This window comes from Roseobacter cerasinus (genome assembly GCF_009811755.1).
Classification (GTDB): Bacteria; Pseudomonadota; Alphaproteobacteria; order Rhodobacterales; family Rhodobacteraceae; genus Roseobacter; species Roseobacter cerasinus.
Genome location: NZ_BLIV01000002.1, coordinates 620217 through 735559 on the forward strand (window position 1 = coordinate 620217; position 115343 = coordinate 735559).

Below are 115343 nucleotides of genomic sequence, written 5' to 3' on the forward strand. Positions count from 1 at the left end.
AAGAAGTTGGCTGTAGGCGTGCTGCGGGTCATCGAGCACCTGATCGGTCAGACCAGCCTCGACCACGCGGCCCGACTTCATCACCATCAGGCGGTCGGCCAACAGGCGCACCACGGCAAGGTCATGGGTTACGATGATCGCCGACAGCCCCATGTCGCGCACCAACCCGCGCAGCAGATCCAGAAGCCGCGCCTGCACCGACACGTCCAGCCCACCTGTGGGTTCATCCATGAACACCAGACGCGGCCCGGTCACCAGGTTGCGCGCGATCTGCAGGCGTTGCTGCATGCCCCCCGAGAAGGTTGTGGGCCGGTCATCGACGCGGGTCGCATCAATCTCGACCCGCTCAAGCCAATCGGTGGCTTTGTCGCGGATGTTCCCATAATGGCGCTCGCCCACGGCCATCAGCCGCTCACCAACGTTGCCCCCTGCCGACACACCCATGCGCAACCCGTCCCGGGCATGCTGGTGCACAAAGGCCCAGTCGGTCCGGGACAGCATCCGCCGTTCGGGTTCCGAGAGGGTCACGGTATCTTTGGGGCCATCAGCGCGCGTGTCAAAGACCACCTCACCTCTATCCGGGGTCAGGTGCCCGGCCAGACAGTTAAGCAGCGTGGATTTGCCCGACCCGCTTTCACCCACGATGCCCATGACCTCACCGGGGTAGAGATCAAACGACACATCGGCACAGCCGACATAGGCGCCATAGTTCTTGGTGATGCCGGAGACAGAGAGCAAAGCTGTCATGCCGCGTCCTTTCCTCTGTGCCCAGCCGCCTGCCGCGCCTCGCAATAGTCAGTGTCGGAGCAGACAAACATCCGACCACCCGCATCATCCATGATCACCTCATCGAGATAGCTGTCCTCAGCCCCGCACATCCCGCAGGGGTGATCGGCTTTTGAGGCCTCGAAAGGGTGGTCTTCGAAATCGAGGCTGACGACGTGTGTATAAGGCGGCAATGCATAAATACGTTGCTCTCGCCCGGCCCCGAACAATTGGATCGCTTCCATACCGTCCAGCTTCGGGTTGTCGAATTTGGGGATCGGGGACGGGTCCATCACATAGCGCCCCTCGACCTTCACCGGGTAGGCATAGGCGGTCGCGATATGGCCGTGTCTGCTGATGTCCTCATAGAGCTTCACATGCATCAGCCCGTATTCCTCAAGACTGTGCATCTTGCGCGTCTCGCTCTCGCGCGGCTCAAGAAAGCGCAGCGGCTCGGGGATTGGCACCTGGTAGACAAGGATCTGCCCTGCGCTCAGGGGGTCTTCGGGGATGCGGTGGCGGGTCTGGATCACGGAGGCATCGGCGGTCGTGGTGGTCGTCTCCACGCCTGCAGTCCGTTCAAAGAAGGTGCGGATCGAGACCGCATTGGTCGTGTCATCCGCGCCCTGATCGATCACCTTGAAGGTATCCTCGGGCGTCAGAATGGCGGCTGACACCTGCACGCCGCCGGTGCCCCAGCCATAGGGCATCGGCATCTCGCGGCTGGCAAAGGGCACCTGATAGCCGGGGATCGCCAGACCTTTGAGGATGGCACGGCGGATCATCCGCTTGGTCTGCTCATCGAGATAAGCGAAATTGTAGGCCTGATCGGTCATAGAAGCCCCCGTGCCTTGAGGCCAGTTTCAAGCGCACCAGGCCCGGTGAAATGGATGGCATCCATGCCAGCGGCCTTCGCGCCGAGGCAATTGTGCATTCCGTCGTCGGTGAAGATGCAGTCCGCTGCCTCTACACCCGCCTCGGCACAGAAATGGCGGTAAATTGCAACACTTGGCTTCACCATGCCGACCTTGCCGGAAACGATTGTGGTCTCAAAAACCTCGGCCAACTCGGGATGCGCCCGGCAGCCTTCGGGCCAGGTCTCAGCTGACCAATTTGTGATGGCGAAAACCCGCACACCTGCGTCTTTGAGGGCGTATAGAATGTCCCATGTTCGGGAAATCTTGTTTGGAACCGTTTGCGCATAGCGCGCGACATATTGTGCCAGGCGTTTGCCATCCTCTGCATCTGTCAACGCACGCGCCGCGTCAAAGAAGGACGTGCCCGCATCGCAGGCAAAGTTCAGTTTGTCGAAGTTGATGCGCTGCAAGAAAGCCTTGGTTTCTGCCGCTCCCAGATCGTCGTGCCAGGCCAGGGCCGGGTCCCAGTCGATCAGGACCGCGCCAATATCAAAGACAACATGTTTCACTCTGCAGCCTCCTGCACCTGAGCCGCGCTCGCTTCGCGACGCAGCTTGCGCACCAGCTCCAGCTCTGACTGAAAGTCGACGTAGTGCGGCAGCTTGATGTGCTCCAGAAAGCCAGTCGCCTGAATGTTGTCCGCGTGGTAGAGTACAAACTCCGCATCCTGCGCAGGCGCGCCCACATTGTCTTCGCCCAGCTCTTCCCAACGCAGCGCACGATCAACAAGCGCCATGGAGATCGCCTTACGCTCGCTCTGGCCAAAAACCAGGCCATAGCCGCGCGTGAATTGCGGCGGTTCGGTCTTGGACCCTTTGAACTGGTTCACGGTTTCGCACTCGGTCAGGCTGACGTCGCCGATCTCGACGGCAAAGCCCAACTCGGGGATGTCCATCTCAACGGGCACGGTGCCGATGCGCAACTCGCCCACAAAGGCATGGTTCCGGGCGTATCCCCGCTGTGTCGAATAGGCGAGCCCTAGGGTGAACCCTTCATCCGCACGGCTCAGCGCTTGCAGGCGCAGCGCCCGGTCAGCGGGCATTTCCAGCGGCTCCCGCGTCAGATCGGGAGGGGGTGTATCGTCATGCGGGGCCTCTTCGATCAGGCCCTCGCGGTTCAGGAACTCAGTCACGTGAGGCACGTCACCCGGTTCAGCCTCCCGCGTGGGCGCTTCCGGCTGGCCCCCATCCGCGGCCAGTTTGAAATCCAGCAAGCGATGTGTGTAGTCGAACGTCGGCCCAAGCACTTGACCGCCCGGCAGGTCCTTGAACGTCGCCGAGATGCGTCGATCACAGGCCATCGCCCCGGTATCGACTGGTTCTGACGCGCCAAAACGCGGCAAGGTCGTGCGATAGGCGCGGATCAGAAAAATCGCCTCGATCAGGTCGCCCCGCGCTTGCTTGATCGCCAGCGCTGCGAGATCCGGATCATAAAGCGAGCCCTCAGCCATCACGCGGTTGACCGCGAGGCTCAGCTGCTCGCGGATCTGCGTGATGCTGAGTTCGGCGACGTCGGTGTTGCCCCGGCGCTCTTCGGCGAGCCAGGCATGGGCGTTTGCAATCGCCCGTTCACCGCCTTTGACAGCCACATACATCAGCAGACCTCTATCGTTCTGGGCAGTGCTGCAAGCTGGCTGCCGCTGGTGAAAATGAAGTCGAGCCCCAAGGGAAACAGGGCCGTGTTGGCCTGCAACGCCCCCACATCTGGTAATGACAGCGACGCAGTGTCCTTGATGCCAGGGCCAGTAAGCGTTGTGCCCGATGCCACAAGCCCTGCGCCGTCCACGACCAGCGTTGCTGAGCGATCCGGGTAGTCCGGGGTGCCGATGGGATAGGCATGTAGCGGCATCAAAGCCTCCCAGCGGCCCAGGGCGAACATGCAGTGTGACGGCCCCGTCAGCGGCGCGCCAGTATGAAAGGCCAGCCATGCGCGCACCGCGTCGCAATCCGCCTCTCCAGCCAGATAAATCGGGGTCTCGCTGTCGCAGAGTGTGAGAAGAACGGCTCCCGCAGCCTTGGACAAGGGGGCTGGTGGTTCTGCACCACTGATGTCGTGAATAGTACCCGGGCGCGCCATCGCTTCCATCACACTGCGGAAGGCGTGGGCCGATTGGATGGCCGGGTCGGCAAAGCCGCCGCACAGGGTTTCAGCCTGCATCAATCCTCTCCTCTGGCCAGTGTGAAGAACTCGACCTTGGTCGCTGCGGCCTTTGCGGCGCGTGCAGCCTTTGTAGCCCGCTGCTCGTCTGCGAGTGGCTCCAGCACGGTTTCGCGCAACCGGCGCGCCGCGTCCGTTTGCATCAGCGCATCGACCAGCGCTGCCGCTTCGGCATCCCCCTGGCGGCGGCCCTGAATATACGCATGGCCCACTTCGCCGGTTCTCAGCGTCAGCGCGCATCGTGTGACCGTCATCTCACCCAGATTGAACGGCGCGCCAGTACCGCCCATGCGGCCACGCACCATGGTGCTGCCGATCTCGGGCGCGCGCAGCCAGGTGAAGGCGGGACGGCTCATTGCTGCGTCCAAAAGAGCCGCGACTCGGCCTTCGGGCGCCTTTGCCATCAGGCTCATCCAGGCCCTGCGCGGGTTTTCCTGACCCAAAGTGTCTTTCATCTCGACAACTTTCGTACATACTATACAACTATACTTATCTTATCAGATTCGGCCTTTCATGACAGAGGGTATTTGTGAATTTTGCGTAACACTGCCGCCAAGACCCCGATCTGGAAGGCCATCGCGGACACGTTGCGCGGTGATCTGGCCGAAGGCCGCTATAGCCCCGGTGACAAGCTGCCGACGGAGGCCGACTTGGCGGAGCGCTTTGGCGTCAACCGTCATACGGTGCGTCACGGCATCTCCGCATTGGTCGATGAAGGTCTGATCCGCACGCGGCGCGGGGCGGGGGCCTTTGTTGCGGCGACGCCCACGGATTATCCGATTGGGCGGCGGGTGCGGTTTCATGAAAACCTGATCGCGGCGGGGCGCCGCCCGGAAAAGCGCGTCCTGCAGGTCGAACACCGGGCAGCGACAGACGGTGAAGCGCGGGCGCTGGCGATTTCCCCTGGCGATCCGGTCTGCGCCTATCACGGCCTGTCACTGGCCGACGGGCAAGCCATCGCGCTTTTTGAGAGCCTGTTCCCATTGGCCCGCCTGCCAGGCATCGGGACCGCATTGGCCGAGACAAGCAGCGTGACGCAGGCGTTGAACAGTGTCGGCGTCGCTGACTACACGCGCGCCTCCACACGGCTGACGGCGGTGCGCGCGTCGGCCACCCAGGCCCTGCATTTGCAGGTTGCCGAAGGGGATCCGCTGCTCAGGTCGTCCGGGGTCAACATCGACGAAGGCGGTTTACCGGTGGAGTACGGCCGGACGTGGTTTGCAGGTGACAGGGTGACGCTGACGCTGGACATCTAGCCTTTGTATTTCTCCAGAAAGGCCTCGGCCCGCAGCGCGCGGAAGTCCTCAAGCGCTCTGCGCAGCGCATCATGGGGCCAATCCCACCAGGCCAGCGCGATCAGCCGGTCCGCAATGGCGCGCGGTTGACGCGCGCGCAAGTCCTTGGCCGGGGTGCCAGCGACAATGGTGTAAGGGTCAACGTCTTTGGTGACCACGGCCCCTGCCGCGACTACGGCGCCGTGTCCCAATGTGACCTCGGGTTTGATCATGGCACCCGCACCGATCCAGGTATCGTGGCCAATGTGAGCCACGCGTGACTTGCGGTATGCAAAAAAGTCGGCGTCCCGGCTCGCATCATCCCAATAGTCCTCCGACCGATAGAGGAAATGGTGGCAGGCGGCGGTGTGCAGCGGGTGGTCGGTGGCTCCGATCCGGCTGAAGGCTGCGATGTTGGCAAACTTGCCGATCTGCGCGTTGGCGATGTCGGCATAGCGGTCACAGTAGCTGTAGTCGCCGAAGGCCGAATGCGCGACGCGGCTGCCTTTGCCAATCTCGACATAGGCCCCAAATGTGCTGTCCGTGATTTCACAGTCGGGATGCAAGACCGGGGTCTCAGGCGACAGGCGCGGCATGATCAGACCTCTGTTTCTTTGGCGGTCAAATGGACGATCTTCCCGGTATTAGGCATCGCGCGTTGGTCTGGCCCGGCGACACTCTTGGCGGCGACCGCACTGGGCTTATCGCGCGCGCCCTGCCCAGCCCCGATTGCAATGGCCAGACCTGTGGCTCCGCCCCTGCGGTTGCTGCTCAAGATCAGACGACGCGCCATCAGTCCTTGCGCCCGATCATTTTGCCGCGCAGCCAACCGGAGACCCAATCCATGAACATGACCATGGCGATGATCAGCATGATGTAATAGGCGACCTCTTCCCAGTCCTTCTGGGTCTGGATGGCCTGCGTCAGCATCAGGCCAATGCCGCCGCCGGTGATTGCGCCGATGATTGTGGCCGAGCGTGTGTTGGATTCCAGAAAATACAGGATCTGCGCCAATAGAACCGGAACCACCTGTGGGATGACCCCAAACCGATAGCGTTGCAGCGGTTTGGCACCGGTGGAGGACACGCCCTCTATCTGTTTCTGGTCGACATTCTCCAAGGCTTCGGAGAAGATTTTGCCAAAGGTGCCCGTGTCGGTGATCAGGATTGCCAGCGCCCCGGTCAACGGCCCCGGACCAAACGCGCGCGCCAGCACCACCGTCCAGATCAACGCATCCACCCCGCGCACGAAGTCAAAGAGGCGACGGGTTGCGGCGCGCAGCAGCATGATTGGCGAAAACCGTTTGGCAGCCAAAAAGGCCAGCGGCAAAGCGATGAGCGCGGCCCCCATTGTGCCAAGAAAGGCCATCAGGATTGTCTCGCCAATCGCCCAGACCACGTCTTTGTGGCGCCACATGGCATTGTTCCACCAGTCCGAGACCGCGCCCGGGATGTTGCCGCGCGCGGGGTCGATCCGGTCGCCGAACAGGATCGTGCCGAGGCTCTGCCCGTGGTAGGGGCTGTCCAGTGTGAACCAGAACAGCTCCCAACCGGGGAAGTAATTGAACACCTCTGTGCGCGCGCCGGTGAGGGTGATCCGCCCCTCGGGCGTGGTGATGCTGATCCGTCGGCTGGAGGCGGAGATCCAGTCAGGCAGATCCTGCGGCAAATTGCTTGTCAGCTTCCGGCCTTCGGCCTGCACGTCGATCAGCGGCAGCCCCGGGATCTCGATCTCGGTTCTGTTGTCCGGCAGGTAGCGTACAACATGCTCACCGCCGAGCGCGATGGTGATCACCTCGTCGCCACTAACCCACGCGGGGCGCTGGCCGTCCGGGTAGGTGCCTTTGCGTTCGCCTTCCACGGCATATGTGATGTCGCCTGAGCGGTTGTCGCGCGTCACATGCACCTTGTGCGACCAGCTATCGGAGGCCAGCGTGATGGCGTTGTCGAGGTTCGCGCGCTGCGCCAGGCCCGGCAGGTCGAAGGCAAAGAAGATATAGGCAAGGTAGAGCGTGACCACACCCGGAATGCCAAAAGCCATCAGGCGTTTGCGCCGAAACAGGGTGTCGGCCTCCTGCTTGGTCAGGGTCAGATCGGCTGTGGTCATTGGCCCTGTCCTTCCGTCAGTCGGTTGCGGTAGCGGCTGGAGACCTGGTCAAAGAACACGATGGTTCCGAACAGGAGGATGAAGATCGCACCCGCCTCGTCGAACCGGCCCGGACCCCAGGCCATGGCATTGCGCAGCTCATAACCCAGACCACCCGCGCCCACGAAGCCGAGAATGGCGGAGGCGCGAATGTTGATCTCGAACCGCAGCAGCGCGTAGCTGATGTAATTCGGCGCAACTTGTGGCAGCACGCCGAGCACCATGCGTTGTGACCACGTCGCCCCGGTCGAGGCGAGACCTTCGACCGGCTTCAGATCCGCGTTTTCGGCCACTTCAGAGAACATCTTGCCAAGCGCGCCTGCTGTGTGAATTGCGATGGCGATCATCGCGGGCACAGGCCCGCCGCCCAGCACGAAGATCAACATCAGCGCGATCACGATCTCCGGCACCGCGCGCATGATGTCCGAGATCCGGCGAAACAGGGGGATCAGGCGTGGCCATTTGGCAAGTCCGCGCGTTCCGAGCAGGGACAGCACCAAACCTCCCATGCCGCCGATCAGGGTCGAGACGGCAGCGATATTCACTGTTTCAACCAATGCCGGGACATACTTGAGGATAAGGGCAGGCAGATCGGCACGCTTTTCCCAGGCCTCGGTCAGCACTTCGGCCGGGTAATCTCCGATCTGGTGCAGGCCGTCCCAAAAACCGCCTGCATTGCGGTCATCCGCGATGTTGAACCCGGACGCCATGAGAATGACGAAAATCAACAGGGTCAGGCCGCCATAGAGCCTGCGGCGTTGAACCTGCGCCATGTAGCTGGATTGAATGGTATCTATGCCTTGTGGCGCAGACCCCAGTGCCGCGTCTGACATGCCCCGACCCCCCAAAAAAAGACCGGCGGCCCCGAAGGGCCACCGGATACGTCATGAAAATGACTTAGCCGCCGATCTTGGCTTTGCGGGCCTCGACGATGGAAATGTAGGTCTCGTGCGTCACCGGCTGAGCGCCGAGGTTGTCGCCTGCGAAGACGCCATAAGAGCAATCGGCGTCGGTTTCATAGAGGTTGTCCATCAACTCTGTCATTTTGGCTTTTACGTCGTCTGGCAATGCGCTGCGCAGAACGATGGGGCCTTCCGGGATGACATCGGATTTCCAGATCTGCACCAGCTCATTCATGTCGACCAGACCGGCATCAACCGCGCGGCGCAGCGCGCCGGAGTTGTAACCGTCTTCCCAGTTGCCCTGGCCGTCGGCCCAGGTGACGCCACCATCAATGTCACCATTGTTGACGGCGACGATGGTCTGCTCATGGCCGCCGGTGAATTTGACTTCGCCGAAATACTCACCGGACTCCATGGTGATGCCCGCTTTGTACTGCGGGATCTCGATGGAGGGGATCAGGTAGCCGGAGGTGGAGTTCGGATCACCGAACCCAAACACTTTGCCTTCCATATCGTCCAGCGATGTCACGCCGCTGTCCTTGCGCGCAAATCCGATGGAGTGATAGCCGATGGAGCCGTCAAGGTTGACCTTGACCAGCACAGGCTCAACCGCGTTCGGGTCTTGCAGGTAGGTGGCGGCATAGGACGAGGCCCCCAGCCAGGCCATATCGAGCGTACCGCCGAGCAGACCCTGGATGACGCCGTTGTAGTCTGCGGGGGCGAACACCTTTGTCTCAACACCCAGCGCTTCACTCGTGTAGTCGACAAGGCACTGATAGTTGTTGATGCGGTCCTGTGCATTCTCGCCGCCCAGAACACCGATGCGGAATTCGGTGATCTCTTCGGCGAAAGCAGCAGTGCTCAGCGCAGTTGTGGCGGCAAAGGCCAGTGCGAGGGTCTTTTTCATCGTTTTCTCCCTTGGATGTGATGAAGATGGCCCGCGTGGATCACGCGGGGTGAACTGGCTCGGGCGTGGATGTCCGCGCGCGGACCCCCGGCCTGTCCAGTGTCTCGATTTCGGTCGAGGTCGCCGCCTCGGAAAAATCCGCGCCCGCGCCATAGATGTCACGCGCCACACCGGTGGTGAGCTGCGCGGGGGTGCCGTCAAAGACGATGCGCCCGTCGCGCATGCCGATGACCCGGTCGCAATACCGCCGTGCCGTATCGAGCGTGTGCAGATTGGCGATGACCATGCGCCCGTCTTCCTCGTGAATGGTCCGCAGTGACTGCATCACAACTTGAGCGTTCATCGGGTCAAGGCTTGCGATTGGTTCATCGGCCAGAATGATCTTGGGGTTCTGCATCAGGGCCCGGGCAATGGCGACGCGTTGTTGCTGGCCACCGGACAGCGCTTCGGCCCGCTTGGGTGCCTGTTCGGCGATCCCCAGCCGGTCAAGGATCTCGATGGCCTTGTGGATGTCCGACTGCGGGTAGAGGTTGAACATGGTCGACAACGTCGACCGTCTGTTCAGGGTCCCGTGCAGCACGTTCGACACCACGTCCATCCGGGGCACCAGGTTGAATTGTTGAAAGATCATTGCACAGCGGGACTGCCAATGCCGCTTGGCCGCCCCGCGCAGCGCCGTGATCTCTTCGCCCTCGAATGTGATCGTGCCCTCGGAGGCATCACTGAGCCGGTTGACCATACGCAGCAAAGTCGACTTGCCTGCTCCGGACCGACCGATGATCCCGATCATTGTCGGTTTGTCGACAGAGATGGTGGCCGCATCCACGGCCGTCTTGTCCCCGAACCGCTTTGTGAGCCTATCGATTTGCAGCATATCGCCCCCAATGTTCGAGAGGCGGGTATGAGACCAAAGCGACAGCTTCGTGACAATTGCGTTTCAGTTTTCTAACAACTGCACAACGGAACTGTGACACTGCGCCTGAATCCGCAAATGCACAACATCCGCACCACCTATGGTGGGATTGGGCCATTTTTATCCACTGCCCGTCATAAATCTGTTACATATTATGCTCTGAACAGCTAGCGTTCGATCATGAGCTTTCGTCTTGCCTTTCTCCTCTGCGCCTGCGTCGCGCTTCCAACATTGTCACAGGCGCGCATGTCGGACGTGAGCTGCGACGACAGCGCCCGAATGACCGAGACCCTGAAAGAGGTTTGGGGGGCTGAGCGTCAGGGCATGGGGCTGCGCGACCCGGAAACAATGCTGGAAATCTGGGTCACATCCCACAATGGCGAATGGCTCATCGTGCAAAGCTACGCAAACGGCACCTCTTGCATTGTGGCCATGGGCGCACATTGGGAAGGGTCGCGGGCGAACCCGGCATAGGCCGCTGCTTATGCGTCCGTGACGTTTCCAAATGTTTTGTCAGCCTCGGGTTCTCTGGTCAGACCCCGCTCTTTTTTGCTTGGATGTGTGTCGTGATGCAGACCTGCGCTGCATCGGCGCCTACAATTAGCTGAGCGCCGACCGGCAAAGGCGCTACACTCCACATGAGACATCGGTTGCCACAGCGGGCCACATCCGCAAGCGGAGATTGCCGTCATCAAGGAACGCCTCGGCGCGCGGGAGACAGGTTGGAGGATCCGCCATCGGGGGTGTCCCAAGACCAACGGGTTTGTTTTGGGACATGCGCTCTCGGTTAGAGCTGTCGGGAAAACCAATCTCCTTTGCGGCCTTTGAAAGACAGGCGGGTGGAAACCGGCGCATTTCTTTGTCGCTGCGCTGATTTTCTACGGAGGTGTCGGTTGCCAGTGTCTTGCTACGCCGTCCTTTGCCGCGACAGCTGCACGGCGAGGATACCAAGGGCGATGATGGCCACGCCCAGCATATCGAGCGCGCCCAGGGTTTCGCCCAGCAACAGTGCTGCGACGGCGACGCCAAGGAACGGGTTGAGGAAGTGGAAGGTTGCCGCACGTGTGGCACCAATGCGGTTCACGAGCCAAAACCAAACGAAAGTGGCTGCCAGCCCCGGCACCAGTGTCGTATAGGCGAAAGCGGCGAGCAGCGGCCAGCTTGGTGCGATGCGCGGCGTCTCGAGCAGCACCGTTGCCAGCGCCAGTGCCGCACAGCCCACCAGCATCTGCAGGCCGACGATCATCAGGAAATTTCCACCCGACGTGGCCCCGCGCACCGACAAGGTCGCAATGGTCAGTGCGACTACGCCGATACCGCAGAGCATCAGCCCATAGAGGTCGACCCCGCCGGTGACGCGCGTGCCCATGATCAGACCGACGCCGATGATCCCCGCGATAAGCCCCGCAATGCCGAGCGGCGGCAAGCGGTCGTTCAGAAACAACCACCCTGCAAGAGCCACCAGCAGCGGCATGGTGGAGGCGATGATGGCAGCAACCGAGGCCTCGATGGTCTGCATCGCTACGAAGTTCAGCCCGAGATAGACGGCGTTCTGCAGGATGCCGAAGATGATGGTCGCGCGCCATTGGCTGCGCGTCAGCTTCCAGGACTGGCCAAGCGCCTTCGCAATCGCCACGCCAAGCAGCCCGGAGATCAGGTAGCGCAGGGTCAGGGCTGCCAGCGGCGAGGCATCCGCCACGATGATCCGTGCAGACGTGAAGGCTGACGACCACATGAAGGCAAAGGCGAGACCCGCCAATATCGCGCGACTGTCCATGACGCCCCTGATGTGGTTTCTTGGGGACCATTTCCGAAAACCCCGATCAGGGCAAGCAGGCTTGTCCGGCCCGCAGATCGGTGTCATCACGCCTTGCGGGAGGGCTGAGGTGCTGATTGATCCAAATGTGTTGGCAGTGTTTCTGACGGCTTCTGTCGCCTTGGCCATGGCGCCCGGGCCGGACAACATCTTTGTGCTCACGCAATCGGCGCTGCATGGGCGGATGGCGGGTGTGATCGTGACGCTGGGGCTCTGTGCGGGCGTGATGGTGCATACAACTGCCGTGGCCTTGGGAGTCGCTGTGATCTTCCAGACCTCAGCCTTGGCGTTTACGCTGCTCAAGCTTCTGGGCGCGGCCTATCTGCTCTATCTCGCGTGGAATGCCGTGCGGGCCGGTGCCGCTGATTTTGGCCAAGCGGGCCACCGCCTTGCCCCGCGTGCGCTGTTTCTGCGTGGCCTGGTGATGAATGTGACCAACCCCAAGGTCGCGATCTTCTTTCTGGCCTTCCTGCCGCAGTTTGCCGACCCCGAGCGCGGGCCGGTAACCCCGCAGATCTTCCTTTTTGGTCTTGCCTTCGTGGTTTGTGCGCTTGCGGTGTTCTGCACCGTCGCTGTTGCCGCAGGATCGCTGGGCGTGTGGCTGAGCCGCAGGCCACGGGCACAGATTATGATCAATCGCGCGGCAGCTGTGGTCTTTGTCGGGCTTGCTGTCCGTTTGCTGGTGTCCCAGCGCTTTGGCAGTTAGACGACGCGCCACGCGTCAGGCTATGCTAGGGTAAGCCACCGGGCATGCCAAAGCGGGGGAGACCAAGATGACCAAAATTTCCAATTCAGCCTATGAGGCGGAGCTTGCAAGGCTGCAGATCGAGCTGGTGAAGCTTCAGGAATGGGTCAGGCACACCGGAGAGAGGATCGCGATTGTCTTCGAAGGGCGCGATGCCGCGGGCAAAGGTGGAACGATCAAACGCATCACCGAAGCGATGAATCCGCGTATTTGCCAGGTGGTCGCCCTACCCGCCCCGACCGAGCGCGAGAAATCGCAGTGGTACTTTCAGCGCTATGTGGCGCATCTGCCTGCCGCAGGTGAGATCATCATTTTTGACCGCTCATGGTACAACCGCGCCGGTGTCGAACGGGTGATGGGGTTTTGCACCGAACATGAGTACCGTGAGTTCATGCGCAGCTGCCCGGAGTTTGAACGCATGCTTGTGCGCTCCGGCATCCGGCTGATCAAATACTGGTTCTCGGTCAGTGACGAGGAGCAGGAACGGCGCTTTCAGAAGCGGCGCACCCATCCGACCAAGCGCTGGAAGCTGAGCCCGATGGATCTGGAAAGCCGCAAGCGCTGGGTCGATTACTCCAAGGCCAAGGACGACATGTTTGCGCATACCGATATCAAGCAATCACCCTGGTATGTGGTGGAGTCTGACGTCAAAAAACACGCGCGGTTGAACTGCATCAGCCATCTGCTGTCGCTCATTCCTTATGAAGATGTCGCGGCGGATGAGATCATTCTGGAGGAGCGCCCGCCCCAGCGTGGCTATGTACGGCCGCCGATGGCGGATCAGACCTTTGTCCCCGACGCCCATTCCAAGCTGATCAAAGCGCAATAGATCGATTTGGTGCGGTGTGATGCAGTCGTAAAAAAAGGCCGCCCGAAGGCGACCTTGAAAAAGTCTCAGCGCAGCGGCGGTTAGCCGTTCACGCTGTCCTTGAGCGCTTTGGCGATGGTCATCTTGACCACCTTGTCCGCGTCTTTCTTGAATTGCTCGCCAGTGGCGGGGTTACGCACCATGCGCTCGGGGCGCTCGCGGCAGTAGATCTTGCCCACGCCGGGCAGGGTTACGGCGCCACCGCCGGAGACTTCGCGTGTGATCAGGTTGCAAACGGCGTCCAGTGCGGCACTTGCGGATTTCTTGTCGGAGCCCATTTCGTCGGCCAGAGCCGCGACCAATTGGGTCTTTGTCATTGGTTTTGCCATGTTCTTGTTCTCCTTATCTGCCCGAACGGTAGGGCCTCATGGCCAAAATCTACCCGGATGTTGTGTATGAACACAACGAATAGTGGAGCAATGCAAGGAAAAACATGCAAAATTAACCTATTTTATGGGGTTTTGGGCCCTCACAGGAACGCCGTCTCTTCGAAGGACCGCAATTTCCGGCTGTGGATGCGTTCCAGGGGCATGCCGCGCAGCTTCTCCATGGCCTGAATGCCGATCAGCAGATGCCGCGTCACTTGCGTTTTATAAAAGTCCGAGGCCATGCCAGGCAGTTTCAACTCGCCATGCAGCGGTTTGTCCGAGACGCAGAGCAACGTGCCATAGGGCACCCGGAAGCGGTAGCCATTGGCGGCGATCGTGGCGCTTTCCATGTCGAGGGCCACGGCACGTGACTGGCTGAGCCGCTGCACCGGGCCGGACTGGTCGCGCAGCTCCCAATTGCGGTTGTCGATGGTCGCGACGGTACCCGTGCGCATGATGCGTTTGAGCTCATAACCTTCGAGCGCCGTCACTTCGGCCACCGCCTGCTCCAGCGCGATCTGGATTTCCGCCAGTGCCGGGATCGGCACCCAGACGGGAAGGTCGTCGTCCAGCACGTGGTCTTCGCGCAAATACGCGTGGGCCAGCACGAAATCCCCCAGCGCCTGAGAGTTGCGCAGCCCGGCACAGTGGCCCACCATCAGCCAGGCGTGCGGGCGCAGCACGGCGATATGGTCGGTCGCCGTTTTTGCGTTTGACGGCCCCACACCGATGTTCACCAGTGTGATGCCGGACCCATCGGCGCGCTTGAGGTGATAGGTCGGCATCTGCGGGGTCTTGACCGCTTCGGTCAGTGGTTCGTCGCCGGTGGTGATCGTCGCGTTGTCGGTGGAGACAAAGGCGGTGTAGCCTGAGGCCGGATCGTCGAGTTGCTGGCGGGCGTAGGTTTCGAACTCGGACACGTAGAACTGGTAGTTCGTGAAGAGCACATGGTTCTGGAAATGCGCAGGGTCGGTGGCGGTGTAATGCGCCAGCCGTGCCAGCGAATAGTCCACACGCTGCGCGGTGAAAGGCGCCAGCGCGCCCACACCGTCCGTTGGCACATAGGTGCCGTTCACGATGTCATCATTGGTGGTGCTGAGGTCCGGCACGTCGAAGACATCGCGCAGTGTGAAGGCTGCAGCACCTTCTTGCGGCACCGTGATGCTGGCGTCATTGGCCACGGCGAAATGCACCGGGATCGGCGTTTCCGACACGCCGATGATCACCGGCTGATCGTGGTTCTCGATCAGCAGCCCGATCTGTTGCGTCAGATAGCTGCGGAAAAGGTCGGGCCGTGTGATTGTAGCGCGGAAGCTGCCGGGGGCGGAGACATGGCCAAAGCTCAGCCGCGTGTCCACCTGCGCAAAGGTCGACGTCTTGAACATGACCTCTGGATAGAAAGCGCGGATGCGGCCCTGTGGCGCGCCGTCACTCATCGCTTTGCTGAAGTGGGCGCAAAGGAACTCGGTCGCCTGTGTGTAAAGCTCTTCCAGCCGGGCAACGGCGGCCTTGGCATCGGTGAATTCTTCGGCCGCAGGGGCTTTGGGGGTCAGGATATCGGTCATGAGAGAGATTCCACAACGGGTATGAATTCAAAACTGCGCACGTCCACAAGGCCGAGGTCAGAGATCCGCAGTTCGGGGATGACGACGAGGGCCAGCAGGGAGTGCTGCATATAGGCGTTGTTGAGCGTGCAGCCACAGGCGCGCATAGCGTCCATCATCCGGTCGGCCTTGGCTGCGACCTCGGCAGCGGGTTGGTCAGACATCAGCCCGGCAATGGGCAGTTCCACCAGCGCCAATTCTTCACCATCCTTGAAGATGACAATACCGCCGCCGACTTCGCCCAACCGGTTCGCGGCCATGGCCATATGCGCGGCATCAGTGCCGACGACAATCATATGGTGGCTGTCATGGGCGACGGTGGAGGCCATGGACATTGGGCCTTTGTAGCCGAAGCCCGAGACAAAGGCGTTGGTCACTTTGCCTGTCGCCCGGTGGCGCTCGACCAGAGCGATCTGCGCCACATCCCCGGTGGCCTGCACGCGGCCTTCGGTCACGGGCAGCTCGAACTGCAGCGCCTTGGTGGGGGCCTGGTTTTCGACCACGCCGATGACGTTTGCGCGCACCGCGTTGGCGCCGGTGGGCGCGGGGATGGTGAAATCGCTCGCCTCCAATATCTTGCCCAGATGCACGGTCTGGCGTGCTTTTGCAGGCCAGTTATAATGCGGGCAGTCCAAGAGGCATGTTCCGTTCTCAGCGACGGTCTGTCCGCGCGCGATTACGGTCTCGATGGGCAGCGTTTTCAGATCCGATGTCAGGATCACATCTGCGCGCCGCCCTGGGGTGAGCGAGCCAATCTCGCGCTCCAGCCCAAAGTGCGTCGCGGTATTGATCGTCGCCATCTGCAACGCCACCAGCGGGTCGCAGCCGCAGTCAATCGCGTGGCGCACGACCCGGTTCATATGCCCGTCATTCACCAACGTGCCGGAGTGGCAGTCATCGGTGCACAGGATCATGTTGCGCGGATCGAGCCCCTTTTCGGTGATCGCGGTGATCTGGCTTTCCACGTCATACCAGGCGGAGCCCAGCCGGATCATCGACCGCATGCCTTGCCGCATCCGCGCAATGGCATCGGCCTCGCAGGTGCCTTCGTGATCATCCGCCGGGCCGCCCGCCACATAGCCTGCGAAGGCTGGGCCGAGGTCGGGCGAGGCGTAGTGCCCGCCCACCGTCTTGCCCGCGACTTGCGTCGCGGCGATCTCGGCCAGCATCTTCGGGTCCGCGTTCGACACGCCGGGGAAATTCATCATCTCACCCAGCCCGATGATGCCGGGCCAGGTCATCGCCTCTGCCACATCCTCGGGGGTGATCTCATAGCCCGTAGTCTCCATCCCCGGGGCAGAGGGCGCGCAGGAGGGCATCTGCGTAAAGATGTTCACCGGCTGCATCAACGCCTCGTCATGCATCATGCGGACGCCGTCGAGGCCCAGCACGTTGGCGATTTCATGCGGGTCGGTGAACATGCTGGTCGTCCCATGCGGGATGACTGCGCGGGCGAATTCGGCAGGCGTCAGCATACCGCTTTCGATGTGCATATGCCCGTCGCATAAGCCGGGGATCATGTAGCGGCCCTCGGCCTCGATGACCTGTGTGTCAAGCCCGATGCAGGGGGACGCGTCCGGCACCACGCAGGCGATGCGGCCTGCCACAATGGCGATGTCATGACCGTCCAGCACTTCGCGGGTATGGACATTGACCCATTTGCCTGCACGAATGACGGTATCGGCGGCGCCGCGCCCGGTTGCCACGGCGATAAGCTGTACTGCGGTGTCGGGCCATGAGGGGAAAGGTGTCTGCGTCATGTCCCTAGGTGCCACGGGATTCTGGGATGTTCAAGCGGGGGGTGCAGGATTGATGGACTATGAAACCGTATCAGCGGATGATTTCGGCAAAAGCCTGCGCGGCATCGGGCTGAACCTGCTTGTGCGTGACGTGCGCGCAACGGCTGATTTTCTGAAAGCCGTGTTCGAGATGGGCGTGCACCGGCTGAGCGCGGATTTTGCCATCATCACCTATGGCGCGCAGGTCTTTCAGCTGCACAGCGACGGCACCTATGCCGCGAATCCGCTGCTGGGGTTGTTGCCTGAAAACCCGCCGCGCGGTGCTGGCATCGAGATCCGTCTCTACGACACCGACCCCGAGGCGGCAGTCGCGCGCGCCGAAGCCCTGGGTGCGGTTGTTCTGCAGCCGCCCACGGACAAGCCGCATGGTCTGCGCGAGGCCTATATCCTCTGTGATGATGGCTATGCCTGGGTGCCAAGCCGCCCGTTGTGACGCGCCAGTTTTTGGACTGGCCTGTTGCTGGCGCCCATGGTCTTATCCGAGCAGACACTGAGGAGATGTACCATGTCCGTTTCGCAGATTCGCCCCAATCTCGACCACTGGCAGGAGCGTGTGGACCTCGCCGCGGCCTTTCGCTGGACTGTGCGGCTGAACATGCATGAAGCCGTCGCCAATCACTTCAGCCTGGCGATCAACGAGGATGGCACCCAGTTCCTGATGAACCCGAACCAGATGCATTTCGCGCGTATCAAGGCATCCGATCTGATCGTGGTCGACGCCAACGACCCGGCCAGCATGGACGGGCCGGATGCGCCCGACCCAACCGCTTGGGGCCTGCACGGCGGGCTGCACCGGCACTGCCCGCACGCGCGCTGTGCCATGCATGTGCATTCGCCTTATGCCACCGCCTTGGCGGTCTTGGCCGACAGCCGCCTGCCACCCGTGGATCAAAACGCCTGCACGTTTTTCAACCGTGTGGTGATTGACGAAAACTACGGCGGGCTGGCCTTTGAGGACGAGGGCGAGCGTTGTGCTCAGCTTTTTGATGACCCCAAAAAGAAGGTCATGGTCATGGGCAACCACGGGGTGATGGTGATTGGCGACACGGTCGCCGACACCTTCAACCGGCTCTATTATTTCGAGCGGGCCTGCATGACCTATATCCTCGCGCTGCAGACGGGCCAGCCTTTGCGAATGCTCCCAGATGAGGTGGCCGAGAAGACCGCGCAGGAGCTTGAGAGTTACCCGGAGCAGGACGCGCGTCATCTGGCAGAGCTCAAGGCGATCCTGGATGACGAGGGCAGCAGCTACGCCGGTTGACCGCTGATCAAGCCCGGAGCTGTGGCAAAAGACGCGCCTCGATCTGGAAAAGTATACGGTCGGTTTGCCAAAACCCGCTCCCTGCGGCTATGACACGGGCAAAATTTTCGTGGATGGTGTGACCCGGTATGAAACTGCTTTTTGTGCATCAGAACATGCCGGGCCAGTACCGCGAGATCGTGCAGTGGTTGCTCGCCACCGGCCAGCACGAGATTGCCTTTCTGACCCAGCGTCGCAATCCGCCGCAGTTCGATGGTATTCGCACCATTGTCTACAAGGCCCATCACCGACCGGCCAAGGATGCCTATGGGCTGTCAAAGGTCTGGGAAGAAGCCACCGGTGCGGGGTTTGGCGCAGCCATGGCCGCGCGCAAGCTGGAGCGGGACGAGGGCTTCAAGCCCGATATCGTCGTCGGCCATGTGGGCTGGGGTGAGCTGACCTTTTTTAAGCAGGTCTGGCCGGATGTGCCGATCATCGGCTACTTCGAATACTACTATACCCTGCTGGGCGGGCTGGTTGGTTTTGACAGTGATGAACCAGTCTCGGAGCACGCGCCCTTCCTGACACAGGCCCGCAACGCCGTGCCGCTGGCCAATATCGAAACGGTAGATCTGGGTCAGTGCCCGACGCTCTGGCAGCGCGACCGCTTTCCCAACAGCTTCCATGACCGTATGTATGTGTGCCACGACGGCATCCGCGCCGACAGGCTGTTGCCAAATGCGGACGCGTCTTTGTCGCTTGGGCGGTTGGAGGTGCCTCTGACCCGCGATGACGAGGTGATCACCTATGTGGCGCGCAATCTGGAGCGGGCGCGGGGCTTTCACATTCTGATGCGCGCGCTGCCGCGTATTCTGCGGGAACGGCCCAACGCGCGGGTGCTGATCATCGGTGGCAACGACGTTTCCTACGGCGGCAAATCCGATAAGCCCGGCGGTCTGCGGGCGGAGATGGAAAAGGAGGTCGGCCACGAAATTGACTGGACCCGGCTGCATTTTCTGGGGCAGATCCCGTATCCGGATTTCCAAAAGCTGGTGCAGCTGAGCCGGTGTCATATCTACCTGACCATGCCTTTTGTGCTGTCTTGGTCGCTGATGGAATCGATGGCGATGCAAGCGACCATCGTGGCCTCGGGCGTGGACCCGGTGCGCGAGGTGATTGCTCATGGCGAGACGGGCCTGCTGGTGGATTTCCATGATCCGGATGCGTTGGCGCAGCAGGTGATCGACGTGGTGTCTGATCCCGGCGCCTTTGCACATCTGGGTCCGGCGGCCCGGTTGCATATTCTTGAGCATCACGATTTCCTGACGCGCTGCCTGCCGGAGCATCTGCGCCGGATCAACGATCTTGTGCCCAACGCCAGAAAGATCGAGAGTCCCGCCTGAGCGTGCCTTGAACCTCCGGCATGGGCAGTCCACCTTGGTCGCATGAGCAAAACCCTTCTTTCCTTTGGCCATGGGTTCAGCGCCAAGGCACTGACCCCGCGTCTTACCCGAAAGGGTTGGCGCGTCATCGGCACGACACGCAGCGCAGAGAAGGCGGCAGCGGTCATGGCAAGCGGGGCTGAGCCGCTGGTCTGGCCCGGCACAGATATCTCGGAGGTGTTGCAGCAGGCGGACGCGCTGCTGATTTCGGCAGGCCCCGGGGCGCACGGCGACCCGGTTCTGAACATGCTGCAGGATCAGATCACCGCCGCCGCATCCCAATTCGACTGGGTTGGGTATCTGTCGACAACCGGTGTTTATGGCGACCATGCGGGCGGTTGGGTTGACGAAAGCACGCCGTTGACGCCGTCAACGAAACGCGGTCAGGCGCGGGTCGAGGCAGAGGCCGCGTGGCAGGCAATCCCCGATCTGAACCTGCATATCTTCCGGCTGGCAGGTATCTACGGCCCCGGTCGGGGGCCGTTTTCCAAGGTGCGCAAGGGCACCGCGCGGCGGATCATCAAAAAGGGGCAGGTGTTCTCGCGGATCCACGTCGAGGATATCGCGCAGGTATTACAGGCCTCGTTGGCGCAGCCCAACCCGGGTGCGATCTACAACTTATGCGATGATGACCCGGCACCGCCACAGGATGTCATTGCCTATGCGGCAGAGCTTCTTGGCGTGCCCTTGCCCCCGGCGGTCGATTTCGAGACCGCTAACATGACGCCCATGGCGCGGAGTTTCTACGCCGAAAGCAAGAAAGTGCGGAACGATCGCATCAGCCGAGAGTTGGGAGTGCAACTGATGTACCCTGACTACCGAACCGGGCTGGAGGCTTTGCTGCGTGAGGAACGCGAGAACGATATCACGACAGAGCTATAGGGATTGGCCACTCACAACCTTGCTGGACGCGGTGGACCGCGCCGCCGAGGACGACACGGTCGAACTGCGCGATGTGGTGGCAGAAATCGGGGACCGGACGATCACGCCGGTGATCCTTGTCGTTGCCCTGTTGCTTGTCTCGCCCCTGTCTGGTGTGCCCGGTATCCCAACCATCTGTGCCATCATCATCATCCTACTATCGCTGCAAGGGCTGGCGGGGCGCCGTTTGTGGTTGCCGCGCTGGATGATGCGGGCCGAGGTCAAGGGGCACCGGCTGCAACAGGCAGTGCAGTGGATGCGCAAACCTGCGGATTGGATCGACCGCAACTCGCACCCGCGCCTGCAATATCTCACCCGGGGGCCCATGCGGCTGCTCATACTCGCGCAATGTGCGGTGATCCCGCTGGGTTGGCCCGCGTTGGAGCTTTTGCCCGGCGTCACCTCCCTTGCAGCTGCAACGGTCGGCCTGTTCGCCTTTGGGCTTTTTGCGCGGGATGGATACTTTGTGATCGCGGGCTACATCGGGATGGTGGCCGTGCCGGTAGGCGCACTGGCCCTGCTGAATGTGGCTGTGCTCTGATATCTCAGGCGCGCGCTTCGCCAATCTGCGCGATGCCCAGAACCTCCAGAACCTTGCTCTCGATCTGTGCGGCGTTCATGCCTGCGACCGCGTACATATCCGCCGGGCTGGCCTGGTCGATGAAGATATCCGGCAGAACCATGGAGCGGAACTTCAGCCCGTGGTCAAACACGCCCTCATCCGCCAGCAATTGCGCCACGTGGCTGCCGAAGCCACCCACAGCCCCTTCCTCAATGGTGATCAGCGCCTCATGATCAGCTGCGAGCTGCAGAACCAGATCGCGATCCAGCGGTTTTGCAAAGCGGGCATCCGCGATGGTGGGGTTGAGGCCGCGCGCACGCAGGGCTTCGGCGGCTTTTTCGACTTCGGCAAGCCGTGTGCCGAAGGACAGCAGGGCGACCCGGGCACCCTGAGCGATCATGCGGCCCTTCCCGATCTCAAGCACCTCGCCGCGTTCCGGCATGTCGACGCCCTGTCCTTCCCCTCGAGGGAAGCGGAAGGCGATGGGGCCGTCATCATGTGCGGCAGCGGTGGCGACCATGTGTTTCAGTTCGGCCTCATCCGCCGCTGCCATGACCACAAAGTCCGGCAGGTTGGCGAGATAGGCAATGTCGAAGGAGCCTGCGTGGGTGGCGCCATCCGCACCCACAAGCCCCGCGCGGTCTATGGCAAAGCGCACTGGCAGGCGCTGGATCGCAACATCATGCACAACTTGGTCGTAACCACGCTGCAGAAAGGTCGAATACATTGCACAGAAGGGCTTCATCCCGCCCGCTGCCAGACCGGCGCAAAAGGTCACCCCATGCTGCTCAGCAATACCCACGTCGAAACAGCGGCTGGGGTAGCGTTCGGCAAAGAGGTTGAGGCCGGTGCCATCGGGCATAGCAGCGGTCACCGCACAGATCTTGTCGTCTTCCGCCGCCTCCTGCAGCAGGCTATCTGCAAAGACGCGGGTATAGCTGGGGGCATTTGACGGTGCCTTCTTCTGCTCGCCCGTCAGCACATCGAACTTCGCCGTGGCGTGCCCCTTGTCGCGCGCCGTCTCGGCGGGGGCGTAGCCTTTGCCTTTCTTGGTCAGCACATGGATCAGGATCGGCCCGGTGGCGCGCGCTTTCACCGTGCGCAGGACGGGCAGAAGCTGGTCCATCTCATGCCCGTCGATCGGCCCGAGGTAGGAAAACCCAAGCTCTTCGAAAAGGGTGCCGCCCACGGCCATGCCCTTTAGCATGTCCTTGGCGCGTTTGGCCCCTTCTCGGAATGGTTCGGGCAGCAGACTGACCGCCCCTTTGGCGGCGGCCTTGAGGTCCTGAAACGGCTCTTCCGCGTAGAGGCGGCTAAGATAGCTCGACATCGCACCCGTCGGAGGCGCAATGGACATCTCATTGTCGTTCAGGATCACGATCAGGCGCTTGCCAAGGTGGCCTGCGTTGTTCATTGCCTCATAAGCCATGCCTGCACTCATCGAGCCATCGCCGATCACCGCAATCGCATCGCCCAGCCCTTCCGGCACCACGCCGCCGAGATCACGCGCCACGGCAAAGCCAAGCGCGGCAGAAATCGATGTGGAACTATGGGCCGCGCCAAAGGGGTCGTAGGGGGATTCCTTGCGCTTGGTGAAGCCACTGAGGCCATCCTTCATGCGCAGCGTGCGGATGCGGTCGCGCCGTTCGGTGAGGATCTTATGCGGGTAACACTGGTGCCCCACATCCCAGATGACCTTGTCGCGCGGCGTGTCGAAGACTGCATGCAGCGCCACGGTAAGCTCCACAACACCTAGTCCCGCGCCCAGATGCCCGCCTGTAACGGAGACTGCCGAGATCGTCTCGGCGCGCAATTCCTGCGCCAGTTGGGTCAGTTGGCGATCAGACAGCGGTTTCATGTCAGCCGGGCGGCGGATGGTGTCAAGCAGCGGGGTGTCGGGTCGATCTGAGCTCATGGGCCCCTCTCAGTGCGCGCGCGTCACAACGAAACGTGCGGCCTCTTTTAGCGTCTCGGCCTCAGCGCCGTAACCCTCCAGGCTGTCGCAGGCCTCCGAGACAAGATCGGCGGCGCGCCTCCGCGCGGCCTCAAGCCCAAGCAGGGAGACGAAAGTGGCCTTGCCGGCACTCGCATCCTTGCCCACAGCCTTGCCAACGGTCGCGCTGTCGCCAGTCACGTCCAACACATCATCGGCGATCTGGAAGGCCAGACCCAAGGCGCGGGCATAGCGGAGTAGCGGCGCGGCGTCAGCTTGCGCTAGCACGGCACCCGCCGTGGCCGACCATTCGATCAGCGCGCCGGTCTTGCCGTGTTGCAGCCGGGTTATGTCGTCAAGCGACAGCGGGGCCTCGGCTGTCTCTGCCGCGATATCCAGCGCCTGGCCCAGAACCATGCCTTCAGCCCCGCTGGCCCGGGCCAGCCGCAAGGCCAGTTCGGCCCGCACGGCAGGCTCCGGGCTTGCTTCGGAGCGGGTCACCAGTTCGAAGGCGAGGGTTTGCAGAGCATCACCTGCCAGAACCGCCGTGGCCTCATCCCATTTGCGGTGCACAGTGGGTTTGCCCCGGCGCAGGTCGTCGTCATCCATGCACGGCAGATCGTCATGCACCAGCGAATAGGCGTGCAGCGCTTCGACTGCGGTGGCGGCCCAGATCGATTGCGCGCTGGAGATACCATGCAGCCGTGCGCTTTCAATCACGAGAAAGCCGCGCAGCCGCTTGCCACCGTGTGTGGCATGCCGCATCGCCCGGACAACCGGTACGTCATCCAGTTGGCCAAGTGTGTGTTTAAACTGTGCCTGAATAGCCTGAGCCGCAGCGCCCAGACGGTCGGAAAACATGGCTCAGAGCCCTTCGACCGGTGTTGTCCCTGTCGGCGCGCCATCACCGTCAAGCGTGATCGCCGCCACCTTCTCCTCGGCCTCCTTGAGCTTGGTCTCGCAGCGGGCTTTGAGGGCGGCGCCGCGCTCATAGAGCGCGATGCTCTCATCCAACGCGACATCGCCGCGCTCCAGCTGTCCCAAGACCTTTTCAAGCTCGGCCATCGCCTGTTCAAAGCTCATCTCTTTTACGGGGGTGTCGGTCATGCTGGCTCGCTGGTTATGGAGTTTGCGTTCTTTTAGAAGGTTTCCTGTCAGCGTGCCAGTCTTGCTGTGATGCGCCCGCCCGCCTGGGCTTGCGGGGCTGAGCCCCGCAAGCCCAGGCGGGCTACTCCGGCGCCAACATGTAACCGGCACCGCGGACCGTCTGAAGATAGCGCGGCTGTTTCGGGTCTTCCTCGATCTTGCGGCGCAGGCGCGTGATCTGAACATCGACAGCGCGCTCCTGGGCCTGCCCGCGATCCCGGCCCAGCTCTTCGACCAGTTTGGCGCGGCTGATGGGCTCGTTGCAGCTGGCTGAAAAGATCTTCATCAGCTGCATCTCGGTGGCGGTCAATCGCACAAGCTCTTCGCCCTGCCACATCTCGCCGCGCTCCATGTCGTAGCGGATGCCGCCAAGGCTCAGCACCTTGGGCGCCGTCTGATCGGCCGGGGCCTCGGGCATACGGCGCAGGATGGCGTTGATGCGCAGCAGCAGCTCTTTTGGCTCGAACGGCTTCGCCAAATAGTCATCCGCGCCCGCTTCAAGCCCTTCGATGCGGTTGTCCGTCTCTCCCTTGGCGGTCAGCAGCAGGATCGGTACCGCGCGCTCCTCACGGAGAGATTTGGTCAGCGACAAGCCATCCTCGCCCGGCATCATCACGTCCAGCACAATCAGGTCAAAGTCGAGCCCGGACAGAATTCGCCGGGCGTGTGCCGCATCGCGGGCGGCGGTCACGAGGAACCCACTGCGCATCAGGAATTTCTGCAGCAGCGTCCTGATCCGTTCATCATCGTCGACGATCAGCAGGTGGGCATCCATTTCACTCATATGCCGTCCTTCAGCCGTGTGTAGGCCTTGCGCATTTCCCGATCCATCATCGCCTCCAGCACCATTCGAAACCCTGCAACCGCCTCTGGTCCCGCATCGCGGAATGCCATCCGCATCCGCGCCCGCTGGGCATCCGACAGCTTTTGTTCAAGCGCGCGGCCTTCCTCGGTCAGGAACAAGTGGCGCTCGCGTTTGTCTTCGGTTCCGACCTTGCTCTCAACCAGACCATCCTCGATCAGCGTGCGCAAGACACGGTTGAGCGATTGCTTCGTGACCCCAAGGATGTTGAGCAGATTGTTCACAGTTGTGCCGGGCGCGCGGTTGATGAAATGCACAGCACGGTGGTGCGCACGCCCGTAGGCCATGTCGGAAAGAATACGGTCGGGATCGGCAGTAAAGCCGCGATAGGCAAAAAACATGGCCTCAATGCCCTGCCGCAGCTGCTCGTCGGTCAAAAACAGAAGGTTCTCACCGCTGTGGGCTGAAGAACTGCGCCCGTCTGCCATCATATGCCTCAAAAAGTCCTAATCCTTTGTCCACCAGCATATGTCAGTGTTGTTGACATTCCAAGGGGAAAGGGCTATCGAATCGCATCTTTTGCGCAACTTTATGTCCGTACCGGACGTATCTGGCGCAACTTTTGAAAACATGACGGCCACTTTGGGAAGGAAAGACAATGGCAGGCGCATATGATGACCGCGACGGACAGATCTGGATGGACGGCCAAATGGTCGACTGGCGCGCGGCGAATGTCCACATTCTGACCCATGCCATGCACTACGCATCTTCTGTTTTTGAGGGCGAGCGGGCCTACAACGGCAAGATCTTCTTGAGCCGCAAGCATTCGGAACGGCTGCACTTCTCGGCAGGTGAGCTGGATTTTCAGATCCCCTATACCGTGGACGAAATTGAAGCAGCCAAACAGCAGGTGCTGACGGCGAACGGCCTGACTGACGCCTACGTGCGCGCGGTGGCCTGGCGCGGGGCAGGCGAAGACATGGGTGTCGCGTCCTCGCGTAATCCGGTGCATCTGGCCATAGCCGCCTGGGAATGGGGCAATTACTATGGCGATGCCAAGTTCAAAGGCGCGAAGATCGACATCGCCAAGTGGAAGCGCCCCAGCCCCGAGACGATCCCGGTTCATGCCAAGGCGGCGGGGCTCTACATGATCTGCACAACCTCGAAACACGCCGCGGAGGCGAAGGGGTGTTCGGATGCGCTGTTCATGGACTATCGCGGCTATGTGGCCGAATGCACGGGCGCGAACATCTTCTTTGTGAAGGACGGCGAGGTGCACACGCCCAAGGCGGACGTCTTCCTGAACGGGCTCACGCGCCAGACCGTCGTGGGTATGCTGGAGGACCGTCAGATCAAGGTGCACGAGCGGGTGATCATGCCCGAGGAGCTAGAGAGCTTCGAGCAATGCTGGCTGACCGGCACCGCTGCCGAGGTCACGCCTGTGGGGCAGATTGGCGATTATAATTTCGAGGTGGGCGCGATCACCCGCGGGATTGCGGAAGACTACGAGAAGCTGGTGCGCAGTTAAGCGCCGGTGGATTACGCCGCCTTCGCCGACGAATGGGAAGCCGCCTGGAACGCCCATGACCTGGACCGCATCCTCGCCCATTACAGCGCGGATGTGGTCTTTCGCTCACAAAAGGCGATGCGGCTGACCGGGCGCGGCGAGATACATGGACGCGATGCCCTGCGCGCCTACTGGGCAGCCGCCCTCGACCAGCAGCCTGATCTGTCTTTCATTGTGGTGGATGTGTTGCGCGGGCATGGGATGCTGGTGATCCTATATCGCAACCAAAGCGATGTGCTTGCTGCTGAAACCTTGCGCTTCGGTACAGATGGGCTGATCGTTGAAGCCTCGGCCTGTCACAAAGGCTGAGCGGTTTGTCATGAATCTTTGATCCTCCCGTTACACGTGTGTACCTTGGGCGTTACGTTTTTGAGGGTTTATCGCACAGTAGCCAATCGCCACATGGAGATCTCTCGTGACACAGCTCATCCGCCCCACTCGTCGCGCCGTTCTGGCCGGATCCACCGCCTTTGCCGCCAGCCTCGCCATGCCTAGCCTCAGCCGGGCGTCATCCCGGCCCGTTTTCACCCATGGTGTGCAATCGGGGGATGTCGACACCTCGTCGGGTATGATCTGGACCCGGGTGGACCGGCCCGCACGGATCAGCATGGAGGTGTCCACCACCGAGAGCTTTGAGAACGCGCGGCAACTCGCTTCGATGGACGCGATCCCGTCGAGCGATATGTCGATCAAGCGTCTTGTTGCCGGGCTGCCATCCGATCAGGATATCTTCTACCGCTTTGTGGCTGCTGACCTGAATGATGTGAATGCGACGTCAGAGCCGCTGGTTGGGCGCTTCCGCACGGCCCCCACCGCCCGGCGCAACATCCGCTTTGCCTGGTCGGGCGACACCGCAGGGCAGGGCTGGGGCATCGACGAGACCGGCATGGCAACTTATGCGACCATGGCGCAGCATCAGCCGGATTTCTTCATTCACTCGGGCGATACGGTCTATGCTGACGGCCCGATGCAGGATGAGGTTGAGAAAGACGGTGAGGTGATCTGGCGTAACGTGCTGTTGCCTGATGAAAAGCGCAAGGTGGCCGAAACGCTGGACGAATTCCGCGCTCAGTGGAAGTACAACCTGCTGGACGAGCATGTGCGCGCGATGAACGCCTCCGTGCCGACCTTCATGCAGTGGGACGACCATGAAGTCGTGAACAACTGGTCCGACAGCAAGGATATGATGGCCGATGACCGCTACACCGAGAAATCGGTGCATCTGCTGCAGGCGCGGGCGACGCGGGCGTTCCACGAGATGACGCCGCGGCGCATCACGCCGGAGGAGCCGAACCGGGTCTACCGCAAGATCAACTACGGCCCGATGCTGGATGTCTTCTTCCTCGATCTGCGCAGCTATCGCGGGCCGAACACCGCCGAGATGACAGAAGAGCTGACCGATGAACAGCGCGTGCTGGGCGCCGAGCAGATGGCCTGGCTCAAGCGCGAGTTGGCGGCCTCGACCGCGACCTGGAAGGTGATTGCCTCCGATCAACCCATTGGTCTGATCGTCTGGGACAACTTCCGCGAGCAGGCGGGCTCCGAAGGGATCGCCGATGGTGTGAGCGGCCCGGCCATGGGGCGCGAGGTCGAGGTGGCGGAGTTGCTGCGCTTCATCAAGAACGCGCGCATCGACAACACCGTCTGGTTTACCGCGGATGTGCATTATACGGCGGCGCACTACTACAACCCCGACAAGGCGCAGTTTCAGGATTTCGAGCCGTTCTGGGAGTTTGTCTCCGGCCCGCTGCACGCGGGCACCTTCGGCCCGAATGCGATGGACATGACCTTTGGAGCCGAGGTGAAATACGTCAAGGCGCCAACTGAAGAGCAAGGCATCAACCTGCCGCCCTCGGAGGGTCTGCAGTTCTTCGGTCTGGTCGACATCGACGCGCAGACCCAGCAGATGAAGGTGCGTCTGATGGACCGCGCGGATACAGAGCTTTACGCGGTGACGCTGGACCCGAAAGGCACCAGCCTCTAATCAGTCAAGGTCCAGATCGGATCTGTCATAGACATGCCGTCCATCCTCGGACGGCATGTCGCGTTTCAGGGCCCAGTATTTGCGCACGTCACCCATGCCCTTCTCGGGATTGTCGGCCAGAAAATCCCGGGTGTATTGGTTGAACTGGTTGTGGTGCGCGATCTGGGACTGGAACCCCGGCTTGGCTGCTTCGGCCTTCAGCCGGTGATACTCGGCGACGGCATCGGCCAGTGTCCTCCCGCAATTGGCCTTCATCCACGCCATGAAGGCGATGTTGAACTTGAAGCCCTCGCCCGCATGCGCCTTGACGAACCGCCGCACGTTTTGGGTGTTGCGGTAGCTGTCGGTGATCACTGTCGCGGGCGTGAGCGCGGCGCTGTGCCAGTCGAAGGTCGAGCGTGGTTTGCTGCGGACATCGCCGGGCCATACGGCCTCGCCAGTGTCCAGAAAATGCGCCAACCGGTCGAGGATTGTGAACTTGCCACCGGTCGCGCGAATGCCGACCGCCTTGGCCTGCGCTTCCAACTCGGATTTCAGCCAGTACCAGCGGCGCAGCTCTGCTCCGCTGGTGATGGATGTGATGTCAGGTCGGCCATTGCGGATTTTCGGCATCGCAGGTCCTTTCACTGACCCGCAAGATGCAGCGATCAGATCAGAAATCCACCCCGCGTTGCGCCTTGATGCCTGCCTTGTAGGGGTGCTTGACCTCGGTCATCTCCGTGACCAGATCGGCGTAGTCCATCAGCTCGGGCTTGGCGTCGCGGCCCGTGAGGATCACGCCGGTGCGGGCGTCGCGGGCCTTGAGGCTATCGATCACCGCATGAATATCGAGATATTCATAGCGCAGCGCGATGTTGATCTCGTCCAGCACCACCAGGTCGTAGTCGCCGCTTTGCATCATCTCTACACCTTTGGCGAAGGCGGCTTCGGCGGCGGCGATGTCGCGGTCGCGGTCCTGCGTGTCCCAGGTGAAGCCTTCGCCCATCGTGTGCCAGGTCACGTCGCCGAGGCTGTCGAAGAAGCGTTTCTCACCCGTGATCCATTTGCCCTTGATAAACTGGACAACGCCGACCTTCTGCTTCCAACCCAAAGCGCGGATCACGACGCCGAAGGCGCTGGAGGATTTGCCTTTGCCCTTGCCTGTGTGCACCAGCACCAACCCGCGCCCGGGGTCTTCGGCTTCGGCGACCTTGGCGCGGTGCTTGGCCTGCACCTTTTTCATCTCTTCCTTGTGGGTCTCTGCATCGCTCATGTGATTGCCCTTTGTTAAGGTGTGCCCGGCGGCGATTGATTGGGTTTTGATTTGCTGCGGTCAACCCCCAATTGCTGCTCGCGCCAGATGATCAGGATGCCACCCGCGATCACGAGGCTCGCGCCCAGGATGATGGGGCCGGTGGGCACCTCGTTGAAGGCGACGTAGCCGATGATGCCCGCAAAGATCATCGAGGCATAGTCGAAGGGCGCCAGCATCGAGGCGCTGCCAAAGCGGTAGGAGGAGGTGACCATGATCTGTGCCACCCCCCCGATCAGCCCGGCGGTGATCAGCCACAGCACCACGGCACGCTCGGGCCAAACCCAGACAAAGGCGGGGTGATCGATGACCCAGCCGATGGGGGCCGAAAGCAGGGCGAGGCCGCTGGCTGTGGCAGAGAAGTAAAAGACGATGGCCGCCGTGTGGTCGGTCTGCACAAGGCGGCGCACATGGATCTGCACCAGCGCGCGCAGGATCGCGGCGGTCAGCACCATCCCCGCGCCGATGGTCGCCGCGCGCGAGATGTCATCGGCTCCGACGCTCAGGCGCGGGGCGATCACGATCATCACGCCCACAAGGCCAAGCGTCACGGCGGAGATCCGGATCAGCCGGATGCGTTCGCCGAGAAACATCGCCGCAAAGATGACGGCAAAGAGCGGCGTGGCATAGCCGATGGCCGTGACTTCGGGCAGGGGCAGCAGGCCGAGGCCCGCAAAGGTCAGCGCCATAGCGGAGGTGCCAAAAACGCCACGCCAGACATGCCCCATCAGGTTCGAGGGGATCAGCCCGTCGCGCAGCTGCCCGCGCTGTGCCAGCCACAGTGCGATGATGGGGATGGCAAAGAGAGAGCGGAAAAATACGGCCTGCCCCGGCGGGACCGCGCCCGAGACGCCCTTGATGATGGCCGCCATGACCATGAACAGAAAGACCGCGCAAAGCTTGAGAGCAATTGCGCGGCCCGGTCGGTGTTCCGTAAGGTCTTGGGCCATGGCCCTCTCTTGCGCCTCTGACGGCGAAAGATCAACCGAGTTTGGCAACGCCCAGAGGCACCGAGAATTTCAGACACCAGATGTAGATTTCGTTGAAGTCGTCCAGGTTGATCGACGCGGGCACGGCGTAGACCTGTTTGCCGTTGAGCTGTTTCAGCGCACCAAGATCCGAGGCCTCGATGAATGTGCCGTCTTTCCCAAAGCCCACGCGCGGGTCGGGTGCGCTGTCGAGCGAGAAATCGTCTTCCAATGTGACGGTCGCAGTGCCGTCTGCGTTTTTGACGATGGTAACACCGCCGGTGGCGATGTGACTGCTTTTGCCGATGAAGTTGCCAGTGGTGCTGCTCCCGGCAAGTGCGCCGACCGTGGCGAGTGAGGTCAGGGCAATGACAAGAAGGGCGGAGAAGAGCTGTCTCATGAGGATGTGCTTTCCATATGGCGTGCTGGTCATACGCCGAAGCTAAAATTCGGAACCGGCTGGTTCAATACACGTCTGTGTGAGTTGTGTAACAATCGGTTCCAAATTATATCGACGGTCGACGACAGGAGACCGCCATGGCCCGCCCAAGAGAGTTTGAAACCAAGGATGCGATCCGGAACGCCATGGGCGTTTTCTGGGAGAAAGGGTATCAGGAGGCCTCGCTGCCCGACCTTCTGGAAGGAATGGGGCTGACGCGCGGCAGCCTCTACAAGGCTTTCAAGGACAAGAAGACGCTCTTTTTGCTGGTGCTGGAGCACTATGAGGATGAGGCGGTTGGGGCCGCGCAGGCGCGACTGTCCGATCCGGCTGTTGAAGACGGACGTGACCGCATCCTTGGTCTTTTTGCGGCATCGGCTGCGGCGGCGACAAAAGGCGATAACCGGGGGTGCTTGCTGTGCACGGCAGCGGCTGGGTTCGAGATGTCAGATCCAGAGATTGCCGCAGCGGTGCAGCGCGGGCTTGAGGGCATTCGAGCAGGTCTGGAAACGGCGCTCCGTGCCTCTCCGGTGCACCATGCTATGGATGATGCAGCCACGCGTGCTTTGGCCAATGTACTGCTGATCCACTACATCGGTCTGCGCGTTCTGGCCCGGTCGCAGCTGCGCCTTGGCGCGGTAGAGCAGAGCGTGCAGGGCGTCGCGCGCCTGCTGGAGGCGCAGGTGCCCTAGCCGATGTGCCCCTGGTTTTCGCCCACCTGACCGCGATGCAGGAGCAGGTGGTCCAGCAGCACGCAGGCCATCATCGCCTCGCCCACTGGCACGGCGCGAATACCGACACAGGGATCATGCCGACCTTTGGTGATAATCTCGGTCTCTTCGCCTGTCTTGGTGATCGTGCGTCGGGTGGTCAGGATGCTGGAGGTGGGTTTCACCGCAAAGCGCACCACAATGTCCTGCCCGGTGCTGATGCCCCCCAGGATGCCGCCCGCGTGGTTCGAGGAATAGATCGGTCCATCCGGGCCCATGCTGATCTCATCGGCATTGAGCTCCCCTGTCAGCATCGCCGCTGACATGCCTTCGCCAATTTCGACGCCTTTGACCGCGTTGATGCTCATCATCGCAGCAGCCAGATCCGTATCCAGCTTGCCATAGACCGGCGCTCCGAGCCCTGCGGGCACGCCGCGTGCAACCACCTCAATGACAGCACCCACCGAACTACCGGACCTGCGCAACCCGTCAAGATAGCCCGCCCAGTCATCTGCCGCTTTAGCATCCGGCACCCAAAACGGGTTCTGGTCTATCTGTGCCCAATCGAACCGTTCCCGGTTGATCTGATGCGGACCCATCTGCACCATATACCCCTTGATCTCAACGCCAGACACAAGTGATGCCAATGCCGCGCGCGCAAGACCGCCCGCTGCGACGCGCGCTGCTGTTTCGCGCGCGCTTGACCGCCCGCCGCCGCGATAATCCCGCACACCGTACTTCTGGTGATAGGTGATATCCGCATGGCCCGGTCGAAACTTGTCCTTGATATCGCCATAGTCCTTGGAGCGCTGGTCCGTGTTCTCGATCATCAATTGCACTGGCGTGCCCGTGGTCTGACCCTCAAAAACACCGGACAGGATACGCACGGCGTCCGGCTCACGCCGCTGCGTTGTGTATTTGTTCTGCCCCGGTTTGCGCTTGTCGAGCCAGTGCTGGATCATCGCCTCGTCAATCGCCACGCCCGGTGGGCAGCCGTCGACAGTCGCACCAAGGGCAGGCCCATGGCTTTCACCCCAGGTGGTGACGCGGAAGAGATGGCCAAAACTGTTGATCGACATGGGCGCGCTCCTTTGACGTGGCTGCTTAGCGGCGCATGCGGATCGCCTCAAGAGCTTATCGCTTGCCAAGCCCGCGACACATCACTACGTCTGAGAGGACCTCGGGGGGCCTTTCCGGCTGAGATGTGCAGACGCGCGGACCCGTAGAACCTGACCCGGTTAAGACCGGCGGAGGGAAGGTGAGCTTGATCATCCTTTCATCCGTTCGTCGCATTTGAAAGGACTGATCATGCGAAGAACTCTTCTTGCCACCACGCTGCTGCTGGCCTCACAAGCGGGCGCCGAGACGCCTGTACTGACCGTTTATGCGGGTGATTACTTCACGTCTGAATGGGGCCCGGGCCCGAAGATCGAAGAAGGCTTCGAAGCGATCTGCGACTGCGATCTGCAATTCTCCACAGGGGATCTGCTGCCGCGCCTGCTGCTTGAAGGGGAGCGGACCAAGGCGGATGTGGTTGTGGGCCTCACAACGGATGTGACCGCGCGCGCCCGTGCCACCGGGCTTTTCGCGCCCCATGGACAGGACAAGTCCGCGCTGACCCTTCCGATCGACTGGACGGATGATACCTTCCTGCCCTTCAACTACGGGCACACGGCTTTCATCTACAATGAAACCACGATGGACGCGCCGCCTGCGAGTTTCGATGCCCTGCTGGAAATGGACGACGATGTGAAGCTGGTCATACAGGATCCGCGCACCTCGATCTCCGGCCTCGCGCTCGTGCTCTGGGTCGAGGCGGTCTATGGCGAGACATCCGCCGAGGTCTGGCAGATGCTCGCGCCGAAGATCCTGACGGTGACCAAGGATTGGTCTTCCAGCTACGGCATGTTCACCGATGGCGAAGTGGACATGGTGCTGAGCTACACGACCTCGCCCGCTTATCACATGTTTGCTGAAGAGGATTTCACGAAAAAGGCCGCGATCTTCCCCGAAGGACACTATTTCATGGCGGAAACCGTGGGCAAGATCGCCGGTACAGATCAGCCTGAGCTGGCCGACGCCTTCATGGCTTACGTACTCAGCGCGGATTTTCAGCAGATGATCCCGACCGCCAACTGGTCGCTCCCGTCGGCGCTGCCCGAGGATCAGTGGCCAGAGGGGTGGTCAGAGTTGCCGCTGCCGGAAAAGGTGCTCTTTTACTCCGAGGATGAGGCGGAAGCCCGCAAGGCGCAGGCCATCGAGACATGGCGCAGCGCGCTCAGCCAATAATCGGCACAACCGGGATCGCGGCGGGCACATTTGTTGTCCTCGCGGTCCTGCTCTCCTTTGTGGGCCTGGGCCTGCGCGCTGAATTGGGCCGTGGTCTCGGCCCTGCCGAATGGGCCGCGATCCGCTTCACCGTGGTGCAGTCCGCCTTGTCGGCCCTACTCTCGGTCGTCTGCGCCATTCCGCTGGCCCGTGCGCTGGCGCGGCGGCGCTTTGTCGGGCGCGGGCTGCTGGTCACCTTGCTGGGCGCGCCGTTCATTTTGCCCACCATCGTCGCAGTGCTGGGCCTGCTGGCGGTGTTCGGACGCACCGGTTGGCTGAACACCGCCTTTGGCGCGCTGGGTATGCCCGAGGTGTCGATCTATGGCCTGCACGGCGTGGTGCTGGCGCATGTGTTTTTCAACCTGCCGCTGGCCACACGGCTTTTGCTGCAAGGCTGGCAGAGCATCCCGGCAGAGCGCTTTCGGCTGGCAGCGCAGCTGGATCTGCCGCCGCGCATGGTCTTCCGTACGCTCGAATGGCCACTGCTCAAACAGGTTGTGCCGGGCGCTGCTGCACTGATTTTCGTCATTTGCCTCACCAGTTTTGCCGTCGCGCTGACGCTTGGGGGAGGGCCACGCGCGACTACGGTGGAACTGGCGATCTATCAGGCCTTTCGCTTTGATTTTGACCTGGCACGCGCATCGCTCTTGTCGGTGATCCAACTGGCGCTGGCAGGGGGTGCTGCGTTGATTGCGCTCTGGGTGATCCCGAATTTCCCGCTCAGCGCCGGGCTGGATCGGAAGCTGATGCGTTGGGACGCGCGGGGCGGGGTGCAGGCGTGGGTGGATGCTCTGGCCATAGCGCTCGGCGCGGCTTTTCTTCTGCTGCCGCTGTTGGCGATCCTCTTGGCCGGGTTGAAAGGGTTGCCGCAGATGCCCGCTGTCGTCTGGCAAACCGCAGGCAATTCCCTCTGGGTTGCGGTGCTGAGCGTTGGTGTGCTGTTGCTCATCGCTCTGCCCATGGCGGGGTGGATCAGCACGCGGCAACGTGGCAGCGCGGAGGCGATTGGCCTCATTGGCCTCTCGGCCTCACCATTGATGATCGGTACGGGCTGGTTCATTCTGATTAATCCGATCGCCGATCCGGTGCCATTGGCTTTGCCTGTGACGGCTTTGATCAACGCGCTGATGGCGCTGCCGTTTGCGCTGCGCATTCTCGTGCCGCCGATGCGGGATGTATTGGTCACTTATGATCGGTTGTCCCGCGCGCTTGGCTTGCAAGGCTGGTCCGCCTGGCGTTGGTTGGTCCTGCCGCGCCTGCGGGCGCAGATCGGGTTCGCAGCGGGTCTCACCGGGGCGCTGTCCGTGGGCGATCTGGGCGTCATCGCGCTTTTCGCTGATCCAGACCGGGCGACGTTGCCCTTGCAGATGTATCGCCTGATGGGCGCTTACCGGACCGAGGCTGCAGCCGGCGCGGCACTTCTTCTGCTGGCCATGGCGCTGGGGCTGTTCTGGCTCTGCGACAAGGGAGGGCGCTGGCATGCTAACCCTTGAAGGTATCGAGATTGCGCAGGGGGATTTCCTGCTGGCGGCGGATTTCACCATTGCCCCGGGGCGGAAAACGGCTGTGATCGGTCCCTCAGGCGCAGGTAAGTCCACGCTGCTTGGTGCGCTTGGCGGGTTCATACCCCTGCGCGCAGGGCGGCTGGAGTGGGAGGGGCGCGACATCACGCAGGTGCCCCAGGGGCAGCGCCCTATTGCCATGTTGTTCCAGGACAACAACCTTTTCCCGCATCTGAGCGTGGCGCAGAATGTGGGCCTTGGCATCCGACCTGACCTCAAACTCACCGCCGACGACAAGGCGAGCATCGCCCTGGCGCTCGACCGCGTGGGATTGCAGGGCATGGAAGCGCGCACGCCGGGCGCGCTCTCCGGCGGACAGCAAAGCCGGGCGGCGCTGGCGCGGGTGCTGGTTCAGGACCGCCCTGTGATTTTACTGGACGAACCTTTTGCCGCGTTGGGGCCTGCGCTGCGACAAGAGATGCTGGACCTGGTGAATGGCCTCGCGACAGAGACGGGGGCAACGCTCCTGATGGTGACACACGATCCTGCAGATGTCCGGCGGATTGCGGATGATGTGATTTTTGTCGAAGGCGGGCGCGCAGCGGCCCCACAACCCGCCAAGGCCCTGCTGGAGGATCCACCCCCCGCCTTGCGCGCCTATTTGGGATAGCATCGCATGCTATCAGGCGCCACGGCCCGGCATTTATGCCGGGCAGCGTCCGCCCCCCTTCGATGGGGGGAAGGGCGCTTTTCTCCTCCGCAGCTTTTCCGAGTCTGACTCGCTAGGCTGCGTCGGCGCGCAGCGCGGCGCGGGCTTTCAGAATACCCAGCGCCGCCTCTGCCGCCTCACGACCCTTCTGCACGAAATGCGCACGATAGATCGCATTGTGGTGCTCGGTTTCCTGATACTGATGTGGGGTCAGCGCGACGGACAGCACCGGCACTCCGGTCTCCAGCCCGGCCTGCATCAAACCCTGAACGACCGATTGCGCAACGAAATCATGGCGATAGATGCCGCCATCGACCACAAATGCAGCGCAGGCGACTGCCGCATAGCGCCCCGAGCGCGCCATATCTCGCGCCATCAGCGGCAGCTCGAAGGCGCCCGGCACGTCGATCACTTCAATCTGCGCTGGCGAGATGACTTCACTGAAGCCATCCAGCGCACGATCCACGATATCGGCGTGCCACCGGGCTTTGACAAAGGCGAAACGGGTGTGTGTCATGGGGATCTCCTCTAGGTTCAGACACGTCCACCCAAGGCGATCACGGCTGCGCACGGGCCCAAGACCCGCGTCAGTCGCATTCTCTTTCATCCGGACTGTGACCGTCGGCTCTGGCTTCTCACCAGATCTGCTGGACCAAGGGATTTCAGCGAGAAACCCATTGCGCTCGCGGGCTCGAAGGTCAGTGCCTCCATACCGCCGGTGGGGAATTCCACCCCGCCCTGAGAATGTGCACAACTTGCCAAGGGACAGCAAAGCCTGCAAGAGGAAAGCCGCGTTCGAGATCGAGGCCAGCCATGCATCCCAACCCGGTGTTTCACACGCACACACAGGATCAGAACCTTGCGTTTGCGCGCGAACGGGCTTTTGGCGTGCTGGCCGTCAGCGGGGCCGATGCGCCTTGGCTGTCCCATGTGCCGTTTCTTCTGGCGGAGGATGGCGCATCTCTGGGGCTGCACCTGCTGCGCTCCAATCCGATTGCACGGGCGCTGAAGGCGGGGCCGCTGCCCGCACGCCTCGCCGTGTCGGGGCCAGACAGCTATGTCTCTCCCGATTGGTACGGTGTCGAGGATCAAGTGCCCACGTGGAACTACGTCGCCGTGCACCTGACCGGGTCGCTGGAGCTGCGCCCGCAGGAGGAGCTGCATGATCTGCTGGATCGACAGTCAGCCCTCTTTGAGGAGCGTTTGCTGCCCAAACCGGCGTGGCTGACCTCTAAGATGTCGCAAGGCGTGATGGAGCGGATGATGCGGGCCATCGCGCCCTGCCGGATGACGGTCACCGCCGTTGACGGCACCTGGAAGCTCAATCAGAACAAGCCTGACGACGTCCGCCTGCAGGCAGCGGACCACGTCGAAGCCTTTGGGCAGGGAATGGAGCTTCCGGTTCTGGCAGCCCTCATGCGCGGGGCCAATGGACACGGCACCTAGCTCTGTTAGGGTCACCGCGACATCGCAAGGAGGATTGCCTGATGAAGCTCTACCATTCCCCCGCATCGCCGTTTGTGCGCAAAGTTGTCGTCCTGCTGCATGAGCTGGGCAAGGCGGAGGAGGTCGAGCTGATCGACGTCCAGTCAACCGCCTTTGCCTCCGACAGCAGTCTTGCCGCCAGTAACCCCTTGGCCAAACTGCCCTCTTTGGTGCGGGACAATGGAACCACACTTTATGACAGTCGGGTGATCACCGCCTTTCTGAACGATCTTTACGGCGGCAAGATGTACCCAACCGGCACCGCGCGGTGGGAGACGCTGACCCTCGAAGCAACCGGCGATGGGATCATGGATTCGGCGGTGTCGATGGCCTATGAGATGCGCCTGCGGCCCGAAGAGATGCAGTACGGAGACTGGATCGAAGCGCAGTGGGAAAAGGTCGCCCGCGCGATCTCGGTGTTGAACGCGCGCTGGGTCAGTCATTTGTCGGGCCCGATCGATATGGGCCACATCTCGGTGGCCTGTGCCTTGTCCTATGTCGATTTTCGCCATGGAGCGCGGAACTGGCGTGCAGGCAACGACGCCCTGGCGAAATGGCACGAAGATTTTGATTCGCGCCCGTCCATGGGTGCGACGAAACCGCCCGCCACCTAGGAAACAGGATCGAATTAACGTTTTGAACGCGGGTTCGGTCTAAGAAACCGCGCAAAAGGCCTATGCCTGCGACCGTTTGCGCCTGTTTGATTACTAGACGTGACGGAAGCACGGCGCTACATAGCCGCTGGAGAAAGGCTGCGCTTTGCGCGGCCACTTGTGTTATTTGCCGGTCCCCGGCCCTGGAAATGGAGCAACCCGTGTCCCACGCAGAAGATAACGAAGGCAGCCGCAGGGATTTCCTCTACTACGCCACTGCTGGTGCCGGCGCGGTCACCGCAGGTGCTGCGGTCTGGCCTCTGGTGAACCAGATGAACCCCTCCGCCGACGTGCGTGCGGCCAGCACGATGCGTGTGGACGTTGCTGGCCTTGAGCCGGGATCGCAATTGCGGGTTCTGTTTTTGGGCAAGCCGGTGTTTATCCGGCGCCGTACCGAGGAAGAGATCGCCGAGGCACGCGCGGTTGAGTTGTCGGATTTGCCAGATGGGGACTCGCGCAACGCAAATGCCGAAGGCACCGATGCCTCGGACGAGAACCGCACCATTGATGAAGCCGGTGAATGGCTGGTCATGACCGGCGTCTGCACACATCTGGGCTGCATTCCGCTGGACAACGCGGGCAATTTCGGCGGCTGGTTCTGCCCTTGCCACGGCTCGCACTACGACATCTCCGGGCGCATCCGCCAGGGGCCTGCGCCGGAAAATCTGCCGGTTCCGCAGGCAGAGTTCGTCGACGACACAACAATCTTGCTTGGTTAAGGGAGAAACCTGATGGCTGGAATTCCTCACGACCATTATGAACCGAAGGCGGCTTGGGAAAAGAGCCTATCGAAGCGGTTGCCGATCGTCGGATTGATGTATGATACATTGATGATCCCGACTCCCAAGAACCTCAACTGGATGTGGATCTGGGGCATCGTGCTGACCTTTGTGCTGGTGCTGCAGATCGTGACCGGCATTGTGCTGGTGATGCACTACACCCCGCATGTCGACTACGCGTTTTCGTCCGTTGAACACATCATGCGCAACGTGAACGGCGGGCATATGCTGCGGTATATCCACATGAATGGTGCGTCACTGTTCTTTGTGGCGGTCTATGCGCACATCCTGCGCGGGCTTTACTACGGCTCTTACAAGGCGCCGCGCGAGATCACATGGATCATCGGCATGCTGATCTATCTGCTGATGATGGGTACGGCCTTCATGGGTTACGTGCTGCCCTGGGGGCAAATGTCTTTCTGGGGTGCGACCGTGATCACCGGTCTATTCGGTGCCATCCCCTTCGTAGGCGATGCGCTGCAGGCTTGGCTGCTGGGTGGACCGGCGGTGGACAACGCTACGCTGAACCGGTTTTTCTCGCTGCATTACCTGCTGCCCTTCGTGATCCTCGGCCTTGTGGTGGTGCACATCTGGGCCTTCCATACAACCGGCAACAACAATCCCACCGGTGTTGAAGTGCGTCGGACTTCGAAGGAAGAGGCCGAGAAAGACACGCTGCCGTTCTGGCCCTACTTCGTGATCAAGGACCTCTTCGCGCTGGCGGTGATTCTTGCGGTGTTCTTTGCGGTTGTGGGCTTCATGCCCAACTACCTCGGCCACCCGGATAACTACATCGAGGCAGATCCGCTGGTGACACCGTCGCACATCGTGCCCGAATGGTACTTCCTGCCGTTCTACGCGATCCTGCGGGCCTTTGATGACACCGTCTGGGTTGTGCAAATCGCGTCCTTCGTCACCGGTGGCATCATTGACGCGAAGTTCTTTGGCGTGCTTGCGATGTTTGGCTCCATTGCCGTGATGGCGCTGGCCCCCTGGCTCGACACATCCTCGATCCGCTCGGCGCGCTACCGCCCAATGCTGAAGTGGTGGTTCTGGCTATTCGTCGTGAACTTCTTCGTGCTGATGTGGGTGGGTGCGATGCCTGCGGAAGGGATCTATCCGATCATCGCGTTGATCGGCTCGGCATACTGGTTCGCCTATTTCCTGATCATCCTGCCGCTTTTGGGCGTGATCGAGAAGCCACTGGCGCAACCGGACACCATCGAAGACGATTTTGTCGCGCACTATCCGAAGTCATCGAAAGATGCCGCCGGTGGTCAAGCGCAAGCCACGCCTGCTGAATAAAGGAACACATAACTCATGTTCAGAACACTCACACTCAGCGCTGTGGCGGCTCTCGGGTTGGCCACGGCCGGTCACGCGGCTGGTGCTTACGACACGCATATCGAAGACTTCGATTTCTCTTTCGAAGGTCCATTCGGCGCCTATGATCAGAACCAGCTGCAACGTGGCCTGCAGGTCTACACCGAGATTTGTTCCGCTTGTCATGGTCTGAAATTCGTTCCGATCCGGTCTCTCTCGGAAGAGGGCGGACCTTCGATGCCGGAAGATCAGGTGCGCGCTTACGCGGAGCAGTTCGAGGTCTATGACGCGGCGGACGATGATTTTCGCGCAGCACGCCCCTCGGACTATTTCCCGGAATCGGGCCTTGAGACCGCACCGGACCTGAGCCTGATGGCCAAGGCCCGCGCAGGCTTCCACGGCCCGTATGGCCTGGGGATCAATCAATTCTTCAAGGGCATCGGTGGGCCGGAGTACATTGCCTCTCTGCTGACAGGGTACACTGGCGAAGAGAAAGAAGAAGCTGGCGTGACGCTTTACGAAAACAAGGCGTTCCCCGGTGGCTGGTTGTCGATGGCACCGCCGCTCTACGGTGAGGATGTGGAGTATGCAGACGGTCACGAAAACGATCTGCACCACCTGTCTGAGGACGTTGCAGCCTTCCTGATGTGGACGGCGGAGCCGAAGATGATGGCGCGCAAGCAGGCAGGGTTTGTCGGTGTGGTCTTCCTGACCCTGCTTTCGGTCCTTTTGTACCTGACCAACAAACGCCTCTGGGCGCCGGTGAAGGGTAAAGAAACGCTCTAGGTCTCGCGACCTTACATCGGTGAAAGTAAAGAACCCCCCGTGCGGATCCGCGCGGGGGGTTCCTGTCTGCACCTTCGCAATGAAGGTCAATTACAGACCCTGGGGAGAGTAAGAATCGGATGGTCTGACAATCACGGCTAGTTGGCAGCTAGAAGCATCGTTTACCGTGATCCCATTCCTGTCCCTTTTTTGAAATCACTCCGTTACCGAACTCGTTACCCTGTCAAACAAGGTCTCCACTCACTACCCATCACCAACAATAATCTAACAATATATCTTCGGACCTTTGAGGTATGTGAACTTGGTCACATTACGTCGATTTTTAGGGAGCGAATTTGCTGTGGAAGCGCGACGAAACGCGGGCAAAGTGGCCTGCGCCAGAGAGTTGCCGATCGTCATTGTCAGTTGAACAGCCATCGTTCCCTCCGCCTTAAAATCGGCGGTGAAATCGTTCGATCATGGACTGAGCCACGCGGACCTCGCGGTCTGCCTCGGCCAGCCATGTCAGAATGGTCTGAACCCGCGAGTTCGCTGGAGGAACCCTTGCAGGATCAGATGTTTTTTTGCCGCGGCGTGTCATGTCGTAGCCCCTTGTTCTGCCGTGGAACCCCGGTCACCCGGGGTATGTCAGATCAGTGCGTTCTGCTGTGATCTGATCCTGTTATGGCGCAGAAACGAATCGAGGTCTGTGAAACGGATCACACGGGCGAATTAAATCTGATGCAGGTCTGCCATGACCTGAAGGGCCTCTCTGTCAAGCACTCGCACGCCGCCGCGCGACGCTTCGATCACGCCGGCTCGCTTCCAGATTGACAGCGTTTTTGATACGGCTTCGCGCGTGGCACCGACAAATTCCGCCAGCTCCGATTGCGACAGCGGCAGTGTCGAAAGCTGCTTAGATCCGTCCACCGTCAGGTACAGGATCTTGCGGGCCAGACGTGCGGGCATGGAAAGAAAGACCTGTTCGTTCAACTGGCTGCTCATCCACCGCATCCGCTCTCCTGCGAGTTGGATCATGTCAATGCCCAGATCCGGCGCCTTGCGGATCGCGCGCAGCATATCGGCGTTTTTAACGCCGCGCAGGCGGGTGGGTTCAAGCGCGGTTACCGTTGCCGTGCGGGTGCCGGGGTCGAACAGCGCGATCTCACCGAACAGCGCACCGGGGCGCATCACATCCAGCGACAGCTTACGCCCCTCACGGGACAGGACGCTGAATTCGAGAGAGCCTGATACGATTGCGTAGAGCGTGTCGCCGATATCGCCCTGTTCGAAGAGCACCTGACCCTCTTCCAGAACCACTTCGGTTGCGACCGATGCCATCAGATCAGACAGATCCTGGGACGCGTGGGCCAGAAACCCCGTTTTTGGCAATGTGACCGTGTCCATTGTTGTCCCCTCTCCTTTCCGCTTGGTGTGCCCCTTAACGCCTTTTTTATGCTGGGTGTAGTCCTGATCGGATGACGCGATGGCTTGCGCAGGGGGCAGCCTGCCGGTCTCGACCTCTATGAACGATCAAAGGTGCTGCTCCCTAAGTCACACCCTGCGGGTGCGACGTTGCCAGTTTCGTGTCTGCGTTGGGGGATGGCAGATATGACCGGCACAAGGACTGCCATCGGTCAGCCATATTGGAGGTCAAGAGATACGATCTCGACCCACTGTCGGCGGCATCCGCGCCCGCGCTGATTTTGCCAGCTGCGCTGCTTTGACCTCGCGATGATTGGTGTCTACATACCGGCGACCAAAGTGCGTTGGATGACATCACCGTTGCCAAACTGTCTGGCTTCGATTGAGCCATCCGCAAGGTGCCGCCCCGGGGCATCATCCCCAGGATCGACCTGTCCAAGTGCTCCAATATACCTCTCCCACAAGGTGCAACCAGAGTAGCGATCAACGCACTGGCTTGTCACGAGCTTTCTTGTGACCGCTGCAGAGGGGCCGCGCGCGACTTGGACCTGCAGGCCGATTGCTCCGCCTTTCGACGTGGGTCGACCTCAATGAAAGCCGGGTGTCGTCGACAAGAAAGCGCGCTCGTCGATGATCTCGATACTGCCGCTGGCAAAACCGCGCCTTTGATCTGAGCGAGGCGCCGACACTTTTCTGCGATTGCCGTATGACCTGCCTGATCAACCTGCGAGAGGCATGGATTGCGGTGGTTCGTGTCCACCTACCTCAAACTTGCCAATCGTTTCTGCGAGCGATTTCGCCTGAGCCGTCAGCGCATGGCTGGCTGCCGTGGTCTCCTCAAACATGGCCGCATTTTGCTGGGTCAGCCCGTCAAGCTGATTGACCGCTGTGTTGATCTCCGCCAGCCCATGCGACTGCTCGGTCGTCGCTTCTGACATCTCTGAAACCAGCGCCGCGATATCGCCGACCGCTGCAACAATCTCCTGCAAGGCGGTGCCGGTCCTATCGACCATGGAGACCCCGTTTTCGATCTGTTGACCAGTTGCGGAGATCAGGGCCGCGATTTCTGTTGCCGCTTGCGAAGACTGCTGCGCCAGGGCCCGCACTTCGGATGCGACAACTGCAAACCCGCGACCGGCTTCCCCCGCGCGGGCGGCTTCGACGCCCGCGTTCAGGGCAAGGAGGTTGGTCTGAAAAGAGATGTTTTCGATCACTTCGACGATCGTTGTTATCGAGGTTGAGGAGGCGGCGATTTCCTGCATGGCCGTCTCCGCCTTTGACATCACCTTGCCGCCCTCATCCGCCTTGGCCTGCGTCGCCTCCACCAACGTCGCGGCCTGCTGAGCCCGGTCGGCGGCTGATTTTACCGACGCGGTCATCTGATCCAGCGCTGCGGCCGTCTCTTCGAGGGTCGAGGCCTGGGTCTCTGTTCGTGACGCGAGATCGTCCGCCGCATTGGTGATCTCGACCGCTTCGGAATGAATGGTTTGCGCGTTTTCGGAGATCGCCCTCAGGGCCGTTTCCAGGCTGGACAGGGCTGCATTGTAGTCCGTACGCAATTCCTCGTATTCGGGTGCGTAGTCTGCGGTGATTTGATCTATCAGGCGCCGTTGCGATAGGGATTTGAGCGCAGATCGCAGCGAATTGACCACCGTATCTTGAGCGGCCACCATCTTTCTCCGGTCTGCCCGATCTGCTGCTTTGGCGAGATAGGAGGCGGTCACGTCATTGGCGATCAGGATAAAGCTGCCCGGTTCACCGGTATGATCTGCGACCGTGGTAAAGCCACCTTCGATGTAGGCAGGGCCGTTTGATGTGGTCAGCTGAAAGCACCCAAACACCCGGTCGCCACGGATCAGCTCCGCCCAGAAATTCCGGGGCGCTGCGCTGTCCTCCTGTTCGAGGGATACGACATCGCTCACCGCACGGCCTGTGATCTGGTCAGCGGTCCCGCCGATCAGGTCGATGGCCTTGTCGTTGACGCTGAGAATGCGTCCATCCAGCATGACTTCAATCTGCGCCTGAGTGACGTCGAGTGATTGCATGATGGCGGTATTGCGCAAAACCTCTGTCCGGTCTCGCCATTCGGTCACAAACCCGATGTGCTCTCCGTCATTGTTTTTGACTGCGGCGACACCGAGGCTAAGCACCAGATCGCCGATTTTAAATGTGGTTGTCAGCGGCAGGGTGTCGATATCGCCCGACATCGCATCCCGTACGTCATCGGAGATATGCAGCGCATGAAAATCATGGCCAACAAGGTCAGTGGGGTCGAAGACCGGCAGCACCTTGGCGAGCTGCGGTGTGTTGTCTTCGAACAATTTTGTCAGGGCCGCGTTTGCCCAGACAACACGGAAATCCAACCCCACAAGCATCATCGCGGAAGATGACGCCTCGAATGCAGCCCCCTTGTAGGAGGCATCGCGCCCCACCGCGTCCGCCCGGATCAGAGAGTTGCGAAACTCCTCAAGTGTTTGTGCGATCTCGCCAATCTCATCGCCCCGGTCGAGATGCGGTACAACAATAGCATAGTCGTTCCGGGCCACTTGAGCCATCGCCGTCCCGACCCGCCCAAGCGGTGCGCTGACAGACCGGGCAAGCAGGATGGCAATCGCGGCGGCAGCAACAACCAGGAGACCACCGCCCTGGATGAAGGCATTGCGCATGTCCACGATGGGCGCCAGCACTTCGGCCGTATCTTGCGAGATGACGACGGCAAAGTCGGTGCCCAGAAACGACATGGGCTGGACCTGCGCCAGGGCCGGTTGGCCTGTCAGCCCCTGTATCTCCGTCAGAACCGCGTTTTCACTCGTGACCAGGTCGCGCACGGCTTCGCTGACGCTGGTGGTCAGAATGTCGTTTCGTTCGGTCAACAGAGCATCCGTGCGCAGCAGCCCATCGGTGCCAAGGATAAAGGCGCTCCCGGTTTCGCCCAGACCTGCAACGCCCTGAACAGTATTGTTGAGCCGATCGATCGGCATTTGATAGGCTAAAACACCAATGCGGCTGCCATCTTCGGCAAAGAGGGGCGCGCCCATGAAGGCAGCGGGCGCATCGGCACTGGGCGCATAGGGCGCAAAGTCGATAAACACCGGCGGCTGCCCCTTATCCAGAGTGGAAGCGGCAGAGAACACCTGTGCCAGCCCGCTGTCGCGCCACTGGCCGGTGTTCATATTGGTGGCAAAATCCAGTTCCTTGAAGACGGAATAGACCAGGTTGCCTTGCGTATCGAAAAGAAAGACGTCGTAGTAGCCAAGCCGCTGCTGTAAATCATGAAAATGCGGGTGGTACTGTGCATGCAGCGCATCATACCAGAGCTCGCTGTCAGCTGCGTAGAGCCTGTCTTTCTCGCCAAGCGGGTGCGGGTTGTCAGTGATGTAGAGGGCTTGCAAGGTCTCGACCGGGTCTGCCAGCTCCTGAAACGCCACTGAGAAGGCCTCCAGCGCTTCGACGGCATAGGGGTTGAGCGCTTCGATCATGAGATTGTTCTCGATACTGTCGAGATATGAGGTCACGATCTGTGCGTTGCTCTGGGCCAGCGCCTGCAGTTTTTCTTCGGCGCTGTCGAGCGCCGTTTGCTTGGACTTTGCGTAGCTTACGGCCCCCATCGCCACAATGGCGACGGTGGTCATGGCAACCATTACCAGAGGTAGTTTCCGGCTGATCCGGACCTGCTGAAATAGGGCGGGCATGCACATTGCCTCCGATATACAATTGCATACAAATTAGGCATCGAGCGTAAAGATACCCTTTAAGAGCCAGTGGCAATTTTATCATTCGGTGTATTGTGATTGACTTGGGAGACTCCAAGGGACGTTTAGCGGCCCGCCTGTTCAGTCGGGCTGTGCAGCGAGGGAAATTGCGCGCCTGCTTCAAGACACATCAACGCGCTGGCGTCCGATGCCCGCATTGATTTTTTTTATTGTGCTAGCACCAGCACAGACGACTGGTTGCCGGTCTGAGCCGTTGGCCGCATCACTCTGCAGGCGCAAATCCGGTGATGAGTTGCTTCAGTCCGAGGGCAGCGCCGACAAAGATAGCCACAAAGGCCACGGGGGCACTGAAAGCGAGGAGTGAAAAGGCGGAAATGCCCTGCCCGACGCTGCACCCGACCGCTAGGATCGCGCCGGGGCCCATGATCGCAGCCCCGAGGATCTGCCGCCGCAATTCGCGGGGATCCTCGCAGGCTTCCCATCGAAAGTGGCCCTTGGAGGAGGAGCCGATGGCAGCCCCGATGATCACACCCAGAACCGAGCCAACGCTGAACGACAGCGCGTTGCCCGACGCAGTCATGCCGTAGATGATCGTGTCACCGATGGGGGCGGCGAAGGTGTGGGTCTCGATGGGTTCGGCGTCAAACCCTGTCGTGGCGACCCAATAGGTGCCAAGCCAGCCTGATACGACGGCCAGGCCAACCACGACGCCCCAAAAGATGTGACCGTAGGAGTGGCGCATCTCGGCCTTGGAGAAGGCAAGCAAGAGCAGGGCACCGCCCACCACACTGCCGGTGATCCAAGGCGACACGCCCAAGGCACCTGCCAGAAATGTGAGGCTCTGCGGTGGGCTGGCCCCGGTTTCGACTGGAAACAGCCAGACCCGCGCGTGGGCCAGCGGACCGGACATCACGAAATAGGCGGACAGGCCCATGACCAGAACAATCACAAAAGACCGCAGATCGCCGCCGCCAAGCCGGGCAAGCGCGCCGTAGCCGCAATTCCCGCTCAACGCCATGCCGTAGCCGAACATCAGCCCGCCGATGATGGTGCCCAGCGGGTTCCAGACCTGATCGAGATAGGCGGTCTCAGCGCTGCTAAAGAGACCGGCGCTGACCGCCACATGCACGCCGATGATCGCGACGCCGATGGCAATGGCCCACATGCGCAAGCGCCGGTCATCCGCACCATAGAGCATGTCTTCGATGGCGCCCAACGTGCAAAACCGCCCGATCCGGGCTGCGAGGCCAAGCGCTATTCCTCCGCCCAAACCAATGAGCGCGGTTGCGTTCGCTTCTCCAAGCACGTCCAGCATATGGCTCCTCCCCGGACCAGCCGCGGGCGAGGCAGTTGGTCAGTCTTCCCTGCAGAACAGGTCGTAGACCACTTCCATGATTTGCTTTGGCCGGTCATCTGTCAAGCTGTAGTAGATGGCCTTGCCATCCCGGCGCGGGGTCACGAGCCCTTCGAGGCGAAGGCGCGACAGCTGCTGCGAGACCGCCGCCTGCCGCGCGGACAGCAGTTCCTCCAATTCGGTCACCGATTTCTCGCCGGAGGCGAGATGGCACAGGATCATCAGACGCCCCTCATGGCTGATGGCCTTGAGGAAGTTGGAGGCACGCTGCGCGTTCTCCATCATGCGCTCCATGTCTTGCGCGCACATATTCTTGTCGAACACGGGCAGGCGCGATGCGGGCTCCGGTTTCATGCCAACGTCAGATGTCATGTCAAAGGTCATAGCCAGTCAACTCGCCTGATCCAAGGGGATTGCTGCACGCTCGAACATCATGGTGAGCAGGCCCCAGAAAAAATCCTCACCCGGATAGCCTTCGATCCGGCCCACTTCCCTGCCGTCCTGCACAAGGATAAAGGTGGGGGTGAAATGCACGCGCCTGTCGAAAGCCACATTCGGGGCGTCGCCATGCACATCATAGCGGTGTAGGGGCGCGGTGCGCCCTTCCGCTGTCTTGGGATAGATATGAGCGATTTCTTCGTTCCACTTGCCGCACCAATAACAGCCGTCTTCCTCAGCCATCAGCAGCACAGGGTCTGCCAAAGCGGTCAGAGGCAGCAGCCCCATACATGAAACAGCAAGTGCTTTCAGCATCGCCGCGCAGTCCCTTCATTGACGCGTCTCAATGATCCTAACATAATCTGATTTGTGAATATCTCAAGGCGCGAGGCCGTTTGGACATGCTTGATGTTACCTTTTTGGGCGCTTTGCTGGCCGGTCTGCTGTCTTTTCTGTCGCCCTGTGTCCTTCCGATGGTGCCATTTTACCTCAGTTACCTGGCTGGGGTTGGCATGAACCAGATCACGGCTGAGGCGGAGATTCCGCGTGGGGTCCGCTCGCGCGCGGTGCTGTCGGCCTGCTGTTTCGCGCTTGGCGTGATCACGGTCTTTGTCGGGTTGGGGGCCACGGCCACCGTGTTTGGCGGGCTGGTTCGGGAGTACTTTGATGTGCTGCGCTGGTTCGCGGCGGGCTTGATCATTGCCATGGGGTTGCACTTTCTGGGGCTGATCCGCATCGGAGTTCTGCACCGGCAGTTTCGCGCGGATGTGGGCGCGACCTCGCATGTGGGTCTGATCGGCGCCTATGTCATCGGGCTGGCCTTTGCTTTTGGCTGGACCCCCTGCGTGGGCCCGGTTCTGGCTGCGATCCTGTTTACGGCAGCGGCGCAGGAGGCAGCGCGCCAGGGCGGGCTGCTGCTCTTCACTTACGGCGCCGGCATGACCTTGCCCTTCGTCGCTGCCGCTCTGTTTATCGGGCCATTCATGGCGTGGATGGCGAGGTTCCGCCGTCATCTTGGGCTGGTTGAGAAACTCATGGGCGGCCTTTTACTGCTCTTTGGTGGTTTGATCGCGACCAATTCCATCAATCTCATTGCGCAGTGGATGCTGGAGCATATCCCCTGGTTCAGCACCATTGGCTGACTCGGCCCGCACAAGGCTCTGTTCACTTGACTCCGGCTGCGTGCAGTCTGGACCGGAGAGGTCTGAAAATGCTGCGCCCGCGCAATAAGACTGCGTATTTTTCTGCGCATGCAAACAAATCTAAAAATTCATGTAGTTGAATTTGTTGTTGCGTGAAGGCTGGTGTGTGCCGTAGTGTACTGAAAAGCGATTGCGGAATCGTGTCTGGGAGGGCGCATGAAACACATATCGGGACTAGCGGTGATGGCTGCCTTTTGCGGATCATTCGCTGCGGCTGAAGCGATTAAGCCAACAGATGTTGTTTATGTTGACGGTGCCGTCGAGGCGTCTCTTTCTGGCACGGCAGGCGACCCCGTCAGCGGTGCAGAGCTGATGAACAAGGGCGCGGGCAATTGCATTGCCTGCCACCAGGTCTCGGACCTCGCGCATCTGCCTTTCCACGGTGAGATTGGCCCGACGCTGGACGGCGTGGCTGACCGGTGGACGGTGGCCGAGCTACGCGGCATCGTCGCCAATGCCAAGGTGATGTTCGAGGGCACGATGATGCCGTCGTTCTACAGGACCACGGGCTTTTTCCGGCTGGGCGATGCCTACACCGGGGACGCGCATGGCGACACCGAAGTGCAGCCTCTGCTGACGGCGCAGCAGGTCGAAGATGTGGTCGCGTATCTTGTTACACTGACAGAAGACTGACCTTTCAAGAAGGGAGTTCACTATGGAACTGACACGGCGAAAAATGCTCGCAATCGGCTCAGGCACGCTCGCACTGGCGAGCTTGACGGGCCTCCCGGCGTTCGCAAGTCTGACGGATGAGGCCGTCAGCGCGCTGACGGGCGGCGCGGATCTGGGTGAGGGCGCAATCACACTGACCGCCCCGGAAATTGCCGAGAACGGCAACACCGTGCCCATCGAGGTCGACGCGCCCGGCGCGGTCGAGATCACGCTTTTTGCGGATGGCAACCCGGTGCCGAATGTGGCGACCTTCAAGTTCGGACCGCTCAGCGCATCGCGCAGCGCCTCCACCCGCATTCGGCTGGCCACCACGCAGAACGTGGTCGCCATCGCCAAGATGGAAGACGGATCGTTCCAGAAGGCATCGGCCGAAGTGAAAGTGACCATCGGCGGCTGCGGCGGCTGAGCCAACCCTAGATTGCCCGAGGGCCAAGGCCCGCACGGGCGCAAGACAAAGGAGAGACAGCATGGCATCTGGTGTAAAACCCCGGGTCAAAGTCCCCAAGACAGCAGCAGCGGGTGAGACGATCACGATAAAGACGCTGATCAGCCACAAGATGGAAAGCGGCCAGCGCAAGGATGACGATGGCAACATCATCCCGCGCTCGATTATCAATCGCTTCACTGCCGACTTCAACGGTCAGAACGTGATCGACGTGACGCTGGAGCCTGCGATTTCGACCAACCCCTACTTTCAGTTCGAGGCGGTTGTTCCGGAATCCGGCGAGTTCAACTTCACCTGGTATGACGATGACGGCTCCGTCTACGAGACGGCCAAGAAGATCACGGTTGGCTGATCGCAAGATCAGGCAGACGTTCGGGAGAGGGAGGATAGCGTGAAAAAGACAACACTTGCAGTGTGTTCCATAGCGGTGCTGTGGGTTGGACCGCAGCTGGCCGTGGCGGACCCCGATGACGATCAACTCGTGATCAACGAGGAGATCTCGATTGTCACGGAGGTCGCAGCACCTGCCCATGTGGAGAACCTGTCCACCATCTACTCAGGCTGGCGGTTCCGCTCTGACGAGACGCAAGCCGTGCAGATGGACGACTTCGACAACCCTGGTATGATCGGGGTGGAAAACGCTCTGGTCGATTGGGACACGGTCGAGGGCACCGCCGGGCAGTCTTGTGCGGGTTGCCATGGTGCTGCCGAGGATATGGCGGGCGTGCGCGCTGTCTACCCCAAGTGGAATGAAGAGAAAGGCCTGGTCACCACCCTTGAGATGGAGGTGAACAATTGCCGTGAGGCCCGCATGGGTGCGGATAAGTGGAAGTATACCGGCGGCGACATGACGGATATGGTCGCGCTGATTTCGTCGGTTTCACGTGGGATGCCGGTGAATGTTGCAATTGACGGCCCGGCCCAATCCACCTGGGAAGAGGGCAAGGAACTCTACTACACCCGCACCGGCCAGTTGGAGCTGTCCTGCGCGAATTGCCACGAAGACAGCTATGGCATGATGATCCGAGCGGATCATCTGAGCCAGGGTCAAATCAACGGCTTCCCGACGTATCGGCTGAAGAACACCAAGCTCAATTCCGTTCACGCACGGTTCAAGGGCTGCGTGCGGGACACACGGGCCGAGACCTACAAGCCCGGCTCGCCTGAGTTTGTTGCGCTGGAACTCTACGTCGCCTCTCGCGGCAATGGTCTGAGCGTCGAAGGCCCGTCCGTCCGAAACTAAAGTTTGAAAGGCTCCGCTGTGCACGCGGGGCCTTTTCCATCTGCATAACATTCATTTATGCGCATATGTTTTGAGGAGCTGAAAGACAGATGATTTCGCGGCGCGACTTTCTGCAGGTTGGCATGGCGGCCTCCGCCCTTCTGGGTACATCCGGCTTCGGAAACTGGGCCCGTCTGGCTGCGCAGCAGGCCTTGACGCAGGATCAGCTGCTGGAGTTCGAGACCTTCGGCAATGTCTCTCTGATCCACATCACCGATATCCACGGGCAGCTGAAACCGATCTATTTCCGCGAGCCGTCGGTCAACATCGGGGTGGGTGACAACAAGGGTGCCGTGCCGCACATCACAGGGGCCGAGTTCCGCAAGCTCTACGGTATCGCCGATGGCAGCCCCAGCCACTATGCGCTGAGCTCGGGTGACTTTGCAGCCCTTGCAAAGGGTTATGGTCGGGTTGGCGGGCTGGACCGTGTGGCCACTGTGATCAAGGCGATCCGTGCCGACCGGCCTGATGCGATCCTGCTCGATGGCGGCGACACCTGGCACGGCTCCTACACCACTTGGAAGACGCAGGCACAGGACATGTTCAACGTCATGAACGCGCTGAAACCCGATGCGATGACCTTTCATTGGGAGTTCACGTTGGGCAGCGACCGGGTGACCGAGTTGGTGGAGCAACTGCCCTTCGCCGCCCTTGGGCAAAATATCTTTGACGCGGAATGGGACGAGCCGACTGAGCTTTTCCCGCCCTACAAGATGTTTGAGCGTGGCGGCACCAAGATCGCGGTGATTGGCCAGGCGTTTCCTTACATGCCCATCGCCAACCCGCGCTGGATGTTTCCGGAATACTCCTTTGGCATCCGTGATGAGAACATGGCCGCGATGGTCGAAGAGGTGCGCGCCGCCGGGGCGGAATGCGTGGTTGTGCTGAGCCACAACGGCTTTGACGTCGATAAAAAAATGGCCAGCGTGGTGCCCGGCATTGACGTGATCCTGTCCGGCCATACCCATGATGCGCTGCCGGAACCGGCGCTTGTGGGCGAGACGATCATCGTCCCATCCGGCTCAAACGGCAAGTTTGTCAGCCGCGTGGATCTCGATATCCGCGACGGCCGCATGATGGGTTATCGCACCAAGCTGATCCCGATCTTTTCCGATGTGATCACGCCCGACCCGGAGGTTGCCGCGCTGATCGACGCGGAACGCGCGCCCTATCTCCATGAGATGACCGAAGTGGTGGGCCAGACCGAAAGCCTGCTCTACCGGCGGGGCAACTTCAACGGCTCCTGGGATGATCTCATTTGCGACGCGCTGCTGAGCGAGCGGGACGCCGAGATCGCGCTCAGCCCCGGCGTGCGCTGGGGCCCAACGCTGATCCCCGGGCAGGACATCACCCGCGAGGATATCTTCGGCGTGACCTCCATGAGCTACGGGCAGGCCTACCGCACCGAGATGACGGGCGCGTTCCTGAAAGTCGTGCTGGAAGATGTGGCCGACAACATCTTCAACCCCGACCCCTATTATCAGCAGGGCGGCGACATGGTGCGCACCGGCGGGCTCGGCTACCGCATCGATGTGTCGAAACCGCAAGGCGCGCGCATCTCGAACATGACGCTCCTGAAAACCGGCGAGCCGATTGACCCGGCCCGGTCTTACGTGGTCGCCGGTTGGGCCAGCGTGAACGAAGGCACCGAAGGCCCGCAGATCTGGGATGTGGTGGAAAGCCACATCCGCAAGCTCGGTACCGTGACGGTGCAAGGCAATACCAACGTCGACGTTGTCGGCGCGTGAGCATTTGGAGACGTTGAGCTATGGATGAGACATTCAAACCATCCCGCCGGGCCTTCTTGCGCGGCAGTGCAGCGGCTGCGGCCGGGTCGGTCGCTGGAGCCGCCGCCGCCAATGGCGCAGACCCGCTGATCACCGAACTGCAGGATTGGGCCTCCTACACCGGCGCGGGAGTGGATGAGACGCCCTATGGCATGCCCATCAGCTTTGAGAGCCACGTGGTCCGGCGCAATGTCGAATGGCTAACGGCCTCGCCGATCTCCTCGATCAACTTCACGCCGATCCACGCGCTGGACGGGACGATCACCCCGCAGGGCTGCGCATTCGAGCGGCACCACTCCGGCGCTATCGAGCTGCGCAAGGAAGACTACCGGCTGATGATCAACGGGCTGGTCGACCGCCCGCTGGTCTTCACCTACGAGGATCTCGAACGCTTCCCGCGTGAGAACCACGTCTATTTCTGCGAATGCGCGGCCAATACGGGCATGGAGTGGGCGGGGGCGCAGCTCAACGGGGTGCAGTTCACCCACGGCATGATCCACAACATGGAATACACCGGCGTCCCCCTTCGCACCCTGCTGCGAGAGGCGGGGGCCGACATCGCCCTCGACAAATGGGTCTATGTGGAAGGAGCCGATGCCTCCTCCAACGGGCGCTCGATCCCCATGGAAAAGGCGCTTGATGACGTGCTCGTCGCCTTCAAGGCCAATGGCGAGGCGCTGCGGATGGAGCATGGCTACCCGGTCCGCCTCGTCGTGCCCGGATGGGAAGGCAACATGTGGGTCAAGTGGCTGCGCCGCGTCGAGGTGACTGATATGGCCGTGGAAAGCCGCGAAGAGACCTCGAAATACACCGACGTCTATGCCGATGGCACCGCGCGCAAATGGACCTGGGTGATGGATGCGAAATCCGTCATCACCACGCCGAGCCCGCAAATGCCGATCACACACGGCCCGGGGCCGCTGGTGATCTCGGGGCTGGCTTGGTCCGGTCACGGTCAGATCACCCGCGTCGACGTCTCCAAGGACGGCGGCATCACATGGGAGACGGCGCGGCTGGGCAAGCAGGGCGATACAAAGGCGCTCACCCGCTTCTATCTCGATACCGAGTGGGACGGCGCGCCCATGCTGCTGCAGGCCCGCGCGATGGATGAGACCGGCTATGTCCAGCCCACCAAGGAACAGTTGCGCGACCAGCGCGGCGAAAACGCCGTCTATCATAACAATTGTATCCAGACCTGGTACGTGAACGCAGAAGGGATCGCCGAGAATGTCGAAGTCTCCTAACATCTTCATTCCCGCCCTCGCTGGCACCGCCGGGATTCTGGGCGTGGCCTTTGCGGTGACCTCGCGCGACTATGGCGCCGATAAGATCAGAGCGCTGGAGACCCGCATGGGGCAGGTCGAGGCGCAGGCCTCCGCCGCCAGCGAGAAGGCCAGCGTCGAAGCACAGCGGGCCGCCGAGTTAGAACTCAAGATCGCCGAAGTGCAGGCTGCTGCAAGCCAACGCGTCGCCAGCCTCACCGCACCAGCCCCAGCGGTTGAAGGCACCTATGGCATCGGCCGTCCGGCGCTGGACGAGGAGGTCGCCGCCTGGGATGTGGATGTGCTGCCCGATGGTCGTGGACTGCCCGCCGGCGGCGGTGATGTCTTTACGGGCGAAGAGGTCTTTGCCGAGAAATGCGCCTCCTGCCACGGCGATTTTGCCGAAGGGGTCGACAACTGGCCGGTGCTGGCGGGCGGGTTTGACACGCTGGCTGATGAGGATCCGGTGAAGACCGTGGGCTCCTACTGGCCGTATCTCTCGACCGCCTGGGACTACATCCACCGCTCCATGCCTTTTGGCGAGGCGGGCACGCTGACAGCGGATGAGACTTATGCCATAGTCGCCTACATCCTCTATTCGAACGACCTCGTGGACGACAACTTTGAACTGACCCGCGAGAACTTCGCGGACTTCAACATGTACAACATGGATGGCTTCACCGTCGACGACCGCCCCGAACAGGAATACGCCGCGTGGCGGGCTGAACCCTGCATGGAAAACTGCAAGGACGAGGTGCAGGTGACCATGCGCTCGGTGTTTCTGGTCGACACACCGCCTGAGGGCGGATCGGACTCCGTCATGAACCCGGCAAGCATCGACGGGCTGCCAAGTTTCACTGCCGCCGGCCCATCCTTCATTCCTGAGGCCGCACCAAAGCCTGCCCCGGTTGTGCAGAAGGCTGCCGTGACGCAGCCCGCAGCACCAGACCTCATGGAAGCAGGCGAGAAGGTCTTCAAGAAGTGCAAGGCCTGCCATCAAGTGGGCGAGGGCGCCAAGAACCGCTCCGGCCCGCATCTCAACGGATTGATCGGGCGCACCATGGGGTCCGTCGACGGGTTTGCCTATTCCAGTGTCTTTGCGGCTGCCCTGGATGAGGGGCGCATCTGGGATGAGGCAGCGCTGGCTGAATTCCTCGCTAAGCCCAAGACTTATATGAAAGGCACAAAGATGTCCTTCTCCGGCCTGAAAAAGGACGAGGATCTGGCCGCGATCACCGCCTACCTCAAGTCATACGGTGAATAGATAGTGCGGATCCTGCGGTTCTCCCTGTCGGTTGCTGTGGCGGTGTTCTGCACCGTCGCAGCGGCTGATGAGTTTGGGGATCCGACCGCAGGCGAAAAGATCTATCGGCAATGCAAAAGTTGCCATCAGATCGGCTCAGCGGCCAAACATCGCATCGGGCCGCATTTGAACGGGATCTTCGGGCGGCAGGCCGCGAGCCATGATGGCTTTCGTTACTCCAAAGGTCTGGCAAGGGTCGGGGCAAGCGGGCTTGAGTGGCACGCGGAGACGCTGGACGCCTTTCTGGAGAATCCGCGCGCCATGGCCAGCGGCACTCGTATGAGCTTCAAGGGGCTAAAGAACCCGCAGGATCGTCGCGATGTAATCGCCTATTTGCGAGGGTTCTCCGACAGCCCGGCGAATATACCCGAGGCTGATCCAACCGCGACGGCCACCGATCACAACCTCGATCCGGCGATCATAGCGCTGAAAGGGGACCCCGAATACGGTGAGTACCTCAGCAGCGACTGCACGACCTGTCACCAGCCGGACGGCGGCGATGACGGCATCCCGTCCATCGTGCTCTGGCCGGAAGAGGACTTTGTGGTCGCCATGCACGCCTACAAGAACAAGGACCGGCCCAACCCGGTCATGCAAATGATGGCCGGACGGCTCAACGCGGAGGAGATTGCAGCGCTCGCGGCGTATTTCGCGACATTAGACGACTAGAAGTGTTTTCAGGGAGGGAAACATGACACTTGATAGACGGACATTCATGGGATCGACGGCTGCAGCCGCCGCTGTCCTGTCAGCCCCAACGGTCAAGGCGGCAGGTCACGGAAAACCGCGTGTGGTGGTTGTTGGCGGCGGTGCGGGCGGGGCCACAGCCGCGCGATACATCGCCAAGGACAGCAAGGGTGACATCGACGTGCTGCTGATCGAGCCGAGCCGGACCTACTACACCTGTTTCTTTTCCAACCTCTACATTGGCGGTCTGAAAGACATCGACGACATCGGCCACACCTACGGCAGCCTCGCGGCGAGCGGTGTGAACGTCGTGCATGACTGGGCCGTTGGGGTGGATCGTGACGCCAAGACCGTGTCGCTCGCGGGCGGTGGCTTTGTGCCTTATGACAAGCTGATCCTGTCACCCGGTATTGATTTCGTTGAGGGGGCCGTCGAAGGCTGGAGCCTCGCCGCGCAGAACGCCATGCCGCATGCCTACAAAGCCGGGTCGCAGTCTGAACTGCTCAAGGCGCAGATCATGGCGATGCCCGAAGGTGGTGTCTTTGCCATGGTGGCACCACCCAACCCGTACCGCTGCCCGCCCGGACCATACGAGCGCGTATCTATGGTCGCGCATGTGCTGAAAGAGACCAATCCAACCGCCAAGATCATCGTGGCAGATCCAAAGCCGAAGTTTTCCAAGATGTCGTTGTTCCAGGAAGGCTGGGCGGATCACTACGCAGGTATGATCGACTGGATCGGTGAAGACTTCGGCGGCGGCAACGTCAGCGTCGACCCCGATGCGATGACCATCACCATTGACGGGGAAGAGACGCAGGCCGATGTTTGCAACGTCATTCCAGCCATGAAAGCCGGCCGAATCGCAGAACTGGCGGGTGTGACTGATGGCAACTGGGCCCCGGTGAACGGGGCGGACATGTCCACCAAGGCGGATGCTGACATCTACGTGCTGGGCGATGCCTCCGCCCAAGGCGATATGCCGAAATCTGGCTTTTCGGCCAACAGTCAGGCGAAGGTCTGTGCCAATGCGGTGCGCGGTGCGCTGACCGGGTCCAAGGTATTCCCGGCCAAATTCTCCAACACTTGCTGGTCGCTGATTGCCCCGAATGATGGCGTGAAGGTGGGGGCCACCTATGAGGCCACGCCGGAGAAGATCGCCAAGGTCGACGGCTTCATCTCGCAGACCGGTGAAAGCTCTGACGTTCGCAAGGCGACCTATGAGGAATCCGAGGGCTGGTACACCGGCATCACCAGCGACATGCTCGGTTGATGTGACACGAACCTGTCGCGGGCCTTGAGCCTTATCAAGGCCCGCGGACCAATCGTATGCCAAGCTCTCAGCACATCAAAGGAGGAGACCAAAATGAAACCTATCGCTTTGGCCGCTGCACTTGGCTTTGCATCAACAATGCCTCTTTGGGCTGAAGACGCGTTCCTCTATCCGTTTGATGGGTCTTTCGAGGATGCGACATTCGCGGTTGAAAGCGCGATCGTCGGTGAGGGGTTGGTCATTGACTATGTCAGTCACGTGGGCGACATGCTCAACCGTACGGGTGCGGATGTTGGCAGCGAAGCGGTGATCTTCAAGAATGCCGATATCTTCCTGTTCTGCTCTGCCGTGATTTCGCGCCAGGTCATGGAAGAGGATCCGATGAACATCACCTATTGTCCCTATGGTATCTTTGTAATGGAGACCGACGAGGGTGTGATCGTCGGGCACAAAGACTATCCAGACGGCTCGATGCAGGCGGTCGAGAATCTGATGCAACAGATCGTCGCGGAGGCCATTGGCGGCTGATGGGCTACACTGCGTTTTTCCGGGCCGAGCTTGATACCCTGCGCGATAGTGGAAACTATCGGCAGCTTGCTGAGCTTGAGCGCCGTTGTGGAGCCTTTCCAAAGGTCCGGTGGCATGACGGCTTGGGGTGAGGTGACGACCTGTTGCTCGAATGACTACCTGGGGATGGGGCAACACCGGGATGTGGTCAATGCGATGCATGAGACCCTCGACCGCATTGGCGCAGGAGCTGGCGGAACGCGCAATATCTCCGGCACACCCCATGATCACGCGCTGCTGGAGGCAGAGCTTGCCGAGTTGCACGACAAGGAAGCTGCGCTGCTCTGTACCAGCGGGTATGTGTCGAACTGGGCGGCATTGGGTACGCTGGCGTCACGCATTCCGGATTGCGTGGTCGTCTCGGACGAGTTGAACCCCGCGTCGACGATCGAAGGCATATGACATTCCCGCGCCCGCAAGGTGATCTGGAAACACAACGATCTGGCTGACCTCGAAACCAGGCTGGCGGCTCTGCCAGCGGGCCAACCCAAGCTGATTGTGTTTGAGAGCGTCTATTCCATCGATGGCGACATCGCGCCCACCGTCGAGATCTGTGATCTGGCCGATCACTATGGCGCCATGACGTACCTGGATGAGGTGCATGCGGTCGGCCTCTACGGGCCGAGGGGCGGCGGCATGCCGCCGTTTGTAAGGCAGCTGATTGTCTGAGGGGCAGGAGGCGCAACCATGGTCAGTACGCTGACCAAAATCGTGGCGCCGCCCGGTAAAGCTCAGCAATCCTGGCAGGTTTTCAACCCCAGGATCCGGTAGATCGGGCAAAAGTTGACGAAGGCGGTGCCAACCAAGATCACGCCGAGATAGCCCCATATGCCGATGCTGCCCATGGCGGCCAGGATGATCAGAAGTGTGCCCAGAACGAAACGGGCGATGCGGTCAAATTGTCCAAGATTGCGGGTCATATGCGAAGCCTCCTGTGTCTGCATGGGACACAGTGAACATCTGCCTGGCATCGGCGTCAGTGACTGTGTCACAGATCAAAGCGCGTTTCCGTACGCCTCCAGTGCGTCGGGCTTCAGAATATCGACCGACCCGCGACTGATGCTGATCCAACCGCGCCGTTCGAAGGACTTCAGTGTCCGCGAAGCCACCTCGCGGGCCGTACCAAGCTCTTGTGCGAGTTCCTGTCGCGTCATCCGTAACTGGCCCTTACCTCGCCGTGCCAGCCAGCGGGCAAGGCGCAGATCCGTGCGATGTTCGAGTAGATCATCAATCACATCCGTCAGCTCACCGACCCGAGCCGCAAATCCGCGAAAGACGAGTTCCTGAAACTGGTTGTCGGAGGCCAGAAGGCTCTTAAACCTGTTGGCAGAGATGGCCACAGCCGTCACGGCACCTTCTGCATAGCCGTATCCGGAGTAGGGTTTGCCCGACAGCAGACAGGTTGTTGTCAGTACGCAGCTGTCTCCGGCCTCAACGCGGTAAAGAACCACCGTGCGCCCGGCACTGTTGGTTTGCTCAACCCGGACAGCGCCGGACTTTACAATCAGAAAGGCGCGGCCCTCATCCCCAGGTCGGAAAAGGCACGCACCATCCGGTGCCTCAAGCGCGTCGCCTTGGGCAAAATAGGCCGCCAGATCCTGGGTGGGGGCGTCGCTCATTCGAACTCCATCTGCTCATAGACCCGGCCCGCGTTTCTGGTTGCCAGTTCCTCGAAGGTGTCCAGATGCGCATAGGGGCTCTGATCGACATAATAGGCGTCTGCCAGATCACCACCTTCTTCCAGATGCGCGCCGACTTTTTCCCGCAAATAGACCAGGTAGTCCCGCGTGTAGCGACGGACCTGCGCCATATTGGTCGGTGTGCCGTGCCCTGGGATGACATAGGTCGCATTCAGCGGCTCGAACCCGGTGTCCCAGGTTTCAATCCAGTCATAGACGATGGTGTCCTCAAAGATCGGCAGCATGCGCTGATGAAAGGCCATGTCGCCCGCAATCACCAGACTTTGCTCCGGCAGCCAGACCTGCACGTCGCCTGGTCCGTGCGCGGGGCCCAAATGCAGGACTTCGATCTGAAAGTCCCCCATCTGCAGGCTGTGGTTCTCCTCAAATGTCTGCGTGGGTGGGGCGACAAAGGTGCCCTTGGCCTTGTCACGGTTGTAGCGCTGCATGCTCTCCAGAATACGGTTGCCGCGCTCTTCGATCTCGTGGGCGGCATCCACATGGGCTAGAATCGGCACGCCCTGCTCGGCCCAATATGAATTGCCCAGCATCGCGTGGCCCTGCCCATTCTCATTGATGACCAGCTTCACAGGTTGATCAGTGATCGCTTTGATTTCCGCGTGCAGCGCTTCGGCCAAAACATAGGCCGCGCCGCCGTTGACCACCACAACCCCATCGCCGGTCACGATAAAGCTTAGGTTGTTGTTGTGGCCTGCGTTTTCATAGGTTGGTGGGGCGGTTGCGCCGATGGCAGACCAGACATGTGGGATCACCTCCACCGGCTTCGAATAGAGCGGTGAGCCGGGGTATTGATCCGGGATATCCTCGCTCCCCAATACGGGAGTTGCCAGCAAAAGAAACAGCCGCAGTATATGCATCTCAAACCTCCACAAATCGGTAGCCATCATCTGTCTGTTCGGCCCGCCCGATGCCGCCATTGGGCAGATGGAACCCCACAAGCGGCATCTGTTCGACGGTCAGCCGGTCAAGCAACATCTTGCGTGTGGCGGCTGCGGTCGCGGCATCCTGGTCCGATCCACTCTCCCACTCAGGCCGCCGGAAGGCGACGTGGTGATTGCCGATGGCGTCACCGACAACCAGCGCCGCCTGCGACCCTTGCCGCACTTCAAATGCCATATGTCCCGGTGTGTGCCCGGGGGTGGATAGTGCGGCTATGCCGGGCAGGATTTCATCGCCGTCCTCAAAGAGCGCGACGCTGTCTTCGATCACCTGCATCCGGCGCTTGGCACCCACCGCAAAGGTCGCCCGCGCCTCACCGATGGTGCTGACCGTGTCTGGGTTCCACCAATAGTCCCATTCCGCACGGCCCATGAGGTAGCGCGCGTCGTAAAACAACGGCTCGTCAAACTCGTCCAACAGGCCCCAGATGTGATCGGGATGCGCATGTGTGAAGACGACATGCGTGATGTCCTCGGGCGCCAGGCCCAAGGCCTCCAACCCGCTTAGAATCTTGCCTGCCGTTGGCATGAAATCCGGGCCGGAGCCGACGTCGAAGAGCACATTATAGGTGCCGTCCCGGTAAAGCGCGAGGTTGCACTCAGGTTCGAGACTGCCGGATGAGAGACCATAGTCGCGCAGGATCGGGGCCAACTCTTCCTGCGGCATCGGATCGAATACAAGCGCGCCGGGCAGCATCAGGTGGCCGTCGCTGACCGTCGTCAGGGTGGCCGATCCCAAAGCAAGCTCAGCGGTCGCAAAGCCGGGCAGGGCGCTGACAAGAGGGGCTGCGGCAGCCGATTGCAGGAATGCGCGGCGTGACACGGGCATGGGTGGCCTCCCTATAAATTCTTGTATGCGAATATGAATGTATTTTAGGATCAACGCAACAAAATGCTGGTGTTGGTGCTGCACACGGGAACGTGACCAAAAACTATGTGACAGTGTCACTTACATAGGGCCGTTGCGACATATGTAGAGGTGCGAAACCACAAGCGGAGCATGCCTGCCATGGAATTTATCTTCGCCTATCTTGCCGGGCTTCTGACGCTGATAAACCCGTGCGTCCTGCCCGTTCTGCCGATTGTGCTGGTGAGCGCGCTGAATGCGAACAAGGCTGGTCCGCTTGCTCTGGCAGCCGGTATGAGCGCTTCTTTCGTGGTCTTTGGCGTTCTGGTCACCGCTTTTGGCGCAGGGATTGGCCTCACTCACGACCGTCTCGGACAGATCGGCGCGGTGATGATGGTACTTTTCGGGCTCATTCTGATTGTCCCGATGTTCGCGCAGCGATTTGAGATGGCCACAGCCGGTGTCGCCGCCGGAGCGGACGCGCGGATGAACGACCTCAATACCGGGTCGCTGCGCGGGCAGTTCCTTGGCGGCTTGCTGCTTGGCATGGTCTGGTCACCCTGCATCGGCCCGACGCTGGGCGGGGCCATCGCATTGGCATCGCAGGGCGAGAGCCTCGGCTATGTCACGCTGATCATGTGCGCCTTCGCACTTGGGGTGTCGACGCTGATCATCGGCCTTGGTTTTGGTGCGCGCGAGGCGATACAGGCGCGCGCCAAATCGCTGCGCCGCCTGGCAGAGCGCTCGAAACCCATCATCGGGGCAACCTTTATCGCTGTGGGTGCCATGTTGTTTTTCCAGGTTCATCACGTCATCGAAGGGTGGCTGTTGGACATCATGCCGATCTGGCTACAGGATCTGTCTGTTGCCTTGTAAACGAAGGAGTATCTGATGAAACGCCGTCACTTTCTTGCTGCAGCCGGGGTGGCCGCTCTGGTCCCGTTCCATGCCATGGCCGCAGAGTTTGTCGAATATGAACCGGGGGTGATCGAGGCGGCGCTGAATGACGGCAAAACCGTGTTTGTCGACTATTCAGCCACTTGGTGCGGCACCTGCAAACGTCAGGAACGGGTGATCAATGCCCTGCGCAGCGCTGATCCGACCTACGATTCTGCGATGACCTTCGTGAAAGTGGATTGGGACACGTACAAGACCCATGAAGTTGCCGTGTTTCGGGACATTCCGCGCCGGTCGACCCTGATCGTGCTGCGCGGCGAAGAAGAGTTGGGCCGGGTCGTGGCTGGGACTTCGGAAAGCCAGATCAAAGCGCTCATGGACAAGGGGCTCTGATCCTCTTGCCTGTGTAGGATCGTGCCATGTCGATCATAGGTATATCCCCCGCGTTGCGCGGGCCTGCCGGTTTTGGCACCAGATGACAGCGCGCACCTTACGCCGCGTGGCGCTCGTTGGCGGCGGGCACACGCATGCGCTGGTTCTGCGCGCTCTCAGGGCTGAGCCGCTTTTGGATGCAGAGGTCACCGTCATCAACCCCGGACGCACGGCCCCTTATTCCGGAATGCTGCCGGGTTTTGTGGCGGGTCACTATCAGCGGCATGAGTTGGACATCGATCTGCAAAAGCTGGCGGATGACGTGGGCGCGACGCTCATCGACGGGCGCGCGGTGGGCATGGATGTCCACAACCGGCTTGTTCATCTGGCGGATGGGTCGTCACTGCCCTTTGATTTGGCGTCCATCGATGTGGGTATCACATCCCGGATGCAGACGTTACCAGGGTTTGAGCAGCACGGCATACCTGCCAAACCGCTCGCCGATTTTGCTCAGCGCTGGGAGGGCTTCCGGTCCTCGCAGGGGAGTAAGCAGGTCGCTGTGATCGGCGGCGGGATTGCAGGGGCGGAACTGGCGATGGCCATGGCATTCGCCCTGCGCGAGCATCGAGGTGAGGTCTCGGTCAGGCTGCTCGATCGCGGCAGGGTCCTGAGCGCCAACAGCCAGACAGCTCAAAGACATGTGCGGCGAGAGCTGGCCCGACATGCTGTCGAGATTGTCGAGGGCGTCGATGTGTCGGAGGTCACGGCATCCGATGTCAGGTTAAGTGATGGCACCACAATGTCAGCCAACTTCATTGTCGGTGCGGCGGGCGCCACCCCACATGACTGGCTGGGCAACACGGGCCTCAAGCTGAGAGATGGTTTCATAGAGGTGGACCCCGCGTTGCAAAGCAATGTGGCTGGTATCTTTGCCGTTGGCGACTGCGCGCATATGGTCGCTGATCCCCGACCGAAAGCCGGGGTCTATGCTGTGCGACAGGCGCCCATCCTGTTGGCCAATCTTCGAAACCTGCTGTCCGGATCGGGTTTGCAAGGCTACAGGCCTCAATCTGACTATCTCAAGCTGGTGTCACTTGGTGGCAAACGCGCCTTTGGTGAAAAGCTTGGTTGGGGCCTGTCTGGGCACCTGATCTGGCGGCTGAAGAACCGGATTGATCGCAATTTCATGGACCAGTTTTGAAGGCCTGATGCGCCGGACGGACGGCACAGCCTGGGTTGGATGTCGGAGGTGAAGACTGGCTACTGGGCGGAGCTTTTTTGCATCAGCGCGCTGTCGCGTCCGGCGCGGGACAGTTTTGTTGACGTCGCAGTTAGCTGTTTGATGGCTGTATAGTAGCGCGGCTGCCGAGGCTTGCAGGCACTTGCAGCAGGCCTGCATGACCCATGCCGGCTGGCCTGATGCTCTCAGGCAACAAGTCCGGTGATCGCGATGTATCCCGGTCGGTCTTGCCAACGCTGGTGGCGTCAGTCTGAGGCGGGCTTTGTGCCAGGCAGCAACCGATATGATGAACCGTGGCCGATCAACTTGGCTAAGACCAAAGAGGCGCTCTGCCTGGTGATCAAATTATCGTCCGGCGATACTATTTTGGCCAAGTTTAGCGCAAACGAAAAGCTGACCGTGCAGGTTCGGTGAGCCTCCCACTCTGCACGTTCTGCACAGACCATCTTGAACACAGATCATCAGGTTCGATCCGCCTTCGCATCAGGGAAGTATTGCGGAGCTTCCGCCCGCTCAAACATGCTGTAATCCCTGGAGACAAGTGCCAGCATCGCACTGGATGCGTTGGGATTCATCATTGCTTTGGCGATGAGTTCGTCGCCGTGATCGCGAGTTGCCGCGTTCGTCACGCAGAGAAAATTTTCATCGGCAGTCACGCTGTGGAAACATTCCCCTCCCAGGTCCACCGGGGAGCCCTTGGACGCGACAATGGTGAGAAAACGGGCGGGTGTGGCGTCGACGTTGGTATATGCACCCTCGGCGGACCAAATCTCGGGGTCGGTATCCTGACGCATCATTTTCAATACATGCGATATGCGCAGTCGGTAGTCGCTGAAATGCTTGTTGCGGCCTGCGGTCTGCGACCGGTGGTGGTCGGGATCGCTGCGCCATTTGGCCAGTGACGCTTCATCCCGCCAGTGGGAATGCGACAGGATCATCTTTGGACGAGAGATTGACTTGAAACGTTCGATGAAGAGGAGGCCTGCATGCTGGGCAAGCAATGGACGCAGGGCTTCCGCGTGCTTGAAGTAGTGACCCTCATGGCCCGATCGGGGTTCCATTTCGAATAATAGTGCGTGCATCTTTCGACCTTAGTGCTTGGACGTGTCGTCTTGAAGGTGTTTTTTCGATGTCGGTGTCTGGAACGAATGCGACGGTTCCAGCTGACATGCTTGCCGAAAAGCACCCGGTGTCGTTCCGTAGTGCTTTAGAAATGCGCCCCCACGTGACTTTGATCTGCAAAGCAGGCGCCATCCACATAGGAGCCGCATAGGTGACCAGCTCCCCCTTGAGTGGTGTTTGTGCATGACGTGCCTTTGGTCCATCTGGACGATGGTTTCGGGCGTCGGTTGGCGTAGCCTGACGAAACAGCGTGACGATTGGATCAGATGCCGCCTGCCAGCCGTGTCGGCTCAGCCGGAGTGCATTGTCTTTGTGGATGAAACCTAAGTCAAATCAATCCGACCCGCCACCATGGCTGGTCACGGATGCGCCCTTTGGATCATGGGGAACGTAGACCCTCATCGCAAGCTTCAGCGCCGAAGCGCCGATCACTCTGTGGGTTGTCAAAGGTGCGATGGATTGCGAAGCCTTCGTCGCCTATGTCTCGCAGGTCCTGGTCCCTGTCTTGGGACTGGGCACCGTCGTCATTCTCGACAGCCTTGCTACGCACAAGAACGGGCTTCCGCCAAAACCATGCGCGAAGCAGGATGCTGCTTCTTGTCCTGCTGCCATACAGCCCAGACCTCAGGCCGCATCAATGTTGCCGGCGCAAGATGGGCCTGTTGCATGGAGCTGCTCAAACCCATTTTTTGAACACTGCCCACACCGGCATGAATGCGTGGTTCTCTATCTTCCATGATGATCAAGTGAAACCCAACTCCGCGGCCGCCATCTTGCAAGCCGCGTAGATTTCGAATTCCTGCGGGCAGAATCGCTTGAGGTTGTCGACCGCTAACCTGCTCAACGCGTCACCCGACTGGATCGGGGCTGTATTTTCCCGAGTGCCCACCGGTATGGATGTCGATAGATGCAAGGCGTCCGTGATCTGGCGAATGTTGTTGTCGATCCGATCCGTCTCGCAACATATGATCAGGTTTCCCGCATCCATTTCGTAGCGGACTGCGTCGGGCGAATGAAGATAGTGCACGTAGTCATGCTTGAGATGGCAAATTGATGCCATTGAAAACCTGGCAGCCGATTTCAGATAGTCGTCCTGTGCGGACAACGCTTCCCCAAGGGCGTCAGGCGTCCGGAACAGTGAGAATGCGACGGCCTCCGCCGTTGTCCAATTTACATTGTGTCTGGGCCGGCCCTGCCGCAGGCGCGCATTGAACCCCGAGACAAAACGCTCCACCGGATCGCGAAAGAAGAAGGCCAGTTTTCTGGTTCGTCCGAACTTATTGATGGTACTGATCAATGTGTCGTCATGATTTCCCAAATGCAGCCTGTCCGGCTTGGCGGCGTCAGCGCTTGCCAACGACTGCACGATACGCCCGCCAGTCCTGCCGATACGCAAAAAAACGGTTTCATCTTGGCGGGCTGGGGCCGGATCTGAACGCCAACGGGAGCTCTGGACCTGCGCGCCTTCAGAGCGCTTTCGACTTTCTAAAAATGACGCGCCTAACAGCTTTCGCAGGTGGTCCAGATCGCTTTGGTAGATCTCAAATAGGGCTTGCCGCTGGGGTCTGGAAAAGATTTGTGTCTCTTTTGTGTCTCCCAATCGGGCAAGTCCGCCGAAGTCACCCCTCTCCAGCAAGGCAGAAACGATGGCGCTCTCGTCCGGCCGCACATTTTGTGCGCGCCTGTTCAGTTTTGCGTCTGCCCAGGTGTCCCAGCCGGTCGCAAGTCTGAGAAACCGTTTGGGGTTGTCCTGAAGGTGGGCAAACTCCCGCACAACCAGTCGCGCATGTGGAAATACCGATTGAACATCGGCGACGACATCTCTCCAACTGCGCTTGTCGCTGCAGATCGCATTCAGATGACCTTGTGATGGCAAGGTGGTTTCGTGTCTGGCAAGCGAAAACAGGATGGCGGATGTCCAATATTCCCCAAGCTCCCGCACGGACATCATGACAACATCTGGTTTATAGAGCGAGGCCAGTCGGCCGAGGTTCTCTTTTGCGTTTGGATACAGGCTGCCCGTTGCGATATTGTGCCCCATCGTACCGGGCAGGTTCTCCTCGCTGATCAGAAACCTTTGAGATGCTGTGTCCGCGAGCTGCGCCAACCAATCGGGAACAACATCGGCGATTTTCCCGTGGCGACTTTCTGGCGGGCACAGAGTTTCAATGCCCCCCGCTGTCAAAAGATCTGCGTTGTTGCGCAAGAACCGCTGGAGTGATGTTGTGCCCGTACGGTGTGCGCCAATGTGTAGAATTATCTTGTTCATCAGTATTGGCGGCCTCCACGGCCAACCGGTTTGGCGGCGTTCGGCACAATCAATACTACCCTCCGAAATTTGCTTCAAACGTAGTTTGCAAAAGAGACAGATGCGCGCTGCAATCTGTGACCGAAGCAACAGGGCGCAGTCTTACGGCTGCAAAACTAATGTTATCCGCTTCTTTCGCTCTTCTGACATTGAGTTAAGGCCCCACAATAGAGCGCTTTGGCTTCGAACATCGATGATGCGCTGGCTAGCGTAGAAGAAATCGCATCTAACCAGGCGAGCCGATTTTATGGGCGGCTCCAGGGTGATGCCCGATTGATTTTGGTTGATCGACATGCTTCACGGCTCGAAAACGCGCGGTGAACATGTTTGATCTTTTCTGGCTGACCGATGCGCAGATGGCGCGTCTTGCCCCCTTCTTCCCCAAGGCCCATGGCAAGTCACGCGTTGATGACCCTTGACCGGCAGGCGATCTGCAAAGCAGATCTGCCGAGAGGGGGCGTGTGTTGAGCGGGATTATCTTCATCAATCGCAATGGGTTGCGCTGGCGTGACGCGCCTGCTGCCGATGGTCCGCACAGTTGAAGGGGAGCGTGGCCCCAGTGGGGCCGCGTCAGCCCCGGAAACGCTTTACAATCGCTGGAAGCGGTGGAGCGATGAGGGGGGGTGCGCCCGGATGATGGCGGGACTGGCTGCAGAGCACGGCCCACAGACGACCGTGATGATCCCTCTCATCATTTGCAGTGCAAACGACTGCCGGTCAATGGACCGTGGCTACGGCGCTGATGGGCTCCGAGACGCGTTGAAGGACAGAGGGTACGTGCTGTTCAGGGCTGATTTGATCCACTGGATCAAATCTGACCGCCCCTCACCGCAGACCGAAAGTAGCGCAAGAAACCTGTGAAGCCGCCCTATTGTGACATTGCTGCGCAATGCGCTGCGGGGCAATGGGCAAGCGTCGATACAAGCGACGCAATTGGATCGAGATCATGTTCGGCAGGCTGAAGGATTGGCGGCGCGTGGCAACCCGCCGTGACCGCTACCCAAAGGTATTCCTGTCAGCAATCGCGCTCGCGGCAAACGTTATCTATTGGCTATGAGGCCTGACCCTAGTCTTCGCAGGGGTTTTCATAACAGTGCGATAAGGTGTTTGCCGAGACAAAAACCGATTTGTGCGGCACAGCGCCCAAGATATCGGAAGAAAGTCAGCTACGACAATGGAGCGGTCCGTCTGCGGCCATAAGATATCCGCGACAGGAATTGACTTTCTGAAGCCATCTAGTTTGAACGTCGATATCTGAAATGCGGTGGTCTGGCGTAGCACGCGGCCCCACTGAAGCCACGGCCCACTTCAACTCTGTGAGCCATAGGCAGCAGGCACGTCACGCCAGCGCAACCCATTGCGATCGATGAAGATAATCCCACTCAACTCACGCCCCCCTCTCGGCAGATCTGCTTTGCAGATCGCCTGCCGGTCGAGGGTCATCAACGCGTGGCTTGCCATGAGACTTCGGAAAGAAGGGGGCCAGACGCGCCATCTGCTTGTCGCTCAACCAGAATAGGCCCTGAGCCCGGGCAGAGCATATTCGAAGCAACGATCAATTTGGCTGACAATCACACGATAGGCTTTGTCCAGAAACGAGCGCGACGGCGCGCGCTCGTTCTTTCGGATGGGAGGCCCTGATCTCAATTGCGCGGGCGCTGAGGCGGCGACATTGATGTTGCTGTCAGAACAGGGCGCCGAGATCCAGTATTCTCACAATGTTTTCTTCAACCAATGTCAACGCGGCAACATAGTTGTCTTCACCTGTCTTGGCCCCTTCCGGAGGTTCTTTGATCTCCTCCTCGGGGGGCGCGATGATATTGGACACCGAGTCGACGAGCATGCCAATTGTATTCTCTCCGATCTCGACCACGATGATCACACTGCGCTCGTTGATTTCTGGCGTCGCCAACCCTAGCTTTGCGGCGAGATCCATCAAAGGCAGGATCTCGCCGCGCAGATTGATGACCCCCATGATGCAAGGCTCTGCGTCAGGCATGCTCGACGGTTCGGTCCAGCCGCGGATTTCCCGTACCGATGCGATCGCGACGGCATATCTTTGCCCGCCGACCTCAAACGAGAGGTACTCTTCGGTCCCTTGGGCTACACTTGCGGTTTCTACTGCTGCTTGTGTCATAATTTCTAGAACTCGTCCCAGCCATCAAGATCCTGAGCCAGATTTCCGGCCGCAGGTGGTGCCACCTTCTTCTTCTCCGGAGCAGGAGGAGGAGGCGCGGACGCCGGTGTCTCCGACTTGAATGCAATCACCTCAGAGCCGGTATGGAACCGTGCGGTCGACTTCTTGAGACCTTCAGCTTCGTTGGACAGCACCTTGCTGGCGGCGGTGACTTCCTCAAAAGATGCCGCCTGTTTCTGGGTGTTTCTATCAACCTGTGCAACAGCGCTGTTGATCTCTGCAACGCCGTTCACCTGTTCCGAGATTGCCTGAGCAACCTCCTCAATGCTGCTGGAAACGTCGATCACGCTCTCCGAAATTTTTTGCAGTGCAACTTCTGCATCGTTGACCTTTTCGACCCCGTCCGAGACTGCCGTATCGCTGCGCGAAATGACCCCGGCGATTTCATTTGAGGCTTCGCTGGCGCGTTGCGCCAACTGGCGCACTTCGGATGCAACAACCGAGAACCCTCGGCCTGCTTCGCCCGCGCGTGCTGCCTCCACCCCGGCGTTGAGCGCCAACAGATTGATCTGGAAAGCAATGTCGTTGATGACACTTATGACTTTCGAGATTTCGCCAGAGGCCTCATTGATCCGGGTCATGGCCTCCGCCGCTTGAACCGCAACTGAGCTGCCCTCCTTGGCCGATGCACTTGCAACGCGGGCGTTGTCGTTGGCACTGGATATATTCTGGTCGACCTGTTTGAAGCTGGCAGACAATTCTTCCAGCGCCGCTGACGTTTGCTCAAGGGCTGCGGCGTTCTGTTCGGTCTGTTTCGACAGCGCGTCAGCCGTGCCGCTGAGCTCGGCAGAGGAATGCGCCAGATTGTCTGTGCTTCCAGAGATGCCGCCGACGAGGTCCTTAAGCGAATCGATCATTGCATTGGTGTTGACCTGAAGTTCGTGGAACGCCCCCTTGAAGTCGCCCTGCATGGTTTGGGTCAGATCGCCCTGAGCGACCCGGGACAGGGCGGCACCCGCCGCGTTAAGGCCGGAGTCCACCGTGTTCATCAGCTCATTCACGTTGGTCGACAGGGTCTTGAGTGTTTCGTCATCGAAGTTTGCTTCCACACGCGAAGAGAAATTCCCGACTTTTGCCTCGTTCACGACCGCACCAATGGAGTCGCCGAGTGCGCGCATCATTTCGATCCGTTCCTCTTCAGCTGCTTTGTCGCGGGCTTCCTTCTCGCGCAGACGCTCTGCCTCGCGCTCTGCCTCGCGTGCTGCTTCTTCCTGCTTGCGCGCAGCTTCCTGCTTTTCCTTGGCCTTCAGGTTTTCGTCGAGCTCGCGTGCCTTGCGTGCGTTGTCCAGAAACACGACCATTGCGTTGGTCATCTTGCCGATCTCATGCGTATTCTTGGATGCTTCAAGCTCGACGGACAAATCGCCAGACGACACAACTTCCATGGTCTCTGTCAGCTTCTTGATGGGCTGACCGATCATTCTGTTGTTTACAAAGACAATCGCTCCACCAACCGCGATCATGGCACCCAAAAGGCTCAACATGGTGATCTGCCCGCTGCGTACCTGCTGTGCCGCCAGTTCATCTGCGCCGTCGCTGACCGCATCTGCGGCGTCCGCCACAGCGTCGAGGGTGGCGATCATGGTGTCGGCAGCGGTGTCAAGCTCTTCAGCCAGACGGTCTGCCTCAAACTCTGCGGCCAACATATCGCGGTGCGTATCGAAAAGCTGCTCGTCCGCTTCGCTGTTCTGTACCCAGGCCTCCAGGTCTGCCTCCAATGCCGCGAATGCCTGACGTTCGGCTTCGCTTTCCGCGCGTTCGTTCAGGATGATGAACTGCGGAGCGACCATGGCATATGTATCAGTGAACTCGGTGCGAATTGTATCAAGTGCACCGGGATCTTCCGACGCCATGTATTCGCGGGCAGCCCCTTCCAGGACAGCCACAATCAGCTGAAGTTGAACCGCGGCTTCGTATGCCGGGTAGTCATCTTCAAAAAGTTCGCCGATCAAATCATTCAACTGCTGCGCGGTCGTGGTCGGCAGCGCAGCCAGATCGTCGGCGCGGTTTTCCGCCGCCTGCATTTCAATTTCCTGAGCGTTTGCGATGTCCGCCAGCCGATTGATCAGCTGTGTGCCGCGCGCCTCGAAATCAGACAGGAGCTGCTGTGCCTTCGCCTCTTCTTCGAGTTCAATATTGTGCGCGGCGAACATAGCCTGCGCGCTGTCAAAAAAGGCGGGCCATTCCGTCCCGGTCTCCTCCAGCGTGCTTTGCACGACCGGGTCCGTTACGATGTCGTCCAGTTCGGCAATCGCGGCCTGATAGCGTTCAACTGTCGCGTAGAATTGCTCTTTGCGATCCGCGATGTCCGCCGGCTCCTCGTCTGCCAGGATCTCGACACTGATCTTGTGAGCCTCTTTGACGAAATATGTCACGTCAGCCGCGGTTTCCACCGTTGGCGTCGCGACATCCGTAATCTGGTTCAATGTCCCGTTGATCTTAGAGATCGACATCAGACTGACAGTCACCACACAAATGCCAAAAGCAATCAAAGCGGCTATTCCAATGGTGGTCTTTGCACCAATACTGAGGTTCTTAAGCATGGCCGATGGCCTCCTGCGTCACAAAATCGAATCTGAGTGAACACAGAAGCCCTAACGTAAAGTGATTTGTGCCATTGATATGGCGGGAACGTGTAAAATACGACGCATTTAGCGGGTTTCAGCCCAAGTATGACCGCAATACCTGCTCAGAATTTAAGCGCTTACATCCCTTAATAATATGGTTCTTGCGGTATGCATAGGTATGCCGTTCTGCAGATTCGGTCGGGCAGCCCTGAAGTCCGGTGGAGCGCGGTGCAACCTCTCATTCACCGATTTCTGCGGGTCGATGCTGTTATGAGCCAGCCTGCGCGCGAGACATTGGCGCGCGTCCTTTGGCCCAGCGACATGCGGTCTCTAGTACCCGCGCCGCTTGGCGGCCCACCACCGGCGCAAGCGGCTGCGTTTCTCAGCAAGGCTGTCCTCGGTCGCTTCCCAGCTGTCCTGAATTTCTTCCAGTTTCGGGTCGATGCGCTTTTGGCGGAACCGGCGCCATCTGATCCAGATTCCGTAAAACACAGCCGCGAGCAAAGCGAGGATGACCGTGTTCAGCCAGGGCAGGGGTTTGCCCGCCTCGGGGCCGTCGACGGGCCAGACCGAGATGGCATTGGGAAAGATGGAGAAGAATTCATTGCGCCAGCCGTAGTGCCGGATCGCCACGTAGCGGGGCGCGTCGGCAGTTGATCTCAGATCAGCGGCCTCGGCCTGCAGGTTGGACGTGTCGAACTTGAAGTAGGGAGGCCAACCCCAGCCGGTGTCTTCGTTGCGGTAGACCATCACACCGCCATCGACCAGCCGGGTCTGGATGAAAAAGACATCGCGGCTCAACACGGTGGGGTCTGATCCGGCGTCCGCCTGTGCCCAGAACAGCCTGTTCTCGCCCGGGTCGACCCGTCGCTCGTAGGTGTCGGTGACGCGCACGATATCCACCTGCGGCAAGGTGTAGTGCAGGAATGATGCGATCATCAGCCAGATGCTGATCAGGACACCCCATTTAAAGTAGAACATGGCCAGCCCCCTCAGGCGAAATTCGTGAAGTAGATCAGCAGGCCAATCGCAATCGACGGGATAACGTAGACGCCGAGGATCAGCTTGCGGCGCAGTGAGCCGTCATAGTCCTGCAGGCCCGCCCGCACAAAGCTGTCACGGTCGCCGGGGCCTCCGGCCTGGTCCCACTCTGCCTCCAGCTTGCTGCGGCGCACCGACCGTGAATAGAACGACAGGCACATGTAGATGATCGTCAGGACGATAAACCCGATGAATACCATCCGCGCCAGTGCGGCCATTGTGATCTCCTCTAAGATATCTTCCCACGATATAGGTCATGTAAACTATATTTACATCAGCCTGCCGCAGTGTCGCAGGTTCCATCGCAAATGTCGTGCGCCTTGGAAAGGCTATTTCTGTGGCGTTGCCTCCAGCATCCGGCGTGTCAGGTCGCGTAAGGTGCGTTGCAGATCTTTGATCTTGGGCAGCGCCAGGCCGGTCGCGCGGACAATCTCCTGCGGCACATGGGCGACCTGTGCCTCAAGCGCGCGCCCTGCGTCGGTCGGAGCCACCACCACCGCACAAGATCTGATCGAAGGTGGACACGCCGTCTGCCCCTATAGCCATGCCACCAAGGGCAGCCTGACCATCACACCGGAACGCGCCTGATATGTTGGCCCACGGCCTCTTGACCTGGCCGCGGGCGCTCAGCCCACGATATTGAACTCCGGGCCATAGGGGTAACCGGTGATGTTTTCGGCTCCGTCTTCTGTGATGACAAGGATGTCATGCTCGCGGTAGCCGCCCGCCCCGGGTTTGTCGGCGGCAATGGTCAGCATCGGCTCCATCGAGATGACCATCCCCGGCTCCAGCACCGTGTCGATGTCCTCGCGCAGTTCCAGCCCGGCTTCGCGGCCATAGTAGTGGCTCAGCACACCAAAGGAATGCCCGTAGCCAAAGGTCCGGTATTGCAGCAGGTCCCGCTGGGCAAAGAAATCATTGATCTTGTGGGTCACGTCCGCGCAAGAGGCGCCAGGTTTCAGCAGGCTCATACCGTATTTATGTGCGGCGACATTGGCCTGCCAGATCTTCAGGCTGTCGGGGTCACACTCCTGCACAAAGAGCGTCCGCTCAAGCGCGGTGTAGTAACCTGAGATCATCGGGAAGGCGTTGAGCGAGAGGATATCACCGCGTTCCAGCGCCCGGCCCGTGACGGGATTATGCGCGCCGTCGGTGTTGATCCCTGATTGGAACCAGACCCAGATGTCGCGGTACTCAGCCTCCGGAAAGCGCTTGGCGATCTCCAGCTCCATGGCATCCCGGCCTGCCATCGCCACGTCGATCTCGCGTACGCCCGGTCTGATCGCATCGCGGATGGCGTAGCCTCCAACATCGGCGACCTGCGCGCCATGGCGGATCAGCGCGATTTCGGCGTCGGATTTGTGCATTCTCTGACGCATCGTGGTTTCGGCCAAATCCACCATGGTCAGCGGTTGCAGAAAGTCCTCCAGCTTGTCGCGCTGAACCAGCGTCAGGTGATCCCCCTCATAGCCGACAATTGCGTTCTTACCGGTGACAGAGACCACCGCGCGCCAGAAGTTATCGCGCTGCCAGTCAGTGTAGGTGACATTGTCGCAAAAGCTGCGCCGCCAGGGTTGGCCCGCGTCGATGCCCGCGCTGATCGTGACGGCATCCGTCTCCGTCACCACCATGCCGTAGGGCCTGCCGAAGGCGCAGTAGAGAAAGCCGGAGTAATAGGCGATGCTGTGCATGGAGGTGAAAACGGCCGCCGTGGTGCCTGCAACCTCCATACGCTCACGCAGTTCAGCCAGCCGAGCCTCGTATTCGGTGGGATCAAACGGCAAGGGTGACTTTTCACCGTTGTGATAGCGGTACATCTCCGGGCGGTCAGTCAGGGGGGATGTGGTCATGGCAGACCCTCCTTTTTCAGAAAGATCCCGGCGTTCAGGACGGGGTGCGCCTTTGTGCGAGACGACGCCATCGTCGCGCGGCTGATTGGAGCTTTTCCTGATTTGGCGGGCGCGCGCAAGTGTGGTGTTCGGCGGTCGGCACGCGGGCTGTTGAATAAATCAAACAGGGGCGGCGCATCGGAACTGGACAATCACAACCGGAGTTGAAATGACAACAGCAATGATGTTCGCGGAGGATCCGACATGAAAGATATTCTAAACACCGATCTCAAATCTCTTCTGAAAGATCCAAGCCTGCTGGAAACCCGTGCCTACATCGGTGGTCAGTGGGTCGATGGGGAGGACGGCACCTTTGAGGTGAGCAACCCCGCGCGCGGCGATGTGATTGCCGAGGTGGCCAACCTGAGCCGCGCACAGGTGGCAGGCGCCATTACGCAGGCCGAAGCTGCGCAGAAGGGCTGGGCCGCGTGGACTGGCAAGGAGCGCGCGCAGGTGCTGCGCAAGTGGTTCGATCTGATGATGGAGAATGCGGATGATCTGGCGACCATTCTGACCGCAGAGCAGGGCAAACCGCATGCCGAGGCCAAGGGTGAGATCGGCTATGGTGCGAGCTTCATCGAGTTCTTCGGGGAGCAGGCCAAGCGCATCTATGGCGAGACAGTGCCGGGTCACCAGCGCGACAAGCGCATCATGGTGCTGAAACAGCCCATCGGTGTGGCGGCGTCGATCACGCCATGGAACTTCCCCAACGCGATGATCACGCGCAAGGCGGCACCCGCGCTGGCGGTGGGCTGCTCTTTTGTGGCGCGCCCGGCCAAGGAGACACCGCTCAGTGCCATCGTGATGGGTGTGCTGGCCGAGCGCGCAGGTATCCCGGCGGGTGTCTTCAATGTGGTGCCGTCGGCCTCCGCCTCGGCCATTGGCAAGGAATTTTGCGAGAATCCGGCGGTGCGCAAGCTGACCTTCACCGGCTCCACCGAAGTTGGGCGCATCCTGCTGAAACAGGCCGCCGATCAGGTGATGAAATGCTCCATGGAGCTTGGAGGCAATGCGCCCTTCATCGTTTTTGACGATGCGGATCTCGACGCGGCTGTCGAAGGCGCGATGATGTGCAAGTTCCGCAACAACGGGCAGACCTGTGTCTGTGCGAACCGGATCTACGTGCAGGCAGGGGTCTATGACGCCTTTGCCGAAAAGTTGAAAGTGGCCGTTGAGAACCTCAACGTTGGGGACGGGCTGGAGGAGGGCGTGACCACCGGGCCACTGATCAACGCGGAAGCGGTCGAGAAGGTGCAGGAGCACATGCAGGATGTGGTCGACAATGGCGGCGCGATCCTGACCGGTGGCAAGCCGCATGAGAAGGGCAGGACCTTCTTTGAGCCCACCATCGTGACCGGCGTGACGCAGGACATGAAAGTCGCGACCGAAGAAACCTTTGGCCCATTGGCCCCGCTCTTCAAATTCGAGGATGAGGATGAGGTGATTGCGATGGCCAACGACACGATTTTTGGCCTTGCGAGCTATTTCTATGCCAAGGATCTGAGCCGCGTCTACAAGGTGGCTGAGGCGCTGGAGTATGGGATTGTCGGTGTGAACACCGGGATCATCTCGACCGAAGTGGGCCCCTTCGGCGGCGTGAAGCAGTCCGGCCTTGGGCGTGAAGGTTCGCATCACGGGGTCGAGGACTATTTGGAGATGAAATACATCTGCATGTCCGTCTGAGCTGTTTTTGCAGCCGGGCAAACAAAAGGGGGCCGTATCGAACGGCCCCCTTTTGTGGTTCCGCCGGACGCGGAACGGCGCATTTGGCAGCTGGATCGGCCCCGACCCTGCTTCTGGGACGACATGTGGCGGCCCGGAATTGTCCCGAACCGTCGTGTCTCAGTCGCTCAGTTTCAATTGACGGATTTGGCGTCGACCACGTCTTTTTCGATCTGCTTGGTTGAGGAGATCGCGATCTGTCGCGGCTTCAGCGCCTCTGGCACTTCGCGCATCAGTTCGATGTGCAGCATGCCGTCCACATGGCTTGCGCCGGTGACCTGCATATGATCTGCCAGATGAAAGCGGCGTTCAAAGGCGCGCGTGGCGATACCGCGGTGCAGATAGCTGCGGTCCGCGTTTTCGTCGGCCTTGCGGGCGGAGACGATCAGCGCATTCTCCCGGACCTCGACGCTCAGATCCGCGTCTGAGAACCCGGCGACCGCGATAGAAATGCGATAGGAGTCGTCATCGAGCTTTTCGATGTTGTAGGGCGGGTAGGACGGCTGTGTGCTTTCGCTGGTCAGGACCCTGTCCATCAGGTCGGCAATCTGGTCAAATCCGACGGTGGCCCGGTAAAGCGGTGCAAAATCATAGGTACGCATCATGTATCCTCTTCTTGAGCGATATGGTGCCGGCGGCTCCCGTGGGACGCACGCCAGCAATGGTGTGTAAGCTGGGGCCCTGTTGCGGCACCCCCGCGCGCTAGATGTGGGAATAGGTGGTCGGGCTTTCAAGACCTTTTCGAGCCGTGCTGTGCGTCGTTGACGGCGCCGGTTCTGGGTGGCCTGCCTTACTGCGGCGGTCTGACGAATTTCGCGCCAGCGGAACTAGACCTTTCGCCAGCGCCCAGCCGCGCGGCGGGCGGCGGGCTTGCCTCGTAACCGCCCTTGCCGGCCAAAAGTTCGGCACGCAGCAAATCCAGAGGTGCCCCAAGAGACGTGCCCAGGGAGACTGGTGCGTCGCCCATCTCCGCCTTGGCGGAGACGATGGAAACGATTTGCGCGCGGCCACCTTCAAGGGTGAAAATCGGCGCGCCAGACGATCCAAAATCGACTGCACAGGAGGTCACTAAGACGCCCTGCTGCCGCCCGAGGACCTTGCAGACCTGCTGGAGTGAGGGCACCTCGGCCCGGTTGCGCGCGTAGCTGACCACGCCCACATCCGCCCCTTTGCGCGGGCGCGGCGCGGTCTCGAACGGCTCAATCGTCGTATTGCGGATCGGATGCGCCAGTTTCAGCAGGGCAATATCACTACGGACGCGCGCCGAGGACACCTCGGCGGCATAGCTGTAGTCAGGATGGACCACTGCGCGTGTGACCTGGCGGTAGGCTGATGCGCGCCCGTCGCGCCAGCCAGCGCGGAATTCGAGCGTCTCGGGGTCGATCCGTTGCCCCGAGGTCTTGTCAAAAAGGCAATGCGCAGCTGTCAGCACCAGGTCGGCGCCGATCAGAGCGCCTGTGCAGAAACCTTTGCCGTCGAGATCGAGACGCCCCACCGCTTCCCAGTCGCCAGCCTCGACAGCTGTTCGCAGGCTCTGCAGTGCGGTATCCTGCGCCTGTGCTGCAGCGGCGCAAAACCCCACGAGAAATAGCAATGGAACCCAACGCGCCATAGATCCTCCCTAGATCCTTGGCACCCGATTATAGTGAGGCGATGCGGCAGGAATAGGGCAAAATGCCAGGTGGTCGGCCTCCGGCCTAGCGCAAGATTGGCACCGGGCTTGTCCCCGTGTCATTCGCAAGCGCCGGGGGCTGCGGGCCGCCCGTGGCCCAGTCGAGCAACTCGACCGTATGCACAATCGGCACCTGTGTGGCTGAGCCAATCTGCATCATGCAGCCGATATTGCCCGCAGCGATTGCATCCGGGGCCTTGGCCTCAAGTGTGCGTACTTTGCGCGCCTTCAGTTTTGCCGAAATCTCCGGCTGCATCAGATTGTACGTGCCCGCCGAGCCACAGCAAAGATGCGGATCGGACGGCTCCACAACCATGAACCCGGCACGCTTCAACAGGTCCTTCGGATAGGTCTTGATCTGCTGACCATGCTGGAGCGAACAGGCAGCGTGATACGCCACGATCATCTCCTTGTCGGCCCCTTCGGGCAGATCAAGCTGCATCAGCAACTCCGAGACATCCATGGCGATGCCCGACACCCGCGCCGCATCTTCGGCCAGCGCCTCATTGCGGAACATATGGCCGTAATCCTTCACAGTTGTGCCACAGCCCGACGTATTGATGACAATCGCATCCAGCCCCGCCCCGTCCATCTCCGCCGCCCAGGCGCGGATGTTCTTCGCCGCCGTCGCGTGGCTCTCTTCGGTCTTGCCCATGTGATGGGTCAGCGCGCCGCAGCACCCCGCGCCCTCGGCCACCACCACCTCACAGCCCAGCCGCGTCAGCAGGCGGATGGTCGCATCATTGATGTCGGTGTTCAGCGCCCGCTGGGCACAGCCCGTCATCAGCGCCACGCGCTTGACCGCCTTGCCCTGCGGCGCAAAGCTCTGCGGGTCGTCGTTGCGGCTCACGGGCGGGATGCGCTTTGGCGCCATCTCCAGCATCGCGCGCAGCCGCGCATCGGGCATGACCCGCGCAAAGGGCCGCCCCAGCTTCGCCCCCGCCAGCGCCAGCCGGAACCGCATCGGATAGGGTAGAATCTGCGCCAGGATCCACCGCAGCGCCCGGTCGCCAAACGGCCGCTTGTAGCGCTGCTCGATATACGCGCGCGCATGATCGACCAGATGCATGTAATGCACACCCGAGGGGCAGGTGGTCATGCAGGCCAGGCAACTCAGACAGCGATCAATATGCTTGACCGTCTTCGCATCCGGGTCGCGGTCGTTCTCCAGCATGTCCTTGATCAGATAAATCCGCCCCCGCGGACTGTCGAGCTCATCGCCCAGCACCTGATAAGTGGGGCAGGTCGCGGTGCAGAACCCGCAATGCACGCAGGAGCGCAAAATCTCATTGCTGCGCGCGACGCTGGGGTCTTTCAGCTGCTCCGGCGTGAAGGTCGTCTGCATCAGGCGACCTCCTCGGCCACCGGCCCCATGAGCCCGCGGTTGAGGATGCCGCGCGGGTCAAATCGCGCCCGCAGCCCGGCGCTGATCTTGGCCACACCCGGCGCCTCGGGGTGGAACATCGGCAAAGCCCTCCGCGTCTCCGGCGCCGCCCGGACCAGCGTCGCATGCCCATCAAAGGCGCCAAGGGCCGCGCGCAGGTCCTGCCCCACCGGCATCCGCACCCAGATCCGCCCTCCAGCCCAGTCATAATACCAGCTGACAGCGCCCGAGCGTGCCATCAGCCCCGGCGCCTCGGACGGTTTGCAGCAGACGCGCCAGATGTCCTCCGGCACATCCCGCAACAGCTCCGCATCGCGTACGCTGCGCCAGATCCACTCGCTCATCGCCGCGTCGCCCACCGTCATCTCCGCACCAAACCGCGCCAGCAAGGCCTTCAACTGCTCCAACCGATACACAACCGACCGCTCGAACCCTTCCACGCGCAGCGCGGTCACCGGCCCATCCTGTATAATGGTCGCGCAATGCGCCGCCCCTGTGACCTCGAAGGGCGAGGCCATCGCCGCAGCCATCGCCTCCACCGCGCGCGCATCGCTCAGCCCGCGCAGCAGCAGCGTGCCCTCCGTCTCCGGCCGGGGCAGCACCTTCAGCGACACCTCCGTCAACACGCCCAAGGTCCCAAAGGCCCCGCACATCAGCTTCACAAGGTCATAGCCGGTGACATTCTTCATCACCCGCCCGCCGTTCTGCACAACCTCGCCCTTGCCATCCACAAACCGCACGCCCAGCGCATAGTCCCGCGCGGCCCCGCCCTGAATGCGCCGCGGCCCGCTCACATTGGCGGCAATCACCCCACCCAGCGTTGGCGCCCCGCCCGTCCGCAACAGCGCGCGGGGGTCCATCGGCTCGAACGCCAGCCGCTGGTTCTCCGCCGCCAGCGCCGCCTCGATCTCCGCAACCGGCGTGCCCGCCTGCGCCACCAGGGTCAGCGCGCCGGGCTCATAAAGCGTAATGCCCGAGAGCCCCGCCAGGGACAGCACCTCCCCCTCCGCGATGATCCCGCGCGTCCCCCCGCCCTGGACAGCCAAAGGATCCTTGGCCGATGTCACAATATCGGCCAGCGCCGCTTCGCTCTCTGGTGTCATATCTTCTCTTGGCCCTAAATATCCTGGGGGAGCGCCAGAGGCGCGGGGGCAAAGCCCCTACTCCGCCGCCATCCGCTCCGCCCGCCGCGCCTCGGAGACCGCCAGCGGAAACACCTTCGCCGGGTTCAGAAGCCACGCCGCGTCAAACACATCCTTCACCGCCATCTGCGCCTCCAGATCGGCTGGCGCATACTGATGGCTCATCAGATCCCGCTTCTCGATGCCCACCCCATGCTCCCCGGTCAGACAGCCGCCCGCCTCGACACAGAGCTTCAGCACTTCCGCCCCGAACGCCTCGCAAATCTCCAGATCGCCCGGCTTGTTCGCGTCATAGCAGATCAGCGGATGCATATTGCCATCGCCTGCATGGAACACATTGCCCACCGGCAAGCCATACTGCTCCGACATCTCGCCAATCCGCCGCAACACATACGGCAGCGCGCTCACCGGGATCGTGCCATCAAGGCACATGTAATCGCTGATCCGCCCGATCGCCGAAAACGCCGCCTTCCGCCCCGCCCAGATGCGCGCGCTCTCCTCTGGGGACGCGCTCTCGCGCACCGCCACGAGGTCATGCCGCTCGGCAATCTCGGTGATCAACGCCAGTTGGTGGTCGATCTCCTCGTCCGAGCCTTCCACCTCGACAATCAGCAGCGCCTCGCACATCGGATACCCCGCCTTGGCGAAGTCCTCGCAAACCTCGATCAGCATCTTGTCCATGAATTCGATGGCCACCGGCAGCACGCCCGCCTTGATGATATCCGCCACACAGGCGCCCGCCACCTCGGCGCTGGCAAAGCCCATCAGCACAGGCCGTGCGCCCTCGGGCTTCGGCAGGATGCGCAGCGTCGCCTCGGTCACGACACTCAACTGCCCCTCCGAGCCGCAGATCAGCCCCAGCAGATCGAGCCCGCCCGCATCCATATGCGCACCGCCCAGCTCAACCACCTCGCCGTCCATCATGACCATTGTCACGCCGAGCAGGTTGTTGGTCGTGACCCCGTACTTCAGACAATGCGCGCCACCCGAATTCATCGCGATGTTGCCCGCAATCGCACAGGCCAGCTGGCTCGACGGGTCGGGCGCATAGAAAAACCCATCCGCCTCCACCGCTCCGGTGACGCTCAGATTGGTGCGCCCGGTCTGCACCCGCACGAACCGGTCCGCATAGCTGGTCTCCAGCACCTCATTCATTCGCGCCACACCGAGGATCACGCAATCCGCCGTGGGCAGCGCGCCCCCCGCCAGCGAGGTGCCCGCGCCGCGCGGCACCACCGGCACACCCTCCTCATGACAGATGCGCAGCACCTCCGAGACCTGCTCGGTGCTCTCCGGCAACACCGCCACCATCGGCGGGCAGCGGTAGGCCGTGAGCGCATCGCATTCGTAAGCCCGCGTCTCCGTCTCCTCATGGATCACCGCATCCTCGGGCAGCACGGCCTTCAGCCGCGCCACCACGCGGTCCTTGCGGGCCAGAACGGCCGGGTCGGGATTCGGCATTTCCATGGGCATACCTCCGTTTGGTAAGATAATATGACCAATTTCACCCATTGGCAAGATTTATCCGACCTGCCATGCGTGCGCCATGACCCTGATGGACCGCCTCGCCCTGTTCCAGCCACTCGATTTCATCGCTGTAGCTGCCCTTTTCGTCTTCTGGGCAGGCATCGGCTGGCGGGTGGAACACCCCTCGGCCAAGCACCTCTCGACCACGCGGATCATGGCCGGGTACCGGCAGGAATGGATGCGCCAGATGGTCACGCGCGAGCCCCGCATCTTCGACGCCCAGGTGCTCGGCACCCTGCGCCAGGGCACGGCCTTCTTCGCCTCCACCTCGGTTATCGCTATCGGCGGCACGCTGGCGGTGCTCGGCAACGCCGAACGCCTCGCCAATGTCGCCGCCGAGATCACGCTGATGGATCACCCCACCATCGTGTGGGAGATCAAGCTCATGGTGCTCACGCTGTTCCTGACCAACGCGTTCCTGAAATTCGTCTGGGCCAACCGGCTCTTCGGCTATTGCGCGGTGATCATGGGCGCCGTGCCGAACGACCCCAACGACCCCGAGGCCTACAAGCGCGCCGAACAGGCCGCCCAGATCAATATCACCGGCGCGCGCAGCTTCACCCGTGGCTTGCGCTCAATGTATTTCGCACTTGCCTCCGCTGCGTGGCTTGCGGGGCCTATCCCATTGATGCTGGCAGCAAGCATCACACTTGTTGTGATCTGGCGCAGGGAATTTGCATCCGCCTCTCGCAAAATTCTGTTAAATCCTTAAGTTATCAGCGTAGACAGTTTTCGTTTTGGGTACATTTCCAATGAAATACTCATTCCTGGCCCTCCTGATTGTAGCGGCCCCGGCCTTTGCGGAACCTCCGCGGGTGGACAATGTCAAAGTCAGAAAGACAGGTGATACGTGGCGGTTCGATGTGACGATCTCACATCCCGACACAGGGTGGGATCACTATGCGGATGCCTGGCGCATTCTCGACATGGATGGCAATCAACTGGCGATCCGCGAGTTGGCGCATCCGCATGTTGAGGAGCAGCCTTTCACGCGCTCGCTTTCTGGCGTTCGGATCCCGGCGGGGACCACACAGGTGCAGGTTCAGGCCCGTGACCTGCCCGGCGGCTGGAACCCTCAGACGCGAACGGTCAATCTGCCTTAGTCGGGGGGTACGCCTGTTCTGCCATGACCCCGACCCTACGCTTTGGCCAGCATTCGGCCCAAGTGGCGCCCGCCGAGGATGTGGATGTGCAGATGCGGCACCTCCTGCACCCCATCGGCTCCGGCGTTCGAGATCATTCGGAACCCATCACCAGTGGTCAGGCTCACGCCCTCAAGACGGCAGACCTCTGCGATGGCGCGGGTATAGTCCACAATCTCCGCTGCGGAGGCCTCCTCCGCGAAATGATCGTAGCTGACATAGGCGCCCTTGGGGATCACAAGCACATGGGTGGGCGCCTGCGGGTAGAGATCACGAAAGGCGAGGCTGTGCTCGGTCTCCAGCACCGTTGTGTTCGGGATCTCCCCGCGCAGGATCTTGGCAAAGATGTTCTGGTCGTCATAGGTGTAACTCATGCGCGCTCCTTGAGGCATCTGGTTTGCGGCATCATGCCAAGTCTCATGGCCTTTTGCATCAGGCGAAACCTGGAAACTGCGATACGCGCCTTTGTCGAGGTCAATCCACAAAAAGCTGCGGGCCGTCGATGATGTCGCGGGCGGTCTGATGCGGGATCGACAGGAAATGGGCGAGCGCCTGCGCATTTTTCTCCAGATCCCCGGTTTCGCAAAAGCGGTGGTGGTTCTGGAAGGCGGCGTCGCGAATGCGGTCGCTCTCAAAGAGGATATCGTTGCGGATTGTGGGCAGCAGCCGCGCGAAAGTGTCCGCTGAGGTCTGCTCGCCGGCCAGACCCACCCGCATGGCATGTCCGATCAGATAGTCGTCGCTGAAGGTGCACTCGATCTCCAGCAGCCGGGTGACCGACCGGTCGGCGGCGAAGTCTTCCAAAAGCTCGATATTGCCCGGATCCATACAGACCATCATGCGGTCGGTCTCGTAATAGTCGAACAGCATCCGCATCAACGCGCGCCTGTGGCGGCTGCGCTTCTCAACCGTGGTCTGAATGCCACCCAGGTCGGGCAGGGCGGCGTCTTCTTCGTTGAAGATGTATTCGACTGCGGGCACATTTGTGGTCTGTCGAATGCGCTCAAGTACACGCTTGGCCACATGCCATTTCTTGCAGACCACGACCAGCAGCTCCCGTTCGCGCCCCAGGGTCGATTCCTTCTCCCAAAAGCGGGAGGCGAACCGGCGCCCGACCCGCCCGCGCCCGGTCAGGAACTTGAAGAGCTCCGGCCCCTCGCCCGAGATCTGAAAGGGCACATCGCGGGCGGCATAAAGCAGACCAAGGCGGCGCTTGAGATCCTGCGCCTCTGGGCTGATCTTGCGTGCAAAGAGGTAATCTTGCCCAAGGAGCATGTCATAGTGATCATTGTAGAAGGTCACCGGCATGCCGTAGTCGCTGAACATCAGAAAGGTCAGTGTCCGGTCGTGTATCTCGTCTCGTGGCACAAGATGGGGCACCACGGTCTGAAAGAAGGTCTCGTCAGGGATCCAGGTGGTCGAGAAAAACCGCAGAACATCGCGGCGTTGTGTCAGGAAAACGAAGATCTTCTCGACCGTCTCCCGGCGCAGACACCACCATTGGCTGCCTATCCTGATCTGCATGTCCCGGGGCGGCTTGCGGTCGAGCCTGAGGTGGCGCTGTAGCTCCAACACGGCGTAAAACAGCCGCTTGGACTTTCGTTCATTGAAGAAATGGCGATAGATCAGGCGATCTTCTCTCAGGCCCGTCTTGATCCAGTTGCCCTTGAAATAATCGACGTTCTCGATGAAGTCGGCATCGTGGGTGTCCAGAAACCTGTGCGTGTACTCCGCCGTCTTGATCGGCATGCAATCGCCGGACAGCATGTAGAAATGCGTGGCTTGCGGAAAGGCGGCGACGGCTGTTGTGAGGGTGTTGAGCGTCGCGCGCACCAGAGACCACTCTCCCCAGCCGCATTTTATCCGCTTGTCCGCGAAGGTGACGTGAGCATTTCCGCCCAGCGCCGATGTGATTTGCTGATACTCAGCGGCGGACGAGCGTGCGTCGAAGTGGATGGCTATATGGTCGCCGGTCGCTGTCAGACGCTCCGCTTGCCGGATGACAGCATCGGGATCCTTGTGGCACAAAAGGATATAGGCGATTTTGGCCAAGGTCGCTCAGTTCTGTTGTTCGTGCTTCCGCTCGATACGCCCGCAAGGGTGAAGATAGATTGAAAATAGAGCAAATATTTGCTTTTTTCTAACCAAATTGAGGCAATAGACCTAAAACCGCCGCTGGAGCAGGAGAGAGGCAGCATGGGTTTCCCCGGCACATGGATGACGACAAGCGAGAGCATGGTGTATCGGGTGGTGCCGAAATGCGCCTGCTCGACCATTGGGCAGATCATGTATTACTCCGACCATGGGGCATTTTTTGATGGCGATATCCATGATGCGCGGGATGGGCTGCACAAATGGGCCATGGACGACAGTCAGGAGCCGATCACCCAGAATGTGCGGCACCACAAGTCATATGCCTTTACCTGTGTGCGCAACCCCTACAGTCGCATCCTGAGCTCTTTTTTCGACAAGATCTGCGGCATCCAACGCAACGGTAAGCGGTACCGTGGCAACCTGGTGCCAGTTCTGGCGCAGAAGTACGGGATCGACGTTGGCGGTGAAGATGGGCAGGGTGAGTTTGACCAGATCGCCGCCTTCCGCCGCTTTTTGCTTTTTGCCCGTGACACGATCAAGTTCCGCAAGCCGATGGAGCCGGATATCCACTGGTCTGCGATGTCAGGACACATCAGCACGTTTGTTGTGAACGGCGGGACCTATGACAAGATCGTCTGGACCGAGAGCTTCAATGACGGCATGCGCGACGTGCTGGAAGCGATTGAAACGCCGCATCCCATTCTGCTCAATGACGTTCCCCGCTTCAATGAAAGTGAGAGCCATGGGCCGAAGCGGGCGTATCCGGTGGAGGACTATTTCGACGATCTGTCGATGCATCTGGTTTATGAGATCTACAAGACGGATTTTGAGTTGTTCCGCTATGACTTCGAAAACCCGGGCAACAAGATGCCGCTGTCCGAAATCGACTTGGGCGAGGTACACGCCAGACTTGGGGGTTAGGTTGCAAGGGTGGTCGGCCAGACCCCGGTACCAGTGAGACAGATGCGGTTGATAGCTGCGCAGCCCGTCTTCCACGCTAGTAGTTTGGTTGCATTGTAATTGTCTCTGGGAAAAGCGAGGATGCCGCCGCAATTGAGGCCTCTCTTGCCAAGAATACCGAAGGTCTGCGGATAGATGCGGATATCCGCATCAAATCAGGCAGCGATTGTGCACGCTCTTGAGGCCCACGGCATACAGTTCTTGGGCACGGGAGAGCTGGCCGGTGGACCTGGGGTGGCGTTGGTGCGAAACCTCTGCTTCTCCCATCCGCAGTTTGCGGAGTTTTAGCAGGCGCAGGTCAACACAAGGGGTTTGTTCTAAGGGCTTCTTGCATCAGAGCACACTGAGGCTTGGCGCGCTCCGAGACTTGATGGGCCGGTTACCTCGCTTTGCGGGGAGCTGGCGGTCTCAAATACTAGCGGAAGTCGAACATCCAACGGCTTTCCCGTGTGTCCGTCTCCCGAGCTGCTATTGAGGCCTGCCGTCCGGACACACATACATCATCGCCGGGAAGAGCGGAACGTCTGACAAGACCTGTTCTGCAACCTGCCGAGGTACCCAGTTTCAGGCGCACGTGCCTTTGCCCCTCAGCGCGGACGGCCGCGCGACGAGCAGGTGTCACGCAGACATAGTCATAGTTGGTGATGTTGCGCCAGACGAGTCCGATATTGCATGTCATGGGCCCACGGGCGCGCTGCGCAAGCCGGAAGCTTCCATTGCCGTGATGAATGGAGTTTTCGACCCTAACCTGATTGCGTTCTGCTTGTGTGACGCAAACGTTGTCGCCCGGAACAGCATTTCTCGGGAAAAGGTCTCCGGTGCACCCGAGGCTTGGGGGGCTGCCGCTTGCGTGCCGGATATTCTGCGCTTTGGTTTCGCTCCAGCGACTTCGCGATACACAAACCCTATCGGCGGGCGTTGCCTCACGCCAAACGAGACCTCGGACACAGGCATCCGCAACCGCACTTGTGACCTGTAGCCGTATGCTGTTGTCGGACTGCGAGAGAATGGAGACGCTTATCGGGCCATCGGAGAAGCCCTGCAATGGTCTCTGGAAGGTCGGGGCACGATTGTTCCGCGCCTCTATTCGGCTCACATACATCAATACAGAGCGAGTGCTTGGTGGATCGACTGTCTTCCAACCCCAGTTGTTCACGCGTCCTGAGATTTTGTCTATCTTGTACACATAAAGCCTGTCCGCGCGCCGCGCGCCTCTGAAAACTTTGCTGGCGTACTCGACGAGGTAGTAGCGTCCAGAGTCGTTGGGGTCGAAGGGAATCCGCAAGGCCCGAAAGCCGAAACGGCTGCTTAAGCCTTTGCCGTTAGCACGCAGCCGGATGACCTCGGACCGCGTCCGATTCCCTGGGGCAGCCTGATCTGTCCGAAGACCGATGGAAGCAACATCGTGCTGCCCCAGCGCACCGATCCGATCCAGAGCGTGCAGGTTCAGAGCTGAGCCGTTGCTGCCCATGACTGCGTAGAGGTCACCGTATTCGAAAGGATCGCGTTGCGGCCATTGCATGAATTGTCCGCCAAATGCATGACGCAGCGATAAGGTATGACCAAATTCATGACGCAGGCCAGCAACACCTATTCGAAACGGTGTCGAAAGCCCTCTGTTGGCTGCAACACCGTAGTAGAGCACACCCCGGCTGCCCCAGATGCCACTATCATGCATCATCATGAGAACCCAAATGTGGTTCTCTTGGCTCGGTCGAAAACCGCTACGGATCGCCGCGTCTATACAGCGCCTCTCACGGGTGCTTCGATCCGGTATGCTGGTGCCACCCAAATCAAACTCTTGTGGTAGCCTGACTGGAGCTCCAAATCGAGTCGTGAACCCTGAGTGGGGAGGGGAATTCCCATCAACCCCCTTTCGACTATAGAACTGAACAACATTGGTGATGTTTCCAGCAATCTGCGCACGCTGGCTTCCTGTCGGCAGGGCACCATTTTTGAAGGTGCACGTCGCAACAAGCACCTCCGTATTGCCCACAAGAGGGAGGCGAGGTTGAGCACTTGCGGCGGACCACTGTAGCATTGCGGAAAAAGTAAAAATTAACAGAGCCTTAAGGGCGAAGCGGTTCGAAAAAAAAGAGTTATTCAGTGAAACAATTGATGCCAACTTGAGCAAACCTATTCTTGTCATAGTTGTCAAAGACTAGCAGCACTCAAGTCTACAGTCGATCATACAATAGTCTGTTAGGGTTCCGGCGCTCGTATGACACCGGTGCTTTGGGGCTCGCGTCCATCTCGGCTCTGCGGGCTTCTACAATTCGGAACCAAGATGACAGCTCATCCTATGTTCAGGTGATTCAAGCTCTCTGAGCTTTGGTTCGGTGGTCTTGCAAATGTCGCCGATGACGCTCTGGCATCGTGGATGAAAGGGGCAGCCCGATGGCGGGTTCACGGGAGAGGGGACGTCGCCACGCAGGACGATCGCTTCATGCGGGTTATCGACCCGAAGCGGCAGAGCAGCTGACAATAGCGCCTGTGTATAGGGATGCCGAGGATCGTCAAACATCTGGTCGGTCGGACCAATTTCCACCAGCTTGCCCAGATACATCACCGCGATCCTGTCGGCCATGAACCGTGTTGTGCCCAGATCATGGGCCACCACCACGTAGCTGCAGCCAACGTCCTGCTGCAGATCCTTAAAGAGGTTCATGATCTGCGACCGGATCGACACATCGAGCGCAGAGACCGGCTCATCCAGAATAATCAGCTTGGGCCGGGCGATAATCGCGCTGGCAATCGCGATCCGTTGACGCTGCCCGCCGGAGAACTCATGTGGATAGTAATTTGCCTGTTCGGGCCGCAGACCCACCGCAATCAACGCCTCGTCGACCCGGCGGGTGAGCTCCCCCTTGCTGAGGTTGTCATTCACCACAAGCGTTTCGGCCACGATGTCAAAGACCCGCATTCTGGGGCTCAGCGAGGCCCATGGGTCCTGAAAGACGGCCTGCACATTGGTTCGGAAATGTCGAAGTTCGGACTTGGACATCGTGTTTATGTCCTTTCCCTCGACCTCGACATTCCCGGATGTCGGATCCAGCAGGCGCAGCAACATGCGCACCAATGTGGTTTTGCCGCAGCCGGATTCGCCAACCAGCGCAAGGGTTTGCCCATGCTCAAGCGCAAAACTCACGTCATCGACGGCACGTACCGTGTGTTCCCCCCGACCGAGCAACCCATGCGGGATAGAGAAGTGCTTTGTCAGATTGGAGACCTTGAGGATCGGTGGATGGCTCACGTCTTTCTTCCCATGTTCCAGCAGCTGGCGAAATGATTGTCCGCGCCGCTCAAGCCGGCCTCTTGTTGCGGGACGTCCCGCTTGCAAATCTCCTGCGCGTAGGGGCAGCGCGGCGCAAAGCTGCAGCCTTTGCGGTCAGCTGACAAAGCGGGGGGTTGGCCTTCGATCGCATAAAGTCGGTCTACTTTCTGATCGACACTGGGCACGGAGTTCAGCAAAGCCTCGGTGTAGGGGTGCGACGGGGCGCGAAACACGTCCGAGACGGTTCCGGATTCGACGATCTTGCCGCCATACATCACCACCAGCTTGTGACAGAGGTTGGCCACGATCCCCAAGTCATGGGTGATAAAGAGGATGGCCGTGCCGGTCTCGTCCTGAATTTCGCGCAAGAGCTGCAGATATTGCAGCTGGATCGTCACATCGAGCGCCGTTGTCGGCTCATCCGCGATGATGACCTTGGGGGCGCCCGCAATGGCAATGGCCCCCACCACACGCTGCTTCATTCCGCCACTCATCTGATGCGGATAGGCATGCACGCGGCGCGCGGCATCGGCCACGTTGACCTTCTTGAGCAGGTCCACAACCCGGGTCATGAGTGACCGTCGGGGTGTGCCGGGGTTGTTGATCTGCAAAGCCTCGATCACCTGATTTCCAACCGTGAAGACCGGATTGAGCGAGGTGTGCGGGTCCTGAAGGATCATACCGATCTCACGCCCGCGCACCTTTGCAATCTCTTCGTCCGACATGCCCACAAGGTTGGTCTGCTCCAGCAGAATCTCACCGCTCTCGATACGCCCAATGGGCTGGGGCAGCACTTGCATGATCGACAGCGCGGTCATTGATTTGCCGCTGCCGGATTCGCCGACGATGCCAAGCGTTTCCCCCGCACCGACGTCAAAGCTCACATCATCGACCACCGGCACAGAACCGCTCGATAGGTCCAGAACCGTGCGCAGGTTTTTAACTTGAAGAACAGAAGCACCCATGGATCACACCTGCCGCAGTTTCGGGTCAAGCCAGTCGCGCAGGCTGTCGCCCAGCATGTTGACCGACAAGACGGTGAGCAAAATGGCCATGCCCGGGAAAAACGAAATCCACCAGTTCGAGACAATCAGCTGGCGCCCATCCGCGACCAGCAGACCCCAGGCCGGGATCGGGCGCGGGATGCCGATTCCCAGAAAGCTCAGCGTGGCTTCGAGCACGATCACGACGCCGATCTGCAGCGTCGCCAGCACAACGATGGTGTTGATGATGTTGGGCAGGATGTACTTGCGCAGAATGCGAATGTCTGAGGCCCCGGCCACACGGGCGCGCGCCACAAAGTCGCGCTCGCGCAGGATCAGCGTTTCGGCCCGGACCTGCCGGGCGAAAAATCCCCAGATCACAAAAACGACCACCAGGATGACCAGCTGAAAGCTCGGGCCGGATACGGCGGCCAGCGCCAGCGCCAGCAGGATGCTGGGCAGGGCAAATGTGATATCGACCACCCGCATGATCAGCGCATCGACCACGCCCCGCACATACCCGGCGATCAGGCCCAGGACGGTGCCGACGATGGCCCCCAGAATGATCCCGACGAGCGAGATGACCAGCGCGTAGCGCGCGCCATGCATGATCCGGCTGAGGATATCCCGGCCCAGCCGGTCGGTGCCGAGAATGAACTCCGTTGTGCCCCCGAAAAACAGCGGCGGTTGCAGACGGTTGCGCAGATAGGCCTTGAACGGGTCATGCGGCGCGATGAGGTCGGCAAAGAGCGCCGGAATGACCAGCACGATCATCAGGACCGCGATGGGCAGAAAGGGCAACCGACCGAGGAGTTTTGGTGTCTTTTTCATCCCTCCACCCCCGTCAACTGAAGCGGATGCGGGGGTCGACCACCGCGTAGAGGACATCCACAAGGAAGTTGGCCAGCAGGTAGAACACCGCAAAGAACATCACGACAGACTGCACCACGGGGAAATCCCGCCCGCGGATCGCGTCGATGGCCAGAAGGCCCGTCCCTGGCCAGGCAAAAACGGTTTCCACAACCACCGATCCGGTCAGCAGGGACCCGGCCAGCACGCCAAAATAGGTCACCGGCACAATCGCCGCATTGCGAAAGGCGTGCTTCCAGATCACCGCGCGCTCGCTCACGCCTTTGACCCGGGCCAATTTGACGTATTCGGTATCGAGCACTTCCAGCATGGCGGAGCGGGTCAGCCGCGTCAGGGCCGCGATCTGGAACCAGGCCATCGCGATGGCGGGCAGGATCATGTAGGATAGCCCCCCGTACCCCGATGTGGGAAACCAGCCCAGGGTCACGGCGAAGATCCACATCAGGATGATGCCCAACCAGAAGGCGGGAAACGACTGCCCCAACAGCGCAATGATCCCGGCCATGCGGTCAAAGATCGAGCCGCGCCAGATCGCGCTGAGCACACCCAGCGGAATGGCCACCGCCACACTGATCAAAACGGCCAGACCGCCTAGCTTCAGCGTTGCCGGGAGACGCTCCAACACGACACCTGCGGCGGTATTGCCTTTCCACTTGGTCGAGTCGCCGAAATCGCCGACCGCCGCGTTCTGCAGAAAGGTCAGGTACTGCACATAGTACGGCCGATCCAGACCCAGATGTTCCGTCAGGGAATCGATCTGCTGTTGTGTCGCGTCATCCGGCAACAGCGCATCGATCGGGCTGCCTGTCAGGTGGCTGAGGCTGAAGACGATCACGGTGATCACGAAGAGAGCGATCAGCATATGCGACAGCCGGGTGAAAATGAAACGCAGCATTCGTTTGGGTCCAGCACTGATGTGGTGTTGAAATCCCGGGCCGAACGCCGGCCCGGGATGCGGCGTGCACGCGGATCAGTTCGCCGGAACGATGGATCCGAAATGGCTGACGCCCACCGATGTTGTGCCGGGGAAGGTCCATTCCCTGACGGTCTCGGGGTTCACGATGACCTCGGCCGAGATGCTTGCCAAGGGCGCCACCGCATATTGCTCGAACACGCGTGTGAAGATTCCACCGGCCAGTTCATTGCGTTCCTCCAGGTCGATGGAGACCATATATTTCTCCATCAACCCTTCGATGACCTCGTCCTCGTAATTGTTCCGAGGACCGCCCGTCGCAGAGTAATAGTTGCGGATCCCCACAGCGCTGGGTTTGACCGGCAGATTGCGCATCGGGTGGAACATCTTGGCCTCGCGCGCGCTGCGCAATCCGCCCAGGCTGGCCCAATCCATCTCGACGATCTCGGTCTGGAAACCTGCCTCATCGAGGAACACCTGCATCAGCTCCGCCATCGCCGGGAACTCCGGGTTGCCCGCCAACGTGGACGACAGGATCGGGATCACCGGGTTCGAGAAGTTCTCCGGATATCCGGCCTCGGCCATCAGCGCGCGGGCTTTTTCCAGATCATAGCCATATGCCGCCTCGAACCGCTCGGCCAACTCAGGCACATACCCTTCGTGGCGGGGATCCATCCCGAAGACGGGCAGGATCTCGGCCCGCCCGTCATAGAGAACATCGATCACGGCCTGTCGGTCGATGGAGCGGTTGATGGCTTCTCGGATGCGGATGTCCAGCCAGGGCAGCGTTTTATCCAGACCGTCGTAGCCGGGCAGAAGGAAGGTGCCGTTAAAGAGCATCGTCGTCTGGTTGGATGCGTTGGTGGAGGGGATCGCCTCGAAGCCCGCGTCAAGCGCGTCGCCCTGAAGCTCGCGCGGCAGGATGACGATATCCGCCTCCTTGGAGAGAAGCTGCGCGAGGGTCGTCGCGGGCTCCGCCACAAACTTCAGCTCAAGCCGGTCGAACTGCGCATCCTGCCCCGACCAGTGGCCCTCGACCTTCTCAAAGGTCAGACCCTGCCCGATGTTGCGCTCAACATATTGCAGGTTGGCCGTGCCCGCGGGCTTCGCGTCATAGCCTTCAAGACCTTCCTTGTCGAACTGTGCCTTGGAGTAGATCACCAGCGACCCGCGCCCGCCATGCACGAAAAGGAAATCGACCTGCGGCGCGGGCAGGGTGAATTTCACGGTATGCTCGTCAATCGCCTCAGCCACTGCGCCTTCGAGCTGGCTGATGCCGTTCAAAGTCGTGTCAGGACCGGTGTGCAACGCGAGGCTGTGCACCACATCCGCCGCGGTCACAGGCCCCCAGCCAAAGTGGAATTCGGCCTCTGGCTTCAGCTTGAAGGTCCATTCGGTGAAATCATCGTTGTGGCTCCAGCTTTCGGCCAGACCACTGTTGTCATAGGCGCCGGTCACCGGATCATGACCAACAAGGCCCTGCATGGACGGGCCAAGGGCAAAGTCCCCCGGCGTGTTCCAGTACCGGTTCGTCTCCACGGCTGGCGGGCTCATCACCATTTCAATGGTTTGCGCCTGCGCTGGCATAAGTGCCGCTGCTGACGCCAGCACTGCACTGATCGCGGCCACGCGCACGAGTTTCGATGCAAACATAATATCCTCCCAGATCGCTTGTTTATGTCCTCGGATGCCGCAACTTGACCGAACCCGCCTCCCAGGGGTTCAATGTCAGGATTTGCAGTTCTTTTACTGCCCGACTAGGTTATCGATAACTTTGTTAACTCTAGGAGACGTACCGCTTATGTCAACACACTTGTCACACGGGGCTTTTCCGTCTTTCAGAGCTGAGCCCTCATGCGCATTCTAGTCCTTGGTGCCGGGGCCGTTGGCGGGTTCTTGGCTGGCGCCTTTCATGAAAAGGGCCATGACGTCAGCGTCTTGGCGCGCGGTCCGCACCTGGCCGCCATCAAATCCGGCGGCCTGCGGGTGCGGCGCCCAGATGGTCATGTGAGCACATGTGCGGTCACAGCGACGGACACCCCCGGCGATCTGGAGCCGCAGGACCTCATTGTGACCACCGTCAAGGCTCCCGCGCTGGCGGAGGTGCTGTCCTCCTGCAAGCATCTCCTGCAGCGGGGCACACCTGTCATTGCGGCCATGAACGGCGTGTTCTGGTGGTACGGGAGCGGGTTCAAGGTTGGCGGCCAGACGCCGGAGTGCGCAAGGCTCGACCCTGGTGGCACGCTGGCCGATCTGGTGCCTGTGGATCAGGCGGTGAGCATGGTTATCCACTCGACCAATCAGGTTGTGGAACCGGGCCTGATCGAGAACCGATCCGCGCGCAACCGCTTTGTGATCGGTGCGGCCACCGCGGCGGGTGCGGATCGGATCAGGGCGATGCTGCCATCCCTGCAGACCGACACCGCCCGGTTCGAGCTGGAGGAGGATCTTCGCCGACCCATGTGGCACAAACTGTTGCGCAACCTCTCGACCGCGCCTGCGTCGGTGCTGACCGGCGGCATGGCCTACGAGGTGCTGAACGATCCCGATGCGCAACCCATCGCGCGGGCCTTGTTTCTGGAAGGAGCCGCAGTGGCCCAGGCCCATGGGTTTGCCGGTCTGGGCGATGATGTTGACAGCGTCTTCGCGCCGGGCTCCGGCGCGAGGCAAAAACCCTCGATGAGCCAGGATGTCGATCTGGGGCGCCCCATGGAAATCGATACCATGCTGCGGATCGTGCAGGATTTTGCGCGTCAGGCCGGGGTGCCGACACCAACGCTCGATGTGGTGGTGGGGCTTGTGATCCTGCGTGCGCGGCTCGTCGGCGGCTACCCGCCAGCCGGAGGTTAAGCCGTCTTTTTCGCGGCAAGACTGCCCGCAAACGCCACCAGATCATCGACAAACCGGCTCGGATACTCCGCGTGCAGGGAATGCCCGCCGTCGGGGTAGACGATGCTCTGCACATCCGGGATCTGCGCCATAATATCATCCACATCGCTTTGGATGCGGAAAAGCCGGTCATGCAGGCCGGTGAGCACCAGCGTCGGGATGTTGAGGTCAGGCCATGGAAAACCCCAATCGGCCTTATGCACGCCTTCGGCCAATCGTCGGCGCGGGTGGTCCGGTGGCCAGGGGGTGTAACCGTCCTCGGGCAGATGCGACGGACGCAGCATCTCCAACTGGTCACAGCTCGACAGAACCGGGCGCAGCACATCCAGCACGAGCGGCATGCCCCCCATGGCGATCAGGCGGGCCTCCAGCTCATTGATCCACTCGACCTGCGCATTGGGCTTTCGCAGCGTATTGACCAGCACCATCGCATCCGCCGCAGCTCCGTTGAGCCACGACCGCACAGCAAAGAGACCGCCAATGGACAGGCCCACGAAGATCGGGTTCTGGGGGTGCTCCTGCGCCAATGTGAAGCCGATATCGGCGATGATTTCTGAGGGCTCCAACGTCGCCGCCGCGCCGTATTTCGAGGCACCCTGGCCACGATAGTCGAATGAAAGCGTCCCAAAGCCCTTTTGGCGCAGCATGGGCGCGATCTCATCCTCCCAGACGACTGTGGAGGCCCCCATCGAGTTCAGGAAGACAAATGTCGCGTTCTCACCCTCGGGCGAGCTGTGAATGACATGAATGGCGTTCTCAGCATCGATCGCGACAAAGCGCGGCTCACCTTGTTTCATCTTGGGCCTCTCTTTGGGTGTTCATCTTGCCTTTGGGCGTGGTCACAGGATTTCAACCCACCCCGGTTCTCCGCCTGTCGGCAGCTCTAGGCGTTTCTCAGGTGCGGCAGATTTTCGGGACACGTCATAGAGCGCGATGCAGTCCCCCTTCAGCGCGCTCAGAACGGCAAAGCGCCCATTTGGGGTCACATCAAAACAGCGCGGGTTTTCAGGTGTCGCCACGATGTGCCGATCCAATGGGCGCCCGCTGTTCTCGTCGATGTCCCAGACGGCAAAGCTGTTGCTGCGGCGCTCTGAGGCAAAGAGCCGATCTCCTCGGGGCGAGACCTTGATCTGCGCGCCCCAGGGGCTGCCCGCGAACCCCTCGGGCAGGATGGACGTGCGCGTTAGCTCCTGAAGGCCCCCGGTCGCCGCATCCAGCCGGTAGCAGATCAGGCTGCCGTCGCGCTGATTGAGGAGATACATGGACCTGCGGTTCGGATGAAAGGCCAGATGTCGACAGCCCGCGCCGGTTTGCAGAGGGATCTCCGGGGGCGTGTTCGCGGTGAACCTGCCGGTTCGTTCGTCGAAGCGCAGGCTGACCAGTATGTCGTCGCTGAGGCTTGGGACATAGGCATACCGGTTGGTGTAGTCGGTCAGGATCTGATGCGCGCCGGGCAGCGGCACCACACTGTCGCTGGCCCGCGCCTGCACAAGCCCGTGATCCCCAAGGGGATAGGCCACCACAAGCCCCGAGGGTTCGGACGCGCCCAAAAGGAAACCGCCGGTCCGATCCACAGAGATATGGGAGAGCTGCGCCATCACCGGCGTGCTCGACATATGCGTCAGATGCCCGGTGACGGGATCAATGGCATAGGTGTCAACGAGGTCGCCGTCGGGACCGGTCTGATCCCCGTACACGGCGGCATAGAGGCGCCGCCGGTCCGGCGCCTGTGCAAGCGGCAAGCCCCTGCCGACCAGACCGGTGCCGCGCCCGGGCAGTACAATCGTTTGGACCTGTTCCAGATCACCTGTCACATCATGGCCCGAAAAGACGTTGATCTCATTGCCCGACAGGCAGGAGACATAGGCGGTATAGTTGCGGTTGGTGGTCACACTCTGCTGCCTATTCCCATGTTCAGCCCAGTGTCAGACGGTCGACGACACCTAAGCTTCGGTCGCTTGTTCGGATGGGACAGAGCGATCCCGGACGAGGGTGTTGCGCACCGACCCCCGGGACCGCTCCTGTTATGACGCCGCGCAGTTACTCCGCGCTTTTGATGAGATGCCAGTGGCTGACACTGTTGGTCGTCACACCCGGGAACGTCCAATCTGCCACCACTGTCGGATCGACGGCAACCTCCGCATGCACGGTGGCCAGCGGCATATCTGCATACTGCTCGAAGAGATAGGTGAACGCCTCCGACGCGATGGCATTGCGCTTGTCAGGATCAATGGTCGCTTCCAGCGTGTTCGCCAGACCTTCGATCTTGTCATCCTCAAAGCCACCGTACGGCGTGCCACGCTCGGTGTGGAAATTCACCAGCGCCGCCTCGGTTGGTCGCAAAGGCGCGTTGCGCACGGGGCTGATCATATAGCTTTCCCGCGCACGGCCCATGGATCCGAGCGTGGGCCAGTCCATCTCCACGATCTTGGTTTGCAGCCCTACCGCATCGAAATAGACCTGCAGCAGTTCAGACATGACCGGGAATTCCGGATTGCCGTTCAGCGTTGACGAGACGATTGGAATGACCGGATCCGCGAAGGCATCGGGGTAGCCCGCTTCTTCCAGCAGCGCCTTGGCCTTCTCCGGGTCATAGCCGTACATCTCTTCGAACCGGTCAAAGAGTTCGGGCACAAACCCCTCGTTACGCGAATCCATCAGCCAACTGACCGCCGGTTCCGCGCGGCCATCGTACAGCACATCAATCATTTCCTGGCGGTTGAGCGCCCGGTTCATCGCCTCGCGCACCAGCACATTGGACCACGGCAGATCGGGGTTGAACGCAGGGTCCCCCGATTTTCCGTACATCCCGTTGAAAATCGCCCCCGTAGCCATGGCCGGATTCTTCGAGGAGATCACTTTCTTGCCCGCGTCGAGAGCCTGTCCCTGCAGCTCGCGCGGAATGCTGGCGATGCTCGCCTCGCCTGAGAGTAGCAGGGCAAGAATGGTCGCCTGCTCCTGCACATACCGTATCTCCAGCACTTCGAAATCCGGTTGTTCGCCCTGCCAGTGATCGGCGACACGCTCGAATGTCACGCCAACACCCGGTTTGCGCTCGACATATTGATAGGCTGCCGTGCCTGCGGGCCGGGTGTTGTACCCGTCAAGCCCCTCGGCCTCATATTGCGCCTTGCTATAGATCACCAAGGACCCGCGCCCCGCATGTTGGAAGGCATAGTCGGTCCGCGGCGTGTCGAACTTGAAGACAATCGTATGATCGTCAATGACTTCGACGGATTGGGCGCGCAGCAGCTCCAGCGAATTGATCGTGCTGTCGGGACCGGTGGTCAGCTCATAGCTGTGCAGCACATCCGCAGCCGTGACCGGGCCCCAGCCATAGTGAAACTCGGCGTCTTTCTTCAGCTTGAAGGTCCATTCCGTGAATGTCTCGTCGGCGAACCAGTCCTCGGCCAGCTCGGAATTGTCGTATTTGCCAGTGATCGGATCATGCCCGACCAGCGCCTGGAACGAGGGCAGCCTTTCCCCGGTGCCGCCCCAGAACAGGTTGGATTCGTTTTGCGGCACTGTCGTCGCAAAGACCACGCGGTCCGCAGCGACGGCGGACGTTGCCATGAAAGACGCCACAAGCGCACTCGCCACTGCCGTTCTGACCGGCGCATTCCAACAAAAGTCTCGAAGTTTCATCTACTTTTCCTCCCAGTAAATTCCCATGGCTGCGTCTTTTGGATTGAGATCGTGTGGACCGGTTCCTGCCCAAAGCCACGCGAGCCTCCTACCCGCCTCAGCCAAAGTCGATGTCCAAGACCTGCGGCCTACAGCGCGCGGGCGCCAAGCAGCGGTCTTGCGATGATCAGGGCCAGCGCATCGAGGCGACACACGCCTCAGTTTGATCTATCCGGCCCTCTCCCATGGAAAAAGAGTTATCGATAACCTAACGTTAAGTCAACTCTGACCGGTCCGACGGGCCGTTCTGTTGTCGGTGATCCGAATTGTGATTACGGTGCGCGCATGAATGAGCCTGTGAGACCCAAAAAGAGAGTAACTTTGGCCGATGTCGCGGTCCGTGCGGGTGTCAGTCAGATGACGGCGTCAAAGGTTTTGCGCGGCACAGGCAGCATTTCCGCCGACACGCGAAACCGGGTCAAACTGGCGGCCAGCGATCTGGGATACGTTCCCAACCTCTTTGCCGGGTCATTGAGCTCAAGATCCAGCAACATCGTTGCTGTCGTGCTGCCCTCGATCAACGACGCGGTTTTCGGCGAGGTCGTCGCGGGCATCAACGACGTGCTCCGCCCCGAGGGCTATGTCACGTTCATTGGCGAGTCGCACCTCAATCCTGAGACCGAAGAAAAGATCCTTCAGACCGTGCTGTCGATGCAGCCTGCGGGCATCATCCTGACCGGCGGCATCCATCGGACGGCCAAGGCCAACCAGACGCTGCAGAACTGGGAATGCCCGATCATTCAGATCTGGGACGAAGAAGACGAACACTATGATGGCTGCATCGCACCCAACCATGCCAAGGCGGGCCGTCTGGTGGCGCAGCATTTCATCGACCGAGGCGTCAGACGACCCGCTTACATCGGTGCCGAGCTGCGCAAGGACATCTGCGCCGCGCGGCGTCTGGACACGTTCCGGCAGACCATCAAGGAGGCGGGCCTGAGCCTTGTTGAAATGATCGAACAGGATCTGCCCCGACAGCCGCAGACGGGTCGGACGCTGGTCGCAGAACTGATGCAGGCCCATGCCGAAACAGATGCGATTTACTTCCTGAATGATGCGATGGCGACCGGCGGTCTCTCTTGGCTATATGAGGCCGCCTATGCGGTGCCCGATCAGGTCGCGGTGGCCGGTTTCAACGGAACGTCACTGATGCATGCCATCCGCACCCGCCTGACCACCGTGCATGTCGAGCGCCTCAAGCTGGGCCAGGTTGCCGCGAAAGCCCTGCTCGAGTCGATCGAGACCAGCTCAGCGGAAAAGAGGCGCCAGATCTTCTATGTCGAGCTATCCAAGGGCAACACCACGTAGCAGCGGCGAGAGCGCACGTCTGCCTCATTCTGTCACGATGACAAAGCGCTCCGGGCCACGCGCGCCCCATTGCTTGCGGGTAAATTGAGCACTAGGCGGACATAGATGGGGCCAGTAGCAACCGTCTCGGCGGCAAATAGAAGACGGACCGGTGCAAAAGCCGGGCGGGTCGCCGTCATTGAGAAAATGCCCGATTGCAGGGCGTCAAAGCAAAGACGTCCATCGCAATCAAGTGCATGACCAACTGCAGCTCTGTAAGTGTTTGCTAAAGCGGGGTTTTCAATCGTGATTGTGGGTGAGAGAATTTGTCGAAAGCGACAGTCGCATGCCGTCCATTTCCAGTCCAAAGAGCAGTAAGATTTGCACGTGGGAGCAAGCTGTTATGATTGATATCGAATACGCACGGACAATGTCGCGATATGACAGGTGGCAGAACCAGTCGCTTGTGGCGGCGGCCGATAGGATGACCCAACAAGATGGGTGGAAGGACAGGGGCGCGTTCTTTGGATCCATTGCTGGAACGCTGAACCATATCCTCTGGGACCATCGCGTTTGGCTTGCGCGCCAGCGGGGCGACAGCGCGACTGCCAGCGAGATCGGCGCACGCCAACCCTATACAAACGCGCCGCGTGAGTGGTCTGATTACAAGCGCCAGCGACGGGCACTAGACGAGGAAACCGGAACGTGGTGCGATCGCCTGACCGCTGCTGACGTCTCACGGCCCGTAAGATGGATGAGAGGCAACACGCCTGTCGTCACAGAGTTCGGCTTCAATCTCGTCCACATGTTCAATCACGCAACACACCACCGGGGGCAGGTTCATGCCATGCTGACGGCTGCCGGCGTTGATCCGGGGTCTACAGATTTACCCATGCTGCCCAATGATGTCTAAACAGGCATAGGCGCAAACAGCCATCGGCGCTGCCGCCGCGAAAAGGCAGACTCACGTTCAAGCTCTTCTGGCGGCGGTACAGAATGCTGACGTCTGGCACCGACCAGCCCAAGCCGATGAGCCGCAACAGGCTTTGGGGTATCTCGCGGGGCAACGAGGTTGGCGGCCCCGCGAAACAACTACTTTATTGTTGCAGCGAGGCCGGTTCCGCGCCCTCGATGTTTTCCCAGTTCGCATCAGCTTGCTGGATGAAGCCGGGGATGTCCTTGGACCAGCGCTCCTGAATGTCTTGGGACAGGTTCAGGAACAGCTCTCCATCAACGATTTTCCAATGCTGCGGGTCCCCGTCAAACTTGAAACCCATGGCGGCCCCAAAGGCACAGTAGCCACCGTATTCCGGCAGGAAGGACTCAGGGTTTTCTTCGAAGGCCGCTTTGTGCTCTTCATTTGCGAACCAATATGTGGCGTCGTTGTGCGCAACTGTGATCTTGTAGCTGCCTTTGGTGGCCTCACCCAGAGTGAAGTAGGCGACCGGGTCATAGCCCTGCATGGCCAGGCCCGTGGAAGATGCGTTCAGCTCCGGACCTGCCGCCAGTGCGGAGGTTGCAACAGCGAAGGTCAAGGCTGCGGCGAGGCCGGCAGATTTGAAAAATGTCATCGGATTTCCTTTTCTGAGCGGCGCGGGCTCTGCGCCATATGTGTGGATCTGTGTTCCGGCTGGGGGGAACACCTGGACAGATACAGTTTAGAACCATTCAGTACAAAACAAGTAAACGTGAGCATAGCGTGAGGCCGACGTGCCGTGCTGTGTTGAGACGACCGTTCTTTTGTGTGAGGTTCAGACATGGCACGGCCCCGCGAATTTGAATATGAGACAGCCCTGCAAGGTGCGATGGATATCTTCTGGCAACAGGGATATCGCGCCACCAATCTGCCGGATCTGTTGCAGGCCATGGGGCTGACGCGGGGCAGCTTCTATCAGGCCTTTGGTGACAAGGAGGCAACCTATCTTCAGGCGCTGGATTTCTACGACGCTTGTGTGGTCAGCAAGACGGTAGACATGCTGAACCAATGCAATGCAGACGATGCGACAGCCTGCCTGCTGCCCCTGTTTCAGCCAAACGGCAAGGAGGCGCGGGGCTGCTTCATCTGCAACGCCATGGTTGAGTTGGGGTCCGAAAATCGACGCGCCGCGGAGAAAGCCAATGCGATGGCCGGTCGTTTGCGCGCTGCGATACTTGGCGTGCTGACCCGTTGTGGCGAAGGGCGCGGTGAACGCAGCCCCTCGGACACCGCAGATCTGATGCTGCATCTCTATTTCGGCAAACAGGCCATGGGCAAGGCGGGTGGGTCCTCCAATGACTGGGAGGCCCGGCTGCGGTCACTGCTGTGAGCGGTTCACGCGAACACCTCTATATGCTGTCCGGGTTTTTGAGCAGCACCTGCCTATTTTGGCTCATTTTTTTATATTGCTACGCATCCACTGGAAGAGCCAGACCTCTGAGAGCTTGCGGTCCTCATCCGCGACATGGGCCATCAGCTCGATCAGATCCGCCTCCTGGCCATCGACGTCAAAGAACAGCCGCCAGCGGTGATCGGCGTCGTCGATCTTGTGCAACACCGCGTTGGAGATCTCACCGGCCGAGGCTGTCACCACCGGAAAGACAGCCGCCTCCGGGTCGAGACCGCCTAAGACACCGCCTTCAAAATCAATGACGAATTTGCGCAGATTGCGGTTCTCTACCGGCACGCCCGAGGCCCCGCCCACTCCGGTCCGCGTACTTTGCACGTAAGCCAAGGCACCGCTGTCCTCCGCTGGCAGCGCACCCCAATGCATCCGGTAGCGATAGGTGCGGTTCTCGCCCGCTTGCGGGGCGACGTCGGGTGTCCAGAGCAGAACGATGTTGTCGTCAATCTCCAGATCCGCCGGGATCTCGACCAGGCGGATTTTGCCCGCACCCCAGTCGCCCAAGCGGTCGATCATCACCGACGGGCGGTTGTGATACTGCGCGCCGGCATCCTGATAGGCCTCGTAGCTCCTGTCCCGTTGGATGAGGCCGAACTCCATGATCCCCTCATCCGCGAAAAAGGAATTCGACACCCGCGGCGGGTTGTTGAGCGGCCGCACCAGAACATCACCAGAGCTGTGCACCATGCGCAGCAGATCACTGTCATGAACCTGCGGGCGGAAGTCATCAAAGCGGCGCTCGGAATGCTCTGCGAAGTAGAACATCGAGGTCAGCGGCGTGAGGCCCAGATGCGCGACCGACGTCCGGAAATAGAGCGCGGCCTCCACTTCGATGACCGTATCGGCGCCAGGTGTGATCACAAAGTGATACGCCCCGGTGACAGAGGCGCTTTCCAGGGCGGCGTAAACCTCGATTGTGCTGTCCCCGGTGGCCGGGCGCTGGACCCAGAAGGCAGAGAAGCGCGGGAACTCCTCCGGGCCGCTTTGCCATGTGTTCAGTGCCAGCCCACGGGCGGACAGCCCATAGCTGTTGCCCGATCCCAACGCCCGGAAATAGCTCACCCCCAGAAAGGTAATCAACTCGTCATATTTACCGGGTGCGTTGAACGGTGTGTTGATCTTGACGCCCGCCACCCCGGGCAGCGAGGTCTGGTCGGGCAGCTTCTCTCCGACCTGATTGCGATACTCGAAATCTCCGGTGCGGAACGTCAGGGGGCGGGCCATGCCCTGCACGATCTCGTAAATCCCGACGGGCTCCTGAAACAGCCAGCCTGGGTGGAAGGCCTCCAGGCGAAACCGGGTGTCCGTCTGCGCCCAGAGGGCCGCATCAGGGCGGAAGTAGATGTTGCGGTAGTCGTCATAACTCAGTGCGCTCAGAGCCGTATCGAGTGGCGCAGGCGGGGCATGCGGCACAGCGGCGCGCGCCTTCATCTCACGCTTCAACCCATCGAAGGAAAAGGGGGTCTCGGAGGGTGTCTGCGTCTGGGCGACAAGCAGGTTTGGCCCGAGAGCCGTGCTCGCCAGCAACCCGCCGAGAACCCGCCGGCGGGAGTGTCTGTGTGTCCGTATCATAGCAGTCGCGGCCTTTCGTGATCTCGCGGTATAGTGCCTGCTGATCCCGGCGTGACAAGCCGCCACCCATCACAATACCGCAACACATCTTCCGAACAGCGCATCTGACATCGAAGGCTCAGCTATAAAAACACGCAAAAACGAAGGCGCGCCTGCTGCTTTTACGCAATGTCCTGCCCGACCTTTCTGTAAGAGATCCCGCAGTAGCAAGTATGTTACACGAGATTTACTATGATTTTTACAGGTATGGATGTCAGGCCAACCATATGTGCCGTCCGCCTGCAGTGTCGTCCAGACCCCGGCACCTTTGGCGCGCGGCGTTTGGACCTCGAAAAACCATACTCCTGAACGATGGGGCGCGACCCGTTCACAATCGTCTGTATCGAGCCGCAGTGATCTTACAGGCTCTTAAATATGTTCTATTTTTTGCCGTGAAATAGGCACGCGTCAGATCGCGGCGCCAATGTTTGATCTGCCTGTGACATCCCCTGCATCGCCTTCAGCCTTGTTGCAAACGCACCCGATGCCTCTCCTGATCCGGATCTCCAGCACAACCCCCGCACTTTGGCCGGATTTCATCGCCATGCCGCGCCTCTCGGTCGATACCAGTGGGCAACCCTGAACTTGAGACCTCCAAACCACGAAAGCGACCCGTGCAGCGCACAGTTATGTCAGGATCTCCCGATCGCTCCGCTGCACGTAATGCGGGCCAGTTGCGCCTCACCTGGTTAAGCCAGATGAGGCATAATCACCGCGCATCTGCCTAAGTTGAGGTGCACCACTAGACAAAAAAATCAAAGGCACCGGAAACGAGTTTGCTGTAGTAACTGCCATAGGAAGTGGGTTATCAACACGTGGTCGGCCCACGCCTCGCCATTTCTGGCGCCAAAGTGGGTGTGGGTGTGGGTGTTGGATGGAGCCTTCTCAAGTCACACATTACGGTCTTACGACAGTCCTTGTCGCGGATATCTATGGTTTCTCAAGACTTATGAGCCGCGACGAGGAAGAGACCTCGATTCGAGTATCCCGTGCAATCGACCTGATCCGACAATTGGCAATCGACTACGGGGGAACAATAAAAAACATCGCCGGAGACGGCGTGTTGGCCCTGTTCGACAGTGTGTCAAACAGCGTGCAGTTTGCGGTGGCGATGCAGCAAGAGTTTCTGAACGATGCTGTTTGGAACTCCGGGTCTGATCCACTCTCTTTTCGTATCGGCATCAATATGGGTGAAGTGCGAGAAGGGCATTTCGGCATGCACGGCCATGCGATCAACGTGGCAGCGCGGCTTCAGGGGCTGGCAAAACCAGGCGGTATCTGCGTGTCGGAAGTTGTCTCCCGCGTCGCACGGGACCAACTTCAACTGCCCCTGAAGTCACTGGGCACGCCTGTTCTGAAAAACATTGACGACCAGATCGAAGTCTTTGAGATTGAACCCAAGGCACTTTCCATACGCGCACCAGCCGAAGCGCCGACGATCATTGAGCGCGTGACGACGCTACAGGATCTGCCGGACAACTCGGTTGCTGTGCTGCCGCTTGAAAACCTGTCCGGTCAGCCCCAAAATGCGCATCTTTGTAACGGGGTAACCGGCGATATCATTTCGAACCTGACGCGGTTCAAGGCGTTGCATGTGATCGCGCAGCAGTCATCGAACCTGTTTGCCGGCCGGCACATGCCGATCAGTGATATCGGCAGACTACTGGGCGTCAGATATCTGGCGACAGGGGGCTTTCAACGCTCAAACAATCAGCTGCGTGTTCAGATTCAGCTTCTTGAGGCGGAATCAGGTCGTTCAGTCTGGGGAGAGACCTTCAGTGGCAACATCGAAGATATTTTCACATTCCAAGATGAAATAACCGCAATCATTGCATCCTGCTTGTCGGTAAAAATCGACAAGGCCGAGCGGCAACGACAGCAGCGGAAAGCGCCGTCAGACCTACAGGCTTACGGCCTTATCTTGCGTGGCCGCGATGTATACGCGCAGCCCCGGCGAGAGCTGAACCTGCATGCACGGCGGCTCTTCGAGCAAGCCTCTGCCATTGATCCTGACTATGCGGCCTCCTACACCAGCATCTCGCGGACGTCGAATGACGCCTGGAGGTTCAACTGGGTCGATCACCCCGACGGTGCCCTTGACGACGCCATCTCAAACGCCGAGATGGCCTTGCGCCTGGACCCCGATGATGCACGCGGGCATGCAGCGCTTGGCAACGCGTGCCTGTACAAACGCCGTCATGATGAATCATTGGCCGCCTACGAACGCGCCATTCAATTCAACCCGAACGATGCTGATATTCTGGCCGAAATGGGTCATTCCGCAGGTGTCTACGGCGAGCCGGAGCGTGCAGTGGAGTTGATCAAGCGCGCCATGCAGCTCAATCCCTTCTATCCGGATTGGTACCTATGGCATCTCGGCGAAGCCTATTTTGATATGAGTGACTACGAAGAAGCGATACGAACACTGACCCAGATGCGGGACAAGACCGATGCGTATCGCATGTTGACGGCCAGCAACGCCCTGCTTGGGCGTATGGATGTGGCCAAACGTCATGCAGCGCAGATCCTCAAGACCCATCCGGAATTCACGCTGACACATTGGGAAAATGTGCCTCCTGACCGCAATCCCGGGCCGCGGGATCGATTGATCGAAGGGTTGAAGAAAGCAGGTCTGGAGTGAGCAGGTCGAGCAACCCGGCATCTGTATCAGATGTTGCGCCTCCGGACTTCGCACTGCGGCCCGCTCAGGACGGTGATTTCAGCTTTGCCCGACGCCTTTACATGGACTCGATGAAACCCTTGCTGATGGCGTTGGACGCATGGAACGCGGATGAAATGGAAGCCGCGTTTCGCAGCTATTTCGTCCGGGACGAGATCAAACTGGTCATGTTGGACGGCCGGGACGTGGGCTGGTTTCAGGTTTCCCAGACTGACACTGACATGTGCATTGATCAGCTTTACCTCCTCCAGGAGGTGCGCGGTCAGGGCATTGGCGCAGCTTTGGTCAAATCCATCATCTCAGAGGCCGCGGAGCAAGACAAAGATGTCTGCTTATCATTCGTCCACGGCAACCCTGCCCACACTTTGTATCACAGGCTTGGCTTTCGCCAGATATCTGAAGACGATACAAAAATCCACATGCGATATCAAAACGAACAGGCCTCGTAGCGATGTCAGCCCGGGCTGGGGCAGCGTTTAGTCGCTGCCACCAAATGCCTTGCCACCGCTGTAGGCTTTACCGCCGCTATAAGCTTTGCCACCGCTATAGGCCTTACCCCCGCTATAGGCTTTGCCGCCGCTGTGACCAGCACCGCCTTGGCTGAGTTCGGCGTCAAGCAGGATTTGATCCAGGGGGCCAATCTCGGGGTCCAAACGGATGGAAAAGTCGGACTTTTCATAGGCCCAGGCCCGGACGTCATCGGCAAAGAGGATATTGCGTTGTGCAAGCCCAGCCTGATCGACGCTACCCCGCCCGCGCGTCGCAACCGCCTTGGCGTCTTCCGCCGGCGCGCCAGCGCCGTGAACAAGAAAGATCTGAGGCCGTGCCAGGTCATAATAGTGACCTTCGAAGCTGAACCCGAAGATCCTGGCAAACCGCGCGTTGCCGCCTGCCAGTTGCGCATCCAAAAAGCCGTTCCTGTCTTCTTGGACGGGTGTTTTCGTCTCTCCTGAGGCCGGATCATCGGCTCCGCCAGCAGGCGTTTGTGGCGCCGGGACCGCCTTGTATACAAAGTCATCCAATTCTCTGCCAAACAGCAAAATTGTCGAAAAATTGATTAATCTATCACCCACGTCTTTTCCCTCCTAAAGCACCTGCAGCCAATTCTATGCCGCATCTCAGTGCGCTTATGGCATATGGGGCTGCTGGATGTCAGTAACTTCTTTGAAGCGACGCTACCGTATCTGCGAAATTTCATGCAACATTCTAAAGGGTAAACGACCTCCGCAGCGATGCGGAAGGTCGTCTGGAACATCTGTGCGACTGGAAAAGGCGTGACTGGACTCATCAGGCGGGGCAAGGCGCGGACCTGCGCTGATGACACCAATGCCGCGGCGCTCCATATTCAGGGAGATAATGCGGTGATACTGCCCACCTGACATCGCATGATCGACCTCCAAGAAGGTCTCATAGACATCCGCAAAGTCCAGTGTTTCAATTGAGAGACGCTCCCAGATACTCGCCATGGCAAACCCCATGTAGTCACGTGACCCGACCAAGGCATCTGCAAAACCTCCGGGATTGCGGGCATATGCCTGATCAAAGAGCGGCTGAATGACCTTGTGATAATCCGGATCACCTTCCAGACGGTCGGACAAATCTTCCAGTTCTTCGGAGATCAGGTGACCGCGCAGAAGATTTTCGTGGAAAATATCGATCCAGATGTCAAAGAGCGCCCCAGTCAGAACTTGTGACAAATCGTGCTCATAGGCCCAGCCATCGGCAAACTCATAAAGGGTTCGGTCGTTGGAGGCGGATCTTAGCTGGCTGCTGTTCGACACCTCACCAAAACGGCTTAACCTGTTGAAAGAATAAAGGTTTCCGCTTGTCGAGTCCAGCAGGCCGACCACTGCGCTGTCGAAGTGCAGCAGGGAAATCAGCGCCACCATGTCAGCGGCGGATTCGTGAAATCCGAAGTACTCCCCGTGCACCTCGACTTTGCCGGGAAGACCGATCTCGTTGTAAATGATGAGATGTCCCAATTCATGCGACAGGATATCAAAGCTGAGGCCGAACTCGACCAGCTCTCCGGTCTTGAGAGTGTAAGAGCCAATCTCGATGGAGCCGAACCCAGCGAAGGCATTGTCCAATCCCCGCAGAAACAGGATCTCAAGGCGGTCGTAGTGGTCTTGAAAGTGCCACTCCAACTGCCGCTCGAAATAATGCTCCCAGATATCCATCGTAAAACGGATTGCGCCAAATGCGTGGGCTTGCTCAAACGCATAGGTTCCAATCTCCAGATGGTCAAAATGCCCCTCCGGGTCCGGGTGAGCTTCGGGCAGAACCGGTCCATTCCAGGGTGGACGGTAGTGAAACGTCGCGCCGCTGGGTGTCGGGTAGTAGCCATAGGCGCGTTCCTTACCCACCGGATCAATGACATACATTCGGTGATCTGCAGGACCGGGCAACAGCGACCCGGCGGGTGAAGAGACCCAAACCGTTTCAGGCTCCTGTTGCTGATCCAATGAAGGCAGCTGCGGAAACAGTCGAAAACGCGTGCCACCGGAATGTTCAGTTTCAACGTATCGCACGCGGTCTACCTTTCCATTATCAGCGGTTGCGTCGGCGCATCATAATCATCGCCCCGCGATGCCTCATCTTGCCAAAGAACATAGGTCCGGGCCATCATTTGTTCGAACTCAGTGCGGTCCGCAAAGTCATTTTGCCCGATGAAAGCATCGAGATCGTCGGGCACCGCTTGATTGCGGACCTGCTCAAAATACCAGATCAAAAGCATGGCGGGGTTGATATCCAGATCGCTCGCTGTTGGGTAAGGGGTGCCAAGGCGATCAAGGGCCATCCCCATCCGTTTTGCCTCGGCCAACAGCTTGTCGTAACCTCCGTCAGCTTTCAGCGTTTCGATCATGGCCAGGTGGAAAGCATCACGATGGGCGGCGATGGCCGCCGTTAGACGCAGCTCCGCTGCAATCTGTTCCTCAAGCGCAGGCAAATCCAGATCATTGGCCGCCAGCCAGCTTTCCAGAACCTCTCCGGTGTAAAGTCTGTTTTCCGCGCGAAATCTGGTCATAGCCCGGTTCAAATCCGCCTGCGGGATTTCAAAGACTTGTTCGGACATCAAACGACTAGCCGCTCGACAGCGCAGGTCGGCGTAAAATGTCGGGTCCACGCGCGCCTGATCAATCACCAACAACATTTCTCTGTTTGGGCCTGTCTTCTCGACCGAGCGTGTCAGTGTCTCCCACATTGCAGTGTGTTGGAATTCGAAGTTTTGTGCAGGGGTAACGCGGGCCTCTCGATAGAATCGTGCCATCTCAGATACCATCTCGAGGGCATCAAGGCGTTTTTGGTCAACGGCCCCGGTTGGCAGCCAGTTTTCCAACTCTTCTAGGCGCAACCTCGGATGCTTTTCCCTGGTTTGCTGAATAAGGCTCTTCCACGACCGCTCCGGAAAGTGCATTTTCTTGGAGACGTCTATCAGACAGTCTGCATCACCAGCGCTGAGTACACCCGCCGACACGGACCGCCTGAGTGATGCACGTATGTTCACCATCGGGACTGAGAGCGCCACATACCCCAGATCCGCTGGACCATGCTGCAGCGCAACCTCATCGTCATCTTCGAGCGTTCCCTCGCGGAACGCCTCAAAAATCGCGCCGACCCCTATCATCCCGAAGCTGTGCAGTTCAGCAGCCCGCAACGCGCCCATACTTGATGCGCCAAAGACTGGGATGTCCCGCGTGATCGCAAACAGGATTTCCTTGTGCCACACCGACGGAACACCGCTGAAGTATCCATCGATGAGGCCGATGCCGGTAGCCCCCTCCTGGCAGGCCAGATAAACGTCGCCTGCGCGCGCCGGGGGGCGAACCTCAACCTCACTCAATGCAGTCCTGACGTCGTCCGCGTGGAGTGTCGGGCCTGTGAAAACATAGATCATCGGGCAGCCTGCTCCAACACGCGGTGCGCACGTTCTCCGGGGCAATAGTCATCGTGATCATGCGGGCCTTCCAAACCCGGAATGACAATTCGGTGCACTGGAATGCCAAATGCTGGCTTGGTCAGATCCACATCTATGACCTCAGCGACACCCACCGCCCTAAGACGCGCCAGCACCCAGTCCAAATCCTCTTCCAACGTGTCAAGCACACGCGAAGGTACAGCTTCAAACGGGATCAGCTTTGGCGATTGCGCTGCCATCAAGCGCTGCGCATACCGGTTCTTTTCGGCGATGCCCTTGGACGAATATTCATCATGCCGCAAATCATCGCGCGCCCCGGTGATGTAGTTGGTCCGCACCTGCACGGCTTCGGTCACCGCCCGGAGGAGCGCGACTCTGCTGCTGGGGTGCGTGCCGGCCCCACTGCCCGAGTGCCCGTTCTCAACCTGCATATCCGCAATCAGACAGTGAAACGTCGCAACGCCGACGTCCCCCGTCATGTCCCAAATCGCGACCGACATGCCTGCCTTTTGCAAAATCTCAAGCAATGACCGGCAAACCTCGTCGGATATGCTGTCCAAATCAAGTCTGGTTTCGGTCTTTGCGCCAAACGGCAAGATATGCCACAGCGTGTTCGCATCTCGCTCGATCACCTCGCACATGCCATGCACAACGGCTTCCAGCCGATGATTGCCAGACGCCAAACCGTTTGTACTTGCGACAAAGCATCCGGCGTGAGGCCGCCGCGGCAATGTGTAGTCCGTATGTACCAACTCCGACGGCAGCCAAACGCGATCGCCCGAGAGAAGGTCGCGCCCCTCTGCCCAGAAGATCGGCCGGTCGGGGTGAAATGCCGTGCCATCCAGAAACGGCAGTCGTTTGATATCGATCACACGCCCGCGCATGCTCACATCATCAAAACGACCTTCGAACAGGGGCAGATCAATCTCTTCTGCATGAAAGCCTTCTACCGCCTCCATGATTGCAGACGCCTTGGCCGCTGCAAGGCTCAAACCCTTTCCTTGCGACACGGATAGAGAGCGTGAGTTTGGTCGATAGGCGTTAAAGACGGGGATGCCGATCCGATCAAGCCCGGTCACGTTCGCCACTCTCGTAATGCCCATGGCCGAGAGGCGTGGTTCGACAGTCTGAAGTGTCTGAGCCGGAGCTATGACGCGGTGCGTGCCGTCGGCGAATGACTTGCGAGTGATGTCCATGTCAGATGACATAACAGCATAGAACCTGACGATGGGAAAAGAAAAAGCGTCTTCGTCATGTTCACCGAAGATCGGGTCATTCTTCAACTTCGTAGGTCATCGGTCAGCCCATGCTCCGCTCCTTGGCCGAAGACCTGGCTGGTGACGCGCGTCGGGCTGCCCCACTGAATCAAGCCCGCCCGACTCGAAAAAGACGATCAGCTTAATCGGCACATCCTCGCTATCTATGGTTGACTAAATATAGAATTGCAAAAAAGAACACCCGATCAGTGCAAGTGCATCATATCTAGTTGAAATCGTCATAGCCTCTCTTTCGCACCCAGACAAATCTGTCAATTTTCGAAACCACTGCAACGTCAATAGGCTCTCCAACAGTTTCGATATCAGTGGACATGCGGCGACGCAGCGACGTGAGGCGAACAAATGCATCCGCAAGAGAGGGCAGCTCCAATTTCGGCAGACTCTTGGCGGCCTCCATCACCGGTTCAAGGAAATTTAGGCGCTTATAGTCCGACAGCATTCCGCCGATGTGAACAAACTTCTTTTCAAGTATCTTCGCCAACTTTTCTTGAATTGCCTCTGCCTTTTCTGGTTCAGCAAGTTGGTCCACCGTAAAAAACGCAATTTCGCGTGACAGTTGCTGGAGCGCACCAATCGCATAACGCTCATAGTGCTGATCCACACCTTGAAGAAACCAATGCACCATATCTCTCTGGGCGAGCGGAATAATGACCGCCTTGTTGGAATGCGTGACGCTGCGGTCTATTTCCAGCTTCACTTTCAGCTTGCCTGGCATAATGCACTGGATATTAAAGCAAAGCGCTGCCGGTAATAGCTCCTCTGATCCGAAGCCAGCAAAGACCAAACCAGTGTGAGACATTGAAAAGTAATCGCGATTGACCAGAAGAGTACATATTCGCCAAAGGCGGCGACGGGCATCGCGATTCAACGTATTTTTGTCAACCTGTGAATAGACCGTATTTCAGCTTTGTAAATGCTTCGCCGACATTGCCAGAGAAAGTCGATGTCCGACTGCTCTTCTTCAGGCGCGAGTACCGGGCAATTGTCCAGATACGCTTCAACTTCCTTGAGGGCTTGATCCATTTCGTTGGTCGGGATGACGTCGCCCCCGACCGCCAACAGGCACTCATCCAATAATTCGTCGAGGTTTAGAGCGTCTGACGAAATACCTGAGACGTCGCATATCACGTAACGCGTTGAAATCTATGATTTCAGGCAGCGCTATGTGATTCAGGTTTTTCGCATGACGCTTTAAGGTTATGAAATCAAGAAGCGCTTCCTCAGCGGTCACATGAGTCGGAATAAACTCGTGCAAAAGCGACACAAAATGATCTGCGCAATCTCGGACTGTTGCGTGATTGCAGTCGCTGTGTTTTTGGGAATAATCACTAATGATTGTTTCCCACGGCACACCCAGGAATTCTGGCGTGTGATAGATCATCACACCGATGCCGTTTGGCGGGTGAGCGCCCCCATGCTACCGCTGCCAAAGACGTGAATAGCCTCGCACCATGCTGACCGGGTAGGCTGTCCGGCTTGCGTGTCTTTGTCGAGTCTTCCGGTTGTTCGAGAACTGAACCATCATCATCAACTGACATAAGCTTCCCGTCAGGTGCGCTCCTCTATCAGGAGCTTGTCAATCGGGAAGACGTACTGCTGGCCTGCGCGACCAACGCCGGTTTGCGTCTGCAGATGACCGAGCGTTCAGCCAGCCATTCACAGCCGCAGCGTCGCTATG

General features: G+C 60.1%; 112 protein-coding genes, 4 pseudogenes and 2 riboswitches (1 of these 118 only partly in view). Of the genes and pseudogenes, 48 read left to right on the top strand and 68 right to left on the bottom strand.

Annotation, left to right across the window (positions count from 1 at the left end):
- The 6 genes in view from phnK to phnG are tightly spaced (each overlapping or abutting the next) and all read right to left on the bottom strand, a layout consistent with a single transcriptional unit that may run on beyond the window.
- Positions 1-747: the 5' portion of a phosphonate C-P lyase system protein PhnK gene (phnK, locus tag So717_RS06870; RefSeq protein ID WP_159975464.1), read on the bottom strand. The gene continues 24 nt to the left of window position 1, outside the view; 747 of the gene's 771 nt are visible here — the first part of the coding sequence; its start codon is at positions 745-747; the stop codon falls past the left edge of the window.
- Entirely contained in the window at positions 744-1601 is an 858-nt protein-coding gene (locus So717_RS06875; protein WP_159975465.1) for an alpha-D-ribose 1-methylphosphonate 5-phosphate C-P-lyase PhnJ, read from the bottom strand. Before So717_RS06875 ends, phnK begins: the two co-directional genes overlap by 4 nt.
- Entirely contained in the window at positions 1598-2191 is a 594-nt protein-coding gene (locus So717_RS06880; protein WP_159975466.1) for an HAD family hydrolase, read from the bottom strand. The genes So717_RS06875 and So717_RS06880 overlap by 4 nt, the downstream gene beginning before the upstream one ends.
- Positions 2188-3276, bottom strand: coding sequence for a carbon-phosphorus lyase complex subunit (locus So717_RS06885; protein WP_159975467.1), 1089 nt, complete (start codon positions 3274-3276; stop codon positions 2188-2190). The genes So717_RS06880 and So717_RS06885 overlap by 4 nt, the downstream gene beginning before the upstream one ends.
- Positions 3276-3839 (bottom strand): phosphonate C-P lyase system protein PhnH, encoded by a 564-nt coding sequence (gene phnH, locus So717_RS06890; protein WP_159975468.1) that lies wholly within the window; start codon positions 3837-3839, stop codon positions 3276-3278. Before phnH ends, So717_RS06885 begins: the two co-directional genes overlap by 1 nt.
- The gene (gene phnG / locus So717_RS06895) at positions 3839-4294 is read right to left on the bottom strand and encodes a phosphonate C-P lyase system protein PhnG (protein WP_159975469.1); all 456 of its coding nucleotides are present in this window, start codon (positions 4292-4294) and stop codon (positions 3839-3841) included. The genes phnH and phnG overlap by 1 nt, the downstream gene beginning before the upstream one ends.
- Positions 4295-4375: 81 nt before the next feature.
- Between phnG and phnF the strand changes: the two genes are divergently transcribed.
- Positions 4376-5095, top strand: coding sequence for a phosphonate metabolism transcriptional regulator PhnF (gene phnF / locus So717_RS06900; RefSeq protein WP_159975470.1), 720 nt, complete (start codon positions 4376-4378; stop codon positions 5093-5095).
- On the opposite strand, the gene So717_RS06905 is transcribed toward phnF, so the two are convergent.
- The 5 genes from So717_RS06905 to phnC form a co-directional block, all read right to left on the bottom strand.
- Entirely contained in the window at positions 5092-5709 is a 618-nt protein-coding gene (locus tag So717_RS06905) for an LbetaH domain-containing protein (protein ID WP_159975471.1), read from the bottom strand. The genes phnF and So717_RS06905 overlap by 4 nt on opposite strands.
- Before the next feature lie 196 nt (positions 5710-5905).
- Complete coding sequence (phnE, locus tag So717_RS06910; protein WP_159975472.1) at positions 5906-7219, bottom strand: phosphonate ABC transporter, permease protein PhnE; 1314 nt, start codon at positions 7217-7219, stop codon at positions 5906-5908.
- Complete coding sequence (gene phnE, locus So717_RS06915; protein WP_159975473.1) at positions 7216-8091, bottom strand: phosphonate ABC transporter, permease protein PhnE; 876 nt, start codon at positions 8089-8091, stop codon at positions 7216-7218. The genes phnE (So717_RS06910) and phnE (So717_RS06915) overlap by 4 nt, the downstream gene beginning before the upstream one ends.
- Positions 8092-8155: 64 nt before the next feature.
- Positions 8156-9067 carry a phosphonate ABC transporter substrate-binding protein gene (phnD, locus tag So717_RS06920; RefSeq protein ID WP_159975474.1) on the bottom strand — a complete coding sequence of 304 codons (912 nt, stop codon included), beginning with the start codon at positions 9065-9067 and terminating at the stop codon, positions 8156-8158.
- A gap of 40 nt (positions 9068-9107) precedes the next feature.
- Entirely contained in the window at positions 9108-9941 is an 834-nt protein-coding gene (phnC, locus tag So717_RS06925; protein WP_159975475.1) for a phosphonate ABC transporter ATP-binding protein, read from the bottom strand.
- Positions 9942-10160: 219 nt separating this feature from the next.
- Here phnC and So717_RS06930 point away from each other — a divergent pair, with 219 nt between their 5' ends.
- Positions 10161-10454, top strand: coding sequence for a hypothetical protein (locus So717_RS06930; RefSeq protein WP_159975476.1), 294 nt, complete (start codon positions 10161-10163; stop codon positions 10452-10454).
- Positions 10455-10887: 433 nt separating this feature from the next.
- Here So717_RS06930 and So717_RS06935 read toward each other — a convergent pair whose 3' ends face one another.
- Positions 10888-11757: a DMT family transporter gene (locus tag So717_RS06935; RefSeq protein WP_159975477.1), complete on the bottom strand. Its 870-nt coding sequence runs from the start codon at positions 11755-11757 to the stop codon at positions 10888-10890.
- 109 nt (positions 11758-11866) lie between these two features.
- Between So717_RS06935 and So717_RS06940 the strand changes: the two genes are divergently transcribed.
- Entirely contained in the window at positions 11867-12502 is a 636-nt protein-coding gene (locus tag So717_RS06940; RefSeq protein ID WP_159975478.1) for a LysE family translocator, read from the top strand.
- 67 nt (positions 12503-12569) lie between these two features.
- Positions 12570-13370 carry a polyphosphate kinase 2 gene (gene ppk2, locus So717_RS06945; RefSeq protein ID WP_159975479.1) on the top strand — a complete coding sequence of 267 codons (801 nt, stop codon included), beginning with the start codon at positions 12570-12572 and terminating at the stop codon, positions 13368-13370.
- 80 nt (positions 13371-13450) lie between these two features.
- Here ppk2 and So717_RS06950 read toward each other — a convergent pair whose 3' ends face one another.
- The 3 genes from So717_RS06950 to ade form a co-directional block, all read right to left on the bottom strand.
- Complete coding sequence (locus So717_RS06950; protein WP_159975480.1) at positions 13451-13738, bottom strand: HU family DNA-binding protein; 288 nt, start codon at positions 13736-13738, stop codon at positions 13451-13453.
- A 140-nt stretch (positions 13739-13878) separates the two neighbouring features.
- Entirely contained in the window at positions 13879-15342 is a 1464-nt protein-coding gene (locus So717_RS06955) for an AMP nucleosidase (RefSeq protein ID WP_159975481.1), read from the bottom strand.
- Positions 15339-17141 (bottom strand): adenine deaminase, encoded by a 1803-nt coding sequence (gene ade, locus So717_RS06960; RefSeq protein WP_159975482.1) that lies wholly within the window; start codon positions 17139-17141, stop codon positions 15339-15341. Before ade ends, So717_RS06955 begins: the two co-directional genes overlap by 4 nt.
- A gap of 52 nt (positions 17142-17193) precedes the next feature.
- Between ade and So717_RS06965 the strand changes: the two genes are divergently transcribed.
- From So717_RS06965 to So717_RS06985, 5 genes are all read left to right on the top strand, one after another.
- On the top strand, positions 17194-17613 hold the full coding sequence (locus So717_RS06965) for a VOC family protein (RefSeq protein ID WP_159975483.1): 420 nt from the start codon (positions 17194-17196) through the stop codon (positions 17611-17613).
- Between the two features lie 72 nt (positions 17614-17685).
- Positions 17686-18441: a class II aldolase and adducin N-terminal domain-containing protein gene (locus So717_RS06970; RefSeq protein ID WP_159975484.1), complete on the top strand. Its 756-nt coding sequence runs from the start codon at positions 17686-17688 to the stop codon at positions 18439-18441.
- 128 nt (positions 18442-18569) lie between these two features.
- Positions 18570-19823 carry a glycosyltransferase gene (locus tag So717_RS06975; protein WP_159975485.1) on the top strand — a complete coding sequence of 418 codons (1254 nt, stop codon included), beginning with the start codon at positions 18570-18572 and terminating at the stop codon, positions 19821-19823.
- A 42-nt stretch (positions 19824-19865) separates the two neighbouring features.
- Positions 19866-20744 (top strand): SDR family oxidoreductase, encoded by an 879-nt coding sequence (locus So717_RS06980; RefSeq protein ID WP_159975486.1) that lies wholly within the window; start codon positions 19866-19868, stop codon positions 20742-20744.
- A gap of 19 nt (positions 20745-20763) precedes the next feature.
- Positions 20764-21324 carry an exopolysaccharide biosynthesis protein gene (locus So717_RS06985; RefSeq protein WP_238840707.1) on the top strand — a complete coding sequence of 187 codons (561 nt, stop codon included), beginning with the start codon at positions 20764-20766 and terminating at the stop codon, positions 21322-21324.
- 4 nt (positions 21325-21328) lie between these two features.
- On the opposite strand, the gene dxs is transcribed toward So717_RS06985, so the two are convergent.
- From dxs to So717_RS07010, 5 genes are all read right to left on the bottom strand, one after another.
- Entirely contained in the window at positions 21329-23260 is a 1932-nt protein-coding gene (gene dxs / locus So717_RS06990; protein WP_159975487.1) for a 1-deoxy-D-xylulose-5-phosphate synthase, read from the bottom strand.
- Between the two features lie 9 nt (positions 23261-23269).
- Positions 23270-24139: a polyprenyl synthetase family protein gene (locus So717_RS06995; RefSeq protein ID WP_159975488.1), complete on the bottom strand. Its 870-nt coding sequence runs from the start codon at positions 24137-24139 to the stop codon at positions 23270-23272.
- Positions 24140-24142: 3 nt separating this feature from the next.
- Positions 24143-24385 (bottom strand): exodeoxyribonuclease VII small subunit, encoded by a 243-nt coding sequence (locus So717_RS07000; protein ID WP_159975489.1) that lies wholly within the window; start codon positions 24383-24385, stop codon positions 24143-24145.
- Between the two features lie 121 nt (positions 24386-24506).
- Positions 24507-25208 carry a response regulator gene (locus tag So717_RS07005; protein ID WP_159975490.1) on the bottom strand — a complete coding sequence of 234 codons (702 nt, stop codon included), beginning with the start codon at positions 25206-25208 and terminating at the stop codon, positions 24507-24509.
- Positions 25205-25714 (bottom strand): MarR family winged helix-turn-helix transcriptional regulator, encoded by a 510-nt coding sequence (locus So717_RS07010; RefSeq protein WP_159975491.1) that lies wholly within the window; start codon positions 25712-25714, stop codon positions 25205-25207. The genes So717_RS07005 and So717_RS07010 overlap by 4 nt, the downstream gene beginning before the upstream one ends.
- A gap of 170 nt (positions 25715-25884) precedes the next feature.
- On the opposite strand from So717_RS07010, the gene So717_RS07015 reads away from it, so the two are divergent.
- The 3 genes from So717_RS07015 (at position 25885) to So717_RS07025 (ending at position 28777) form a co-directional block, all read left to right on the top strand.
- On the top strand, positions 25885-26754 hold the full coding sequence (locus tag So717_RS07015; protein ID WP_159975492.1) for a branched-chain amino acid aminotransferase: 870 nt from the start codon (positions 25885-25887) through the stop codon (positions 26752-26754).
- A 6-nt stretch (positions 26755-26760) separates the two neighbouring features.
- A complete protein-coding gene (locus So717_RS07020) occupies positions 26761-27102 on the top strand; it encodes a YybH family protein (RefSeq protein WP_159975493.1) in 342 nt (113 codons plus the stop codon).
- Positions 27103-27208: 106 nt separating this feature from the next.
- Entirely contained in the window at positions 27209-28777 is a 1569-nt protein-coding gene (locus So717_RS07025) for an alkaline phosphatase D family protein (protein ID WP_202981896.1), read from the top strand.
- Here the strand turns inward: So717_RS07025 and So717_RS07030 are convergent, their stop codons facing one another.
- The 4 genes from So717_RS07030 to So717_RS07045 are packed head-to-tail and all read right to left on the bottom strand — an operon-like array spanning position 28778 to position 31436.
- A complete protein-coding gene (locus So717_RS07030; protein WP_159975494.1) occupies positions 28778-29389 on the bottom strand; it encodes a DUF6434 domain-containing protein in 612 nt (203 codons plus the stop codon). It abuts the gene before it with no gap.
- 40 nt (positions 29390-29429) lie between these two features.
- Positions 29430-30029 carry a cob(I)yrinic acid a,c-diamide adenosyltransferase gene (gene cobO / locus So717_RS07035; protein ID WP_159975495.1) on the bottom strand — a complete coding sequence of 200 codons (600 nt, stop codon included), beginning with the start codon at positions 30027-30029 and terminating at the stop codon, positions 29430-29432.
- Between the two features lie 14 nt (positions 30030-30043).
- Positions 30044-31018, bottom strand: coding sequence for a DMT family transporter (locus So717_RS07040; protein ID WP_159975496.1), 975 nt, complete (start codon positions 31016-31018; stop codon positions 30044-30046).
- 31 nt (positions 31019-31049) lie between these two features.
- A complete protein-coding gene (locus So717_RS07045) occupies positions 31050-31436 on the bottom strand; it encodes a DM13 domain-containing protein (protein WP_159975497.1) in 387 nt (128 codons plus the stop codon).
- A gap of 137 nt (positions 31437-31573) precedes the next feature.
- Here So717_RS07045 and So717_RS07050 point away from each other — a divergent pair, with 137 nt between their 5' ends.
- The gene (locus tag So717_RS07050; protein ID WP_159975498.1) at positions 31574-32167 is read left to right on the top strand and encodes a TetR/AcrR family transcriptional regulator; all 594 of its coding nucleotides are present in this window, start codon (positions 31574-31576) and stop codon (positions 32165-32167) included.
- Here So717_RS07050 and aroC read toward each other — a convergent pair.
- The gene (aroC, locus tag So717_RS07055; protein ID WP_159975499.1) at positions 32164-33264 is read right to left on the bottom strand and encodes a chorismate synthase; all 1101 of its coding nucleotides are present in this window, start codon (positions 33262-33264) and stop codon (positions 32164-32166) included. The two genes, So717_RS07050 and aroC, sit on opposite strands and share 4 nt — an antisense overlap.
- Before the next feature lie 92 nt (positions 33265-33356).
- Positions 33357-33458: riboswitch (TPP riboswitch) on the top strand.
- A 35-nt stretch (positions 33459-33493) separates the two neighbouring features.
- Between aroC and So717_RS07060 the strand changes: the two genes are divergently transcribed.
- From So717_RS07060 to So717_RS07070, 3 genes are read left to right on the top strand one after another with little or no spacing between them, the layout of a single operon-like run.
- Positions 33494-34474 carry a thiamine ABC transporter substrate-binding protein gene (locus So717_RS07060; protein ID WP_159975500.1) on the top strand — a complete coding sequence of 327 codons (981 nt, stop codon included), beginning with the start codon at positions 33494-33496 and terminating at the stop codon, positions 34472-34474.
- Entirely contained in the window at positions 34450-36006 is a 1557-nt protein-coding gene (locus So717_RS07065; RefSeq protein ID WP_159975501.1) for a thiamine/thiamine pyrophosphate ABC transporter permease ThiP, read from the top strand. Before So717_RS07060 ends, So717_RS07065 begins: the two co-directional genes overlap by 25 nt.
- Positions 35993-36685: a thiamine ABC transporter ATP-binding protein gene (locus So717_RS07070; RefSeq protein WP_159975502.1), complete on the top strand. Its 693-nt coding sequence runs from the start codon at positions 35993-35995 to the stop codon at positions 36683-36685. The genes So717_RS07065 and So717_RS07070 overlap by 14 nt, the downstream gene beginning before the upstream one ends.
- A 112-nt stretch (positions 36686-36797) precedes the next feature.
- Here So717_RS07070 and So717_RS07075 read toward each other — a convergent pair whose 3' ends face one another.
- Positions 36798-37241 carry a 6,7-dimethyl-8-ribityllumazine synthase gene (locus So717_RS07075; protein ID WP_159975503.1) on the bottom strand — a complete coding sequence of 148 codons (444 nt, stop codon included), beginning with the start codon at positions 37239-37241 and terminating at the stop codon, positions 36798-36800.
- A 74-nt stretch (positions 37242-37315) separates the two neighbouring features.
- A riboswitch (FMN riboswitch) is annotated at positions 37316-37474 on the bottom strand.
- A gap of 63 nt (positions 37475-37537) precedes the next feature.
- Here So717_RS07075 and So717_RS07080 point away from each other — a divergent pair.
- The 5 genes from So717_RS07080 (at position 37538) to So717_RS07100 (ending at position 41750) form a co-directional block, all read left to right on the top strand.
- Complete coding sequence (locus So717_RS07080) at positions 37538-38170, top strand: FMN-binding negative transcriptional regulator (protein ID WP_159975504.1); 633 nt, start codon at positions 37538-37540, stop codon at positions 38168-38170.
- A 41-nt stretch (positions 38171-38211) separates the two neighbouring features.
- Positions 38212-38823 carry a glutathione S-transferase gene (locus So717_RS07085; protein ID WP_159975505.1) on the top strand — a complete coding sequence of 204 codons (612 nt, stop codon included), beginning with the start codon at positions 38212-38214 and terminating at the stop codon, positions 38821-38823.
- 200 nt (positions 38824-39023) lie between these two features.
- Positions 39024-39581, top strand: coding sequence for a ubiquinol-cytochrome c reductase iron-sulfur subunit (gene petA, locus So717_RS07090; RefSeq protein ID WP_159975506.1), 558 nt, complete (start codon positions 39024-39026; stop codon positions 39579-39581).
- Between the two features lie 12 nt (positions 39582-39593).
- On the top strand, positions 39594-40946 hold the full coding sequence (locus So717_RS07095) for a cytochrome b (RefSeq protein ID WP_159975507.1): 1353 nt from the start codon (positions 39594-39596) through the stop codon (positions 40944-40946).
- 15 nt (positions 40947-40961) lie between these two features.
- On the top strand, positions 40962-41750 hold the full coding sequence (locus tag So717_RS07100) for a cytochrome c1 (RefSeq protein ID WP_159975508.1): 789 nt from the start codon (positions 40962-40964) through the stop codon (positions 41748-41750).
- A gap of 711 nt (positions 41751-42461) precedes the next feature.
- Here So717_RS07100 and So717_RS07105 read toward each other — a convergent pair.
- The 5 genes from So717_RS07105 to So717_RS07125 all read right to left on the bottom strand — a co-directional run bounded on the left by So717_RS07105 (position 42462) and on the right by So717_RS07125 (position 48974).
- Complete coding sequence (locus So717_RS07105) at positions 42462-43136, bottom strand: Crp/Fnr family transcriptional regulator (protein WP_159975509.1); 675 nt, start codon at positions 43134-43136, stop codon at positions 42462-42464.
- Positions 43137-43873: 737 nt separating this feature from the next.
- Positions 43874-46846, bottom strand: coding sequence for a methyl-accepting chemotaxis protein (locus tag So717_RS07110; protein ID WP_159975510.1), 2973 nt, complete (start codon positions 46844-46846; stop codon positions 43874-43876).
- Positions 46847-47129: 283 nt separating this feature from the next.
- Positions 47130-48182 carry a YeeE/YedE family protein gene (locus So717_RS07115; protein ID WP_159975511.1) on the bottom strand — a complete coding sequence of 351 codons (1053 nt, stop codon included), beginning with the start codon at positions 48180-48182 and terminating at the stop codon, positions 47130-47132.
- A gap of 39 nt (positions 48183-48221) precedes the next feature.
- Complete coding sequence (locus tag So717_RS07120; protein WP_238840710.1) at positions 48222-48593, bottom strand: ArsR/SmtB family transcription factor; 372 nt, start codon at positions 48591-48593, stop codon at positions 48222-48224.
- Positions 48594-48611: 18 nt separating this feature from the next.
- Complete coding sequence (locus So717_RS07125) at positions 48612-48974, bottom strand: thioredoxin fold domain-containing protein (RefSeq protein WP_159975512.1); 363 nt, start codon at positions 48972-48974, stop codon at positions 48612-48614.
- A gap of 86 nt (positions 48975-49060) precedes the next feature.
- Between So717_RS07125 and So717_RS07130 the strand changes: the two genes are divergently transcribed.
- The 12 genes and pseudogenes from So717_RS07130 to So717_RS07185 all read left to right on the top strand — a co-directional run.
- Positions 49061-49801, top strand: coding sequence for a cytochrome c biogenesis CcdA family protein (locus tag So717_RS07130; RefSeq protein ID WP_159975513.1), 741 nt, complete (start codon positions 49061-49063; stop codon positions 49799-49801).
- 216 nt (positions 49802-50017) lie between these two features.
- Entirely contained in the window at positions 50018-50494 is a 477-nt protein-coding gene (gene soxX / locus So717_RS07135; RefSeq protein ID WP_159975514.1) for a sulfur oxidation c-type cytochrome SoxX, read from the top strand.
- Positions 50495-50516: 22 nt separating this feature from the next.
- Positions 50517-50939 carry a thiosulfate oxidation carrier protein SoxY gene (gene soxY / locus So717_RS07140; RefSeq protein ID WP_159975515.1) on the top strand — a complete coding sequence of 141 codons (423 nt, stop codon included), beginning with the start codon at positions 50517-50519 and terminating at the stop codon, positions 50937-50939.
- A gap of 61 nt (positions 50940-51000) precedes the next feature.
- The gene (gene soxZ, locus So717_RS07145) at positions 51001-51330 is read left to right on the top strand and encodes a thiosulfate oxidation carrier complex protein SoxZ (protein WP_159975516.1); all 330 of its coding nucleotides are present in this window, start codon (positions 51001-51003) and stop codon (positions 51328-51330) included.
- A gap of 39 nt (positions 51331-51369) precedes the next feature.
- The gene (gene soxA / locus So717_RS07150; RefSeq protein WP_159975517.1) at positions 51370-52221 is read left to right on the top strand and encodes a sulfur oxidation c-type cytochrome SoxA; all 852 of its coding nucleotides are present in this window, start codon (positions 51370-51372) and stop codon (positions 52219-52221) included.
- 89 nt (positions 52222-52310) lie between these two features.
- Positions 52311-54008, top strand: a complete 1698-nt coding sequence (gene soxB, locus So717_RS07155; protein WP_159975518.1) for a thiosulfohydrolase SoxB — start codon at positions 52311-52313, stop codon at positions 54006-54008.
- Between the two features lie 20 nt (positions 54009-54028).
- A complete protein-coding gene (gene soxC / locus So717_RS07160) occupies positions 54029-55291 on the top strand; it encodes a sulfite dehydrogenase (RefSeq protein WP_159975519.1) in 1263 nt (420 codons plus the stop codon).
- Entirely contained in the window at positions 55275-56573 is a 1299-nt protein-coding gene (locus tag So717_RS07165) for a c-type cytochrome (protein ID WP_159975520.1), read from the top strand. The genes soxC and So717_RS07165 overlap by 17 nt, the downstream gene beginning before the upstream one ends.
- A gap of 3 nt (positions 56574-56576) precedes the next feature.
- Entirely contained in the window at positions 56577-57281 is a 705-nt protein-coding gene (locus So717_RS07170) for a c-type cytochrome (protein ID WP_159975521.1), read from the top strand.
- A gap of 22 nt (positions 57282-57303) precedes the next feature.
- Positions 57304-58569: an NAD(P)/FAD-dependent oxidoreductase gene (locus tag So717_RS07175; RefSeq protein WP_159975522.1), complete on the top strand. Its 1266-nt coding sequence runs from the start codon at positions 57304-57306 to the stop codon at positions 58567-58569.
- 93 nt (positions 58570-58662) lie between these two features.
- Positions 58663-59097, top strand: coding sequence for a DUF302 domain-containing protein (locus So717_RS07180; protein ID WP_159975523.1), 435 nt, complete (start codon positions 58663-58665; stop codon positions 59095-59097).
- A pseudogene (locus So717_RS07185) lies at positions 59097-59775 on the top strand (aminotransferase class I/II-fold pyridoxal phosphate-dependent enzyme); the annotation flags it as partial. The gene So717_RS07180 and the pseudogene So717_RS07185, both read left to right, overlap by 1 nt.
- Before the next feature lie 92 nt (positions 59776-59867).
- On the opposite strand, the gene So717_RS07190 reads toward So717_RS07185, so the two are convergent.
- The 4 genes from So717_RS07190 to So717_RS07205 form a co-directional block, all read right to left on the bottom strand.
- Positions 59868-60056, bottom strand: a complete 189-nt coding sequence (locus tag So717_RS07190; RefSeq protein ID WP_159975524.1) for a YgaP family membrane protein — start codon at positions 60054-60056, stop codon at positions 59868-59870.
- A 75-nt stretch (positions 60057-60131) separates the two neighbouring features.
- Positions 60132-60755: a Crp/Fnr family transcriptional regulator gene (locus So717_RS07195; RefSeq protein WP_159975525.1), complete on the bottom strand. Its 624-nt coding sequence runs from the start codon at positions 60753-60755 to the stop codon at positions 60132-60134.
- A complete protein-coding gene (locus So717_RS07200) occupies positions 60752-61693 on the bottom strand; it encodes an MBL fold metallo-hydrolase (protein WP_159975526.1) in 942 nt (313 codons plus the stop codon). The genes So717_RS07195 and So717_RS07200 overlap by 4 nt, the downstream gene beginning before the upstream one ends.
- Before the next feature lies 1 nt (position 61694).
- The gene (locus tag So717_RS07205) at positions 61695-62603 is read right to left on the bottom strand and encodes an MBL fold metallo-hydrolase (protein WP_159975527.1); all 909 of its coding nucleotides are present in this window, start codon (positions 62601-62603) and stop codon (positions 61695-61697) included.
- Between the two features lie 180 nt (positions 62604-62783).
- Between So717_RS07205 and So717_RS07210 the strand changes: the two genes are divergently transcribed.
- From So717_RS07210 to So717_RS22735, 4 genes and pseudogenes are all read left to right on the top strand, one after another.
- The gene (locus tag So717_RS07210; protein WP_159975528.1) at positions 62784-63497 is read left to right on the top strand and encodes a cytochrome c biogenesis CcdA family protein; all 714 of its coding nucleotides are present in this window, start codon (positions 62784-62786) and stop codon (positions 63495-63497) included.
- A gap of 15 nt (positions 63498-63512) precedes the next feature.
- A complete protein-coding gene (locus So717_RS07215) occupies positions 63513-63911 on the top strand; it encodes a thioredoxin family protein (RefSeq protein WP_159975529.1) in 399 nt (132 codons plus the stop codon).
- A gap of 82 nt (positions 63912-63993) precedes the next feature.
- Positions 63994-65091, top strand: coding sequence for an FAD-dependent oxidoreductase (locus So717_RS07220; protein WP_159975530.1), 1098 nt, complete (start codon positions 63994-63996; stop codon positions 65089-65091).
- Between the two features lie 212 nt (positions 65092-65303).
- Positions 65304-65446, top strand: a pseudogene (locus tag So717_RS22735) (IS110 family transposase); the annotation flags it as partial.
- Between the two features lie 145 nt (positions 65447-65591).
- Here So717_RS22735 and So717_RS07225 read toward each other — a convergent pair.
- The 3 genes from So717_RS07225 to So717_RS07235 form a co-directional block, all read right to left on the bottom strand.
- Positions 65592-66212, bottom strand: a complete 621-nt coding sequence (locus So717_RS07225; RefSeq protein WP_159975531.1) for an antibiotic biosynthesis monooxygenase family protein — start codon at positions 66210-66212, stop codon at positions 65592-65594.
- Positions 66213-66794: 582 nt separating this feature from the next.
- A complete protein-coding gene (locus tag So717_RS07230) occupies positions 66795-66998 on the bottom strand; it encodes a hypothetical protein (RefSeq protein ID WP_159975532.1) in 204 nt (67 codons plus the stop codon).
- A complete protein-coding gene (locus tag So717_RS07235; RefSeq protein ID WP_159975533.1) occupies positions 66995-68521 on the bottom strand; it encodes a hypothetical protein in 1527 nt (508 codons plus the stop codon). Before So717_RS07235 ends, So717_RS07230 begins: the two co-directional genes overlap by 4 nt.
- Positions 68522-68883: 362 nt before the next feature.
- Between So717_RS07235 and So717_RS22740 the strand changes: the two are divergent.
- Positions 68884-69617, top strand: a pseudogene (locus tag So717_RS22740) (transposase).
- Between the two features lie 627 nt (positions 69618-70244).
- On the opposite strand, the gene So717_RS07250 reads toward So717_RS22740, so the two are convergent.
- The 6 genes from So717_RS07250 to So717_RS07275 all read right to left on the bottom strand — a co-directional run bounded on the left by So717_RS07250 (position 70245) and on the right by So717_RS07275 (position 76200).
- Entirely contained in the window at positions 70245-70697 is a 453-nt protein-coding gene (locus So717_RS07250) for a chemotaxis protein CheW (protein ID WP_159975534.1), read from the bottom strand.
- Between the two features lie 5 nt (positions 70698-70702).
- Positions 70703-73300: a methyl-accepting chemotaxis protein gene (locus So717_RS07255; RefSeq protein ID WP_159975535.1), complete on the bottom strand. Its 2598-nt coding sequence runs from the start codon at positions 73298-73300 to the stop codon at positions 70703-70705.
- 354 nt (positions 73301-73654) lie between these two features.
- Positions 73655-74305, bottom strand: a complete 651-nt coding sequence (locus tag So717_RS07260; protein ID WP_159975536.1) for a DUF1523 family protein — start codon at positions 74303-74305, stop codon at positions 73655-73657.
- Between the two features lie 11 nt (positions 74306-74316).
- Positions 74317-74583, bottom strand: a complete 267-nt coding sequence (locus So717_RS07265; protein ID WP_159975537.1) for a hypothetical protein — start codon at positions 74581-74583, stop codon at positions 74317-74319.
- A 111-nt stretch (positions 74584-74694) separates the two neighbouring features.
- The gene (locus So717_RS07270) at positions 74695-74856 is read right to left on the bottom strand and encodes a hypothetical protein (protein WP_159975538.1); all 162 of its coding nucleotides are present in this window, start codon (positions 74854-74856) and stop codon (positions 74695-74697) included.
- A 135-nt stretch (positions 74857-74991) separates the two neighbouring features.
- Positions 74992-76200 (bottom strand): M24 family metallopeptidase, encoded by a 1209-nt coding sequence (locus So717_RS07275; protein WP_438810642.1) that lies wholly within the window; start codon positions 76198-76200, stop codon positions 74992-74994.
- 258 nt (positions 76201-76458) lie between these two features.
- Here So717_RS07275 and So717_RS07280 point away from each other — a divergent pair, with 258 nt between their 5' ends.
- Complete coding sequence (locus So717_RS07280) at positions 76459-77937, top strand: NAD-dependent succinate-semialdehyde dehydrogenase (RefSeq protein WP_159975540.1); 1479 nt, start codon at positions 76459-76461, stop codon at positions 77935-77937.
- Positions 77938-78110: 173 nt separating this feature from the next.
- Here So717_RS07280 and So717_RS07285 read toward each other — a convergent pair whose 3' ends face one another.
- From So717_RS07285 to So717_RS07305, 5 genes are all read right to left on the bottom strand, one after another.
- Entirely contained in the window at positions 78111-78578 is a 468-nt protein-coding gene (locus tag So717_RS07285; protein ID WP_159975660.1) for an Hsp20 family protein, read from the bottom strand.
- A 188-nt stretch (positions 78579-78766) separates the two neighbouring features.
- On the bottom strand, positions 78767-79588 hold the full coding sequence (locus So717_RS07290; RefSeq protein WP_159975541.1) for a trypsin-like serine peptidase: 822 nt from the start codon (positions 79586-79588) through the stop codon (positions 78767-78769).
- An 85-nt stretch (positions 79589-79673) separates the two neighbouring features.
- Complete coding sequence (gene glcF / locus So717_RS07295) at positions 79674-80993, bottom strand: glycolate oxidase subunit GlcF (protein ID WP_159975542.1); 1320 nt, start codon at positions 80991-80993, stop codon at positions 79674-79676.
- A complete protein-coding gene (locus So717_RS07300) occupies positions 80993-82135 on the bottom strand; it encodes an FAD-binding protein (protein ID WP_159975543.1) in 1143 nt (380 codons plus the stop codon). The genes glcF and So717_RS07300 overlap by 1 nt, the downstream gene beginning before the upstream one ends.
- 57 nt (positions 82136-82192) lie before the next feature.
- Positions 82193-83641, bottom strand: a complete 1449-nt coding sequence (locus So717_RS07305; protein ID WP_159975544.1) for an FAD-linked oxidase C-terminal domain-containing protein — start codon at positions 83639-83641, stop codon at positions 82193-82195.
- Between the two features lie 79 nt (positions 83642-83720).
- On the opposite strand from So717_RS07305, the gene So717_RS07310 reads away from it, so the two are divergent.
- A complete protein-coding gene (locus So717_RS07310) occupies positions 83721-84413 on the top strand; it encodes a DUF599 domain-containing protein (protein WP_159975545.1) in 693 nt (230 codons plus the stop codon).
- A gap of 40 nt (positions 84414-84453) precedes the next feature.
- Positions 84454-84804, top strand: coding sequence for a hypothetical protein (locus So717_RS07315; RefSeq protein ID WP_159975546.1), 351 nt, complete (start codon positions 84454-84456; stop codon positions 84802-84804).
- Between the two features lie 35 nt (positions 84805-84839).
- On the opposite strand, the gene So717_RS07320 is transcribed toward So717_RS07315, so the two are convergent.
- Together So717_RS07320 and So717_RS07325 are read right to left on the bottom strand one after the other, a co-directional pair.
- Entirely contained in the window at positions 84840-85217 is a 378-nt protein-coding gene (locus So717_RS07320; protein ID WP_159975547.1) for a histidine triad nucleotide-binding protein, read from the bottom strand.
- Between the two features lie 100 nt (positions 85218-85317).
- Positions 85318-86895: a DUF5928 domain-containing protein gene (locus tag So717_RS07325; RefSeq protein ID WP_159975548.1), complete on the bottom strand. Its 1578-nt coding sequence runs from the start codon at positions 86893-86895 to the stop codon at positions 85318-85320.
- Positions 86896-87039: 144 nt separating this feature from the next.
- On the opposite strand from So717_RS07325, the gene So717_RS07330 reads away from it, so the two are divergent.
- Positions 87040-87858, top strand: coding sequence for a sulfotransferase family protein (locus So717_RS07330; protein WP_159975549.1), 819 nt, complete (start codon positions 87040-87042; stop codon positions 87856-87858).
- A 454-nt stretch (positions 87859-88312) separates the two neighbouring features.
- Here So717_RS07330 and So717_RS07335 read toward each other — a convergent pair whose 3' ends face one another.
- The 6 genes from So717_RS07335 to So717_RS07360 form a co-directional block, all read right to left on the bottom strand.
- Complete coding sequence (locus tag So717_RS07335) at positions 88313-90046, bottom strand: zinc metalloprotease (protein WP_238840712.1); 1734 nt, start codon at positions 90044-90046, stop codon at positions 88313-88315.
- 120 nt (positions 90047-90166) lie between these two features.
- Positions 90167-91150, bottom strand: coding sequence for an ABC transporter ATP-binding protein (locus tag So717_RS07340; protein WP_159975551.1), 984 nt, complete (start codon positions 91148-91150; stop codon positions 90167-90169).
- On the bottom strand, positions 91147-92136 hold the full coding sequence (locus tag So717_RS07345; protein ID WP_159975552.1) for an ABC transporter ATP-binding protein: 990 nt from the start codon (positions 92134-92136) through the stop codon (positions 91147-91149). Before So717_RS07345 ends, So717_RS07340 begins: the two co-directional genes overlap by 4 nt.
- Before the next feature lie 3 nt (positions 92137-92139).
- Positions 92140-92985: an ABC transporter permease gene (locus So717_RS07350; RefSeq protein ID WP_159975553.1), complete on the bottom strand. Its 846-nt coding sequence runs from the start codon at positions 92983-92985 to the stop codon at positions 92140-92142.
- Between the two features lie 13 nt (positions 92986-92998).
- Positions 92999-93919 (bottom strand): ABC transporter permease, encoded by a 921-nt coding sequence (locus tag So717_RS07355; protein ID WP_159975554.1) that lies wholly within the window; start codon positions 93917-93919, stop codon positions 92999-93001.
- 75 nt (positions 93920-93994) lie between these two features.
- Positions 93995-95590: an ABC transporter substrate-binding protein gene (locus So717_RS07360; RefSeq protein ID WP_238840715.1), complete on the bottom strand. Its 1596-nt coding sequence runs from the start codon at positions 95588-95590 to the stop codon at positions 93995-93997.
- A gap of 201 nt (positions 95591-95791) precedes the next feature.
- Here So717_RS07360 and So717_RS07365 point away from each other — a divergent pair, with 201 nt between their 5' ends.
- Entirely contained in the window at positions 95792-96787 is a 996-nt protein-coding gene (locus So717_RS07365; protein ID WP_159975555.1) for a ketopantoate reductase family protein, read from the top strand.
- On the opposite strand, the gene So717_RS07370 is transcribed toward So717_RS07365, so the two are convergent.
- The 3 genes from So717_RS07370 to So717_RS07380 all read right to left on the bottom strand — a co-directional run bounded on the left by So717_RS07370 (position 96784) and on the right by So717_RS07380 (position 100399).
- Entirely contained in the window at positions 96784-97623 is an 840-nt protein-coding gene (locus tag So717_RS07370) for an alpha/beta fold hydrolase (protein WP_159975556.1), read from the bottom strand. The two genes, So717_RS07365 and So717_RS07370, sit on opposite strands and share 4 nt — an antisense overlap.
- A 42-nt stretch (positions 97624-97665) precedes the next feature.
- Positions 97666-98718 carry a lactonase family protein gene (locus So717_RS07375; protein WP_159975557.1) on the bottom strand — a complete coding sequence of 351 codons (1053 nt, stop codon included), beginning with the start codon at positions 98716-98718 and terminating at the stop codon, positions 97666-97668.
- Positions 98719-98866: 148 nt separating this feature from the next.
- Positions 98867-100399 carry an ABC transporter substrate-binding protein gene (locus So717_RS07380; protein ID WP_159975558.1) on the bottom strand — a complete coding sequence of 511 codons (1533 nt, stop codon included), beginning with the start codon at positions 100397-100399 and terminating at the stop codon, positions 98867-98869.
- 396 nt (positions 100400-100795) lie between these two features.
- Between So717_RS07380 and So717_RS07385 the strand changes: the two genes are divergently transcribed.
- Together So717_RS07385 and So717_RS07390 are read left to right on the top strand one after the other, a co-directional pair.
- The gene (locus So717_RS07385; RefSeq protein ID WP_159975559.1) at positions 100796-101818 is read left to right on the top strand and encodes a LacI family DNA-binding transcriptional regulator; all 1023 of its coding nucleotides are present in this window, start codon (positions 100796-100798) and stop codon (positions 101816-101818) included.
- Positions 101819-102200: 382 nt separating this feature from the next.
- Positions 102201-102710, top strand: a complete 510-nt coding sequence (locus So717_RS07390; RefSeq protein WP_159975560.1) for a DinB family protein — start codon at positions 102201-102203, stop codon at positions 102708-102710.
- A gap of 28 nt (positions 102711-102738) precedes the next feature.
- Here So717_RS07390 and So717_RS07395 read toward each other — a convergent pair.
- Positions 102739-102846, bottom strand: a pseudogene (locus So717_RS07395) (transposase); the annotation flags it as partial.
- Between the two features lie 48 nt (positions 102847-102894).
- A complete protein-coding gene (locus tag So717_RS07400) occupies positions 102895-103368 on the bottom strand; it encodes a YHS domain-containing (seleno)protein (RefSeq protein WP_159975561.1) in 474 nt (157 codons plus the stop codon).
- Between the two features lie 186 nt (positions 103369-103554).
- Between So717_RS07400 and So717_RS07405 the strand changes: the two genes are divergently transcribed.
- Positions 103555-104103, top strand: a complete 549-nt coding sequence (locus So717_RS07405) for a TetR/AcrR family transcriptional regulator (protein ID WP_159975562.1) — start codon at positions 103555-103557, stop codon at positions 104101-104103.
- Positions 104104-104166: 63 nt separating this feature from the next.
- Here So717_RS07405 and So717_RS07410 read toward each other — a convergent pair whose 3' ends face one another.
- Positions 104167-105750 carry an OpgD/OpgG family glucan biosynthesis protein gene (locus So717_RS07410; protein ID WP_159975563.1) on the bottom strand — a complete coding sequence of 528 codons (1584 nt, stop codon included), beginning with the start codon at positions 105748-105750 and terminating at the stop codon, positions 104167-104169.
- Between the two features lie 913 nt (positions 105751-106663).
- On the opposite strand from So717_RS07410, the gene So717_RS07415 reads away from it, so the two are divergent.
- Together So717_RS07415 and So717_RS07420 are read left to right on the top strand one after the other, a co-directional pair.
- Positions 106664-108430, top strand: coding sequence for an adenylate/guanylate cyclase domain-containing protein (locus So717_RS07415; protein ID WP_159975564.1), 1767 nt, complete (start codon positions 106664-106666; stop codon positions 108428-108430).
- Positions 108431-108540: 110 nt separating this feature from the next.
- Positions 108541-108918, top strand: a complete 378-nt coding sequence (locus So717_RS07420; RefSeq protein ID WP_159975565.1) for a GNAT family N-acetyltransferase — start codon at positions 108541-108543, stop codon at positions 108916-108918.
- Positions 108919-108945: 27 nt separating this feature from the next.
- Here the strand turns inward: So717_RS07420 and So717_RS07425 are convergent, their stop codons facing one another.
- From So717_RS07425 to So717_RS07445, 5 genes are all read right to left on the bottom strand, one after another.
- Complete coding sequence (locus So717_RS07425) at positions 108946-109377, bottom strand: hypothetical protein (RefSeq protein WP_159975566.1); 432 nt, start codon at positions 109375-109377, stop codon at positions 108946-108948.
- 267 nt (positions 109378-109644) lie between these two features.
- Positions 109645-110853, bottom strand: coding sequence for a gluzincin family metallopeptidase (locus So717_RS07430; RefSeq protein ID WP_202981897.1), 1209 nt, complete (start codon positions 110851-110853; stop codon positions 109645-109647).
- Between the two features lie 152 nt (positions 110854-111005).
- Positions 111006-112367, bottom strand: coding sequence for a TfuA-like protein (locus So717_RS07435; RefSeq protein WP_159975567.1), 1362 nt, complete (start codon positions 112365-112367; stop codon positions 111006-111008).
- Positions 112364-113596 (bottom strand): YcaO-like family protein, encoded by a 1233-nt coding sequence (locus So717_RS07440; protein WP_238840721.1) that lies wholly within the window; start codon positions 113594-113596, stop codon positions 112364-112366. The genes So717_RS07435 and So717_RS07440 overlap by 4 nt, the downstream gene beginning before the upstream one ends.
- A gap of 274 nt (positions 113597-113870) precedes the next feature.
- Positions 113871-114533: a hypothetical protein gene (locus So717_RS07445; protein WP_159975568.1), complete on the bottom strand. Its 663-nt coding sequence runs from the start codon at positions 114531-114533 to the stop codon at positions 113871-113873.
- Between the last annotated feature and the right edge of the window lie 810 nt (positions 114534-115343).

Coding starts and splice junctions, on each gene's coding strand:
- So717_RS06875 (WP_159975465.1), bottom strand. CDS start 1,601: ATGACCGATCAGGCCTACAATTTCGCTTATCTCGATGAGCAGACCAAG.
- So717_RS06885 (WP_159975467.1), bottom strand. CDS start 3,276: ATGTATGTGGCTGTCAAAGGCGGTGAACGGGCGATTGCAAACGCCCAT.
- phnH (WP_159975468.1), bottom strand. CDS start 3,839: ATGCAGGCTGAAACCCTGTGCGGCGGCTTTGCCGACCCGGCCATCCAA.
- phnG (WP_159975469.1), bottom strand. CDS start 4,294: ATGAAAGACACTTTGGGTCAGGAAAACCCGCGCAGGGCCTGGATGAGC.
- So717_RS06905 (WP_159975471.1), bottom strand. CDS start 5,709: ATGCCGCGCCTGTCGCCTGAGACCCCGGTCTTGCATCCCGACTGTGAA.
- phnE (WP_159975472.1), bottom strand. CDS start 7,219: ATGACCACAGCCGATCTGACCCTGACCAAGCAGGAGGCCGACACCCTG.
- phnE (WP_159975473.1), bottom strand. CDS start 8,091: ATGTCAGACGCGGCACTGGGGTCTGCGCCACAAGGCATAGATACCATT.
- phnD (WP_159975474.1), bottom strand. CDS start 9,067: ATGAAAAAGACCCTCGCACTGGCCTTTGCCGCCACAACTGCGCTGAGC.
- phnC (WP_159975475.1), bottom strand. CDS start 9,941: ATGCTGCAAATCGATAGGCTCACAAAGCGGTTCGGGGACAAGACGGCC.
- So717_RS06930 (WP_159975476.1), top strand. CDS start 10,161: ATGAGCTTTCGTCTTGCCTTTCTCCTCTGCGCCTGCGTCGCGCTTCCA.
- So717_RS06935 (WP_159975477.1), bottom strand. CDS start 11,757: ATGGACAGTCGCGCGATATTGGCGGGTCTCGCCTTTGCCTTCATGTGG.
- ppk2 (WP_159975479.1), top strand. CDS start 12,570: ATGACCAAAATTTCCAATTCAGCCTATGAGGCGGAGCTTGCAAGGCTG.
- So717_RS06950 (WP_159975480.1), bottom strand. CDS start 13,738: ATGGCAAAACCAATGACAAAGACCCAATTGGTCGCGGCTCTGGCCGAC.
- So717_RS06955 (WP_159975481.1), bottom strand. CDS start 15,342: ATGACCGATATCCTGACCCCCAAAGCCCCTGCGGCCGAAGAATTCACC.
- ade (WP_159975482.1), bottom strand. CDS start 17,141: ATGACGCAGACACCTTTCCCCTCATGGCCCGACACCGCAGTACAGCTT.
- So717_RS06965 (WP_159975483.1), top strand. CDS start 17,194: ATGGACTATGAAACCGTATCAGCGGATGATTTCGGCAAAAGCCTGCGC.
- So717_RS06970 (WP_159975484.1), top strand. CDS start 17,686: ATGTCCGTTTCGCAGATTCGCCCCAATCTCGACCACTGGCAGGAGCGT.
- So717_RS06975 (WP_159975485.1), top strand. CDS start 18,570: ATGAAACTGCTTTTTGTGCATCAGAACATGCCGGGCCAGTACCGCGAG.
- So717_RS06980 (WP_159975486.1), top strand. CDS start 19,866: ATGAGCAAAACCCTTCTTTCCTTTGGCCATGGGTTCAGCGCCAAGGCA.
- dxs (WP_159975487.1), bottom strand. CDS start 23,260: ATGAGCTCAGATCGACCCGACACCCCGCTGCTTGACACCATCCGCCGC.
- So717_RS06995 (WP_159975488.1), bottom strand. CDS start 24,139: ATGTTTTCCGACCGTCTGGGCGCTGCGGCTCAGGCTATTCAGGCACAG.
- So717_RS07000 (WP_159975489.1), bottom strand. CDS start 24,385: ATGACCGACACCCCCGTAAAAGAGATGAGCTTTGAACAGGCGATGGCC.
- So717_RS07005 (WP_159975490.1), bottom strand. CDS start 25,208: ATGAGTGAAATGGATGCCCACCTGCTGATCGTCGACGATGATGAACGG.
- So717_RS07010 (WP_159975491.1), bottom strand. CDS start 25,714: ATGGCAGACGGGCGCAGTTCTTCAGCCCACAGCGGTGAGAACCTTCTG.
- So717_RS07015 (WP_159975492.1), top strand. CDS start 25,885: ATGGCAGGCGCATATGATGACCGCGACGGACAGATCTGGATGGACGGC.
- So717_RS07030 (WP_159975494.1), bottom strand. CDS start 29,389: ATGCCGAAAATCCGCAATGGCCGACCTGACATCACATCCATCACCAGC.
- cobO (WP_159975495.1), bottom strand. CDS start 30,029: ATGAGCGATGCAGAGACCCACAAGGAAGAGATGAAAAAGGTGCAGGCC.
- So717_RS07040 (WP_159975496.1), bottom strand. CDS start 31,018: ATGGCCCAAGACCTTACGGAACACCGACCGGGCCGCGCAATTGCTCTC.
- So717_RS07045 (WP_159975497.1), bottom strand. CDS start 31,436: ATGAGACAGCTCTTCTCCGCCCTTCTTGTCATTGCCCTGACCTCACTC.
- So717_RS07050 (WP_159975498.1), top strand. CDS start 31,574: ATGGCCCGCCCAAGAGAGTTTGAAACCAAGGATGCGATCCGGAACGCC.
- aroC (WP_159975499.1), bottom strand. CDS start 33,264: ATGTCGATCAACAGTTTTGGCCATCTCTTCCGCGTCACCACCTGGGGT.
- So717_RS07060 (WP_159975500.1), top strand. CDS start 33,494: ATGCGAAGAACTCTTCTTGCCACCACGCTGCTGCTGGCCTCACAAGCG.
- So717_RS07065 (WP_159975501.1), top strand. CDS start 34,450: ATGGCGCAGCGCGCTCAGCCAATAATCGGCACAACCGGGATCGCGGCG.
- So717_RS07070 (WP_159975502.1), top strand. CDS start 35,993: ATGCTAACCCTTGAAGGTATCGAGATTGCGCAGGGGGATTTCCTGCTG.
- So717_RS07075 (WP_159975503.1), bottom strand. CDS start 37,241: ATGACACACACCCGTTTCGCCTTTGTCAAAGCCCGGTGGCACGCCGAT.
- So717_RS07080 (WP_159975504.1), top strand. CDS start 37,538: ATGCATCCCAACCCGGTGTTTCACACGCACACACAGGATCAGAACCTT.
- So717_RS07085 (WP_159975505.1), top strand. CDS start 38,212: ATGAAGCTCTACCATTCCCCCGCATCGCCGTTTGTGCGCAAAGTTGTC.
- So717_RS07095 (WP_159975507.1), top strand. CDS start 39,594: ATGGCTGGAATTCCTCACGACCATTATGAACCGAAGGCGGCTTGGGAA.
- So717_RS07100 (WP_159975508.1), top strand. CDS start 40,962: ATGTTCAGAACACTCACACTCAGCGCTGTGGCGGCTCTCGGGTTGGCC.
- So717_RS07105 (WP_159975509.1), bottom strand. CDS start 43,136: ATGGACACGGTCACATTGCCAAAAACGGGGTTTCTGGCCCACGCGTCC.
- So717_RS07110 (WP_159975510.1), bottom strand. CDS start 46,846: ATGCCCGCCCTATTTCAGCAGGTCCGGATCAGCCGGAAACTACCTCTG.
- So717_RS07115 (WP_159975511.1), bottom strand. CDS start 48,182: ATGCTGGACGTGCTTGGAGAAGCGAACGCAACCGCGCTCATTGGTTTG.
- So717_RS07120 (WP_238840710.1), bottom strand. CDS start 48,593: ATGACATCTGACGTTGGCATGAAACCGGAGCCCGCATCGCGCCTGCCC.
- So717_RS07125 (WP_159975512.1), bottom strand. CDS start 48,974: ATGCTGAAAGCACTTGCTGTTTCATGTATGGGGCTGCTGCCTCTGACC.
- So717_RS07130 (WP_159975513.1), top strand. CDS start 49,061: ATGCTTGATGTTACCTTTTTGGGCGCTTTGCTGGCCGGTCTGCTGTCT.
- soxX (WP_159975514.1), top strand. CDS start 50,018: ATGAAACACATATCGGGACTAGCGGTGATGGCTGCCTTTTGCGGATCA.
- soxY (WP_159975515.1), top strand. CDS start 50,517: ATGGAACTGACACGGCGAAAAATGCTCGCAATCGGCTCAGGCACGCTC.
- soxZ (WP_159975516.1), top strand. CDS start 51,001: ATGGCATCTGGTGTAAAACCCCGGGTCAAAGTCCCCAAGACAGCAGCA.
- soxB (WP_159975518.1), top strand. CDS start 52,311: ATGATTTCGCGGCGCGACTTTCTGCAGGTTGGCATGGCGGCCTCCGCC.
- soxC (WP_159975519.1), top strand. CDS start 54,029: ATGGATGAGACATTCAAACCATCCCGCCGGGCCTTCTTGCGCGGCAGT.
- So717_RS07165 (WP_159975520.1), top strand. CDS start 55,275: ATGTCGAAGTCTCCTAACATCTTCATTCCCGCCCTCGCTGGCACCGCC.
- So717_RS07175 (WP_159975522.1), top strand. CDS start 57,304: ATGACACTTGATAGACGGACATTCATGGGATCGACGGCTGCAGCCGCC.
- So717_RS07180 (WP_159975523.1), top strand. CDS start 58,663: ATGAAACCTATCGCTTTGGCCGCTGCACTTGGCTTTGCATCAACAATG.
- So717_RS07190 (WP_159975524.1), bottom strand. CDS start 60,056: ATGACCCGCAATCTTGGACAATTTGACCGCATCGCCCGTTTCGTTCTG.
- So717_RS07195 (WP_159975525.1), bottom strand. CDS start 60,755: ATGAGCGACGCCCCCACCCAGGATCTGGCGGCCTATTTTGCCCAAGGC.
- So717_RS07200 (WP_159975526.1), bottom strand. CDS start 61,693: ATGCATATACTGCGGCTGTTTCTTTTGCTGGCAACTCCCGTATTGGGG.
- So717_RS07205 (WP_159975527.1), bottom strand. CDS start 62,603: ATGCCCGTGTCACGCCGCGCATTCCTGCAATCGGCTGCCGCAGCCCCT.
- So717_RS07210 (WP_159975528.1), top strand. CDS start 62,784: ATGGAATTTATCTTCGCCTATCTTGCCGGGCTTCTGACGCTGATAAAC.
- So717_RS07215 (WP_159975529.1), top strand. CDS start 63,513: ATGAAACGCCGTCACTTTCTTGCTGCAGCCGGGGTGGCCGCTCTGGTC.
- So717_RS07220 (WP_159975530.1), top strand. CDS start 63,994: ATGACAGCGCGCACCTTACGCCGCGTGGCGCTCGTTGGCGGCGGGCAC.
- So717_RS07225 (WP_159975531.1), bottom strand. CDS start 66,212: ATGCACGCACTATTATTCGAAATGGAACCCCGATCGGGCCATGAGGGT.
- So717_RS07235 (WP_159975533.1), bottom strand. CDS start 68,521: ATGAACAAGATAATTCTACACATTGGCGCACACCGTACGGGCACAACA.
- So717_RS07250 (WP_159975534.1), bottom strand. CDS start 70,697: ATGACACAAGCAGCAGTAGAAACCGCAAGTGTAGCCCAAGGGACCGAA.
- So717_RS07255 (WP_159975535.1), bottom strand. CDS start 73,300: ATGCTTAAGAACCTCAGTATTGGTGCAAAGACCACCATTGGAATAGCC.
- So717_RS07260 (WP_159975536.1), bottom strand. CDS start 74,305: ATGTTCTACTTTAAATGGGGTGTCCTGATCAGCATCTGGCTGATGATC.
- So717_RS07265 (WP_159975537.1), bottom strand. CDS start 74,583: ATGGCCGCACTGGCGCGGATGGTATTCATCGGGTTTATCGTCCTGACG.
- So717_RS07280 (WP_159975540.1), top strand. CDS start 76,459: ATGAAAGATATTCTAAACACCGATCTCAAATCTCTTCTGAAAGATCCA.
- So717_RS07285 (WP_159975660.1), bottom strand. CDS start 78,578: ATGCGTACCTATGATTTTGCACCGCTTTACCGGGCCACCGTCGGATTT.
- So717_RS07290 (WP_159975541.1), bottom strand. CDS start 79,588: ATGGCGCGTTGGGTTCCATTGCTATTTCTCGTGGGGTTTTGCGCCGCT.
- glcF (WP_159975542.1), bottom strand. CDS start 80,993: ATGCAGACGACCTTCACGCCGGAGCAGCTGAAAGACCCCAGCGTCGCG.
- So717_RS07300 (WP_159975543.1), bottom strand. CDS start 82,135: ATGACACCAGAGAGCGAAGCGGCGCTGGCCGATATTGTGACATCGGCC.
- So717_RS07305 (WP_159975544.1), bottom strand. CDS start 83,641: ATGGAAATGCCGAATCCCGACCCGGCCGTTCTGGCCCGCAAGGACCGC.
- So717_RS07310 (WP_159975545.1), top strand. CDS start 83,721: ATGACCCTGATGGACCGCCTCGCCCTGTTCCAGCCACTCGATTTCATC.
- So717_RS07315 (WP_159975546.1), top strand. CDS start 84,454: ATGAAATACTCATTCCTGGCCCTCCTGATTGTAGCGGCCCCGGCCTTT.
- So717_RS07320 (WP_159975547.1), bottom strand. CDS start 85,217: ATGAGTTACACCTATGACGACCAGAACATCTTTGCCAAGATCCTGCGC.
- So717_RS07330 (WP_159975549.1), top strand. CDS start 87,040: ATGGGTTTCCCCGGCACATGGATGACGACAAGCGAGAGCATGGTGTAT.
- So717_RS07335 (WP_238840712.1), bottom strand. CDS start 90,046: ATGACAAGAATAGGTTTGCTCAAGTTGGCATCAATTGTTTCACTGAAT.
- So717_RS07345 (WP_159975552.1), bottom strand. CDS start 92,136: ATGGGTGCTTCTGTTCTTCAAGTTAAAAACCTGCGCACGGTTCTGGAC.
- So717_RS07350 (WP_159975553.1), bottom strand. CDS start 92,985: ATGAAAAAGACACCAAAACTCCTCGGTCGGTTGCCCTTTCTGCCCATC.
- So717_RS07355 (WP_159975554.1), bottom strand. CDS start 93,919: ATGCTGCGTTTCATTTTCACCCGGCTGTCGCATATGCTGATCGCTCTC.
- So717_RS07360 (WP_238840715.1), bottom strand. CDS start 95,590: ATGTTTGCATCGAAACTCGTGCGCGTGGCCGCGATCAGTGCAGTGCTG.
- So717_RS07365 (WP_159975555.1), top strand. CDS start 95,792: ATGCGCATTCTAGTCCTTGGTGCCGGGGCCGTTGGCGGGTTCTTGGCT.
- So717_RS07370 (WP_159975556.1), bottom strand. CDS start 97,623: ATGAAACAAGGTGAGCCGCGCTTTGTCGCGATCGATGCTGAGAACGCC.
- So717_RS07380 (WP_159975558.1), bottom strand. CDS start 100,399: ATGGCAACGTCCGCCGTCGCTGCGGACCGCGTGGTCTTTGCGACGACA.
- So717_RS07385 (WP_159975559.1), top strand. CDS start 100,796: ATGAATGAGCCTGTGAGACCCAAAAAGAGAGTAACTTTGGCCGATGTC.
- So717_RS07390 (WP_159975560.1), top strand. CDS start 102,201: ATGATTGATATCGAATACGCACGGACAATGTCGCGATATGACAGGTGG.
- So717_RS07400 (WP_159975561.1), bottom strand. CDS start 103,368: ATGACATTTTTCAAATCTGCCGGCCTCGCCGCAGCCTTGACCTTCGCT.
- So717_RS07405 (WP_159975562.1), top strand. CDS start 103,555: ATGGCACGGCCCCGCGAATTTGAATATGAGACAGCCCTGCAAGGTGCG.
- So717_RS07410 (WP_159975563.1), bottom strand. CDS start 105,750: ATGATACGGACACACAGACACTCCCGCCGGCGGGTTCTCGGCGGGTTG.
- So717_RS07415 (WP_159975564.1), top strand. CDS start 106,664: ATGGAGCCTTCTCAAGTCACACATTACGGTCTTACGACAGTCCTTGTC.
- So717_RS07420 (WP_159975565.1), top strand. CDS start 108,541: ATGAAACCCTTGCTGATGGCGTTGGACGCATGGAACGCGGATGAAATG.
- So717_RS07430 (WP_202981897.1), bottom strand. CDS start 110,853: ATGTATGTCATTGATCCGGTGGGTAAGGAACGCGCCTATGGCTACTAC.
- So717_RS07435 (WP_159975567.1), bottom strand. CDS start 112,367: ATGATCTATGTTTTCACAGGCCCGACACTCCACGCGGACGACGTCAGG.
- So717_RS07440 (WP_238840721.1), bottom strand. CDS start 113,596: ATGTCATCTGACATGGACATCACTCGCAAGTCATTCGCCGACGGCACG.